This window comes from Agrobacterium sp. AGB01, from assembly GCF_014851585.1.
Classification (GTDB): domain Bacteria; phylum Pseudomonadota; class Alphaproteobacteria; order Rhizobiales; family Rhizobiaceae; genus Agrobacterium.
Map to the genome: position 1 here is coordinate 171,789 of NZ_JACVAB010000007.1, position 115,343 is coordinate 287,131.

Here is a 115,343-nt window from a genome sequence, read left to right on the forward strand (position 1 = left end):
GCCAAGAACTGATCTTTTAATCTCGGCTGGAGCAAACCCGGGACGGTGACCGTAATCAGCAAAACAAGGCGCCTGAACCCAACAACCTTTAAAACCGGTACCCGCCTGATCACATAAGTCATTTCAAGCAGACTGTAATTTCAGACGAAACTTACCAACCTTTAATCCAACGGATATCCAACGGTAATCCGCACTCGTCTAATGTCTATCCCATGGTCGCGAAACAAGGCGTCGACCATTCGAAAAGGATCAGGACCATGACGACTAGTTTACACACATTCGTCACCACCGGACTGGTCGCCTTGACGATTGCTGGTTCAGCGTTCGCCACCGCCTCCCAGGCCGAAGCACGCAATAATTTTGGCCGCGGTCTCGTTGCGGGTATCGCGGGCGCTGTGATTGGTGGGGCGTTGCTTGCCAACGGCCATCACGCGTCGGGTTATGGCCCACCAGCCTACGCAGCAGTGCCATATGGACCTCCTCCCGGCCCCTATGGTGCGCCAATATATGCCTCACATTATCCCGCCTGCCATGTTGCTTGGCGACAGGACGCCTGGGGCGACATGTACCGGGCCCGCGTTTGCGATTAGGCGCCCAAGACCTTCAGTTGAAACCGTACCGCGACACGACCCGAACCCGCCAGCGCCCGCCGCCCTGGCGACGGAATCCATTGCCTGTCCCGGTGTTAAAAGAGAGTGAGAATGATCATGTCGCATATCCTTCACAGAAATCGCGTCCTCGCCCTGCTCGGGGCCGCCATTATCGCGGTGCCATTGGCAACACCGGTCATCCTCGGCAACAATACTGCTTTCGCAGCACCGTCCTCCGCCCCGGCAGTCAGCGGTATCGTTGCACCGGCAGGCTCTTTTGCCTCCATCGTTTCTGCAGACAAGCCTGCCGTCGTTACCGTCACCACAACGATGAAGACCGAATCCGTCGCTTCGGACGAAACCTCACCTTTTGGTGAAAACTCGCCCTTCAACGATCAATTCAAGCAGTTCTTCGGGCAGCGCGGCATGCCAATGCCACAGCAGCGTCAGTCGCAGCGTTCTCAGGCTCTGGGCTCAGGCTTTGTCATCTCATCGGATGGCTACATCGTCACCAATAACCACGTGATCGACAATGCCATCGACATCAAGGTCACTCTCGATGATGGTACGGAACTGCCAGCAAAGTTGATCGGGGCTGATCCAAAGTCGGACCTTGCGGTCCTGAAGATCGAGGCTAAGACGCCACTCGCCACCGTGTCATGGGGTGATTCCGACAAATTGAAGCTTGGGGATCAGATCTTAGCGATCGGTAATCCGTTCGGCATCGGCACGACGGTCACTGCGGGTATCGTCTCGGCACGCGGTCGTGACCTGCATTCTGGCCCTTATGACGACTTCATCCAGATCGATGCACCAATCAACCACGGTAACTCTGGTGGTCCTCTTGTGAATAGCGACGGCAGTGTCGTCGGCGTCAACACGGCGATCTATTCACCGAACGGCGGTAGTGTCGGCGTCGGTTTCGCCATCCCTTCCGATCAGGCCCAGCGGGTCGTGGCAAAGCTGATGAAGGACGGCTCTATTGAGCACGGCTTTATCGGCGTACAGATCCAACCGGTCTCTGCCGATATTGCCAATGCAATTGGGCTCGAAAAGTCTGAAGGCGCGCTGGTGGCCAGCGTCAACGATGACACCCCGGCTGCGAAGGCTGGCGTCCAGGTCGGTGACGTGATCACAGCCCTTGGTGGTCAGGCCATTTCTTCCCCACGCGACCTATCGCGTATGGTTGCAGACATGACCCCAGGCTCGAAGGAAAACCTGACGGTATGGCGGCAGGGTGCCAGCAAGAACCTGCAATTGACGATCGGCCAGAACAGCCAGGACCAACAACAGGCTTCGACAGATCAGGACAAGGGTGGCCCTGCAGCACAAAAGCTTCCCACCATTGGCATTGGCCTTGCGGATGTTAATGACCAGGTCCGTCAGGCCCTTAACCTGCCGGAACATGAAACTGGTGCCGTCGTTGCAAGCGTCGCACCTGACAAGCCGGCAGCGGAAGCTGGCCTGCAGGCAGGCGACCTGATCCTCTCGGTCAACCAGCATGCGGTCAAGACAGCCCAGGAAGCCAAGATGGCCGTGGCAAATGCTGGCAGGACAGGCAGAAAGGCCGTTCTGTTGCTCATCCAGCGCGGTAGCGACCAGAGCTTTGTGACCGTTCCGTTCGCAGTCGGCTGATCATAAGCTCAATCAGACCGGCCTTGTACTCTTCGGGTGCAAGGCCGGTTTCTCCATGGCTATATTTCCGGTGAAAAATTCGAAGGATGCCTATTTGTATGAGAGTAGCGACCAGTCCATCAAGAGCCGGCAGAAGGCAAATTTGGAGACACCCGGTCTCTTGCAAATTACATCTCGCCGCCATAATTAGACAGAATACTGCCAATGTTCCTTGGCACGTAAGCGTTAACGTAACTCAACGCGCATGATCAAACGGGCTTCCCGGTTCTGATCTGCGCGGCTGTGTCCTGCAGATCGATCCGTCGGCCTCTGAAAGGGATACATTTTGACAACCGACGTATTTACTTCTTCTCCGAAAATTGAACGTATTCGTCACGAACTGAAGCGACGTGATCTCACCGTCATCGCCAAGGACAATGTCACTCCGGCGATGCTGCGCATCACGCTGAAGGGCGATGACGCTTCGGACTTCGTCAGCCTCGGAGCCGACGACCACATCAAAATCTTCATTCCGACATTAAGCGGTGACACCGAACGCCGCGACTACACGCCGAGGCGTTACGATACGTCGTCACGCACTGTCGTCATTGATTTTGCCATTCATGAAGCAGGCCCGGCGACCCAATGGGCACTGAATGCCAAGATCGGTGACGTCTTGTCCATTGGCGGCCCCAAGGGCTCTGCGGTCGTCTCGCCAGACATCATCAACTGGTTGCTGGTTGGCGACGAAACGGCGCTTCCGGCAATTGGCCGCCGCATAGAAGAAGCCCTGCCGGGCCAACGGATTTCTGCGGTCATTGCAATTACCGGACCTGACGAAAAGCAAGATTTCACCTCAAAGGCAAAGCTCGATATCCATTGGGTTTACCGGCCACTCAGCGATGCCGCCAAGGCGGCCCTGCTGCTTCAGGCGCTTGAACAGGTTGAGATCGCGCGGCAAACCTTTGTGTGGGTTGCTGCCGAAGCGTCAGTGACGCGTGACGTGCGTCGCTATCTCGTTGAACAGCGCGGACATGCCCTAACGTGGACCAAGGCCTCCGGCTACTGGGTCAAAGGCATGGCGGACGCTCATGAAAAATTCGAGTGACACCCCGTGATGCAACAGAATTTGCTGGTCACGAAAAGCCGTCAGTCACTCAGCCCGCGCTGTTGACTGACGGGTGGTTGATCGCGCTTAAGGAAAGGCGCAGGCGTGCCGTTTTCGCGGCACCCACGATCTCAAATATCTGATGTATCCCCATCTGGCAGGCCAGTCCGCACCCGGTTGACCACCGTCCAGATCAACAGCACACAGGCCATAGGCTGGAGATGCCACGTCCAGTCCGGAAGCGTATCGAACATTGCCACCAGCAGACCAATTGCCCCGAACAACAGGGCACGGTCGCTTTTTCCCATCGGCCCTTCGTAGTTTCGTCCCTTGCCATGGGCGACACCCAGCACACCGGCAAATTCCGTCAGCACCGAGAGGAAAACAATGGTCGCAATCCATGGGAGCGAGAAGGGTGCGACCAATGCAAAGGGAATGTACAGTGCTGCGTCCGACACCACATCTGTCATTTCGTTGAGGTAGCCACCGAGGGCAGACTGCTGCCCATGCTCACGCGCCAGCATGCCGTCGACGGCATTAAAAGCCATGCGCAGAAACATCCACAGTGGCACCAGTGCAAACAGTCCCGGCAGCGGCTGCACCAGCAACAATGCACCAATTGCAACGGAAACAACTGCCGCACCCACGGTCACCTGATTGGCTGTTACTCCTGATGCCGCCAGCCGCCCGACAAGCGGGCGAAGGATGGTCTGAAACGAAGATTTCAGTTTGTAGATCGACATGAAAGCCCGAATCCGATTGAGTGCATCCACACATGCAGGCGCAAGTTGATGAAATCAACTGGAAATTTCGGAAATCATCCTTATAGAGTCCAGTTCAGTCAAGTGGGAGTGACACGGCATGATCAAATCAGAGTTTGCGAGCCATGACGGCGTGGAGCTTTTCTACCGTTACTGGCCGGCACGCTCCGGCGCTGCCAAGGGCGCAATCGTGCTTCTCCATCGCGGCCACGAACATGGCGGCAGAGTAGCCCATCTTGCCGAAGAGCTTGGTCTTGATGACTTCGCCTTTTATGCCTGGGACGCGCGCGGTCACGGAAATTCTCCCGGTGAACGCGGTCACTCGCCATCCTTCGCCCATTCGGTACGCGATCTCGATTGTTTCGTCCGTCATATCTGCGAAACCGGCGGCTTTGCTATCGATCAGATTGCAGTTGTCGCGCAGAGTGTTGGTGCGGTGCTCGCAGCGACTTGGGTACATGATTACGCGCCCAATATCCGCGCACTGGTGCTGGCGTCCCCGGCATTCGACGTCAAACTCTATGTTCCCTTTGCAAAGGAAGGCATTGCACTTTGGCAAAAGCTGAAAGGCACCTTCTTCGTCAATTCCTACGTCAAGGCACGTTTCCTGACGCATGATCCTGAGCGTATTGCATCATTCGAAAGCGATCCGCAGATTACCCGCCCCATCGCTTCCAACATTCTTCTGGAGCTTTACGAAGCGGCCGACAGGGTAGTCTCTGACGCTCGCGCCATTACCGTACCGACACAGCTGCTCATTTCCGGCAATGATTTCGTCGTGCGGCATGCGCCTCAACATCGTTTTTTTGAAAATCTTGGCGGCACCATCAAGGAACGCCATGTGCTGCCAGGCTTTTATCACGACACGCTCGGCGAGTTGCACCGGGTCAAGGCATTGGAAAAGATCAATGCGTTCATCACGGCACGTTTCAATGAAGCACCTGTTGTTGCAGATCTTCGCAAAGCACATCTCTCTGGTTACAGCCGTGATGAAGCCGACCGATTGGCAACGCCGCTGGCATTGACGACACCGCGTGGCCTCTACTGGGCTTTGACACGCGCCTCGATCCGGTTTGGCAGCCTGTTTTCAAATGGCATCAAGACCGGCGTGCGCACCGGTTTCGATTCAGGCTCGACACTTGATTACATCTATGAAGACGATGCACGTGGCCTTGGCCCCGGCGGCCGGTTGATCGATCGCCAGTTTCTCGATGCCATCGGCTGGCGTGGTATCCGGCAGCGCAAGGTGCATCTGCAGGAGCTGATCGGCAAGGCATTCGCACGGCTCAAGGCAGAGGGCAAGCCTGTGCGCGTGCTCGACATCGCGGCCGGTCACGGACGTTACATTTTGGATGCGGTGGCAGCGTCAGATGTGCGACCGGACAGTATCCGCCTGCAGGACTACTCACCGATCAATGTCGAAAAGGGTGGCGCACTGATCACCGAGCGTGGTCTGAGTGATATCGCCTCGTTCCACCGCGCCGATGCCTTCGATACTGCGGGATTGGCCGCGATTGAACCGAAGCCGACACTTGCCGTAGTGTCCGGCCTCTACGAGTTGTTCCCTGACAATGATGCCATCGAAGCCTCGCTTCGCGGCCTTTCGCAGGCGCTGAAGCCGGGATCGCTGCTGCTTTATACCGGCCAGCCCTGGCACCCGCAGCTTGAGATGATTGCGCGGGCGCTGACCTCTCATCGTGGTGGCGAAGCGTGGATAATGCGTCGCCGTACGCAGCAGGAAATGGATCAGCTTGTCGCGGCCGCCGGTTTCCGCAAGATTGAGCAGCGCATCGACAAGTGGGGCATTTTCACCGTGTCGCTGGCCGAACGTATCTGAGGGCGGCATGGAGGAGGGGGTTACATCGGTTCCCGAGGGAACACGCAGCGCGGTTCTGCGACGGGCAGCCCTGTGGCTCGCTTTCCTCGCTCCGTTCTTTTATCTCACCTACGGCCTTGCGAACTGGCAGGCATCGCTGCGTGCAGACGTGCCGAACCTGGCATTTGCCTGGGAAAAACACATTCCCTTCATTGCCTGGTCAATCGTACCCTATTGGTCGATCAACGCTTTTTATGCACTTTCTCTGTTTGTCAACGACACAACGGACGAAGTCGGCCGCTTGGCGCGTCGTTATCTCACCGCACAGATCATAGCAGTTGTCTGCTTCCTGTTATTCCCGCTACAGGCAATTTTTGTCCGGCCTGAAACTAATGGCTTTCCGGGTTTCATGTTCGATGTTCTGGGTGGCTTCGACAAACCGTTCAATCAGGCACCCTCGCTACATATTGCCCTTCTGGTGATCATCTGGGATCATTGGCGTACCCGTCTGACGGGACCAGTTCTCGGCATCTGGAATGTCTGGTGCATGCTGATCGGCATATCGGTGCTGACCACTTGGCAACATCATCTTATCGACATTCCGACAGGAGCACTGCTCGGTTTGTTTGCCCTCTGGCTGTTTCCGGCGCAAAAAACGTCGCCAATCGCCGCCTTCCATTTAACCGGTGATCGAAGGGCGAGACGACTGGCATTGGCCTATACGATGGGTGCCGTATTGTTTCTCCTGATCGCAGTCCTTTCGCTGCGCAGTTCCGGCGCAGGCCTGTTGTGGTTGTGGCCGAGTGTTGCGCTGGCACTGGTGGCCATCGGTTACGCCGGTGCGGGATCACAGGTCTTTCAAAAGGATGGCAACGGAGTAACAAGCCTTGCGAGCCGTTGGCTACTCTGGCCCTACCGCATCGGAGCAAAGATGAACCGCTGGTGGTGGACACGCAAGCTACCGGCTGCGGTCGAGGTGGCGGATAGAGTGTTTCTCGGACGTGCTCCTGATCGAAAAGAGCTCGCCGCCTATTCATCTGTTGTCGATATGACCGCAGAATTTCCAGCCCGTCGTATCCCCGGCCTCAACTGGCATTCCATTCCATCACTCGACCTGCTGGCCCTGACGCCAGAAAGCATCCGTGCCGGAGCGCTGGCCGTTGATGACACTCGCCGGAACGGACCCGTGCTCGTCTGCTGCGCGCTCGGTTTTCAGCGCAGTGCTGCCGTCGTCGCGTGTTGGCTCGTACGGTCAGGCCGCGCGACAAATGCCAAAACGGCGGCAGACCACCTGATGACGCTTGGTCGGCCGGTTCATTTGAAACAGGCGACCTATGCGGCAATCGATGAGGCGGCAAGATGAGTGACTGGAAAACGGCCACGACGCGCATGGCCCGGCGGTTGCGGCGTAATGGCACCAGCAGTGGTCTGATCGCACTTTTGCTGGTCGCCGTCGCACCGGCCACGGCAGGGGCACATGGTTTTACCGCAGCCCTTGGATGGTGGCTGCTGTTGGTTTTCTGCCTTGCGTCGATCGCGCTGGCCGTCCATCTGCTGTTCGACGCTCGTCTCTTTCATCTGGCCGCATCTCATGAGAGTGAAGAGGAAGCACTCGCCGCAATTGATGACTTTTTGGCCCGTATGAGACTTCGGGCGAAACCCGCAGTTCCAGCACCGCTATTGCAACGGTTTACCGGATGCCGTCGCCTCATTCTGCTACAATGGTCGACCCTTGCCATTGCGATTTTGCTCTATGGCATTCTTCTGCTTGATGCGGTCGATGGTGTTGCGACATGAGCGGCGGTGCTTCTCTCCTTCAGATCGTCTCCGGCTCGGTGCTCGCTGTGCTTGCGCGGGCGGTAACCGGGGTGCGGCCTATCTGGGCCGGATCGGCACCGAATGGTGGTCAGCGCATCTATTTTGCCAATCACGCAAGCCATGGCGATTTCATTCTCGTCGCAACGTGCCTGACGCCATCCGAGCGTAGCCGGACAGCGGCGGTGGCCGGTGCCGATTATTGGAGCGCAGGACATGTGCGCCGTTTCATTTCCCGCCGCCTGCTGCGGACGGTGCTTGTCGAGCGCAACTGGGTAGAACGAACGGCTGACCCGATGCAGGTCATGCTGGATGCGCTCGACGCCGGTGAATCACTGATTATTTTCCCCGAGGGCACGCGCAATATGACAGAGGAACCCTTGCTGCGGTTTCGGTCCGGCCTTTACAATCTCACTGTCGCCCGCCCGGGTGTCGAACTGGTTCCCTGTTGGATTGAAAACATGTCCCGCGTTTTACCCAAGGGGGCTCTCCTTCCCGTCCCGCTGCTCTGCCGCACGGTTTTTGGTGCGCCGGTGACGCTCAAAGAGGGCGAAGACCGCAAAGAATTTATCGAGCGCGCCCGGCAGGCACTTCTATCGCTTGCCCCGCGAAAAGATGGAAATAACGGATGAGCGACGACACCACTCGCCTTTTTCTCGGTCTGATCGGGGTGCTCGTCACAGCGAGCGTCATTGCCGGTGTGTTGTCCTGGCGCAGCCCCAAACCGCTGCCATCGACACTGGACAATCTCAATGCACGTATCAAGGCGTGGTGGATCATGGTCGCCGGCATCAGCTTCGCGTTTCTGTTTGGGACACGCGGGGTGCTTTTGCTTTTTGCTTTCGTTTCTTTCGCATCGCTGCGGGAATATGTAACGCTGACCAAGACGCGCCACGCCGACCGTTGGACATTGCTTGGCATGTTCCTGATCATTGTGCCTACGCAATATTATCTGATCTGGATCGACTGGTACGGGCTCTATTCGATCTTCATTCCGGTCTACTGCTTCCTTGCCATGCCAGCGATTACGGCGATGCGCGGCGACACGTCCCGTTTTCTCGAGCGGGTCAGCGAACAGCAATGGGGTGTGATGCTGTCGGTCTATTGCCTCAGCCATGTCCCGGCGCTGGTCACGCTACCCATTCCCGGCAATGAAGGGCGTGGGCTGCTGCTCATCGCCTTTCTGATTGCCACTGTGCAAGGCAGTGATGTGTTGCAATATATCTTTGGCAAACTGTTTGGTCGTCACAAGGTGGCGCCGAGCATCTCGCCATCCAAAACCTGGGAAGGGCTGATTGGCGGCATCGCCAGCGCATCTCTAATGGGGGCAGGGCTGTTCTGGCTCACCCCGTTTTCACCACTGGAAGCCGGATTCCTCGCCGCACTTTCCTGCGTCATGGGCTTTTTCGGTGGCCTTGTTGCCTCCGCCATCAAGCGGGATCGCGGAGTCAAGGACTGGGGCCATATGATCGAAGGCCACGGCGGCATGCTGGACCGGGCAGACAGCCTGGTGTTTGCAGCGCCAGTATTCTTCCACATTGTCCGCTACGCCTGGACTTGAGTTTCAAGTCCAGCAGCCTATTTGCGCGGCAAATTGTGCAGCCTATAAAAGCTCAGCGATACATTCCGTCGCCAGCCTATGATCCTCCACATCCGGCAGGCCGCTTACCGCGACAGACCCGACGAACAGGCCGCCTTTTAGAAAAAGCGGAACCGCGCCGCCAGAAGGTGCGAAGTCCAGAACCGGCAATGCGAACCGTTCATTGAGGTTGTAGCCCTTCTCTTCAGCCAATATCCGCATGTAGAGAGAGCTTTTTTGAAACCGGTGGACAACCGCACACTTACGGCGTGCCCAATTGAAATTATCGATGGTTGCGCCCGGCAGAAGACATGCAAACACCACGTCGTTGCCATGCCGAACCTCGATTGCGATGGGCAAGCTGGCAGCGACTGCGCGCTCGCGAATTTTTGCGCCAAGTTGCCAGGCAACGTCGTAGTCAAAATGTGGAAGCTGCAGTTTTTCCTGTTCATCAAGAAGTTCTGAAAGCGTTGGCGCAAGCAAGCTCATTAAATTACCTTCAGTCAGATTTTCGGTCATGCATGGCACACGCGCGGTGGCTGCTGGCACGAATAGTGGCGCGAGTTTAAGGGCAAAGCAAGCATGCCTCGCGGCATACTTGCAGTTACCCACCTGCCGACCGCTTGCGGTGGGCAGCGCCTGTTCGTGTCAGCCCAGCAGACCCGACGTTTCCCTGAGAAATGTCGACCAAACGGCGTAACCGGCAGCATTCATGTGAACGAGATCGGGAAGGTAGTAGCGAAACATCGGCAACCTGTTTTCGCCAATTAGGCCGACGCTTGGATCTAGCCAGCTGGCATTGCCATCCGTTTCACACCAATCACGGGCCAGCTGGTTGAACAGCTCAAACTCATCGCGATAAATCCAGCGGGCCGGACTGTGTTTGATGGCAAAAACAAAAACCTTGGCCTCCGGCAAAGTCTTTAAAATAGCCTCTCGCAATGTCTTTAAATGGCCAAGAGTTGTCTGGGCTGTCAGGCCATCGCTGGCGATGTCATTTTCGCCAAAATACAGGGCGATCCGGCGTGGCTTCAGAGGCGTCAGAAGCTGGTCCATGTAATGGATGCCGGAAAGATATGTTCCACCACCGAACCCCAGATTGACGACATCCAGTGAGCCGAGGTCTTCGGTGATCGAACTCCAGATCCGAAACGAGGACGAACCGTAAAAGGCAATCGGATCATCAGGCAGGCCGACGCGTTCCAGCCGAGCCAGCGTTGTGATGATATCGTTTTCGTGACGGCCTGTGCCAATACTGGCCGGAAATTCATACATTGGGTGTCTCCCGGACTGTTGCAGGTCTACGAAAGTGAATGTTTGAGAACACTCAACGCCCCGCGAACAAGAACGTCATCTGCGCCGAGGTCAATTTCCAGATCGAATTTTCTGGCTGCGGCCAGATAGAGGTCGTTCAATCCGTCATTGCCGACAATGGTCGCCTTGTCGCCCGGCGAATACCAGCCCGCATCGCAGGCCTGCCGGAATTCCTGACCAATGACCATGCCATGAACGTAGGATCGCAACTGATCAGGTGACAGTTTGCCGGCCAATCCGCCCGTTCGCGACGAAAATAGCAGTGAGAGCATGGCGCGCGAGTTTTTCGCCTCCTCAAGGCCTTGGTCAAAAGCGGCCGGATCATCAATGGGCGGCTGGGTGGCACCTCGGGCAATGAAGGAATGGTTGATCAACAGCGCGAAGACCTCACCAGTTACAAAGGTTTGAAAACCGGCAATCTTACCTGCCTTGACGCTTGCCCATTTGCTGTGAGTGCCCGGAATGATGATGGTTGCATCAGCACCTAGCCCATGCCCAACGATTTGCGTCTCTTCCCCGCGCATCACATCGGGAAATGGACGGCGGGCCGGGTCAGTCAATCCTGGCAGGAAAACCAGGTCCGACCCATTCGGCAACTGTCGTCTTGTGCTGCCGGCGGCCAGGTCTGCAGGTCCTGCCGGGCAGGGCACGTAGGGAATTTCCACCCAGCCGTTGCGGCTGGTGACCATACCGAGCGCAGCCACCGGGATCGCACCATGGGTCGAGAACCAGGGCGCCAGAGCCCCCATCAATGCAGCTTCATGTTCACCCTTCTGAAGAGACGAGATGCCCTGTGCGGTTTCCAACTGGTCTAGTTCTGCACCATTTTCGTCCACCAGCGCAGCTCTCAGTGATGTGGTTCCCCAATCGACGATGATCGATGCGGTTTGTTCTGCCATGTCGTGAGCCTCCTCGCTCATTTTCATCTGAGGGCTTGTCATAAGAGTTTTGCGCATGTAGTGTCAATTAGTGAATTCAAAGTATCAATATGTGAGACTTCATTGGGAGGTGAAAAAATGGCGACTGGTCTGAGGGGCATACTGCCCGTTCTGCCAACACCGTTTTTGAAGAGCGGCGAGGTTGATAAGGCAGGCATGTCACGACTAGTGCAATTTGCACTCGAACAGGGTGTGGACGGCCTGGTTTTTCCCGGCTTTGCCAGCGAGGTAGAGAACCTCAGCGCTGACGAACGTGCTGAGCTTCTAGCCGTGGTTGTTAAGGAAGCCGCAGGGCGGATCCCTGTAGTGGCTGGCGCCAGCGCTGCTGATTGGCGCGAAGTGGTAGAGCACGGACGCGTGGCCGCCCGCCACGGTATCCGCCATTTGATGGTACAGCCGCCGAAATCGGTAGGCACCGATGCCCCAGCATTGATCGAATTTCTTGGCCATGTGCTGGACGCGCTGCCAGAGATCGAAATCATTCTGCAGAATGCGCCTGCACCACGCGGTTCAGACCTGTCACCCCAGGCTATTGTTGAGATTATTCGTGCGTTGCCGCGTGTCGCCTACGTCAAGGAAGAGACACTGCCTGCCGGCCCGGCAATCAGCCACATCATCGCGAATGCCCCTGCCAGCCTGAAGGGCGTGATCGGCGGCGGCGGTGCACGTTACATTTTGGATGAATATGCCCGCGGCGCAACCGCTGCCATGCCCGCTCTTGAAATTGCCGGAGAACATGTGGCGATTGATCGTGCGCTGGTTGCCGGCAAACGCGACGAAGCGCGCGCGATATATGTCCGCACCCTGCCGCTACTGGTCTTGCAGGCGGTTTATCGTATGCGATTGACCAAACATGTGCTGGCCCGTCGCGGCGTCATCGACGGCGTTGGCGTGCGTGCACCTACCCCTGATCTCGATGCGGCAGCAATTGCCGACATCGATGGCAATCTTGTTGAGCTCGGTCTTCTCTCCGCGGAGGCCGCATGAACAGCCCGGTCGCATCAGTTGAGGTTTTTACCCTCACCCAACCCCGTAAAGTGCCTTATCTCGGCGCTTTACGGGAAGGTGAGGTCGTCAATCCCAATGGTTATATCGTGCGAAAGGGAAACCGCACGGTCTACCCGACCTTCGATCGCAGCGTGCTCGTCCGCATGACGACCAAAAGCGGCATCGTTGGCTGGGGCGAAACCTATGGCATTGTTGCACCCGGCGCGGTGGCCGCACTGATCAATGATCTGCTGGCCGGTTTTGTCATCGGCCGCGACGCCTCTGATCCGTCCGCAATCTATGACGATCTTTACGACATGATGCGGGTGCGTGGTTACACGGGTGGCTTTTATGTTGATGCATTGGCGGGCCTCGATATTGCGCTATGGGATATAGCCGGTCAGGAAGCGGGTAAATCCGTGCGTGATATGCTTGGCGGTGGCGTAGACGATTTTCCGGCCTATGTTTCCGGCTTGCCGGAAAAGACGCTGCAGGCACGCGGCGAACTGGCAAAATACTGGCAAGATCGCGGTTTTGATGCCTTCAAATTTGCGACGCCGGTGGCGGATGATGGCCCGGCCGCAGAAATGGAAAACCTGCGCAAGGTTCTGGGACCGCACGCAAAAATCGCCGCCGACATGCATTGGAACCAAACGCCGGAGCGGGCGCTGGAGCTGATCGCAGACATGGCGCCGTTTGATCCATGGTTCGCCGAAGCTCCGGTCTGGACCGAAGACATTGCCGGTCTGGAAAAAGTGTCCAAAGGCACCGACATCCCGATAGCTGTCGGGGAGGAGTGGCGTACCCATTGGGACATGCGCGCCCGCATCGAGCGCTGCCGCATCGCCATCGTGCAGCCGGAAATGGGCCACAAGGGCATCACAAACTTTGTTCGTATCGGCGGCCTTGCGACCGAACACGGCATTGATGTGATCCCGCACGCGACCGTCGGCGCCGGTATCTTTCTGGCGGCAAGTCTGCAGGCGTCTTCAACATTGAAGACGCTTAAAGGCCACGAATTCCAGCATTCGATTTTCGAGCCGAACCGTCGCCTCCTTTCAGGTGACATGGATTGCCGCGAAGGTCGTTATTACCTGCCCTCCGGGCCAGGGCTCGGGGTAAAGCCGTCGGAGGCGGCGATCAGTATGCTTGAACGTATCTGAATTGGTTCTTTGGGAGGAAACCATGAACAAGACAATGAAAAGATTGGCGCTCGGCGCCGCGACCACAGCTTTGGTGACCATTGGTAGCCTTGCGCCTGCCATGGCCGACACGGTGCTCAAATTCATTTCCTGGCAAACCGATGATGCCGGCACCGGCGAGTGGTGGCACTCGGCCATTGCAGAGTTTGAAAAACAACACCCCGGCGTGAAGATCGAATTCACCAAGGCCGAGCGCAGCTCCTATGCCGATACGATGACGACGCTGTTTGCGGCCAACCAGCCACCGCAGATTGTCCATCTTGCATCCTTCGAATTCCAGATGTTTGCCGATAGCGGCTGGCTGGAACCGCTCGAACCCTGGCTTGAAAAAGACGGCATCGACATGACCGGCTGGGCCGGTCAGAAGACCTGCGAGTGGAACGGTGAAACTGTCTGCATCATGACCAACTACTTCGGTTTCGTCATGGCGTACAACAAGAAGATTCTCGATGAGGCCGGCATCGCGGTGCCAAAGACCTACGACGAGTTTTTCGCTGCTGCCAAGGCAACCACCAAGGATCTCAATGGTGACGGTATCATCGACCAGTTCGGGACGGGTCATGAAACCAAGGGTGGTCCGGGCCAATATCTCACCGAGATGCTGAACTATATCATCGATGCAGGTGCCTACTGGACCGACAAGGATGGCAATATCACGATTGATACGCCTGAGATGGTCGAGGGCCTGACACGATGGAAAACCGTGATGAAAAGCGGCATCAGCCCGGTGGATATGAGTGCCAGCGATGTGCGCAAGCTTTTTGCCGATGGCAAAATGGCCATGCGTCTGGATGGACCATGGCTTTACGGCACCACCGAAAAGGGTTCGGCCAAGAGCGACATCGTTTATGCCGCACCACCGCTGACACCACCGCTTGGCGGCTCATCCAACGTGCTGGCCATGCCGTCAGATATTCCCGATGACCAGAAACAATTGGTGTGGGATTTCATTAAGCTAACGATGACACCTGAATTCCAGCGCACCTATGCAACGTTGGGGGGCAACACGCCGCCAAGCCCTAAGGCTGATGTGTCTGGCGTTGAAAAGACCATTCCGCATTTCCCGATTCTTTTGGAAACGATGAAGGCCGCATCCGAGAAGGGTATCGACCGCGTACCGATCGGGCTTGAGCTCTATTACAACGAGTTCAGCAAGATGGTGATGGAAGAGACCCAACGGATGATCATTCAGGACCTCGACCCTGCGGAAGTAGCAAAGACCATGCAGGCCAAGGCGGAAAGCATCAAGGGCTAACCCGTTTAGGGACCATGGTCCGCCCACATCGCGGGCCATGCACATATCACACAGCATCCGGCAGGAGAAACATCCATGACCGACACCGTTCAGCCGGAGCGACGCAAGTTCTTTGACCTTGCGCGCCCCAGCCGGCAACATCTTCTCGGCTACATCTTAATCGCCCCGGCGGTTTTGATGGTCGCCGCCATCATCGTCTGGCCGCTTGTCCTGGCGATCGACCTGTCGTTCCAGCAAGTCAAGATACCAAGGTTGGGTGGCGCCAGCCGTCCATTCTCGATCAGCAACTATGTGTGGCTATTTTCCTCACCAGAATTTTGGCTGGCCTGCTGGGTTACGCTGAAACTGGTGATCGTGGTGACAGCCGGCAGTGTTGGCGTCGGTCTCAGCACAGCACTTCTCGTAAACAACCGTTTTAAAGGTCGTACCGCCGCCCGCCTCGGCATGGCACTGCCTTGGGCAGTACCGGAAATCATCGCTGTAGTGATCTTTGCCTGGATGTTTGATACCTCTTTCGGCCTGTTCGGCTGGCTGGCGATACAGCTCGGTTTCACCGACCAGATGATCCCGTGGGTCAGTAGTTCGACGGCAGCTTTCTGGGCGGTGGCCATCACCATGGTCTGGAAAGGGTTCCCTTTCGTATCGATCATGTGCCTTGCCGGCCTTCAGTCGATCCCTGCGGATTATTATGCCGCCGCAAAGGTCGATGGTGCCGGTGTCTGGCAGCGTTTCCGCTGGATCACCATGCCGCTTCTGATGCCGGTTCTCGGCGTCACGCTGGTGCTGACACTGCTGTGGGTTTTCCGTGATTTCTCGATCATCAAGGTCCTGACCGGTGGCGGGCCGCTGCGCTCCACCCAGACCCTTTCGATCATGACCTACGATCAGGCTTTCCAGTACCACAACTTCGGCCGTGCCGCCGCCGTCGGCGTACTGACACTGGTCATCTGCATTATTGCCAGCCTGCTGATGTTGGGCCGGCGTTCGAAATCCATCTACTGAGGAGGCTTTGATGAGACGTACATTCGCACAGAGTCTCGCGCTTTACGCCACGGTCGCGTTCACACTGATCATGATCCTGTTTCCGGTTTATTGGTTGCTGGTAACGGCGCTGTCGACGACCGATGAACTTTACCGCCTGCCGCCAACCTTCTGGCCTGACGATCCGCAGTGGGACATCTTTGCCCGCGTCTGGGCCGCAAAACCCATTCTAATGTGGCTCTGGAACTCGATGCTTGCCGCCGTCGGCTCGGTGGCGCTGTCGATGCTGGTTTCTGTCAGCGCCGGTTACGCATTGTCACGCTATTCCATGCGGGGTGGTGCGACCATGGGGATGTTCGTCCTCACCGCCAAAATGTTGCCAGCCACACTCTTGGTCATTCCGCTGTTTTCGATCTTCTCTAGCTTTGGCCTGATCGGCAGTCTTTGGACGCTTGTGCTGGCGCATTCGACGATGATCATTCCCTTCGCCACATGGATGCTGAAGGGGTATTTCGACACCATTCCGAAGGAGCTTGAACAGGCTGCCATGGTTGACGGATGTTCGCCCATTGGCGCCATGATCCGTGTGGTTCTGCCCATCGCAACACCGGGCCTCGCCGCAACCGCGCTTTATGCCTTCGTGCTCAGCTGGGCGGATTATGCCTATGCACGCACCTTCCTCGTCAACTCACCCGACAATTGGACGGCCAATCTCGGCATCACCACGATGCAAGGCGAATATGTCACCTACTGGAACGACATTTCCGCCGCATCGGTGTTCATCGCGCTGCCAATCATCGCAATCTACCTCTTTCTTGAACGTTATTTGGTCGGCGGTCTTACCGCTGGCGCGGAGAAATAAGCATGGCCAATATTTCCATTCGCAATGTCAGCAAGTCCTATGGTGCGCTCAACGTCTTGCGGCCCTTCTCTCTAGAGATCGAAGACGGCGAGTTCGTGGTGCTGGTCGGACCATCCGGCTGCGGCAAATCAACGATGCTGAAAATCCTGGCGGGTCTCGAGCCTGCCTCCGAAGGCGAGATTTTCATTGGTGACCGCGAGGTGACGGATCTTGCGCCCGGTGATCGCGACATCGCCATGGTGTTTCAGAATTACGCGCTTTATCCGCATCTGACCGTGCGCCAGAATATCGGTTTCGGCCTGAAGATGCGCGGCACTGATAAAACAGAAATCGATCGACGTGTTGATGATGCAGCGCGTATTCTTGAGGTAACACCCTATCTCGACCGCAAACCAAAGGAACTCTCCGGCGGCCAGCGCCAGCGCGTCGCACTTGGCCGTGCAATCGTGCGTCAACCGCAGGCCTTTCTTATGGATGAGCCTTTGTCCAATCTTGATGCCAAGCTGCGTGTCCACATGCGCGCCGAAATCGGTGCCTTGCACAAACGCATCGGCGTGACCACCGTTTACGTCACCCACGATCAGGTCGAAGCCATGACTATGGCTGATCGTGTTGTCATCATGCAAGGCGGTGTCATCCAGCAGATCGCCGCACCCGACGAGCTGTTCAATAACCCCGCCAATCTGTTTGTGGCAGGCTTCATCGGTTCGCCGGGCATGAACTTTCTCAATGCGGAATTGCGCGATGGCAAGGTAACGGTGTTTGGCCAGCAGGTGGCCTTGCCACGCGCCACCAGCCATCAGGGCGCGGTCGTGGTTGGCCTGAGACCGGAACACCTCATGCTTGGTGATGCGCCGGTGACCTTCTCTGTCCGCCCCACATTGATTGAAAGCCTTGGATCGGAAAAATATGTGTACTTCAACGTTGAAGGCGCACGCATCGCAGACGGTGAAGAAGGAAAATCGAAAGGCTTGATTGCCCGCGTTTCCCATACCGGAAATCTGCCACGTGACGAAGACATAAGGCTCGGCTTTGATCCTGCCCAGCTATATTTGTTCGATGCCAAGACCGGTGAACGGTTATGATCCTGGTGACCGGCTCCGCAGGGCGGGTTGGCCGCGCTGTCACTGCTGTATTGAGAGCAAAAGGCCGGCCAGTCCGCGGTTTTGACGTCAGGCCTTCAGGGGCGGATGGCGATGTCGTTGGTTCGCTTGAAGATGCTGCCATTCTGGCGCAGGCAGTTGAAGGCGTAACGGATATCCTGCATCTCGGAGCTTTCATGTCCTGGGCAGCCGCTGACCGCGACCGCATGTTTGCAGCCAATGTCGAGGGAACACGGCGGCTTCTGGATGCGGCTGCGGCCGCAGGTGTGCGTCGTTTTGTCTTTGCGTCCTCAGGCGAAGTCTATCCTGAAAACCGGCCAGAGTTTCTACCGGTCACCGAGGAGCATCCGCTGCGTCCGAACTCTCCTTACGGTCTGACCAAGCTGCTTGGGGAAGAACTGGTACAGTTCCACCAGCGCACTGGCACAATGGAAACTGTGATCCTGCGATTTTCGCACACGCAGGACGCCAGCGAATTGCTGGATGAAGACAGCTTCTTTTCCGGCCCGCGTTTTTTCCTGAGACCACGTATCCGCCAGCAAGAGAACTTTGGAAACCTTGCTATAGCCGATCTTCTGCGCTCCAGAGACATCGGCGAGCCCGCACATGTTCTTGCACGCAATGAAAACGGGCGTGCGTTCCGCATGCACATAACCGAAACCCGCGACATGGTGGCGGGTATTCTCCTGGCGCTCGATCATCCCGACGCGGCAGGTCAGATCTTTAATCTCGGATCAGACGAACCGGAAGATTTTGCCAAACTTATCACCGAAATGGCAACTTTAACCGGCCTTCCAATCGTACCAGTCGATTTTCCCGGCGCAGGCGTTTATTACCACACGTCAAACGCGCGTATCAGGAACAGGCTGGGGTTTAGGGCGGAATGGACGATCAAGCGAATGCTGGACGAGGCAATCGCCGCAAGGCGGCAGCGTCTCGCCGGGGAGAACGAGCCTTGGGGGAAGAGGCCATGAAGCCTGAAACGCCGGGCGGGACAGCCGCGCTCGCCAAAGGGTTGACCTTGCTCGACATGGTCGCCGATGCGCCGGAACCATTGCGTTTTGCCGAATTGCTGCGGGCCTCTGGCCTGCCAAAGCCAACCTTTGCCCGCATTCTGCGCACGCTGATTGCCTATGGGCTGGTGCGCCAAGACGAGGCGCGCAGCACGTACGTGCTGGGTCAGCGTTTTCTCGAAATGTCGCATAAAGTGTGGGAGAGTTTCGATCTCGTCTCAGCTGCAACACCCGAACTGGAGCGGCTGGCGGCAGAGCTTGGCGAAACCGTTGCACTGTGTCGTCTCGACGGTGTGATGGCGCAATATCTGGTCGAACGTTCACCCAACGGCCTCTCCGTACGGGTTGAAGTGGGCCGGCGTGTTCCGCTGCATTGCACGGCACCGGGCAAGGCGCTTCTCGCCTTTCAGGACCCTGCAGTCGGCCGGTCACTCATCGAGCGTCTGACGTTGGACGCGCAAACGCCACAAACCATTACCACACTGGACGCGCTGCAGGCCGACCTGACACTGACGCGGGCTCGCGGTTATTCTATTTCATATGAAGAGCATTTACGCAGCGTAAATTCGGTGGCTGCTCCTGTGATGGGGCGCGACAATACGCCGATCGGCGTACTGGTGGCGCTTGGCCCATCCTCACGTCTCGATGCATCCAACATCCATCCAGCTGGCCGTGAACTGATTGCAGCAGCCCGGCGCATTACCGGTGCCGCGGGTGCCGTCGCCATCAGTTCACGTCCGCGTCCTCGCACAGCTGTCGGGCGCCACATGGCGGACCTCAGTTGCGTTCTGCCTTGGGGCGCACAACTTGGTGAAAGCCCGGTCTGGCACGAAGACGAAAGGGCCCTCTACTGGGTGGATATTCTGCACCCAGCGGTCCATCGCTTTGACCCGGCAACCGGTCGCAACGACACTGCAGAGACCGGAAAGTTGGTCAGTGCTGTCATTCCAGTTTCGCAAGGCCGTCTGCTGGTTGCCTCGCAAGATGGCATTGAATGGCTGGATTTTGCCTCCGGTCGCTTGACACCTTTCGTCAGCCCGGAAGCGGGCATTGCCGATAACCGCCTGAACGATGCCAAATGTGGACCCGACGGTGCTGTCTGGGTTGGCTCAATGCGGATCGACGCCTCCAAACCAACAGGCGCGCTGTACCGCATCAATGCCTCTGGTGCCTCCGAACGCAAGGAGGGCGGTATTATCGTATCCAATGGCCTTGGCTGGAGCCCGGATGCTCGCACCTTCTATTTTGTCGATACCGTGCCGGGGCTCATCCACGCATATCATTGCGATCCAGTGACCGGCACTCTGTCGGGACGACGCGAATTTGCGCGCATTCCGGTCGCCGATGGTCGACCGGACGGGCTCGCGGTCGATGCTGAAGGCGGTGTCTGGTGCGCAATCTGGGATGGCTGGTGCGTGCATCGCTATCTACCCAATGGCAAGCTGGACCAGGTGATCGATCTGCCGGTGCCAAGGCCAACCAGTATCGCCTTTGGCGGTCCAGACTTCTCGACACTTTTCATCACCAGCGCCCGCACACGTTTGCCAGCGTCGGCACTGGCAGATGCACCACTGTCGGGTGGCCTGTTCTCCTGCCGCCCCGGCGTTGCCGGCGCGCGCATACCGCTATTCGAAGGTTCAGTGTCCGAAGGATAAATGATGCGTCTTGAAACAGTTTTTGGCCTGAAGGGCCGCACAGCACTGGTGACGGGCTCAAGTCGCGGCATCGGTGCCGCCATTGCCGAAGGTTTGGCGGGGGCTGGCGCCCACATCATTCTGCACGGCACAAAAGCTGGAGGTGCAGCAGCTGTTCAGCAACGCATTACCGATGCAGGCGGCACAGCGCAGGAACTGGCAAGCGATCTCTCAAGCCCCGATGCTGGCCGCGACCTGATTAAACGGGCTGAAGCCATCGCACCGATCGATATTCTCATCATCAACGCCAGCGCCCAGATCAACGCGACCCTGTCTGATCTGAAACCCGCTGATCTGGCGTTCCAACTGGCGGTCAATCTCGGTTCGACCGTAGATATGCTGCAGACGGCGCTCCCGCTGATGGCCGCCCGCAAATGGGGCCGGGTGGTTTCGATCGGATCGATCAACCAGCTTCGCCCGAAAGGCGTCGTTACCGCCTATGCTGCCACCAAGGCGGCACAGCATAATCTTATCCAGAGCCAGGCACGGGATTTTGCCCGAGACAATGTCCTGCTCAATACGCTGGCACCTGGCCTGATCGATACCGACCGCAACGCACATCGGAAAGATGAGGATCCCGAGGGTTGGGCTGATTATGTCCGCAACCTGAACTGGATGGGCAGAGCAGGGCAACCGGAAGAGATGGTCGGAGCGGCGATTTTCCTGTCATCTCAGGCCTGCAGCTTCATGACCGGCGAAAGCATTTTCCTGACCGGTGGTTACTGAGCCGGACCTGCTCGCCACCTGCTAGTTAACCTGCGTAACCAATCGCTATTGACTCCTTTGCTCGGCAGGCCTCCATCGAGGCGTGTTCGAGTGGACTATGCCCGTGCCAAAAGCCATCCTTTAGAAAACTGAATTTCCAGCAGCTTTCCAGACATTGCCAACCTAAAGCAAGCTTTTGTCAAACCGGAAGCGGCAGCTTACCGGGGATATTGTGCGGGGCATCATTAATTTATCCAGATTTGTTGTCGACAAAATGAATACACTAGATTATATCCAGGGTAATCGAATGTATAAAGTCCATTGATCCCGTGAGTGAAATGGCTCAACAGAAAGGAAGCCGCATGTCCGCCGCAGTATTTTCGGGCACTATGCCTGCATTGATGACCCCTTGCAAAGAAGACCGCACGCCGGACTTCGACGCATTGGTCAAGAAGGGCAAAGAGTTGATCGCGCTCGGCATGTCAGCGGTGGTTTATTGCGGTTCGATGGGTGACTGGCCACTCCTGACCGACGAACAGCGCATGGAAGGTGTCGAGCGTCTGGTCAAGGCAGGTGTGCCTGTGATCGTTGGAACTGGCGCCGTCAACACCGCTTCGGCCGTTGCCCACGCAGCCCATGCCCAGAAGGTTGGCGCGCAGGGTCTGATGGTTATTCCGCGCGTCCTGTCGCGTGGCTCGGTCGTGAGTGCCCAGAAGAGCCACTTCAAGGCCATCCTCGCTGCAGCACCTGATCTTCCGGCGGTGATCTACAACAGCCCCTACTACGGCTTTGCAACCCGTGCCGACCTGTTCTTTGATCTGCGTTCGGAGCACAATAACCTTGTCGGCTTCAAGGAATTCGGCGGCCCGGCTGACATGCGTTATGCCGCGGAGAACATCACCAGCCGCGATGATGAAGTTACGCTGATGATTGGTGTCGACACCGCCGTCGTCCACGGCTTCGTCAATTGCGGAGCAACCGGCGCAATCACCGGCATCGGCAACGTCCTGCCGAAGGAAGTCCTGCACCTGTGCAAGCTCTCCATGGCTGCGGCAACAGGTGATGCGGACGCCCGCCAGCGTGCATTGGAGCTGGAAAACGCTCTTGCCGTGCTGTCATCCTTCGATGAAGGCCCGGATCTCGTTCTCTACTTCAAGCACATGATGGTGGTGAAGGGCGACAAGGAATACACGCTGAACTTCAATGAGAGCGATTTCCTCTCTGACAGCCAACGTGGTTATGTCGAAGCACAGCTGAAGCTGTTCGACAATTGGTATGCCCAGTGGAGCAAGCTGCCAGGCGCCGTGCAGACCTACAAGGCGTAACCAGAAATAACAGCGGGGTCCGAGAACAAACTCGGACCCCGCTGTAAATTTCGTATTTTCACACTGCTCACTGGTGATTTTCACTGAGAGCCGGCTCTGGCAGCGTTAACGCCGCCGCACAGCTCCCAAAATGCATAATCAAGCGTGCCGGCGAAAAAGCGTCTCCGCGCAGATGGGGCGACCTGTCATCAAATCGATCCCCATTCACGCGCGGCAACGAGCCGTGATTTAATCAAGCAGGTACGACGTTTTCCGCTTTCGACTTGCCAGTCTTGCGGTCCTGACCGATTTCGTAGCTGACCTTCTGGCCGTCACGAAGTGGGCTCGAGCTCTGAACTGCAGAGATGTGAACGAATACGTCAACGCCGCCATTGTCTGGCGTGATAAAGCCGAAGCCTTTGTCCTGATTGAAAAACTTTACTGTCCCAGTGGCCATGTATATCCCCGTAAATAATGGCGGCCCTTATGCCGCCGACGCGGGAGATTAGGCATCTGCGCCGTCAACCGCAACCGATATTTGATAGTAAATACTGTAAATACAACGTTGCGAGGCCACTTTAATTGCATAGACAGCCATTTTTGGGCCTTCACCCGCCAAACGTGGCCAAACAAAGGCCTGACAAAACTGCCTTGTGGCCGGCAGTTTTGCATCTGGTCCTGTCGACTAGATCAATTGAGGACTGGAAGAGACAGAGGTGCGAGTTCGCCAAGCGAACGGCCGCGCGGGTCGTTCTTGGCAATACGGCTGACCGCAAACTTCGAGGCCTCCTTCATCACCTGGACCGCAGCATCATAATCGAGCCCAAGCAACTTGCCGCCACGCGCAATACATTGTCCATCGACATAGACCGCCTCTACCGCGCGCTCTGCCGCGCATTGCAGCAGGTTGCGCAGTGGATCGTAGACCGGCTGCATGGCGGGATGGTTGAGATCAACAAGCGAGAAGTCCGGCTTTGCGCCAACCGCAATGCGACCAATATCCGTGCGGCCAAGTGCCTTTGCACCACCAAGTGTTGCCATGGCGAGGATATCACCGGTCTTGATGTCGAAAACGCTCTTGCCGGCAATTCGCGCGCAGATCAGCGCGCGCCGCATCTCTTCCAGCATGTTGTAAGGGTAGCTGTCCGTGCCAATACCGACATTGATACCGGCCCGGCGATAACGCCCGATCGATTCCAGGATCATGCCGCTGCGCGAGAACGTAACCGGGCTGTGGGCAACGCTGGTACCGCGTTTAGAAAGCAGCTCCATATCGGTCTGCGTGCGTTCACGTGTCCAGGAATGGCTGTCGAGGAAAATACAGTGACCGAGGATCAGCCTTTCATCGAGAATACCGAGCCCTTCTAGATATTTGACCGCCGTCTTGCCGGTCCGGCGCAGCAATTCCTCATGTTCTGCCATGGTCTGCGCGGCATGAATTGTGATCGGCACGCCACGGCATTTGGCCGCCGCCGTCGCTTCAATCAGCAAGTCCTCAGAGCATGTCTCAACCTGCGACGGGGCGATGACGCCACCAATGCGGCTGGAAGGGTGGGCCTCGGCGGCGTCAACACAGGCAAGTGCCTGTTCGTAGGCCTCGCGACCACGTGCCTTATCCCAGCGATATTCCAGCCGGTGACTGTTTTCGACGTGCCAGCTCGCTTCACGAAATCCCGGCGCGGCATAGGTACGGGCACCGCTTTTAACCAGCGTCGGCAGCCACGCGTCATGAGGCCCGGCAATATCGAGAAGTGTGGTAACACCACTGCGAATAAGGTCGCCAAGCATGATCGTCAGTGACGCTTCACGCGCCTCCTGGCTGATTTCGATCAGGCCCGAATATTCATACATCGCCTGACCCCAGAGGGCGGCTGTGCCCATATCATCGAATATGCCCTTTGACAGCGGCTCCTCATCGGAATGACAGTGGATGTTGATGAGACCAGGCAACAGCATACGGCCCTGGCCGTGTTCTTCCACCGCAAATGGACCGGTATAGTGCCCACCAATGTGCAGGATAGACGTGTCATCGAAGGCAATATCGCCATTGTTGAGATAGGCATGGCTGCCGGTTTTTTCGTCATAGGCGACGATCGTTTCGACATTACGGATGACGGTGATCTGCTTAATCATGGCTTGTCCTGAAATAACGTTCGAGGAAACGGCTATAGGCACCCATCAGTGCACTGAAGAGGAAATAGACGGCAGCGGCGAACACGTACCCTTCCAGTACGGCAATGCCCTGCCAGACCGGATCGCGCATCGCCGAGCGCACAGTATCGAGGAAGTCGAGCAGCCCAACGATGGTCACGAGCGTCGTGTCCTGAAAGAAGCCGATGAACAGCGACACCAGGGGCGGAATGACTTTCTTCATTGCCTGCGGCAGCACGATCTTGAACATGATCGGCCAGTAGCCCATGCCAAGTGCCTTGCCAGCCTCGATCTGGCCCTTCGGCACATCCTGCAGACCGCCGCGCACGATCTCGGCAATATAGGCGGCAGCGAAAATGATGATGGCGATCTGGGCACGCAGCAGCTTGTCCACCGTCACCCCATCCGGCATGAACAAAGGCAACATCACGGTTGCCATGAACAGAATGCTGATCAGCGGCACACCACGGATGATCTCGATGAAGCTGGTTGCCAAAACACGGATGACCGGCAGGTCAGAGGCGCGCGACAGTGCCAGCAGGATGCCGAGCGGCAGGGCACAGGCGAGCCCGACAAACGACAGCATGAAGGACAGCGGCAGACCACCCCACTGCGTTGTCGGAACGGCACGCAGGCCCAACATGCCGCCCGCCATCAGAATGTAGAGGCCGGGCAGGATGAGGAAAATCCACGACAGCAGCAGCTTGCGGCTCCACATCTGTGGCACCATCGAAACCGTAATGGAGCCGAGAAAGACAATCAGAGAAACAAGCGGCCGCCACTGTTCTTCATAGGGGTAGAAGCCAAAGGCCATGTAGCGCAGCTTGGTGCTGAGAAATGGCCAACAGGCACCGCTTGCCGCCTTGCAGTCTTCCGGTGTGCCGGCAAAAGTGGCGTTGAGAAACAGCCACTGTATCGCAAACCAGCCCAGCGCAAGAGCGACCGCACTGCTCAGAATGGTGATGAGCGCATTGCCAGGCGTACCAAACCAGTCCTGCCACCAGCGTTGCGGACGCCGGGGAGGGGACTGGATGCTGGCTGTGCCAAGGGCGAGTTGAGCTTCCGTCACGATCAACGCTCCTTCAGGGCAACATGAGAGTTGTACCAGTTCATGAACAGCGAAATAATGACCGACAGGGTGAGATAAGCCCCCATGAAGATCGCAATCGTTTCCATGGCCTGCCCGGTCTGGTTCATCACTGTGTTTGAGACCATGACAAGATCGGGATAACCGATGGCAATCGCCAGTGAACTGTTTTTGAAGACGGTGAGGTATGTATTGGTCAACGGAGGGATCATCAAGCGAGATGCCTGCGGCAGAATAACAAGCCGCATGGTGCGGCGGCGCGGTAGGCCAAGCGCCATCGCCGCTTCCCACTGGCCCTTGTTCACAGCCTGAATGCCCGCGCGAACAATTTCCGCTACATTGGCCGATACGCTCAGCGACAGTCCAAACAGCAGCGCAACAAATTCAGGTTTCACCTGCATGCCGCCGGTAAGACGGAAGCGGCCTTTTTCTGGCAGGTCAAAGGTCATGTCCATGCCGTGTAGCAGCAGGACCAGCGCAACAGGCAAGAAACCGAACATCACGGCAACCAAAGCGCCGTTATTGGAAACGCCGGTTGCCAATCGCTTGCGCAGTGCAAAACGCCTGATGACCACTGCACCTATGATGCCAACAACAATGGCCGCAAAAACAACGGCAAAACCGCTTTCGAAGGTGACGGAGGGAATGACGAGGCCGCTATTGGAAAGATAGACATGGGGCGCCAGTGCCAGGGCTTCCCGCACCGGTGGCAGCACATTGATGATCACCGCGTACCAGAACAGCAAATAGAGCAGCAGCGGCACGTTTCGAAGCGCCTCGACATAGCCCAGCATGAGCCGCTGCAACATCGGATTGCGCGACATGCGACCAATCCCGACCAGAAGCCCGATGATGGTGCCGAAAATGGCGGCCAGCAGCGACACCTTGACGGTGTTGGCAAGACCAACCAGCAGCGCATGGGCCACTGTGTCGCTCGGCCCATAGGGAATTGCCGCTTCACTGATCACAAAACCAGCCTGTCGCGACAGGTAGCTGAACCCGGTCGCAATATCGTGTTTGGCAAGATTTTGGCTTGCAGTCGTAAACATCGACCAGGCAATCAATGCGATGACACCGATTGCCAGCCATTGGTAAAAAAGCGCGCGAAAGCGCACATTGCTCAGCAGAGCCATCGGAACCCTCCGTCGAGACGGCCGCAAGAGGTATTCGCGCCCGCAGGAACGGGCGCGACGATCTCGATCTAGCGGATTGGCGGAGCGTAAAGCAGGCCGCCCTGGTTCCATTGAGTGTTCGGGCCACGGGTCATGCCAAGCCGGGTCTTTTCACCAAGCGCACGGTCAAAAACTTCACCGTAATTGCCGACCGACTTGATGATGTTGTAGCCCCACTTGTTGTCGAGCTTCAGCATCTCGCCGAGATTGTCAGTGACGCCAAGCATACGCTGGATTTCCTGGTCGTCGCTTTTGACCTTTTCATCGACATTGGCCTGGGTGATGCCCTTTTCTTCTGCCGCCATCAGCATCCAGATCGACCAGGATACGATATCGCGCCAGTTGGAATCGTTCTGGCGAACGCCAACTGCCAGTGGTTCTTTGGAGATGGTTTCCGGCAGAACGACATAGTCGTCGGGATTGTTGGCAACGGCACGGATCGAGGCAAGGTCAGAACGGTCAGACGAGATTGCGTCGCAACGACCGCTGAAGAAGGCTGCACGGTTTTCGTCCGGGCTTTCAAACACAACCAGTTCAAATTTGGCGCCCAGCTTGCCGAAGAAGTCGCTGAGGTTCTGCGCCGTCGTGGTGCCGGGCAGGGTGCAGATGGCTGCATCCTTCAATTCTTCGGCGCTGGTCACGCCGAGCGACTTCTGCACCATGAGGCCCTGACCGTCATAAAACACGACAGGCCCGAAATCGATACCGAGAGAGGCGTCGCGGGTAAATGTATGGGTCGTCTGACGCGACAGAACGTCGATTTCGCCTGACTGAAGCGCTTGGAAACGGGTATTGATGTTGGTCGGGACATATTCGACCTTTTCGCCATCACCAAAAACGGCTGCGGCAATGGCTCTGCAGATATCGGCGTCAAAACCTTCCATGCGACCCTTGTCATCGGGTGCAGCAAAGCCGGGTGTAGAGAGAGAGACGCCGCAAACCAGCTTCCCGCGCTTTTTTACGGTATCGAGAGTATCGGCGCTGGCAACGCCTGCTGTAACGACTGTCAAAATTCCGAGGGCTGCACCGATGCAGCTCCCAACTGTCCATCTATTCATTTCAGTTCCCCTTTTTGATTGGCTGCACTTCCCTTGGCATTTTATTGTTTTTGGCTGAGATAATGCGTACAGTATTGTCTACAATATCTTTCCATGATTGACAACACCTGTCTCGGTCGTTGCGCTGAATTATCCGAAGTCGGCAAGCGCAACTGATCGCCACGACGAACGACAAACGCATTTTTGCGTGGCGTCGAACCAGCGGGATTTCACAACCGACACAACAGCAAATGTCAGGCGAGGGCGGCGCGCAGATCGTGGGAGAGATCGCGGATTTCGCTCAGGTCGAGCTCGGATTCGACATGCTCGAGATGATGCGCCATCAAACGAATTGCCTTTTCGGCATCGTTGGCGGCAACCGCCTCAACGATCTCGGCATGTTCATCCGGCCCACAATTGAAGCGGTTGGTATTGCGGTAGACGGCTGTTATCAGCGATGAGCGGGCAATCAGGTCCCGCATTGTCGTGAACAGGAAGTCCGAACCCAGAGTTTCCGCCAAAAGCAGGTGAAAACCACCAGAAAGCTTGATGATTTCACTCGTAATATCCTGGGCATTGGCGACACGCTCTTTGGCAACATGATCGCGCAATCGCTTTAGATCTGCTTTGGAAACTGACTTGCACAGACGTTCGATCACACAACGTTCAACCGTGCGGCGCACAAAAAAAACATCCCGCGCCTCTTCTACCGAAGGCTTGGAAACAAAGGCACCGCGGTTTGGAATGATTGTGACAAGGCCATCGCGCTCCAGTGCGGTGAGGGCCTGACGAACCTTGGCGCGACTGACATTAAAGATCGTCGCCAGTTGCTCTTCCTTGAGCTGCACACCGGGACGAAGCCGGCGCTCAGCGATGGACAACCAGACTTTTTCGACAATGTGTTGTGTGGACGGTCCGGCCTGCGCGGTCATCAAATCTGTTCCCTGTTAGGACTACACAAGCGCAATCCGACCAGAAAAGTCAATCATATTGTCAGGATTTTCATTGCAATATTGTCGACAATATGAGACATCATTGTAAATTATGAAATTGAGATCTCACCATGGAATTCGACTTCACCGAACTTGAGCCACAAAGCCGCTACCGCCTGCTGACGAATTTCATCGGCCCGCGACCGATAGCGCTGGTGACGACCCGTTCGGCAGCAGGCCATAACAACGCGGCGCCCATGAGCTTCTTCAACGTGTTCTCGCACGATCCGCCACTTGTTGTGCTTGGCATCCAGCCGCAATCGTCGGGCGAAGAAAAAGACACGATGGTCAATATTCGCCGCACTGGCGAGTTCGCCATCAACATGGTCGACATGACCTTGTCGCAGCAAATGCTGGTCTGCGGGCTAGGCTTTGATAATGAAGTCGATGAACTCTCGATGGCCGGACTGACTGCTAAATCCTGCGCCAAGATCGATGCAAGTTACGCTGCGCAATCGCCCTGCGTCTTTGAGTGCCGGGTCGAGCGTCTGATCGATTATCCCCGCCGCACCCTGGTGATTGGCGAAGTCGTCCACATGCATGTTCACCGAGAGTGCCTTGATGCTGAGGGTCGTTATGTCGATCACGAGCGATACCAGCCGATCGCGCGTTTGCATGCCGACAATTACATCACTTCGGATCGCCAGTTTGAACTGAGCGCACCACCGATCGCAGATTTTATCAAGCCACAGGACAAATAGGCCCTGAAAGGTTCGCGACGATGCATATTCGCCTGATCAACCCAAACTCCACGGCTTCGATGACCAACCAGGCGCTGGAAAGCGCGTTGCGTGTAAAACAATCGGGCACCGAGGTTTCTGCCGTTAATCCGGCAAACACCCCCGTCAGCATCGAAGGTGGCGCGGATGAGGCAATGGCTGTGCCCGGCATGCTGGAGGAAATTCGCAAGGGCGAACGTCTGGGCATCGAGGCCTATGTCATCGCCTGCTTCGACGATCCCGGCCTGCACGCGGCCAGAGAAGTTGCGCGCGGCCCCGTCATCGGCATCTGCCAGGCGGCGATACAGGTGGCGATGACCATCAGTCGCCGCTTTTCGATCATCACCACATTGCCCCGGTCCATCCCGATCATCGAAGATCTGGTGGGTGATTACGGCGCAGATCGTCACTGCCGTAAAGTCAGGGCGATCAATTTGCCGGTACTCGGGCTGGAGGACGATCCAGCCATGGCAGAGCAGTTGCTGATCCGTGAAATTGAAACGGCCAAACAGCAAGACCGCGCCGAGGCCATCATCCTCGGTTGCGCTGGCATGTCGGCGCTCTGCGACCGTCTGCGCGAGGCAACCGGTGTTCCGGTGATTGATGGCGTGACGGCAGCAATCAAGATGGCCGAAGCCCTCGTCGGCGCTGGTTACGTCACATCAAAGGTCAATGCCTACGACTATCCGCGCGTCAAGGGGTGACGGGCAGATCTGCGGCTGACACCGGGCCGTCTTACGACTGAATTCATCCGGTCAACATACTTCCCATCATTTGTTCGCGAGAGACTTGTGGCGGCGGATCATTATCTTCCAGCCGAGAAAGAGACCGCCTGTCGGGCTTGGCACCAGATCATCACAGATACAGACAATAAAAAGGCAACAAATTAGTTTGTGACTTCCCCCATGCTTTTCGAACGAACATCCGTACTCTACTCGGCATCAAGCCTGCCGTTTCAACTCGCCACGACAACCGCTAAAGTCTTGCGCGCACGTCTGATTAGGCCAAGGGATATTGAAAATTGAAGCGACTTTTCTTGGCAACAACTCTTGTTCTGCTCCCACAAGTCGCGTTCAGCCTTGAGCAAAATCAGCGTGTTAAGCCCATACCAAGTAGGGCAATTCCAGACTATCAACTGGGCGGCAGTTATGAACCTCCCCTTGGCGTTACTGTTGTGGCGCGCGACAGCACGGCGATGCCAGCCGAAGGCCTGTACAATATTTGTTACGTGAATGGTTTTCAGACCCAGCCGGACAGCCAGTGGCCAAAAGAGTTTTTGGTTATTGGCAAAAACGGCAAAGCATTTGCCGATCCCGGCTGGCCAGATGAGTATCTTCTGAACATCTCGTCTGCAGCGCTCAGAGAACAGATTGCAAAACGGCTCACCACCAGCATAGCACACTGCGCGGAGGCCGGCTTTGACGCCGTCGAATTCGATAATCTCGATTCCTTCAGCCGCTCGAAAGGGGCATTGACGCAGGAAGATGCGGTGGCATTCGCGCGCCTGCTTGTCGAGATCGCACACAGCAATGGATTGGCCGCAGGGCAGAAGAACACACCGCAGCTTTCTAAAGACGAGCGCCGCACAATCGGATTTGATTTCGCCGTTGCAGAAGAATGCCATCGTTTCGATGAGTGTTCCCAATACACACGCTTCTACGGAGATCAGGTCATCAACATTGAATATACCGACGACCTGCGCGGAAAATTCTCCGCTGTCTGCCGTGACAAGAACACGCCCAAAGCAACGATCCTGCGTGATCGTATGCTGAAAGCGCCGGGACAAAAAGGCTATCACTACGCCCATTGCCCGGCAGCATCTCGCTGATACCTCCGCTTGTCGCGGCAACTTCTGGCATCAAGCGAACCACAAAGCGTTACGCAAAAAACCGGTTGGTGGGACGTGGCAACCCGAGATGGTCTCGCAACGTTGTTCCTTCGTAATCCTGGCGGAACAAACCTCGCCGTTGCAGTTCCGGAACCAGCTGAAGTACCACATCGTCCAGCCCTTGCGGAAGATATGGTAACACGACTGTAAAGCCATCACTGGCGTCCTCGGCCAACCATTTTTCCATCTCATCAGCTATGGTTTGTGGCGTGCCCACAAAGGCGAGGCCAGCATAACCACCATATCGCTGTGCCAACTGACGCACCGTCAGCGCGTCCTCTCTTGCAAGCCTTATCGCTTGCTCGCGACCGGTCTTGCTTGCATTCGTATCGGGTATATCTGGCAGCGGGCCATCCGGATCAAAACCGGACGCATCATGGCCAAGAGCAATCGACAGTGACGCGATAGCGCTATCATAGTGCACCAGACTATCAAGCTTGGCGCGCTTGGCCTTGGCTTCTTCCACCGTGTCTGCAATCACGATGAGAGCAGCGGGCAGTATTTTCAGCTGTTCCGGACGACGGCCGAAGACTGGCATCCTGCCTTTGATATCGGCATAAAGAAGCTTTGCAGCGGCAAGATCGCGCGGCGAGCAAAACACCACCTCTGCGGTTTCAGCCGCCAGTTGACGACCGGGCTCTGATTGCCCGGCCTGCACGATGACGGGCCAGCCCTGGACAGGCCGGGCTATGTTCAAAGGCCCCTTGACCTGCAGGGCAGGGCCTTTGTGATCAAGCACGTGCATTTTATCGGGATCAAAGAAGATGCCGCTTTCCTGATCGCGAATAAATGCATCATCAGCAAAGCTGTCCCACAGGCCCGTGACGACATCGAAAAACTCACGCGCTCTCGCATATCGATCACCATGATCAACATGGGTATCCAGACCAAAGTTAAGCGCAGCGTCGGGGTTTGCCGTGGTAACAATATTCCATGCCGCGCGTCCGTCGCTGATATGATCGAGCGAGGCAAACCGGCGAGCAACGTGATACGGCTCGTCAAAAGTTGTCGACGCCGTTGCGGCAAGACCAATCTTTTCCGTCACGGCAGCCAGCGCCGAAAGCAGGGTGAACGGCTCAAAAGATGTAACAGTGTGGCTACGTCTCAGGGCCTCCACAGGCATGTTCAGAACCGCCAGATGATCCGCCATAAAAAACGCGTCAAATTTCGCAGCTTCGAGCTTTTGAATGAATGACTTCAAATGGGAAAAGTTGAAGTTCGCATCGGCATAGGAACCCGGATATCGCCATGCGCCTGTATGCAGACTGACTGGACGCATGAACGCGGTGAGATGCATCGACTTTGCCATGGCGCGGCTCTCCTTGGAGCATGTTGGGAATATATTGGCGATAAAAACAGGGTCAATCTCCCGAATATTTATTCCTTAATTCTAGCCGAGATAAGATAAATAACTCTATATCCAACCACATCATTGAAAATTTAGATTTTTCTTCCGAAAATTCGAACTTTCGACATTACATCATGATCTGAATAGTATATATATTTTATAGACAATAGACGGGTGAGGATAAATCATGGTTCACGTTTCATTTGATCGTAAATATGACGCAGCCCGCAATATTACCGACATCACGCAAAACCGTTGTTGCCGTTTTCCATCACGAATGCACGCACCTCTGAAATCGCAGAGGTGGATCAGTTCGAGGTCGAAAAACACGCTGAAAAGAGACGGATATGCAGAGACACGTTATTGAACACGCCGGACTGCCGGTCGGAATAGCAATCCCTGAAGACAACAAGTTGCGGTTCATTGCCGTGAAGTTCCATGTGATTGATCTCGACAATCGCAGATATGCGAGCTTGCACGATCTGACGGCAGACATCCGCAGCCATCTGGCAACACCCAGCACTTTTGCGGCGTGATCCTTGGCGGACCTTGATTGTTTACAGACCAGAGGATGTGCCGCAAAACTTACGGATGCGCGCAGAGAATATTTGTCCTTGCTTCGATGATATGCACAGACACATGGTTTTCCGCAGCCAGACTGCCGCGCTCCTTGAGGCCATCAAGGTTCGCCTGTTTTTCGGCGAAGTCGTCCGAGCTTCTCAGCAATAACTGCGACACCAAGTCCAGCCGTCCGCCAGCCAGCAATCTTGCGTCGTTCATCCAGATCTATATGGGAGTAGGTGCTTCTCATCGCGCGTTCCTTGCAAGGAATAACCTGTTGTTCTTTATTGCAAGTCGCACTTCATCCTTGAACCCACCCGAGCCCACACATAAATCGCATAATATTTGTTATGGAACTTTTGTATTCCATGTCCTTATCGTCTGATGGTATCAGCCGCTCGGTCGGTTCTGCTCAGAAGCGCTGCGGACAAGTGACTTAAAAACAAAATCAGCCCCGCGGAGATCCTTCAATTCCGTCATTTGTTGTTTTTGGCAATTTTTGTTGCAATGCACAGACTTTGGAAATTCGAGGGCTGAAGACAAGAATTTTGGACTTCCGTCAATTTCTGCCGTAAAAAATATATTTATTACAACACGATAGATTTTATTTTAACAAAAATTATCCTTCCCGTTGACAACTACGGACGAGAAATGTTGCCCTTAAATCAGCAGAAGTGAATAAATATCACATATGCTGATTGCCGGGAGGGCAATCGTCACGTTCACGATCATGGGAGGATCATATGAACAGTCGTCGTCATTTCATGGTTACCTTATCAGTAGCCGCTTCCACTGTCGCAATTCTCGCATTTGGTGGCCAAGCCGCCTACGCCAAAGATCTCAAAATCGGTTTTAGCCAGGTTACCCTGCAATCTCCGTTTTATGTTCAGTTGAAGAACGGTGCAGAGGCAGCAGCAGCAAAATCAGGTGACACGTTGGTGTTTCTGGATGCCAACGGCGATGTGTCGAAGCAGAACAATGATATTCAGGATCTCATTACACAGGGTGTCAACGCCATCATTATCAATCCGGTCAACCCGGATGCCGTGGCACCGTCTCTGGATGCAGCAGCAGCGGCAGGTATTCCTGTCATAACCGTCGACCGCCCTGTGCGTGGTGGCACCGTGGCGGCCCATGTCGGGCGCGACAACAAGGCTATGGGCAAACTGGTTGGAGAAGCCGTCGTTGCGAAACTGAAGGCAGATGGCATCAGCGATGCCAAAATCATCGAAATCCAGGGTGACGCAGGTGGCGCCGTGATGATGGACCGTCGAGACGGCTTCCACGATGCAATCAAGGATAGTGGCCACAAAATCGTCGAAGGGCCTTACGCTGAGTACATCCGCGCCAATGCGGTCACCGCAATGCAGGACCTTTTGCAAGCCCATCCTGATGTCAAGGTTATTTACGCTCATAATGATGACATGGCACTTGGTGCTATGCAGGTCTTGAAGGAAAACAACCGGGACGATGTTCTGGTTGCGGGTGTCGATGGGCTGTCTGAAGCGCTGCAAACCATGAGCTCAGGCGGCAAATATGTGGCGACGGCTCTCAACGATCCGCAGTATCTCGGTGACGTCACCATTCAAGTCGCACTTGAAGCCGCCGCCAAAAAAAAGGTTCCGGCCTTCGTCGATGCTGGCACGGCACTGGTAACCCCTGACAATGTCGGCAAGTTCCCGCATTCTGCACTGTTTGCGGAATACCGTCCGCAGGTTCTCAACCAATAACTCCCAAGCAGACAGGAGGGGCTTTGCCCCTCCTGATTGATCTTATCTGTCAATGAGCGTCGGCGCCCCAGCCCGACGATTGCCTCAGTGTAACTGAAGGATAGCAAAATCATGCGTGCAGCCGTACTCCACACGCCCGGAGATATCCGCCTCGAAGACGTTGCCAAACCCGTGCCGGGACAGGGAGAAGCCCTCCTACGCGTCGCGGCCGTCGGCGTTTGTGGTTCGGATTTGCCACGAATGCTCACCAAAGGTGCCCACAAGATGCCGATCATCTGTGGTCATGAATTTTCTGGCGTTATCGAAGAACTCGGCCCCGGTGTTCCCGATTTCAAGGTTGGTGAACTGGTCACCGTTCCTCCAATGCTCCCGTGCAATAGTTGTGACCAGTGCGCCACCGGCAACTTCTCTCGCTGCCGCAATTACGACTATTTCGGCTCTCGTCGCGATGGAGCCTACGCGCAATATGTTTGCGCTCCGGTCAGCAACCTTATGAAGGTTCCGGCAAACTGCGACCCCCGTGCGGCCGCAATGGTCGATCCGGCGTCGATCGCGCTACATGCCATTTGGAAGGCGGGCGGCGTGACGATGGGTGATCGCGGAGCGGTTATCGGCTGTGGTCCAATCGGGCTTTTTGCCATTCAGTGGATGTTGTTGATGGGAGCAACCGAGGTTGTTGCGATCGACATTTCCAAAGAAAAGCTTGAGTTGGCTCGTCAGGCCGGCGCGACACATACGTTGCTTTCAACTGACGATATCCCGAAAGATCTCCTGTGCAATATCATCATCGAGGCGGCCGGGCATCCAAGTTCGATCGGCACAGCAGTCCAGCTTGCGGCACCAGGCGGTCACGTCGCTTTTATCGGCATTCCGGTTGGCGAAGTGCCTCTTTCCAATGCCACCTTCCAGCACTTCCTTCGTCAGGAAGTCTCGCTGCATGGTTCGTGGAATTCGTTCGGCGCTCCCTACCCCGGCCCACAATGGACGGTTGCGCTTGACAAGCTTGCGTCCGGAGCCCTCAAATGGGAATTCATGATAACCCACGATCTTGCACTCGATGAATTACCCGCAATTTTCGAGCGGCTTCGCAACGACCGTGGCTTCTTTTTCTCGAAGATCATGTTTCGCCCGTGACGGACAAAACCCGGTTGGAGGCCGGGCCGTCATAACTGGCAGTTTGGGGAGGACAATCGAACATGGCTCATATTTTGAGCTTCGATTTTGGCACCGGTGGCGTACGAGCAGGTGTTTACGACGTCGACCGCCGTCAGATGCTCGGTCAGGCGGACGCAGCCTATGCGACACATTATCCGAGAGCCGGGTGGGCTGAACAATCTCCGACTGATTGGCGCAAAGCCCTTCGTCATGCTGGCCGTGCCGCCCTTGAAAAAGCAGGGCGAAAGACGGTTGATGCTGTCTGCTGCGCGACAACGGCTTCCACTGCCGCGGTCTGTTTGCGTGATGGTACCCCACTTTCGCCAGCAATACTGTGGATGGACTGTCGCGCCGATGCTGAGGCACGACAGACGGCTTCGCTTGACCATGAGGTCATGCGGTTTTGCGGCGGCTCGGACGCTGTCGAGTGGCTTGTACCCAAATCGATGTGGTTGAAAAGCCATATGCCGGAACTCTGGTCAAAGGCCGAAGTGATTTGCGAAGCGCTCGACTACGTAAACTTCGACCTGACGGGTGAATGGGTCGGTTCGCGCATGAATGCAGCCTGCAAGTGGAATTACGACAGCCAGAACCATCGTTTTGTTCCGGAAATTTATGAAGCCTTCGGTATTCCAGATCTTCTGGAGCGTTTGCCGCAGCGCATCGTTCCAGTCGGCGGAATTATCGGCACGATGCGCAGCGAAATGGCCACTGAACTGGGTCTTGATAACCTGCCGGTCGTAGCGCAGGGCGGCATCGACGCTCATATCGGCATTCTCGGCGCAGACACGGTCGAACCCGGCGGCATGCTGTTCATCGGTGGCACGTCTATCGTCCAGCTGGTGCAACTTGCCCAGGAGGAAGACGTTTCCGGTTTCTGGGGCCCCTACCCGAATGCACTGACCGATGGCCGCTGGCTGGTGGAATGTGGTCAGGTTGCCGCCGGGTCAATGCTCAATTGGCTGACCGATGAAATTTTCGGCCTTGACAGAAATGGACATGCGGCGATGATTGCCGATGTTGCCGCAACGCCGCACCGCTCCGAAGGCCTGCTTGCGCTGGACTATATGATGGGTAATCGTACACCCTATCGTGACGCCTCCTTGCGCGGCGTGCTGATGGGGCTGACGCTGGGCCACACTCGGGCTGACATCTATGCAGCGGCGATCGATTCAGTTGCGCTCGGGTCCGCGAATATCCTGTCGGTGCTCAAAGCACGTGGTGTGGCGGTCGAGCGGGTGATGATGGCTGGTGGCATCGTCAAGAATGCCGCTTGGCTGCAGGCCACCGTCGATGCGCTCGGACTGCCGGTCCAGGTCGCCCGTGAAGACAATCTCTCTCTCGTTGGAACAGCGGTGGCTGCCGCCTCCGCGATTGGCGTGTTTCCTGATCTGAAGACCGCTGCAAAAGCCTGTGTTGCACCTGCAAGCGAGCTACTGCCCAATCCTGATCGCGCTGAATGGTTCGAACGTACGCTTCCTCTGTATCAAGAGGCAACCGAGCAATTGCGACCGACATTGCATCAGCTTGCCCGCCGACAGATGGGAGCGTGACCATGGCAGAACGTAACCCCTACTCTGCCCGCCTACCCGTCAATGAACAGCGCGACCATCTGATGGTGCAGGTGGCCAAACTTTACTATGATTTGGATCGCACCCAGTCAGACATTGCCAATGAACTCGGCCTAACCCGCTGGCAGGTCGGCCGCCTGCTGGTTGAGGCTAAGGAAAATGGTGTCGTCCGGATCGAAATCACGCCCCGCGCCGGTCGGCGAACATCAATGGAAGTCGAATTGCAGCGCCATTTTGGCGTTAGAGAAGCAATCGTTGTCCCGACGGTCGATATCGAAGAACCAAGCCTCATAATTGACAGCGTTGCGCAAGCCGCCGCGAACCATCTTGTCAGCCTCAATCCCAGACCATCTCTCATGGGGGTCAGCTGGGGGCGCACGATGGCAGCGGTTGCCCGCGCCTTGCCAAAAGACTGGTGCCCTGGCCTCAATGTGGTTCTTGTCAACGGCTCGACCGCTCTGACGACGACCACCAGTCGAAATTCAGCAGTTGCCGAGGAGTTTGCACAGTCAGCACCTGGACGCGCCACGCTTTTGCCTGTGCCGGCGATAATGGGATCACGCTCGACGCGGGAAGCTCTTGAACATGACCCGATAATCGGGCGTGTCCTCAGACTTGCCGATGAGGCACCCGTTGTCTGTTTCGGACTTGGCGGCCTAACCCATCAGTCCGTTTTGCTTGGCTCGGGGTATCTCGATGACCACGATATTGCGCGCTTGAAAACGCTGAACTCCGTTGGCGATATCATGGGGCGTTTCGTTGACCGGAATGGCAAGATTGCAGATCGCCAGCTTGATGATCGAACTATCGGCCTAAGGTTGGAGGCACTTGCACACAAGGAAAGAGTAATCGGTGTCGCGGCCGGTGAGGACAAGCACCTGATCACCGCAGCCTGCCTTCGGGCCGGCTACGTCACAGATCTGGTGACCGATGAAGGAACAGCCCGCAAAATTCTGGAGGAAGCTGCCTGATGGAAGACGTACTCCGGATAGAACAACTCTCCAAGAAATTCCCGCCACATATAGTGGCCCTCGCCGAAGCAAATATTTCGGTCAGAAAAGGTGAAGTTCATTGTCTTTTGGGTGCGAATGGTGCCGGGAAGTCAACCTTTCTCAAATTGATCGCTGGCGCTCTTTCGCCTTCCGGCGGGGACATCTGGGTCGAAGGCAAAAAGGTCAATTTCAAGACACCGGCTGAGGCCGCAGCAGCCGGAATTTCAATGATCTATCAGGAACTTGATCTAGTTCCGCAGCTCACCGTCGCTGAAAATCTGTTTCTTGGCCATCCACCCGCCAGTTTCGGTTTTCTGAACAAACGAGAACGGCGTACCCGCGCCCTTGAAGCATTGGCCAGGATAAAGGCGACCTTTTCTCCAGAAGACCGGGTTGGAAATTTGTCAATTGCCAACCAGCAACTGACGGCAATTGCGCGCTCGCTAACGCGGGACGCCAAGGTCATCATCATGGATGAACCGTCGGCAGCATTGAACGAAACAGAATTGAAGGCGGTCTTCCGCGTCATCCGGGAACTGACGACGCGCGGCGTTGCGATTCTTTATGTCAGCCACCGCCTCGGCGAACTTCGCGAGATCGGAGACCGTGTCACGGTGCTGCGGGGTGGCCAGACGATCGAAACCTTCGATGTTGCGGGCACGCCGGACAGTGCGCTGGTCGAAGCCATCTTGGGTCGTAACCGCATGCTGATTGAACGGCAGGAGCGCGCACCCGTGGCGGGCGATGTCGTGCTGAGGGTTGACCGTCTTGTGGGAGCACACAAGCTGGAAATCCGCGATTTTGAATTGCGTCGTGGTGAAATCGCTGGATTAACCGGACTGAACGGTTCGGGTCGAACGTCGTTTCTAAAAGCACTATTTGGTGCAGACCCGGCTCAATCGCAAATGTCGCTTTATGGCAAATCGTTCAATCCCAAATCGCCACGCGACGCGATCCGGGCGGGCTTGGGCCTGGTGCCCGAAAACCGTAAGACGGAAGGGCTCATTCTCGACGCACCGATCTATCGCAATGCCACTCTCCCGGCGATGCAAGGCAAATTTCTCGCTCGCCATGGAGAGCTGAAAGCACAGACCGTTTCCGTTTTGAAACAGCTGACAACCAAATACGGCGCACCAGAACAGAAGGTTTTGCAATTGTCCGGCGGGAACCAGCAAAAGGTCGTTCTCGCCAAATGGATCATCAAGGGTGCAAAGCTGCTGCTGCTTGACGAGCCTTCGCGCGGCCTCGATATCGGTGCCAAGGCAGATCTATACAAGCTGGTTGACAAGCTTGCCTCTCAGGGCGCGGCCGTCATCGTCGCGTCCTCCGAATTGGATGAGCTTTACGCTGCCTGCGACACAATCTGGGTCTTCCATGAAGGGCGGAACATCGCACGGTTCAACCCGGCCAGCACAGATCACGATACGATCCTGCGTCACCAGATCCTGGGAGAACATCATCATGACTGATACCGTAACGGGAACAACGCCATTGCAACGCTCCTCCTCGCGCCGCCTCGTGGATCTCGCGATCGAATATAACTTCATCGTTATCTTCCTTGTCGTGGTCGCTATCGCGGCAATACTTTCGCCGAACTTCCTCACGCCGACCAATATTTCCAATCTGTTTCAGCAGGCAGCGGTCGTTGGCGTTGTCGCCATTGGCATGACATTTGTCATTCTCACTGGAAATATTGACCTTTCGGTCGGTTCGGTTACCGCGCTTTGCGGCATGCTTGTTGCCGTGCTGTTGGCAGGGGGCATGCCCATCGTCCCTGCCCTGGCAATTACCATCTTCACCGGTGCCGTTGCTGGCGCGTCGATCGGGGCGATCACCGCTTTTGCTGCCGTTCCAAGTTTTATCGTCTCGCTTGCAGGCCTCGTATCATTTCGCGGCGTGACCTATCTGCTGACCAACGGCACGCCGGTTGCCGGTCTGCCGCCAGAGTTCGCAGCCATCTCGTCAACGATGGTGCCGTTGCTACCTGGAATCCAGGTCAGCACCATGGGGATAATTTTCTTAGCACTGTGTGTTGCCGCCGGTGCTCTTTTGCGACTGACCGTTTTTGGTGAATCTGTCTATGCAACGGGCGGAAATCCGGAGGCTGCCCGTCTGTCTGGATTGCCAACGACGCGTATTCTTATCCTGGTCTTTACGGCATCAGGTGTCATGAGCGCGCTTGCCGGAATTTTGCTGACATCACGCCTGCGTATTGGTCAACCGACTGCTGCACAGGGCCTTGAGCTCGATGCAATCGCGGCTGTTGTGCTCGGCGGAACCTCACTTTTCGGTGGTCGCGGCGGCGTGCTCGGCACCTTTTTCGCCGTGATGTTGCTGCAGGTGCTGCGCAATATCTTCAACCTGCTCGGTCTCGGCTCTTTCTATCAGATGACTGTCACCGGCCTGATTATTGTTGCCGCCATTCTGCTCAACCGCTTCATCGATATCCGCCGCGGCCGTGCATGAACCGTCTTGCAAAGATACGAAGACGTCACGGCAAATCTTCTCCACCGTGACGTCCAAATGCGTCAATAAGACCGGAAAAATCTGCGCCAAGATGAGAGACCTTCTTGGCGACGGCCTCTCACACAGGGGCGTTCAAATCGCGGATCACTCCGCCGCAATCGGTCTGCTTATCGATACGACACGTTGGTCACATAGCTTGAGATGTTGTCGAACCTTGTCTGAGAGAACGCGGACATTCGGATTGAGAACCATGGAATCGTGGTCACCCGGCACCTCGATAACGTCTAGGTTTGGGGCGAGAGGTGACCAGCCATTGTCGTGTCGAACAAAACCGCGATCGGCATTGAGCTGTCTGCCACCCGTGACCAGATAGCGCGGTTCAAGTTTTGGCCTTAACAGCAAAACCTGTCCATCATAAGGTTTGACCTCATAGAGATCCAAAGCACGCAAGAAGGCTGAGTGAACGCGTTCGTTGTGCAACTCGACCGTTTTTGCCGGTGCCTGCAATGCATCTGATCGCGTTCGCTGATAATTTGCCCAATTACGCTTATGCTCTATCCAGTTGCGGATAAAAGCACCTCTTTCTCGCTTGATGTCCTGCGCCTTGATCAGAACTTTGTCTGCCATCGACAAAACGGGATAGCCGGGAAGCGGCGTATCAAGCATGATGATGATCTCGACGGTTTCTCCGGCAGCTTCCAGTTGCTGTGCCATTTCATAGGCAACAAGCCCACCACCTGAGAAACCTCCCAAAAGATAAGGGCCAGACGGCTGGACGCTGCGTATCTCGCGGAGGTAGTCGCGCGCCATCTCGGTGAATGTCTCGTGCGGCTCCTGATTTGCGTAGAGCCCGCGTGCCTGCAAGCAGTAGACCGGCCGGTCATTGCCGATCTGCAATGCAATATGGCGCAGGTTGAGCACATTGCCGAACATGCCAGCACAAAGGAACAGCGGCGTAGCCGTAGCTTTGGCAGATGTCGTGGTCATCGACACCAGATGTATCCGCTGCGTATCTGCCTCTTCAGGCGCTTCAGCCGTATCCGCACTTTCGACGGGCGCTGCATTCTTGCCTATGAGGTCTGCGCATTCGGCAATATTGGGCGCCTGGAACAAAACTGAAATGGGCAGATCGATCCCATAGGTTTTGTGGATCATCCGGAACAGGCGCACCGCGATGAGCGAATGTCCACCGACATCGAAGAAGTTGTCGCTGACACCGATCTTCTCGACCCCCAGCAACTCACTCCAATAACCGGCAAGTGTTCGCTCAACATCGTTCCGTGGCGCAATATAGTCGTTCTCAAGGTCTGGCCGCTCGAAAAGCTGGGCAGACGGACTTGCCTGCGGATCGACACGCCGAGCAGCCCTTTCGCGCAACTTGTCGAGCGGCAGACTGGAGACGATTGCCTGAGGTCGGCGTGTTGCCAGCACCCGAGACAGCAGCGTGAACCCCTCAGAAGGCATGATGCCCTGGCGAACCTGCGCAGCAAGTTCAAGTGCTGCGGCCGAAGGCGGTGCTCCGACTTCGCCATGAGTTGCAGCTCCGGCAGAAGTCACGCTCAAGCTGAGATCATTAGCCAAGCGTTTGATCGTAAAACGTTCGATCTCCAGAATGACTGAACCGTCCAGCGCCGTAATGGTCACGTCGAAAGCGGAATAATCTGGACCCGAATTCCCGCCCTTTGACAGTCTGACATGACTGAGAACCTGCTGCGGCAGATTTTCATAGATCCGAATAGAGCCGTAAGACATCGGTGCCCACAGCACTCCGGACGACGCATATCCTTCAATAAGCTCCATAGCGTAGCCGGTCGCAATATCGAGAAGTGCCGGGTGGAAACGTAATCCTGTCTCAATGTCGCCAGCATAGTCCTCGGAGAGCGACAGTTGCGCAAGCGCCTCACCTTTTCCGATCGAAAGGGCACGCAGAACTGACCAGCGTGACCCGAAGCGGATATTGTCCTCCTGTGCGGAACGCAATGCCGCGCCGTCTGCGGCGCGACGTCTGGTTGTCCAGTGACTGTCGCCCAACGAAAGCTGCACTGGCGGCAAGACCGCCGGACGGGCAAGTCGCACCGACGCTTCCGCATGGAGGCGATTGGAATTGGAACCACCATTCTGATCTGCCGCACAAATGAAGGCGCGATAGTCACTGCCCTCCTGTTCAAATCGAACCCGGATCGACTTGGTTGCCTCATCTTCAATGCTGAGTGGCGAAACGAAGATCAGATCCTCGATTTCAAAACCTCCGGCGAAGCCATACTCATTGGCGGCCTGCGCCAGCAGTTCGATATAACCGGTTCCAGGCAGAATGGCCTCACCTGAAACAAGCCGATGTTCATTCCACATCCAGTGGGTCGCGGGGCTCGCCGTAAATTCGAGCCACTGGGTTTGATCCGCATCTTCAACCCAACGTTCGAACACGGGACCTTTTGCGGCGATCAACTCTTTGGATGTCGCCGAGGCTGATCCAGGATTGAGGGACGCACGAGCCGCGATGCCGACCTCGTTCCAGACGCCCCAATGCACGGCGACTGTCTGACGTTTTTGATCGCCACTACGGCTCTCCGCATAGGCATTGAGATAGGCATTGGCTGCGACGTAGTCCACCTGACCGACGGGCGCCGTATCGGTACTGGTCGAAGAAAACAGCACCAGAAAATCAATATCTTCCTTTTCCAGGACACGGGCGAGAACGGATGTGCCATAGACTTTCGGCGACAACACATCTTCAATTTCATCGAATGATTTCAGCTGGATAAGATTGTCTCTGACAATACCGGCGGTATGCAACACACCGTTGAGACTACCAAATCGGTTCTTTGCGGCCTCAACTGCTGCGGTCATCTGCTCGACGTTGCGCACATCGGCGACGCGGTAGATGACCTCGGCTCCGAGCACTTCAAGCTCTTCTATTGCTGCAATCGCCCGGCTTACCTTGTCCGTGCCAGAATGCATACGCCGATAAGACGTCCATTGCGACCGTTCAGGCAACTCGGTTCGGCCCAGCAACACCAGACGCGCGGAAAATTGTGCTGCCAGTTCTCTCGCCACAGCAAGCGAAAGATCTCCTAAACCACCTGTCAGCAGATATGTGCCCTTATGGCGGAACTGCTGTGTCGGATCGGACGGTTTGAGCGGCAGGCGTTCATGACTTGCAACCCAGCGACGCCCTTTGCGATAGGCAACCGTCTCGGAGGCCGGAGAAACGCAGAGGTCCTCCCACAACTGGTCGAGGACATCTGCGGTCTGGCTGCTCGGAACATCGCCGACAAGTTTGAGCAGCTTTTGCAGGCCCGGTCTTTCGTTGTGTTTGGGCTTTGCGACAAGCTCGATATCGACCATCCGTACGGTTGTACGCTCAAGCTCCTTGGGTATCACCAGACCAGGGCCAAGCACGGTCGCCTTGCCGGGATAGGCAAGCGTCTCATCGCCCACGCGCTGCATGCCGTTGGTCAGCACGGTCAGGTGACTGCCCGCCACGCCAGCATCGCCCATGGCCTGTGCCAGATGCAGCAAGCTGTAGAAACCCTGCTCCTGTATTCTGTCGAAGAAGCTGGATGCGCGTCGGTGATTTTCGTCACCGGTCACCAGCCACATGTGGACGATATTGGCGGGCACCTCACCATCTTCACTGAGGCTGGTGAACAGGGCGTCATAGCCCCCACGCCCCTCTTCAGGACACAGACTATAGGACGAAGCATCAATCCGGCTGAAACCATCGCCCGCCGTCACGGTCACAACGTGGTGGCCTGAAGACCGCAAGCGGTCGACCAGTCGCTCTCCAAGCCCGGTGTCATCAAGGAAAATCAGCCATGAACGCAGCTCCATGCTCGCATCTATCGCGACATCGCAAGGTACCTGCTTCCAGACCGGTCGATAGCCCCAGTCAGACATGTCTTCCTGCCGCAAAAAGGGAGCATCATCACTGGCAATCGGGGCCGAGTTATCCACAACCCGTTCGATGAAGTAGCGCTGATGTTGAAACGCATAGGTTGGCAACTGAACGCGGCGCGGATCACGTCCCTTCCAGGACCGCGAGATGTCCACCTCAATCCCGGTCGCCCAGGCGCGACCGATTGCCGAAAGGAAGTGTAGACGATCATCCGTATCGTCATCGGCATGCGGCAAGGTGTTGATCACCTGGTTCGCGTCGATATTCGCCTGCATTTTCGCCAGCGATGACAAGGTTCGGCCAGGCCCTATTTCAATGTAGACCTGACCCGGCTGCAACGATAGCCGCGCCATACCATCGTTGAACAGGACGGTGGATCGCAGATGCCTGACCCAGTAGGTCGGGTCACAGGCATCGGCATTCGTCAGCCAATGTCCGGCAAGGTTGGACATGATCGGGATAGTAGGCGGATTGAGACGGATACTGCGCACAAACGCTTCGAACCTTGGCAATATGCCGTCCAGCATGCGCGAATGTGCCGCGATATCAATCGCAACACGGGACGCATCAATACCTTTTTCCGCCAACTCGGCTTGAAACAGGGCGAGGTCTTCATCCCGTCCGGACACGACGCAAAGTTCCGGGGCGTTGACCGACGCGATATCCAGCGACGCTGGCAGCAGGGACTTTAGTGTTTCAACCGAAACCGGTACGCTCAACATGCCACCGGGCTCGACAATATCGAACAATTCGCCGCGCAGACGCACAAGATTGACCGCGTCACGGTAGCTCATCACGCCCGAAATGCAGGCTGCGGCATATTCGCCCATCGAGTGACCGATCAGCGCCTTGGGGCTGACACCCCAATCCTTCCAAAGCCGTGCAATGGCGACCTCAACGATCAATATGGCAGGCAGTTGAAGAGACGGCCGTAGGAACGTTTTACCTTCAGCTGTTTTGTCACCGCCAGTGGCGAACCATACTGCACGGATTTCATCGGCGATCGCCGGCTCAAGATAGGAGAAACCTTCTTCTACAAAACTGCGGAAGCGCGCATCTTCCTCGAAGAGACGACGTGCCATGCCAACATGCTGGGCACCTCCACCGGGAAGCAGAAAAACAGCTCCCACGGGGTTTTCAATCGCCAAATGTGTAAACATCCGCTTCGGGTTGTCGCCAGACAGGACGGCGACAGCATCCGAGCGGTCACGAACCACCGCAACACGCCGATGCTCGAACTGCGCCCGTCCCTGATGCAAGGTGAAGGCTGCGTCTACCGTCCTCAACCCCGAATTTGTTGCAAACGCTGCACCGAGACGTTTGGTAGCCCCGTCGAGAGCCTTGCGGTGTTTTGCGCTGAAAAGCAGTATGGCCGGTTCATCATTGGTGATGTCATCAACAGGTGCGACATAGGGAGCCTGCTCCAAGACGATATGGGCGTTTGTTCCGCCAACCCCAAGCGAGTTGACCGCAGCGCGACGCGGTCCGTCTGTATCAGGCCAGTTGGTCAACTGGCTTGCGACAACAAACGGACTATTGGCGAAATCGATTGACGGATTCGGTTTCTCGAAGCCGAGAGTGGGCGGTATTTCAGCATTCTTGAGCGCAAGGGTCGTCTTGATCAGGCTGACAACACCAGCGGCAGTGTCGAGGTGACCAATATTGGATTTCACCGACCCGACGTGACAAAAACCTTTCTGGTTTGTTGTCTGACGGAACGCTTGGGTCAGAGCCTCGATCTCGATCGGATCTCCCAGTGCCGTGCCGGTGCCGTGGCATTCGACATATTGGATCGTCTCGGCACTGATGCCTGCAAGCCCCTGCGCCTCGATAATCGCCTCTGCCTGCCCGGTGACGCTTGGCGCGAGATAACCGGCCTTGCTGGCACCATCATTATTGATTGCCGAGGCTTTTATGACTGCATGAATGATGTCGCCATCTGCCAAGGCATCGGACAGCCGTCGAAGCACAACCACCCCTGCCCCGCTGCCAAACACAGTGCCAGCGGCGCGATGGTCGAACGGCCTGCAGCGGCCATCGGGAGAGAGAATTTCACCGTCGTGATAAATATAGCCGTGCCGATGCGGCAACTCAATTGTCACGCCGCCCGCAAGAGCCATGTCGCACTCGCCGCTCAAAAGGCTCTGGCAGGCATAGTGGACAGCGACAAGCGAGGTGGAACAGGCCGTCTGCACATTCACACTCGGCCCGCGCAGATCAAAGGAGAACGACGCCCGCGTAGACAGAAAGTCCTTGTCATTGCCGGTATGACGAAGCAGGAACATGCCCGTCTGCTCGAGCAACTGCCTGTTGCTGCAGACGTTGAAATAGAAATAGCTGCCCATGCCGCAGCCGGCAAATACACCGACTGGCCCAGGCATTGTGTTTGGAGTACGCCCCGCGTCCTCCATTGCTTCCCAGGTGCATTCCAGAAACTGCCTGTGCTGCGGATCCATGATCGCAGCCTCTTTCGGGCTCAGCCCGAAAAAATCAGCATCGAACATCTCCATGTCGGGCATATCAGATGTCCGCGCAACATATTTGGGATCGAGCATTCGAGCCCGGCTCTCGCCAGCGGCAATCAGCTCGTCTTCCGAAAGGTTGCGAATGGATTCAGTGCCTGATCGAAGGCTTTGCCAGAACTCATCTGTTGTTCTGGCGCCCGGCACTCTTAAAGCCATGCCGATGATTGCGATGTCGTTTGGTGAGGCGGTATCCTGATCTTGCATGCGACGCTCTTTACTCTCTCACACGCGGCCCCGATCGAAATTGCTGATAGCAAAATAGAAAACGTGCCTATATTTATTTCATAGCTGCTCTTGGTAAGTAACCGTATGAATTCTATTGAGTTTGTCTTATAAGCAATTTCTATAATTTATGAATATAAATAATATTTAACTGTTTGCAAGCACCTGAAGCCAGTGTATTCAATTTCGATTAGCCAAACAAATTGGGCACAGAGTATTGCTTATGACTCAGTCTCTTTTCTTCTGGTGTTTATCGCTTATCAATATTGCACTATTTTCTTTGGCAATTATCTATTCGGCGCAGTTATTGGCAGCACTGCCATCGCTGCGACCGAAGATACAGCCATCGACTGCATCACGACCAAAAATCGCTATTCTAGTTCCAGCGCATAATGAAGAAGCAGGACTGGGCGTGTGCCTGACCGCCATTCGCGCAGCGATGGCACTGAACGATCGCTTGCTTGTCGTTGCCGACAATTGTTCGGACAGGACGGCAATCATTGCACGAATGGCTGGTGCGGAAGTACTGGAGCGAAGCGATACGACTCGAAGGGGCAAAGGATATGCGCTGGACGCCGGCGTAAAATATCTGTCGGCTTCCCCGCCGGATATCGTCGTGTTGATAGATGCGGACTGCTTTCCCTCTCCTGACGCAATCGGCTTCCTCGCTGAAGCGACCGTACAGACAGAAAGACCCGTTCAGGCACTTTATCTGATGACGAACAAGGCAGGCGCTGGGCTCAGCCTGAAGATTGCCGAACTTGCATTCATGCTGAAAAACCGTCTTCGGCAGAGAGGGCTCAATCGCCTTGGCATTCCCTGTCATCTGACGGGAAGCGGAATGGCTTTCCGCTGGGAGGTTATCAGCGGCCTTGATCTCGCCCACGGACACCTCGTCGAAGACATGAAGATGGGTCTGGATCTCGCCATTGCCGGATCAGGACCGGTATTCTGCGAAGACGCCGTGGTGCTGAGCCCGTTTCCGGACACTGTGCAAGGATTAAGCACACAGCGGCAAAGATGGATCGGCGGTCACTTCGAATTGATAAGCACGGCGCTTGCCGGCGTTGCAAGGGCATTGCGCAGAGGCAGGATCGCTGCCGCATTGAGTGCATTGTCGACGGCCATACCGCCGCTTACGTTTCTTCTGCCGCTGCTTGCCATCACCTTGCTGATGACTGCAGGTTTTACCTGGGCGTTAAAGCTTGCCCCTCTCCCGCTCTTCATTGCAGCAGCCAATCTGGCCTTGGTCTGCGGCACGACGTTAACCGCGTGGGTAAAATATGGACGCTTGATTTTGACGCCATCGGACGCCCTTCGTGCCGTGTCGATCATTGGTCTGCAAATGATCCGATCCCCGCAGATGTTGCTCAGTGCACATCGAAATGGATGGGTGCGGACTGATCGCGGACAGCCAGGCGAATAAGTCGCTTATTTGTATTCGATCAGCCTGTGGCCACGACTGGTCAAAACGTTGCTGTAGAAAGTCGCCACGCCTCTCATTTCCGCGAACTTCCCAACCACCGACAATGCTGCCTCCACCCATCTGTTCCGATCTTTGGAGGCGGTTTTCCCTGCCAATCGCAATACCTGAAGTGGATAAAGCGCCAGAAGCGCAAGAAACGCGGGATGGACGACAGCGCCACCGATCAAGGATGCAGCAGGCAACACACCACCCCAGAAGAGGCTGCGCCTGACATTGCGAACCCAGATGCGTTTATCGGACGTTCTGTGACGGGCCGCGACCTGCGCATAGGCATGGCCGGCGCGAACCGAACGTCGCCACCACTGTGAGAAATATCTGATATTGGCATCGTGAAGCGTCATGTCCGCGTCGATACGCCAGATTGTCCAACCGATCTCACGCATTCGCAGGCACATTTCCGGCTCTTCGCCGGCAATCAGATCAGCAGAGTAACCATTGACCTCCCGAAACGCCTTAACGCGGATAAGGCAGTCTCCGCCGCAGGCTTCTGTCTCGCCAACCGGTGTATTCCACTCATCGTCACAAATGCGGTTGTAGATCGAGACGTCAGGAAAGATTTCCCTCCGACGCCCGCATACGATCGCCAGCCGGTCCTTGTAGCGGAAAAAGTCGCGCGCCTTTCTTATCCACCCATCAACGATCCGGCAGTCACCGTCCACGAACTGGACAAATTCGATATCGGAAGCAATACGCAGCAACGCGGCAAAACCTTCGTTGCGTGCCCGTGCAGCAGTAAACGGAACGTCTGGCGCCAACTCCACGACAGTAAGCCCCATGCTGCGCGCCGCCTCTATACTGCCGTCGGTTGAACCGGAATCGACATACACCGATCGGACAGCAAGGTCGCCGAGCGAAGCCATGCAATCGACGAGCCTCTGACCTTCATTACGACCGATAAGGACGACACCAACATCATGTGGCGAGGGTTGCGTGAGTGTTTCCATCTCACGCATGTCCAATTGCCATCGATACGGTGGCAAATGGAGTTCCGTAGCCGAGCTCTATGCGAATGAACAACAGAAGCGCGATCAATGCCAGGAAGATGGCGTTTATCAACAAGTCCTGGGTCAGAAACGAAATCCTCTCGCGTCGCTGACCAAAAGCGATTGGGAAATAGCGAAGCAATTCACTTGCAATGACCGCGAGGATAACGCCAGCCAGACCTAGCCATGCCTGCCCGGCATAGGACAACACCACGAGGGACAGGAGTTTAAGCAGATTGCCCGCCACCCCGTAGGCGGGCTTGCCAACTCCCAGCATGGTATATTCGTTTACGGTGCTCAGTATGCCAAACCAGGCACCAACAAGCAGCATGGACAGCATCCATCCGGCATCATGGTAACGTGCATCATAGACAATTGAGATTGCAAAATCCGCAGTCGCAATACCGATCGCAATCGAGGTTGCGGCAAGCAGCAACAGCTTGAAGCGAAGCGGGCTGACCTGCTGAATAAGTGCGGGCCGTGCTTCACTGGCACTTGCAGAAATCAGCGGAAAAACAAGCTGGAAGCTGATGCGGCCGATCAGGGTCCCCGGCAGATCGGCAATGATACGCGCAATCGAATAGACACCAACCAAAGCCAGCGGAACGGCCTGCGCCAAAAACAGCTTGTCGAAATTTCCGCACAGGAATGCCAGCAGTGACGACAGGAAAATCCATTTGCCGAAGGACAGGACCTCACGAACATAGGCCGTGTTCCACTCGAACCAGTTGATGGCGTGAGGCAGCATGTAGCTGGCAGTAGCACGGATGATTGCAGAAATCAGGTTTGCCACCATAATCGCCCACACGCTTGGGTGAATAAGCGCGAGCGTGACAGTGACGATGATAGTCGTAACGTCGAGAACAACCTCAAAAAGGTTGGCCTGCTTCAGCATCATATGCCGCTGCATGTAATAGAACGAGGTGGACGCCGCGCCCAGGATCAGGATGTTCAATGCTGTCACTTGCAGCAGGCTTGGAGAAATGTCGTACAGTGCGCTGAGCGGATATGCGGCTATGGAGAATATGCAGCAGAGAATGAAACTGCGAACAAATTGCAGTGTCCAGACCGTATTTTTGAACGATCGGTTTTCAGCATTCGGATTGCGGACGACGGACTGGCCAATACCGACATCCGTAACAAGTTCCATGCCGTTTTTCAGCGTAAAAACGATCATCAATACGCCGAAAACTTCTGGCGCCACGATACGTGACAGAATGACATTCGACACGAACCGCAAGCACACCGACAGGCCATAGGCACCGACGGTCCACATCGCTCCGGTGACAACACGCTTTTGGGAGAAATTCACAGCTTCGCTCATTTCTCAGCCTTTTGGGTGACGACGAACCCTATTGCATGTCTTTGTTTTCGGGCGAATGTCATGATTTACGCCCGAAAAGGCGGGAAAGATCTGATGCAAGCGACTTGATATCGTGCATGCGCTCAACGCGCATGCGGCCTTCCTGCCCCATTTCCGCCAGTCGCTGAGGCGAAGCGGATAAAACATCACGCAAGGCAGAGACGAGCGCGGCATGGTCACCCGGAGGAACAAGCCAGCCACATTTGTCATCCACCAATTCGGGAATGGCAGCGATGGTGGTCGTGATCACCGGCCGTTGAAGCGCCATGCCTTCCATCAACACGATCGGCAGGCCTTCATGGTAGCTTGGCAACAACAATGCGCGACTGGTCGCAATGAAGGTCCTCACTTCTTCGTTGGAAGCCCAACCTTTAAGGATCACTTGCTCGCCAACACCGTGACGGGCGATTTCCGCTTCGATCTCCGCCCGGCTCTCGCCATCGCCGATCAGGGTTATGCGAAGCGAAGGAAACTCATCGCGCAAGGCGGCGGCGGCGGCAGGAATGTGGACCTGACCCTTCTGGGGACACAGGCGGCCGACGCAGACAATGTTGAAATTGTCGGCGGTGATTGGCGCAGAAGGCTTGAAATCCTCGAGATTCAGGCCGCAACGCGCAATCTCTATCTTTTTCCGGTCCTCATCGGTCTGGCTAAGATCACGCAGGACGGATCGGCAGTAATTGGAAATGGCGACGACGAAAGATGCATGCCTGATCTTGAGTGCATAGCTGTTTGCAGACGTGTCAATGAACTCATCAGGACCATGGGCTGTGAAACTGTATTGGGGGCCGCCCATCAGCCGGGCGAGCATCACGACGGCTGCGGCGTTGGTACCATAATGGGCATGGGCGTGATCGATGCCTGCACGAGAGGCTTTTTGGCGAAAACTTGCCGCCTGCATCAGATATGCGGCGTGGCGTGCAAACCCTCCTCCGGAGTTCGCGACCAATTTCCGCCAGGTCGGCAGAGCCTTGATAATTCCAACGGGATTGAGAAGTAGTTCTCGTATCGTCGCTATCGTCAGGTCTGACAGCTTGCCTTCAAGTATATAGACCGTCTTTTCGGCTTCAGCGATGTCCTTTTGATCGACCAGCTTGTCTGAAAAACGTCGTGCCGCGAAGCGCAATACTGTTTGCCCTTGAACTTCAAGGGCTTCGATCTCGCGACGAATGAAAGTGGCGCTCGGCACCGGGTAAGTATTCAGGAAATAACCTACTTTCATTACGCCACTCCAAACACACACAAAACTCAAGTTACAAATCGCGCTGCTCAAGCACTGTAAAAGCGGGAGAGATGATTTTTTGAAAATGCACAATAAATAGATACGTAGCGCCCAAACAACGCTCACGACAACAAATATATTTCACAAAATACTGAATATCTCTATTGAATTATCAGGGAAAATAATTCAACCTGATACAAATTATGCGGGCAACAAGCTTATTTTGCAACACGATTTCGTTTTGCGAAATCTATTTTTTATAATCTGCCCAGCGAAATATTACCTATATTCAGTGGCGTTTTTTGTTTCGGAGTATACGTCTAGATGTTCAGCTGTATTTTGATTGGCAATGAAGCTTTACTTGTGCAGTGCGGCATTTTGCTCCGAGATAAAGGCTTTGCGATAACTGCAGTTGTGTCAAGCAACGATGCGGCAAAAGACTGGGCAACACAACAGTCTATTCCAGTGATCGAATGGGGTGACGACCTCGAGAAAGCCGTTGGGCACCTCGATTACGACTGGCTGTTAAGCATCGCCAACCTGCGAATGATACCGCAGCCGGTCTGGCAGAAAGCGCGACGGGGCGCCATCAATTTCCATGATGGCCCACTTCCAAGACTGGCAGGTCTAAACGCACCAACATGGGCTATTCTAGAAGGTGAGACAACATTCGGCGTTACATGGCACGAAATCACTGAAGGCGCAGATGAAGGTAAAATCTACAGCCAGACACATTTCGACATCAACCCTGACGAAATCAGTCTCACGCTGAACACCAAATGTCTGGCGGCTGGCGTTGAGACTTTTGCCAAGCTGGTCGACGACATCAACAACAATACACTGACCGGGGTAGCACAAGACTTCTCACAGCGCAGCTATTTTGCAAAATCCAAACGACCTGACGCCGCCGGCACCCTGCCGTTTGAAAAATCAGCTGAGGATCTATCTCGCCTCCATCGCGCGCTGAATTTCGGCGCAGGTTACACCAACAGGATGGTGCATCCAAAAATCCGTCATGCCGATGGCATATTCCTGCTGACGACATTCACAGTGTTGGGACTACCTGCTGACCCCAAGCCCGCGGGCTTCATTCGCTCTGTCGGCTCGGACGGCGTGGTTGTCGCGACAGCGACCGACGATGTCCTGATCAATGGTACGATGCAGAGGAATGGTCATGAAGTCCTGCTTTCCGACCACGTAAGGCAGGGTGACAGTCTCCCGCAATTTGCAACTGCCGATCTCGAGGAACTGAATACCGCAGTTGCCGATGTTGTTCGCTACGAAGATCGGGCGAAGGCCAGGTTGCTGGCCGCCGAGGACGTCAAACTTTTTGACGTGTCGGAAAGTCCGTCTCACGCGGCTGGTGTTGCCAGCATTTCCATTAACCTGCCAGACGCGTTGACGACGAATTTACGGGTTGCAGTGATTGCAGCCTTCCTTGCACGTTTTTCCGGTCAGGACAGGCTCGATATTGCCTATTGCTCGCCTAAGGCTGCAGATTATAGCAGTCGGTTCCCGGGTTACTTTGCCCCCAATGTCCCTTTGCACGTTGAACTGCCATCAGATTTTCTGGTGTCCGAGTTCGCTGAAGGCCTGGCATCACAACTGACTGTTCTGCGGCGGGAAGCCACCTATCTCAGCGATCTGCACTTCCGTGAACCGGGTCTGTCCAACAATCGTTTGACAACCTGCATTGTCGAGACAGACAACGGTTCACCATGGTCCGGCAGCATTGACCATCCGCTGACTTTTGTCCTCGACACTGCAACGACAAGCGCACGATTGGCGTATGACCAATCAAGAGTTCCGGACGCAATCGCGGCGCAATATTGTCGCCACATCGAACTGCTTGCGTCTGCTTTCCTTCAGGATGGCCGCGTCGTTGATCTGCCTTTGATGTCCGCCGACGAAATCAAGAACGTTGTCTACGGCTGGAACGATACGACCCGGGATTATGACACCACCGCATGCGTTCACACACTCATTGAACAGCAGGCGCAATCGACTCCCAACGCCATTGCAGTCGCCTGGCGCAATGAGGAACTGACATACAAGGAGCTCAATGATCGGGCGAACCTGATTGCGAATGTTCTTGTCGACCTCGGCGTAAAACCCGATTTCATGGTTGGTCTCAACCTTCCCCGCTGCAGCAATCTTGTGGTTGGTGCCTTGGCGATCCAGAAGGCTGGCGGCGCATATGTTCCGCTTGATCCTCATTTCCCGGCCGATCGGCTTGCCTATATGGTAGAAGACAGCGGCGCGGCCGTCATCTTGACAAGCCGCATGACCGAAACACCGCTCTTCGCGACCGGCGTCAAAACCGTATTCATCGAAGATATACTCGAGCGAACCGTCACGACAGACAGACCGGTTACAGAGGTATCGCCCTCCGATCTCGCCTACGTCATCTATACGTCAGGCTCGACCGGTCGCCCAAAGGGCGTGATGGTTGAACATCGCAATGTGGTCAACTTCTTTGCCGGGATGGATGAACGCATTCAGTACGACAAGTCGAGCCAGCCAGTCTGGCTTGCGGTTACCAGCCTGTCCTTCGACATTTCGGTCCTGGAGCTTTTCTGGACGCTGACGAGAGGTTTCAAGGTCGTACTCCATTCTGCCCAGACCCAAAGCCACAAAAGCGGTGATAGTGCCGTCAAATCCACCCGCGCTGGCAAAGCGCCGATAGATTTCGGTCTGTTCTATTGGGGCAATGATGATGGCGCGGGACCGGCAAAATACCAATTGTTGCTCGAAGGTGCGAAATTCGCAGATGCGAATGGCTTCCAAGCTATCTGGACGCCCGAACGGCATTTTCACGCATTCGGCGGCCCCTACCCGAACCCTGCCGTAACAGGTGCAGCCATCGCTGCCGTCACCAAAAACCTGGCAATTCGTGCCGGCAGCTGCGTCCTTCCGCTCCATCATCCTATACGCGTAGTGGAAGAATGGGCGGTTCTCGACAATCTCAGTAATGGGCGGGTGGGCCTTGCCTTTGCCTCCGGCTGGATGCCGGAAGACTTTGTTCTCAGACCCGAAAACGCACCGCCGCACAACAAGACCGCGCTGCTGCGCGATATCGAAACCGTGCGAAAGCTTTGGCGCGGCGAACGCATGGAATTCGATTATGGCGGCGGCAAAGCCAGTGTCGTCACACAGCCGCGACCAGTTCAGCCGGAAGTGCCAGTCTGGCTGACGACTGCAGGCAATCCCGAAACGTATAGAGAAGCAGCGAGAAACGGCGCACATGTGCTGACTCATCTGCTCGGCCAGTCCGTTGATGAGCTTGCTGAAAAGATCAGCATTTACCGGCAAACACTGGTCGAATGCGGTCGCGATCCCGATGCCTACAAGGTGACGCTGATGCTGCACACGTTGCTCGGTGAGGACCGGGAAGAGGTGCGTGATGCCGCCCGAGGCCCAATGAAAGCCTATCTGCAAAGTGCCACGGCGCTTATCAAACAATATGCCTGGGCATTTCCCGCTTTCAAGAAGCCACAAGGCCTCTCCAACGCTCTCGACATTGATCTGCAGTCTCTTGCGGCAGACGAGCTGGATGCCATCCTTGAATTTGCATTCCTGCGTTACTTCGAAGACAGCGGTCTGTTTGGCACCGTCGACGACGCCATGAAGCGTATTGATCAGGTTGCTGGCATCGGCGTGGACGAGATTGCCTGCCTGATAGACTTCGGCGTGCCATCTGAGCTTGTGCTGGAGAGACTGGAGCCGCTGGCCCGTGTGGTAGCACAGGCGCGTGCTGAAACGACTGTTACGGTTGAGGATGTTGCAAACGACAATAGCTTTGATCAGGACGTGCACCGGCACGGGGTAACACATCTTCAGTGCACCCCTTCAATGGCACGTATGTTCCTGATCAACGAAACAGATCGCGCTGCTTTCGCGCAAATCCGTCACCTGTTTATCGGTGGCGAGGCACTTCAAAACTCTCTGCTTGGCGACATCCAAAAACTGACCAATGCCAGTGTCGAGAACATGTACGGCCCGACAGAAACAACGATATGGTCATCCACAATGACCGCCGACATGTCGGAGATTGTTGTGCCGCTTGGGCAGCCGATCGCCAATACACAACTCTACGTGCTGGACGCGTCTGGCGGCGTGGCGGCACCGGGACAGCCCGGTGAACTTTATATTGGTGGCGACGGGGTAACGCGGGGTTATCTGAACCGCGAGGAATTAACGCGGGAACGTTTCGTTCCAAACCCCTTTGCACCAGGTCGTATATACCGAACCGGAGATCTGGTTTGCCGCAAGGCGGATGGAACCCTGAGATTTCTCGGGCGCACGGATTATCAGGTCAAGGTCCGTGGCTATCGTATTGAACTGGGCGAGATCGAGGCACGGATCGCGTCCTTCCCCGGCGTGGCCGAAGCTGTCGTTGTTGCAAGAGAAGACAGGGCTTCCGACGTTCGCATCGTCGCTTATCTGAGGCTGACCGGTCAGCCGTTGAACGAGGAGGCACTCAGACAACATCTTGGTGAAGCCCTGCCTGACTATATGATACCGGCGCACTTCGTGACGCTCAAAGCGTTTCCGCTGACGCCGAATGCGAAAGTCGACCGAAAAGCGCTGCCAAAACCGGATACGGGACCCATTATTGTCTCCGCTCAGGTCTTCGTGGCGCCGGAAAACAAACTGCAATCGGATTTGGCTGAAGCCTACAGCCGAACCCTTGGCATTGAACGCGTCGGTTTAAACGACAACTTCTTTGCTCTTGGCGGACACTCACTTCTCGCCGTGCAATTGCACCGTGACCTGAAAGTCGTCATCGCCCCCGACCTGACAATAACCGATGTTTTCCGTTTCCCGACCGTGCGAGCGCTTGCCGAGCATCTTGCCGACCGCGGAAAGGCAGAAGAACGTCTGAGCCAAGTGGCGGACAGAGCGGCCAATCGACGGGCCGCTCTTGGAGATCGGCGTGCGGCACTGACACGTTCGCGGCTCTGAATGGTGGTGGATGCGCTAAAGACCCTGTTTCCAGATGACGTGGCCATCGTGCACGACGATCCACGCGCAGATCGCAGCGGTTATCTGGACGAAGAAGAGCGGTATGTCGCGCTTGCCATTCCGCGCCGCAAACGGGAATTCCATGCCGGCCGCGCCTGCGCGGGAGCCGCAATGAATGCCTTGGGTCTGACACGCGTGCCCATACCCGCTGCAAACGATCGCTCTCCCGTTTGGCCGGACGGTGTTGTTGGAAGCATCAGCCACTGCGATACGCTGTGTGTCGCGGCCGTCGGCCTCAAGGCACATGGATACCTGTCGATGGGTCTCGACGTTGAGCCTGCTGAAGCGCTACCTGCTGACTTGTTCGATGCAATATGTACACGTCAAGAGCAAGACTGGCTCGAGGATCGCCCATTAAGCGAGCGTGCTCTTCTGGCGCGGACGATCTTCAGCGCAAAGGAAGCAACCTACAAGTGCCAGTACCCTTTAACTGGCATGATGATGGATTTTCAGGATCTGGAAATCTCGCTTGGCACCTATTCATTTGGCGCCACCTTCCGCAAGGATATCAAAGACTTCACCAAGGGAACCGTTCTTCCGGGCAGCCTTGCAGTTCAAGACGGCTACATTTTCTCCGCCATGGTGATGACCACGCAAAGCAGATGGAACTCAAGGTGACAAAATGCTCCAGAAAGCAGCGCTGACAGTCCACGCGCCAATCTCTGATCAAGCCACAGGCAGTGTGCTGTTTGTCACTGCGGTTCGTCTGCGGCGGGGACCTCGTGGTTTGCAGCTTGATGACCAGACCAGTGCCGGTCTGGTTCGCCACGCCGAAAACTTCCGGCAGGTAAAATTCGCGGGCATCGTTCTGGAAGGCGATCGCGAAGAGAACACGTCGACGACATGGATCGATGTCGTGGACCTACCTTGTTACGACCAGCTCAAGTTCATCGAACTGCCATTTGCCTACAAGGCAAAGGATTTTGCGCGGACCTATCGCAAGACCAGAGCATCACTGAAAGAAGAAATCCGTAGTGCCGATCATCTCTGCTTTACCGTCGGTTACCTCATCGGTGACTGGGGCGCCATTGCTGCACTGGAAGCCAATGCGCAGGGGCGCAAATTCGCCATCTGGTTTGACCGCGTCGAGCACGATGTCATTCTGCGCACATTATCAGCACATCGGTTGCGCAGACGCATCAAAGAACGCGCAACCCTGCCATTGATGAAATGGTACCATCGTTATCTGATCGGGCGCAGCACCCTCGGGCTTTTCCAGGGACGTGATACCTACGACACCTATTCTGGGGCGTCTTCCAATCCCCATTGCATGTACGACGTTCATACCCAGGAAACGGACCAGATCAACGAGCACACGCTGGACCAAAAAATCGAAAGAATTTTATCTCTTGCACCGATACGTGTTTCCTATGTCGGTCGCGCAGCTCCGATGAAAGGCCCGGAAGACTGGGTATCGGCACTGGCAATTGCCGCTCAGGGCAACCCGTCGATCGAAGCCTGCTGGACAGGTGACGGACCATTGCTCGATGTGATGGAAGAGATGATCCAGAAAAATCATCTGCAGGACAAGGTGAAGCTTGCCGGTTACGTCGGTGATCGGGAGGCTTTGTTGCAGGCTCTGCGCGACAGCGATATTTTTGTGTTCTGCCACAAGACCGCCGAGTCACCGCGCTGCCTTATCGAAGCACTGGTTTGCGGCAGTGCTCTTGTCGGATATCACTCCCCATATGCGGAGGATCTGGTCTCTGAACATGGCGGCGGCGCGCTTGTCCCTCGTGATGACATCGAGGCTCTGGGCCGTCAAATAACCGAGTTGAACAATGATCGCGCCAAACTCGCGCAACTCGTGAGCGCGGCTGCCATTTCCGGAAAACGCTTCGATGAAAGGTCAATCTATCAGCGTCGGGCAACCCTGCTGAAGAGCTACGCATGAGGCGGCTTGCGCTCTTGTCGACTGCCGCCGTTGTGGTGTGCGTCACAGGTCTGATGGTCATGACATCTGCAATTTCGACACCATCCAGCAGCGAGGAGCCGACGGTGTATCCATTACTGCCAGCGCCCGGCGAAATGGACGCAAAACGCCATATCTTCGTTTCCGGGCATAGTTTGACCCCTCGCCCGATGCTGGAGTTCATGAGCCAGATCTCTGCGGCAGTGGAAATGCCAGTCGTCTGGAACGGTCAAAATCTCAACGGTTCCTCCATCAAGGACAGGTCTTTCGGACGTGACGAAAATCATGCCTGGAGTGGATTTGATACAGGGACTGATGCAAATGGCGAAACGATAGACGCCCTTGCAGAGATGCAATCGCCGTCAAAGGCAGATGCCGGCAAGTACAATATTCTGCTGATCACCGAGCAACATCGGCTGCTGGATTCACTCCTCTGGCAACAGACCGGGACCTATCTGCGCGCCTATCAGGAACGGTTCATACAATCGAACCCTGAGGGAGAGGTCCTCTTCTTTACGCCCTGGATCAGCCTTTCCGACAAGAACAACGCACGCGATTGGATTGAATACGAACGCGCCGCCATGCCGGTGTGGCAGTGTGTAGTTGCTAAGGTCAACGACCAGCCATTAAATCAAGGCCCCGCCCATCCTATTCGCATCGTGCCAGCGTCGCTAGCTCTGGCAAATCTCGTCGATCATCTCATTGCAAATCCATCGACATCAGGCTTTACAAATCAGAGCCCCCGCAAGATTGTCGACACCTTTTTCGAAGACGATGTGCACCTCACTGCAGCAGGAAACTATTTCATCGCCGCGCTGACCTTTCAGGCAATCTACGGCGAATTGAAAGTCGACGACATCCCGTCTAGCCTTGCAGACGACAAGGCACGCACTCTCCGTAAACTTGCAGCAGATTTTCTGGCGCGATACCGCACTGACAACCCGACTTTCGACAGTGAGGCCTGCGGTGACGGACCCAGCCTGTCGTTTATCTTCAAATACACAGGTTACATCGAACGGACCTATGTCCGACCCGAAAAGGGATATGTAGCGGCGAACGTGCAGAGATTTCGCGACATGTTGCGCTTCATACGGCAACTCAAGACCAGATCACACTTGATAACATGTGACCTGCACCCGGCAGGCTCACATCAAAGCTGTTCTAGCGCCTCTTGGCACCAACCAGCAGAGACTGCTTGCCAAGCAAAGCTGCGAAGGGTGAAAAGACCTTCTTCATCCGCGAACGGTCGGCTCTGTTCAAGACAACGCCTGCGATCTTCTCATGAACCGTCGGATTCATAACCATTGCCGTCTGAAGCATCACACCTGTCAGTTTGCCCCAATCGACGATGAGGATAAATTTATCGACGACCTGCGCGGCATTTTGAAGATCGCCAAGTGCTACAAGTGGCGGCAGATCGAAGATCACCAGATCGTAGTCTTTGAAAACTGCCGAGAGTTTCGGCATTGTCTCAGACCAGAAAAGCTGTGTCGTCACATCCATATCACTCTGATCGCCAAGACGCAGAAATGCGAAGCCCGCCGTCTGATCTTTCTCAATGAGAGACGCAACGTCGGCGTCTGCACCGTTGGCCAGCACCGGTTTTTCCGTATTGTCTACAGAAGAAACGAGAAGATGGGAGAGCGACTTGCGGTAGGGATCAGCATCAATGAGAAGAACTTTTTTCCCGGCTCTTGCTTTCATGACAGCGAAATTACCGGCGATGGTCGTCTTGCCCTCTTCGGAAATGGTCGAGGTAAACCCGACAATATTCGGGCCTTTTGCTTCCACGCTCGTAACAACGGTGTCGAGGTGGCGTAAAGTGTGCCAAAGCCCACTCGAAGGCTGGTTGGCAACAGAGTACAACAGATCAACCTTGTTCTTGCGACGTTTTCTCGGCAGCGTCGGCACGAGACCCATGCAGGGCTTGCCCACGATTTCCATAATCTGTTCAGGGGTACGGATCCGCTTGTCGAAAAACGCCAGTAGAAGAGAAATAACCGCTCCGAGCGAAACCCCGATAATAGCAGCCAGGACGATGATGAAGATGCCACGAATGTCGCTTTTGTGGATTGGCGGCAATGCCTCGGAAACGACCTGTGCCTTTGGCCCGACTTCCTGCAAACGCTCACGCAACCAGCTACTTGCCGTTTCTGCCGCCTCAAGCCGGTCCTGCTCCAGCTTTGCCAGATAGGTTTCCGTGACGGTGTTTGCGACTGTCGCGGCACGCTCTGCTGTTTCGGCCGTATATTTGATGCTGACCAGGTTGCTCATGCCCAGCCGTTGAACGTCCAAGGCCCTTCTGAAATCGTCGAGTGCCTCCGCCTCGTGGATAAGCTTGGCAGTCCGCTCTGCCGATGGCGGATTTTCTGCGGCGGCGGGTGAGCTGTCGATGATCTGCAATTTTGAGAGAACGTTCATCAGCACGGAGTCCGACGAGATTATCCGCATCTGCGTTTCGAGGAATGTCGGATCAAACTGCAGCTCTGCAAAAAACGCGTCATCGCGGCTCATCGTCAATCGCAGATTGGTAATGTTCAGCGTCGATGATGCCGTGTAAGCCGCGGGTCGATATTGGACGAATGCGACAGCGGCTGCAGACAATAATGCGGCAATCAAGATGATAAAAAAGATACGATTGCGTATCGCTTTCACCATCCAGCGCCAGTCATATGTATTGTCCGTCGATATCGGAAGTGACGGGATGGAATGGGTCTGCATGTTACGCGATAACATCATGTTTGCACCTGTCTGAAGACATCAAGACTGCAGCTGCCATCCCCGCCACATCACCTGAACACGCACGAATTAATCGTATTATATCAGGTCTTGTCGGCGAAACCGGCGCGCTTCCCCTACATCGATTTATTACCTGAAAGCTCCACCTTGATTATGTCTCCAGGCAGGATTGGAGTAACCTCGGTCGCCGAGATTTGCTGCATCTGCGCATCCCGGCCCCTTATGATTGTGAATTGCAAGCGTGGCAGCTCTTCTCGCTGTCTTGCTGTCTTGAATTGCTCCGTCTGCAGCGCAGCACCGGTTACCAATTGGCTTAATGATGTAAGCTGTTCATCAATCTCACGCATCATCGATCTTGCCCGCTGAAGACCTTCCTGAGCCGCCGTTTTACGGGTGCTGCCCAGCGTCTCAATGCGAAGCAATGCTTCCTGCACAGCGCGCTCGGCTCTGACTTTTTCGAACTCAAGCAGGCGCTGTTCTCGTTGAATATCGAATAGATCCCGCTGCAACGGCAAGCGACGGTTGGTAGCCAGGCCGGAATTCTCCAGTCTGGTCGCTTTTTCGACTTCGACCTGATACTCGGCAAGCTTGCTCGAGACAGTTTCAAGCTGCATCGCAATCGATGCTATTTCCGTTTTATGCAACTCGACCATTGCGCCTAGGGTTTTGGCCTGGTTTTCGTAGCTGTTGTTGTTGGCTGTGAATAACTCTCGTTGTTCATCCAAGGCGCGCGCATAGGATGGCGCAGCATCAGGGGGAGTTGGAGGAAAACCACGTTCGCCGACTTCAGCTTCATATCGCACCTGTTCGGCCAGCAGCGTTGCTTTTCTCAATTCAGCAACATTCAATTCCCCAACCCCGTTGATTGACGTGCGTGCGAGATCCCACTCTGAATAACCAACGGCGCGATAAGCTCCACCGGCGATGCTCATGGCATTCAATACCAGCATTTCGGGCCTGAATGCATATTCACCGGGTGATGTGACCGATCCCAGAATATAAAATGGTCTGTAGCCGACAACATCAATGGAAACGTCAGGAAGCTGTCGCTGATTTGCTTTCAGCTTCAGTTTTTCCGCAACGGCAGCTGCTAGCTGTGATGGCTCCAACCCACGCGCCTGGACTTCGCCGATCAGTGGCAGCGCTACACTCCCGTTTGCGCCAACCGACAGTTCAACATTGAGTATAGGCCATTCCGCCACATAAACACGCAACTTGTCCTGAACATCGAGCCTGTATTCCGCTGCCAGTGACGGTGCTGACGACAGAAAATATACCAACAGCCAAGATAATATAAATTTTAATGTATTCGCGGGTGTTCGAAAAAATAAGATTGCATGTTCGAATTTTACACAACTACACATTCGAACTCCTGTTAGCACATATTTTTATGTAATCTCGTACGCGGAATTTCGGTAGAATTTTCAGACCATGAGAATTAATACATGAGGTATTATCTATCTATGTTGAGTAAATAGAAAACGAATCAGAAAATCAACGAAAGTATTGATAATTCGACGTGTCAATATTGAAATATTCGCTTTGGCGAGCGCGTTGACGTGTTGCCACACCAATCACCAAGCCAAATGTCATTGCCAGCAAATATTGGATTTCCTTTGTGAATATAATCCATTCGAATCCAGAGTGGACGTAGGCGACGAACATCGCGATCGCGCACCCCAGCAGAATTTGGCCTTCAGTTTTGTCGTGATTTCGAAAGCCGGCTACAAATGCAAGCAGCATCGGCGTGAACACCATCAGACAAAAAGCAACCATACCGAGGTAGCCGGTCTCGGCACCGGCCAACATGTAGGCGTTGTGGACGATGGCGCGCCGGTTTCCTTCAGACGGGTCCACGCCGGCCCGGTCGGAGTAGCCCATGGATTGGGCTGCATAGACATAATGATTTGCGCCAACCCCCATCGGAAAATCGTGAAGCATGAAAAGAGCCGCTTGATTAAAGGCCGCACGCTCGTCATAGGCATCTTCATGGAGCGGACTTGCTTCAAAGCGTTTTTCGAATGTCGACACAGCGACCGGCAGAAGCATGACTGCCACCAGAACCGCACCACCGACGACGGCGATCTTGCGTCTGGTCAATCCGATAAGCGCCATCAGCGCGAACGTCAGGGCAATCCCAAAACCGGCCATTCCCAACGAGGCGCGCGACGCGGTGAAGATCAAGATCATCAACATGACGAGCACCGATCCAACCAGATAGAGCAGATTTTTGCGACCCGACAACAGCATGACAAGGTGCGGGAAAAGCACGAAGTGCACGGACATGCCCAAAGTGTTCTGATGGACAAAAAGCCCGGTATTCTGTGGAAGGCCCAACCCGAAACGCTGCCAGACAACTGCGATGAACTGGCCGACAATTCCGATCATCATGCCTTTGTAAATCAGGGACGGAACTTCCTCGTAGGCGCAGGCCCTGGCAACAACAACGACGATCAGGAACATCCTGAGATATTGCCAGACGCCGAAAAATGCAGCCATTGGCTCAGGCGCCTGCGTGACCGAAAGCATCAGAACAAATATATAGATAAGCATCGGCACATAATAAGCTTTGGGCGAATGCTGCGTTGGCAAGATAAGCAAAGCTATGAGGGCCATGAAATCGAGAATGGAAACTTCCATTCCCATCACAAAACCGCTCCACTCCTCCCAGGATACTATGCCAATATCCAGAAGAGGTACCGCAGTCAGGTAAAACGGAAAACTTCCGAATGATATCCAGAATATCCTTGACACAAAAGCGTATCGTCTCACCAATAAACTTATTGGAAAAATGCTGAGCAACAGAAGAGCGGCAAATGCAAACTTCAAAACTGTATCTCTGACGATTAACAATGTTGCTACTGGTCAATACAATTAACACATAGCTTGCGACATGAAAGGTCTTTGGTGCCGTGAGATTATTTTATTTGATAATTTTCTTAACGTTCATTTTAACAGCACCTTTTTCTGCTTCATCTAAAGCATTGGCGAGCGCTGGAATTCGTATTCACGAAATTACCATGGCTGCCCCGGATATCATCGCAGTCGAAATTCGCGACATGGATTTTCGTGTTGGACGTATCGTCGAGCTTGACGCGCCTGCATCTGCATCTGTCGGCTCCTGGATTTCTCACAAAGACGAATGGGGCATGGTTATCGGGTCAGATCGTCGACATCTGCGCATCTCCGATATCCCGCCAGATCAGTTTCTTGTTCGGGCAAAGTTTCTGAAGCAAAACAATTATCAGCTGGACGGCGCAGCACGCGTTGTGGCCGTCTACCGAAAATCCGTGCCGTACAGCTCTGGTTTTTATCGCGGCGACAGCGGCGCAACCGAAACAGGCGCCTCGTTCAAACACACATTTTATCTCAAACTGAATCAGCCGCTTAGCGAAGGAAAACATAAAATAACATGGCCTGAGGGTGTATTTCCACCAACGGATTTTGTCTTCGACACGCACCAGACACGTGCAATAGCTTTGCGTTCCACCTTTGTGGGACACAGGCCGGAAGACCCTTCCAAAATTGCCTATCTGGCATTGTGGCTGCCGGGAGGACCAGAGCGCGGCGCGGTCGACTTCCGCAAATACGGCATCGATACTTTCTCGCTCATTGACGAGACCGGCCTAGAGGTTTTCACAGCCCCGGTGCGTCTTCGCAGCCAGCCCGACGATCCCGAGCCGTCAAGCGGCCTTCCTCAGCCACTCGTCGATTACGCAGAAGGAACACCCTTTCCGGTTACAGCCATTCGTCCGGGAGCTGAACCCTACATCATGGCAACGGGCCACAAGCTGCTGGCCGGGCAACGTGTCGCGCTTCAGCGACTTCGTGGTGAACAGGATGCGAAAGCCGTGTTTGCAACAATTACAAGCACTGACGCCGACGGCTTCACTTTAAGGGATGTCAGCGAACCGCTGCCTGATGAACTCGAACCCGGAGCAAATGTCTCACTGACATATAAATCGAACCGCGCCGGAACGTTCGTGTTTGAGCTGGATTATTCCGCATGGAAAAATCCGGGCAAATACCGCCTGCGCCTGCCTGGCATTGGTGTGAGTGACACATTCGAGATTGCTGACGATCGCTGGTTGGCCTTGGCCCGCAATGGCATCGGCGGGCTTTACAATCATCGCAGCGGCATCCCGCTCGATAACCGTTTTGGGTTTGAACGTCCGGAGGCTTTCCGCCCCGGCCCAAACCTGCAGATACTCGAAAGTAACCTGCCACTTGTCTGGACGCCAAACTGGTACAACGGTTTTGTGCCGTTTGAGGAAGGTTCAAATGCCTCCTGGGTTACAACCAATGTTGCGCCCGATGACTATTGGGGCGGTTACATGGATGCAGGAGACTGGGACAGGCGTATTCAGCATCTGTCGGTTTCAGATGCATTCCTTGAACTTGACGAGTTTCTTCCCGCTAACAAACGCGCAAAACCGCTCGGGATTCCAAAATCAAGTGAACTTTTGCCGGGTTATGAGAGCCTCGACGGCGCACCAGACCTTATACACGAAGCGGTTTGGAACATTGATTTTTACCGACGCCTTCAACTGCCGGACGGAAGTGTGCGCGGCGGCATTGAAAGTACCGGGCATCCATTACCCGGTTCGACGAGCTTTCTGGAGCACCTGAAGATATTCACCTATGCGCCGGACCATGTCTCCACTTACAGATATGCGGCATCTGCTGCGCGACTTGCCCGCTTGCTGCGAGAAGCCGGTCAGCAAGACCTGTCGGAAACCTATCGCCAGAGCGCGCTGAAAGCCTGGGATGCGGCAGAACGAGGCTTCGAGAACCCGGACGAATTTTACGCAAAATCGATCGAGGCAGGAACCAAGGCCGGCGCGTTTTCTGCCGTATCATGGGAAGAACGCAAGGCCGCGTTGCAGAAAGATGCAGAAGGACCGCGCATTGCGGCAGCGGCTTCGCTGTTCAGGCTCGACAACAATCCATCCTTCGCCACCTTGGTCGAAACCGCGTGGAAAAAAGAGGGAGACGTTTATTTTCAGAAAGGCGATGGCGCCTGGGACTATCACCAAAGCGGTCATGCCGACCCAATATTGCGTGACCAGATTGAAAAAGCCTTTGTCCGCGAGGCCGGCACGCTTCTTTCTGTGCAATCGTCACTGGCCTATCCAAGCATGAAACATCCTTATGCGCCAGCAGGCTGGGGACAAGGCGGCCCGCCCGATTTCGGTCAAACCCTGCTCCTGTTCCGCGCCTATCAGATCAGCGGTGATGTCCAGATCATCCGCCTGTTGCAGCAAACCATGCATGGCCTGCACGGCGCAAACCAGCTTGGGATCAGCTTTACGACCGGGATCGGCCCCAGACAGATCGAGCATCCTTTGCACGAAGATCATCGCGCCATGGGCGTAGCGCCGCCACCTGGGATAACCATCTATGGCTGGGCGCCACAAAACGCCTCTGCATATGGCTGGGTTTTCGGGCCCTCATGGTCACCTCTGGCAGAAGTGGGACGCCCCGACGTGGTCGCGCAGCGCAAGGTGGAGCCAGATCGCTTTGCCCTGCCCTTCTTCGAATACCTGATCGAACATCCGGCAATCGTTATTCAGCAGGAATACACTGTCGATCAGACCATCGGTCCGGTGACGTTCATAGCGCTGTTTCTGGATGCAATTTAGTTCGGTCACCCACTGGAACTCAACAGAGCTTGGGATTGTAGAATAAACGGATGACACACTGCGTAAAAACCAAGCTTCAAGATTCCGCCGCCTCCATGAAGTTAAAGGCGCTAATAAAGACAGCGATCCTTGAAGCGTCCTCGTTATGGACAGCCAGTGGCCTGTACAAAAATTCGGCTATGCACGGGGTTATCTTTACCCTTCATCATGTCCGCCCAAGCCAGCCCGGCAGTAACCCACAGCAGAAAAATCTCGAAATCACGCCTGATTTTCTTGACTTGGCAATCAGCACTCTACGCGATTTGGGATATCGATTTATACGGCTTGAGGAGCTTGAAGCCGAAGCGAAGGATCACTCTGTACAACCATTCGCCGTGTTCACATTGGACGATGGATATCGCGACAACGTGACATACGCGCTTCCAGTGTTCGCCCGACATCAGGTTCCATTTACAATATTTGTATGCTCAGGCTTCATTCGACGGACCCACAGCATGTGGTGGGAAACGGCCTTCGAACTCGTGCAGCAACGACAGTCTCTGCATTTCGATTTCGGCGAAGGTCGCGAACATGTGGCTTTGGCATCGCCAGACGCCAGAGACGCTGCATATCAACGCCTGTCGCGCTTTATTATGAACTCTGATGAAGCGAAAGCCATCGACAAGCTCAATCAGACGGCATCAGATTGCGGTATTGATCCTATGAAGCCCGTTGACGAGACGATCCTCGATGAGACCGAACTCATAGCACTTTCTCGCCACCCACTGGCCACGATCGGCGCGCACTCCGTCAGTCACCGGGCAATGGCCAGGTTGACCCAAGATGAACTGACAGAGGAACTAACATCATCGCGCCATTACCTGGAAACTTTATTGTCTCAGGAAATCTGTACTTTCGCATTTCCCTACGGTCATCGTGCTGAAGCGGGACCAAGAGAGTTTGCGGCTGCAGGTGCGTCAGGCTTTAAACTGGCGGTTACCACAGTGCAGGCGCCAGTTTGCAATGAGGACGTGACGTCGGCATTGCAACTTCCGAGAGTCAACATCGATGGCCGCTGGCAACGCCGCAGATATGTGGCTGCACTCGCATCCGGATTGCCGTTCCGGGTATTGGGAACCTTCGCCAACAGTCGATGACTGGATCCTGTTGGCAACAGTATGTGTAATTATGAACACCTTAAATATTTCAGCGAGATAATACTGCTTGCGGCTCGGAATTATTTTACATACTGAATAACATATCACCATTAGGCGCTTGGGTTGAGGCCGAAGTTTATGAGCATGATTTCACCGGTGCTTTGGCTTTTCTCTATATGTACTGCAATACCCACGGCTCTATATGGAATGGAAGTTTCCATGTCGTTCCTGAGACGGCAAGTTGCACCATCTCCTGCCGAACGCCTCCCAGCTGCCATCATTATTCCCGCCCACAATGAAGAAGACGGAATTGCGAGAACGGTGCTCAGCGTAGCTTCGCAAATGCGCCCATTCGACCGGCTTTTGGTTGTGGCCGACAATTGCACAGATGCCACGGCTGAAATAGCAAGAACCGCTGGCGCCGAGGTGCTGGAGCGAACTGATCTTAAGCTCCGCGGCAAGGGTTATGCACTGGATGCGGGATTGCAGGCCATTGCGCAAGATCCACTGCCCTTCGTGGTTTTTATTGATGCAGACTGCATAATCGAGGCAGGTGGGCTCGACGCGCTAGTCAGAGCATCAAATGCCCAGAGTGGAGCAGTCCAGGCCGTCAATCTTATGCTTGCGCCGACTGGTGCAAGCATCGGGACCAAAGTTGCCGAGTTTGCTTTTCTGATCAAAAACAAAGTTCGGCCAAAGGGGCTGGCGCGCATGGGCGTCGGATGCCAACTCACCGGAACCGCCATGGCGTTCCCGTGGGCCCTTATTCGGGACGTGAACATCGCGAGCGGAAACCTCGTTGAAGATATGAAGCTGGGACTTGATCTCACGCTGGTCGGAAAGCCGCCGACACTCTGCGAGACATCATATATCTATAGCTTTTTTCCGCAATCCAAGACTGGAGCGGCAACCCAACGGCAACGTTGGGAAAGTGGGCATATTGCGACAATCTCAGAAGCGTTCCGCGCTCTGCCCAAGGCTCAAATCCTCAAAGAGCCAAAACTGGCGCTTTTGATGCTGGATCTGCTTATCCCACCTTTGAGCCTGCTTCTTTTGAGCTTGGTTATTGTCGGCATGACTGAAATCGGCCTGATCATTTCATTTGATATGCCCGCTGGCCCGTTCACAGTGACAATGCTTGCACTTATGTGGCTGCTCGGAACAACAAGTTTGGCGTGGCTAAAGTACGGAATGACAGCTTTACCGCCAAAAGACCTTATCCAGGTCCTGCCCTACGTCGTCAGTAAAATACCTCTCTATCTTACCATAATTGCTGGTCGGCAGAACAAAAGCTGGATCAGAACAGACCGCTCCAACGGCAGTGAACCTTTTTAATATAGTCGCACGTACTAACTACATGCGCGGTTCGACGACAAATGTAATTATTATTAGTAATACTAAGTACATCAAAAGACGACGATAAATTGATTATTTTGCAGCCTACTATCTCTCCGAGTAGCGATGAGGTAGCACCATGCATCTCAAATAAGAAATTCCAGACGACAAACAATTTCTTTCACGAGGAAATTGTATTGACTCGCTTCACAACAATACTGCATTATTAATAACTGCTTAACTAAATATAAAATTACAAAACGCATAGTTTTTTTTCGGGGGGAACGACGATGGAAAATGTGTCGATCAATGCCGACGCGTGGGAAGTCAAACAACGGTTTTTGGATGTTCCGTACAACACTTTACGGTTTCATGAGGTTATTGCCGCAATTGAGGGCGTCAAACACACCGATGGTTTTTTTTACATCGTTACTCCGAACGTCGATCATGCCGTTAGATTACGCGGCGATAACATCCTGAAGAATATTTACGAGCAGTCCTGGCTTTCTCTATGTGACAGCAAGCCTATTTCGTGGATGGCGAAATCGCTGTCTTTTCCGTTGCCGCTGGTGACCGGATCAGACCTGACGGCATGTCTTTTTCACGAAGTAATTCAGCCAGGGGACCGCGTTACCTTGATAGCTCCTTACGAGGAGGTCGCACAGCGCATGATGGAACGGTTCCCGGACGTCCACATTACCTACCACGTGCCGCCACGTAATGTGATCACCAATGAAGAGGCGATGCGCGCCTGTGCAGAATTTGCCGCCCGGGACAAGCCAAACTTCATATTCATAGCTGTTGGGTCACCACAGTCTGAACTGATCGCTTACGAAATATCACACACAGCAGGTTCAACCGGCGTTTGCATCTGTTGTGGGGCATCTTTGGAATTCATCACAAACCTTCAGACAAGGGCGCCATTCGTCATGCAGAAATTCGGCTTTGAGTGGCTCTATCGACTGATGTCCGATCCCCGCAGGCTTTGGCGCCGCTATGTCTATGCGGTCCCGCCGCTTGTTCGGATGTTTGCCGCTGAAGCGATGATGCGCTCAAAATCCAGGCAACGGGCAAGGTCGGAAAAGAATATCGTCGAAAAGCAGCTTGAAAAGCCCAAGACCGCTTGAAAGCGATCATTTCCTGAACGCGAAGGCCGAGATACCTCAGCGCTGCAATTATGGCTGCCGTTTTATCATCGAGAAAAGCCGCTGGTCCTCGAAGCGTCGCACGCTTGCGCGATGGATCAACTGAACGGCGACAACAACAAACGGAACTGGCCAAACAAGGCACAGAAGCAGCCCCACAACGTACCTGCTCCAGGGCAGTTTTCGTCGCGCAGATTCAACTGAGTTTGCGATGGCAAAAATAGATGCGATCATCAAATACAGGATCCCAGCTATCGTCATACCAATACCTTCCCGTCACAGCCAGAATGACGACGCCCCGCGTCAAGTACTCACCTAGCCAAAGTAGCTAAAGCACGATTCGGCTTCAGTTAGAAATACCAGCCGTGCCTTTCGCGAAGCTTGGTAAATACTCACTGTGGCTTTTTCATTGCGAAATTTTTGCTTTTTGAATGGAGTTCCTCCCCTTTTTTAGGGGGCTGGGCTGGGATAAGCAAAAGTATTCTCCAGAGGTGTCCGGCAAGCATCCAGATGCCACCAACGTCTGACGATCGCCAGTGAATTGGCGATGCGGCGCGGACCTTACTGACGTTACTCGATCTGGCTGAAGATATTGTGCGCTCGACGCACACAGTAGAAACCCGATCTGACCAGTTGATATCAGTTAAACAATCAGATCGGGATGAGTGATAAACGGCGCCGCCTGGTTAGACGACGCTACTGGAAACATCCGCTCATCAGGCGGCAACGCTCACGTCATCAAGCAGAAAATGCACGATGACATACTTGGATTGGCGCACATTTCCACTTTCTGATTTTTCTTCAACGGTGCCACCATCGGCTGGATGCCAACGCTGATAATGCGGGTTGTTCGCGATGAGCGTAATTGCCTTTCCTGCCGACTTGCCTTCGAGACGATAACGCGCCTCCGCAAGAGGCCAGATGCGCTCATAATCCTGCTGCAGCATTCGAACTTTTAAAGCCTTACGAAGAGCTTCCGGGTGAGAGGTCGGGTCATCTGAGGCATTACCTGTGACATCAAGTGTCACCTCCTCAGCACCCTGTAACAAGGAATTGTATTCTTCCGGCCACGTTCGTTTCATGAAACTGCTCCTCCAAGCTTACTCCACACCATGAATGTAGCGCGTTTAGAGCGGTAAGCAACGGCGATTTATCGTTGTTTTGTGGACGAAAAGTCGCGGTCTGTCTCAGGTGGAAATAACCGTTCTGGACGATGATCACATGGGTTACGCGGCGACTTCTCACGCGGTTCTACCAACGCATGCCCCTTGAAAGTGCCGTAAGTCAGCCGCCACTGCGGTGGCGATGATGTCACGCAACCAGCGATGTGCGGGCTGAGTATCCGGCCTTTTATGCTAGCGCAGGCCCGGACAACGGCAGCACTGCGCGAAGCATCGATGCAGGTTCTGAAGAGCCGATTTGACCGCGCAGTCCGCGAAGGTGAACTACCTGAGGGAACGGATACGGACACACTGGCCCGTTTCTACGGCGCTGTCATTCAAGGCATGTCCGCTCAGGCCTGCGACGGCGCATGTACGACAAGATTAAAAGCACTGGTCGATATCGCCCTGAATGCGTGGCCCGGCAAGCGCTGACATTCGCCAAAGCCACCCTTTGCGCGAAGAGCGCGTTGTCATTCGAGTGTTTCGCCCAGAGTATCGGCAACAAAGGCACCGCGCTGGCCCATGGGTTTGGGCGAGCCGGTGGTGGTGTCGCGCGCCGTCTGGTGTTCCAACTCTGCGTTTATCTGGGCACCGACGATCAGGATGATGACTGAAATCCACACCCACACCATCAGACCTATCAAGGCCCCAAGCGTGCCATATGTGGCATTAAAGTTCGCGAAATTTTCAAGATAGTACGAAAACAGCAGCGAGGCGACGAACCATAGAGATGTGCTGAACAAGACACCCCAGTTGATCCACCGTAGCTTGGCTTGCTCGCGGCTGGGGCCGAAGCGGTAAACTACGGTAATTCCGAAGCCGACGAACAGAATGAGGAATGGCCAGCGAGCGAACCGGGCCAGTAACTCCTGCCACCGGTCAAGCCACAGATAGGCCAGAGCTGCCGGCAGGACACCAATCGCTGCAATGATGACAATGACGACGATCAGAGCCCCGAATGTAAACGCCAATGAGAGGAGGTTGAGGCGGAAGAAATTGCGTTTTTCGCTTTCCTTGTACGCAACATTCATCGCTTCGAACAGCGCTTTCATGCCACTATTGGCACTCCACAGGGCAATGATGAGACCGCTGACGAAAGCGATGCTCAGTGTTGAACTCTTTTGCTGGGCAAGCGCATGCAACTGGCCAAGCACGATGTCAAAGGACCCGGGCGGCAGGATCCGCGCCAAAAAGCTGATATGATCGATGATCGTCACCGGATCAGCGATAAAGCCGTAAAGCGCCACCAGTGCACCCAGGGCAGGAAACAGCGATAGAAGCAGGAAATAGGTAACGCCAGCAGCGATCAACGTGACCCGATCAACCATAAGCGCTTTGACAATACGCCAGAACACATCGCGCATGCCCTTTGCAGGGATTTCGTTGGGCGCATCTGCATCCCGTCCTATGGACTTGTCGAGATCACGTTTCAAATATCTGCCTATCCATCATTCACATGTTTCGCATCCACACCAAGTGCCTGCGATGCGCTCCACATCAGCACCGCCACCGCCCTTGTTGGCGCACGTTCCTGTATTAATCCGGGCTGGAAATCGACGGTGGGCGAATTTCCACCGCAGATTTTTTGCCGCTGTTGTCCTTGGCAAATTCCTCATCGGCGTGTTGATTGGCTTTGGTCGCCTCTTCGGCCTGCTGGTCGGTCATTTGGTGCTCTTTTTCAGCACGCAGCCAATGATCGTTGTGAAAACCGCTTTCGCGGCCCTCCTCCTCCCAGATTTTATAGGCCAGTTGGCGGATTTTTTCTTCCCTGTCGGTCATGACACTTCCTCCCTTATTATTACCTCCAACCCCGTCGAAACCGAGTTGTTCCGTATTCCAGAAGAGAAAAATGCAAGACGCTTAATATCCTGTCATTTCAAGATATCCGCGACCCGACGCACTGCCTTCAAACGTGATCGGACCCTCCCAATAAGGCGTTGATGTCGCCATCCATGCCTGATCGTTGAGCGCCTTGGTAGTGATGTCTAGACCACGACTTGGTATTCGCATCCGCCACTCCACGGGGATCGACTTGCCGTTGACATCCGCAGATCTCAGCGGTTCGAAAGACACATCGCCGGACGCGAGCGGCGACGGTGTGCCGTCAGCGCTGATCCAGTTTGCGGATGTGTAACCTTCACCGCTGTCGCGCAGCCTGAAGGCCATGACTTTTTCCCCGCTATCCAGATGCAGGGAAAACCAGTCCCATCCGGTCTGGTCGGCAGCAAGCGGCTGCGATGACCATTCACGGTCAAGCCAGGCCTTTCCCTTCACTTCGACAGATTGCCCGTCAAGCTCCACCCGACCGGTGACGGCGTAGAACGGCTGCGAATAATAATAGCTTGCCTGCCCAGCCAGTGATTTTACCGAATACCCGTGGTCACCTTGAAGTATCAGCGGCCCTTGCGCTTTCAGTGTCAGATCATAGGAAAAATCCTTCCCACTGGCCTTGAGCGATACGCCATCCAGACCGTCCTGCCCGGCAGTCAGGATACTCTTCATCTGCCAATCATCAATCCACGCTGCAAATGGCTCAGCCGCTACTCCCGCCTGCCCTACACCACCTCGGCCAAATTTTTCGGTGACATGATGGCTGGTTGCGGTCGTAATGGCCGCGTGACCTATCCATATTTGGGGATCAGACCAGCCTGCCCGCTCTTGCGGGGCAAGTGCCGAACGGAACAATGTCCATTGAGCACCGAGCGGACGACCATCGACCGTCTCCAGATTGGCCGTGACATACCACCATTCGATCCTGAAATCGGGATGCGCAGCGTGGTCATGTGGAAACTGCAACGCCACGCCTTTTTGCGGCACGGTAAACCCCTCGGCATTTGAACCGAGCCCGGCGAAACCTTGCGCAACAGCGGCGACCGGTGCAGCCGTGATCAATGCGAAGACGATAAAAAAACCCGCTTTAACGTTCATTGGCAAACACCCTCAGTAGATCGGCAGGATCGGTTGTGGCCAGTCGTCGCACCGGGATCAGAACCGAAATCAAAGCCGCCAGCAGCGCAACAACGCCGAGCTTCAGCCAGTCGAATGGAAACAGGATCAGGGGCAACCTCCAGCCAAAAGCCTCGACATTGACGATTGCAAGCAAAACCCACGCAAGCGCAACTCCGACGGGAACCGCCGCGACAAAGGTCGCCAGCCACAAGGCGATCGTTCGGACGATTTCGAGTAGCGCGAGATCACGGCGGCGAAGCCCCATCGCCCATACGGGAGCAAGCTGCGGCAGTCGAAGTGCTGACAATGTCAGCAGGCTGGAAAACATTGCAAAGCCGGCGACCGCGAGCGTGAGAATGTTAAGCGCGCCGGTTACCGCAAATGTCTGCTCAAAGATCTCCGTCGACTGCCGTTTCAGGGCGGCCTGATCGATGACGTTGCTCTCTGGCAGGCCAAACTCTTCTGACAGCTTTTTTCTGAATTCCGGCACCTGTTGCGGGTCCATACGCAAACCATACCGAAGTTTCGCCACATCAGGATAATGCCGGACAAGTGCGTCGAGCCCGATCATGACCTGGCCACTTGGATTGCCGTAGTCAGAGAACACGCCAACAATCTCTGCGGACCAGCCACCGGGCAGGTTAATCCGTTCACCAAGGTTTGCCTTGCCGGTTCGCCAAAGCTGCTCATTGACAAGCGCGCCTTGTCCACTGGCAATCTCGTCCCAGGTCGAGGTGGAGCGAGCAATCAAGGGCCAGTGGTCGCGGTAGGTGGCATCATCTGCAACGCCTGAAATCTGTATGTGCCTGCCAAGCACCTCACCTTCCGTGCTCCAGATCGGCAGAATGGCCGTGACATGTCCGGGCAGCCAGCCACGTAGCCTCTCGGCTTCCGCCTCATTGCGCGCTGTAACATACACCTCTGCGGCAAGACGCTGATCCAGCCAGCCCAAGAAGGTCTGCCGAAAACTGGACACCATTGTGCCGACACCGACATTGGCCGAAAGTGCCAGAAGCAGCGCCATCAGTGCCAGGGAAAGACCTGGCAATTGCTGGCGCGTGTCAGCCCAGAACCATTGCATGAGAACCTGTCGGGACATGTATTGTCCAGCAGCCATCACCAGTGACAACAGGGCTGGCAAAATAAGGGCTGCACCAAGCAGCAGCGCCCCGAGCACGGCAAAACCGGAGTAAAGCCCCTCGCCAGCGACCGCGATAATGGCAGAGACAAACAGCAAGGCAACGCCAACACCTGACTGAACCATCAGCATTTTGGTTGACACGCGCGCCCAGGCTCTTTGTTGGGCAGCCGCTAGTATCGGCATTTTCCAGACATGCAGCAGATGTTGCACCGACGACAAGGCCGTGCCAGCCAACGCCATGGCCAGCCCTGCCAACCACCATTGCGGTCTGATCGAAAGTCCGCCTGCGACACTTGCCCCGTAGAGACCGCGCAATGTCGCCGCGACACCAGGCAGGAGAGCAGACGCTACGAGGTAACCCAGCACGACGCCCAGCACACCTGCGAGAAGGGCAAAGGCAATGGTTTCGATGGCAAGCATTGTCGTGAGCGAGCGCAGCGATACTCCAAGCGACCGCAATGTTCTGAAGGTCGCGCGGCGTTGCTCAAAAGACAGGCCTGTCGCTGAGTAGACAATGAAAAGGCCGACTACGAATGCCAGAAAACCGAATGCTGTCAGATTAAGATGAAAACTGTCGGTCAGCTGGGCAACGTCAGGTCGCCCGCCGGCATCGCGCACCATCAGGTCCGGTGCTATCATTGTGATGGCTTCAAGCCCTGCTTTCTGGTCAGGCGAGATCACGATCCTGCTCAATTCGCCATTGCGGTTCAGCAGCCGGTCGGCAACACTAATGTCAACAAAAGCTGCGCCATCGGGAAGATCCGCCTCTATTTTGACCGATAGACCGGCGGTATCGGTCAGGCGTGCGGCAGTCGCAGCCGACACGATCAACTGACCGGGCGAACGGACAAATTCGGTAAGACCCGCGGCGCTTGAAACTGGGGTAATCTGTGCTTGCAAGGGCATGCTCAGTGGATCGATGCCAATCAGCCGGATGCGCGTCTGACCAAACCTGTAGTCACCCTCGATAACCGGTGAAGCAGACCAGCCCAAGCGGCGCAATTTTGCATATGTCTCGGTGGCGATAGTGCTTCCGTTTCGCGGCACCAATTGATCGAGAGCATTCTGGTCGAAGACGGCAGCAGCACGTCCGTAACTTGCCCTCGCCTCCGCATTGATTGCCTGCACGCCAGACCACAGCGCGGTTGCAAGCGCCACCCCCAGAATGAGTGTTGTCAACTGCAGTGGTCTGTAACGCCAATGGGACAGCAGCGCCCAGAAGGCAATCATCCTCATGTGACAACCCTTCCGCCACTCAGAGTAATCCGCCGGTCCAGCTTGTCGGCCAGTCTGTTGGAATGCGTGACCAGAAGAAGGGCAATATCCGCCGATTTGGTCAGTCGCAACATGATATCGAGCACGATATCAGCCGTGGCTTCGTCCAGATTGCCGGTCGGTTCATCTGCAAAAATAAGCGACGGTCTGGCCGCCAGCGTCCGCCCGATCGCCACCCTTTGCTGTTGGCCACCAGAAAGCTGTTCGGGGTAGCGATGAAGAAGCTGACCAATGCCAAGTTCTTCAACGAGTTGCGTTTCCCACACCGGATCAAAACGATCCGCGAGCTTGGCGTGAAACGAGATATTGGCTTTCACATCCAGACTTGGAATGAGATTGAACTGCTGGAAGATGACCCCGACATCGCGCCTGCGAAAGTCTGCACGACCGGCATCATCGAGATTGGTGATGTCGCGCCCGTTGACAGTGATAGTGCCGCTATCTGGCTTGTCCAACCCGCCTGCCAGGTGCAGAAGCGTGCTTTTGCCGCTACCGGATTCACCCGTCAGCGCAAGGCTCTCGCCTTTTGCCAGATCAAGCGTCACACCTTTCAAGACCGGGATTTGCCCTTCGGCCGACGGGTATGATTTGGTGATATCAGAAAGCGAAAGGATCATGGCAGTCTCACTAAGGAATATCAGGTGGAGCCACCCGCGCGTCGCTGCCGACGTCGCCAGTTTGCGACGCGGCGTGCGTCATCTATAATTCCACAGGCCAAACGATACCACCCATTGATCACCCCATGGGAGGGAAATGGCGTTGATTTGGTGGGGAATGACGAATAAAGGACCGTCTGCTAGGCGACGCGACAATCCTGAACTGCCTTCAAAAAGGCATCCGGCAAGCATGGTTTGTTGATCCAGAAACGGCTCGCCCACGTAATTTCCGCAGCGGTATCAACCTGCGCATCATCAGCAGAATGCACAATGATGGGGACATTGCGGGATGAGAGGATTCCAGCGACCTCGTCCGAGGCACCGTCACGCAGACGTGTCTCTATAACCGCCAGCTGTGGTGTGTTGGTGTTCAGCCAATCTTGCGCTTCGGCACATGAGGTAAAGGTGACAACGTTTGAAAAACCGGCGCTCGTGAGCAAATCTTCGACCTCAAGGGCGATGAGCGGCTGGTCGTCCAGCACCAGAACGGTGTCATATATACGCGTTACCAGTGTAACTTCTCCTTGCAAGAAACCGCAGCTTAGCAGTTTCTGACGCGCATAGGTGGAAGGTATGCCAGCGTACATAAAATCCGTGGAATTTCCGGAATGCTATAGAATCACCAACCGTTTGAAATAGCTCAGGGCTTAACGGCTGTGGGTTCGGACTCACGCCCGTCAACGAGTGCCATGAACGTTTCGGACCACCCCGCCTCTCGCAGTCGACTCCTAGCTCTTTTGCCTCCCCATGAATTCGCAAGTGTGACCGATGCGTTGACGCCGGTTGACCTCCCGAAGGGCGAAGTCATCGCGAGTGCCAATGGCACCATCGAGTATGTCTATTTTCTTTGCAGTGGCATCGGGTCGGTGGTCACCGCATCCAAGGATGGTCAAAGGTCCGAAGCCGGCATGGTCGGGCGCGAGGGGTTTTGCCCGACTTCGGCAGGCGTGGGCGGAACCATCAGTGTTCACGAGGTGCTAATGCAGGTGTCGGGCGAAGCCTACCGCATGCCGATCGACGCGGTGAATGACAAGCTGTCGGCCAATCCGATCTTTGCAAACCTGCTAGCAAGATTCATCCAGACATTTGCCGCACAAATATCATACACGGCCCTCTGCAACGCCAATTATCAGGTCGACCAACGCCTGGCCCGATGGTTACTGATGTGCCACGATCGGCTGGACGACGATGAAATAAGCCTCACCCACGACTTCGTTTCCCTGATGCTGGCGGTTAGACGACCCAGTATCACCAACGCGTTCCATGTTCTGGAAGGCATGAAGCTTGTTGTGGCAGAGCGCGGCAGGGTGACGATCCGTGATCGCAAGGGACTTGAGGAATTTGCCGGGGGTGCCTATGGCGAACCAGAAGCGGAGTATCGTCGACTGATCGGTCCGTTTTGATCAGTTATTTTTTCAAATGATTTTGCACAACGTCGTGGAAGGATACGCTGAACAGAAGTTTGCCAGCGTCATCCGATACATCCACATATTCATCAGCCACCACGCGCCCGCTCTTGATGAGTGCAGCAACCATTTCTCGGACCGCACCAATGGCACTCACGCGAGCAGCATCATCATTCGAAAAGTCATCGCCCTCGACATCGGAAACGATTTCTCCGTCACGGCGTAAGTGAAAGAAATATCGGCTCATATCGACAACATCAGTCTGAGGGCGTTGTCATGTTTGGCTTCGTTTGCAACGTTCATGGGAAAAGGTCCTTCATAAGACGCCGGTACTCTGCCTCCGGCTTTCCGTAAGCGTCATGTGCAAACTCTTCAAGCGCAGCCCTGTTCCTTATTGTAATCATGCCACGTTGTGATTTGAGAAAACCGTTACCTTCCAACACGTGAAGTGAGGTGGTGACGCTTGGTCTACGTACAGCCAGCATTCGGGCAATAAACTCATGGGTCAGTGCGATCTCGTTTCCCGTCACACGGTCGTGGCACATCAAAAGCCAGCGTGCGAGCCGCTCATTGACCTCGTGGACAGCGTTGGAAACTGCTGTCTGAGCAAGTTGGACTGAAAAAGCCTCGATTGACCGAATAACAATCTTTGAAAAGCTAGTATTTTCCATAGCAGCGCGGAAGTTTTTGTAGTCAACGCGATATGCATCGCCGGAAAGCTGCATCGTTACATCGTGCGAACTGGTTTCCACTTCGGCAATGGCAGTTGTTGGCACATACCCTTCAAAGCCGAAAATTCCTGCCTCTGCACTGTTTCCATCAGGCGTCGTAGTCACGAGCGAGCCTATGCCCGACGCCAGAAAGTATACATGGTCGATCGGTTCACCCACCCGGGCGAGAACTGTGCCACGAGGCAAGTCGACATATTCCAGGTGCTTTGCAATCAACGAAAAATCGTCGGGCGGAAGAATGGATAGTAGTTTGTTCCGAATGGAATCCTGATTGGCTGACACCATGACGTTCGCTTCCGTCTTGAGGCAAGAGTTGGCACCCCTCATCGTCTGCGCCTTCGAACACCCTGCAAACGACTACGGAAAGCTTATACGCAGGTAATCTGTTCAGCAACCCGACTTGCCGTCTTGCTTACCAACCAAATTTATTGGCTCGCACGGAACATCTGAGCCCTCTTGATGATTTAAAAGAACTAGCTCAGGAGAAAAATCATGAAAAATCCAGTATCGCCTGCCGTTCAGTCGCTCCGCAAGGAGCAGGCTGCCGTCAAAGACAAGAGCGCAAATGACGACCTGCAGAACGCGATTGAAGATACGTTTCCCGCATCCGATCCTTTGTCGATAACGCAAACCTCCGTGCCTTCGGGACGGACCGATGTTGACGCCGCAGAGAAGCTTGAAAACAGCGCTGCCCTCATAACATCCGGAACCGCCGCCCGTGACGACGACGCTACACGTCAGGAACTGCGAGAGCTCAGCAGCGAGATTACGAAACTTTCCGACGCCATTCGTTCTGTCGGCACATCATCTGCCAGATTGGCGAAAGCGGAAGTTCGCGACCAGGTGGAAACGATTGAGGAGAAGGTGCGCGCTCAACCCTTATTGTGGGTATCAATGGCGGCAGCGGCCGGGTTTCTGTGGGGATCTGTCAGAGGCCGTTAACGCCCTACCTGAAATGGCTGGCAGTCACCTCTCGCGGCGATAAATTTTTGTTGAACTGGTGTGTTGCAACAAATTTAGCCCGCATGTGTTCCTGAAACGAAGCGTGGCATCAATCTGCCCCGCCAGCACTCAAGGGAGCCAACTGTCGATGTTCAGTAAAAACTACATTCTCGCCACCACGATGCTTGCATGCAGCCTCATTGCGGTTCCCGTTTCGGCCCAAGACAGCAACACCGCAGAAACAGGAAAAGCAAATGCGCCGCAGCAGGCGCCGGCGTTTGAAAACCAGACGCGGGCACCGTTGCCTGAAAACCAGCCACGTGTCGAAATGAAGGTTATTGCCAAGGACTTGCCACACCTGTGGGCAATGGAGTTCCTGCCGGATGGCCGCATGCTGGTCACCGCAAAGGAAGGTGCCATGCACATTGTCTCGCAAGATGGCAGTGCCGTCAGCGAGCCTATTGAAGGCGTTCCGGAAGTAGCCTCTGCTGGTCAGGGCGGCCTGCTGGACGTTGCGCTCGCACCGGACTTTGAGACATCCGGCATGATCTATTTCTCGTTTTCAGAACCCCGCCAAGATGGCAACGGCACTTCCGTGGCCACAGCAAAATTGGTCGAGGTCGATGGTGGTGCAAAACTCGAAGGTGTAACGACCATATTCCAGCAGACACCGAGTTACGACGGTGACAAGCATTTCGGTTCACGCCTGGTATTTGGACCGCAGGGTGAGTTGTATGTGACGGTCGGAGAGCGTTCAGACGCGGAAGTGCGCACTGGTGCGCAGGATCTGGCAAGCGGTTTTGGCAAGGTTTTCCGCATCGACACATCAGGCAAGGCAATTGAAGGCAATCCATTCATCGCCACGGATGGCGCGCTAGATGAGATCTGGAGCTTGGGACACCGCAATGTTCAGGCAGCAGCCCTCGATGGGCAGGGACGTCTGTGGCTGGTCGAACACGGTCCCAAGGGCGGCGATGAACTCAATCGACCGGAAGCCGGGAAAAATTACGGTTGGCCAGAGGTAACCTACGGCATTGAATACAGCGGTCGCGCAGTGGGAGATGGTATTACCTCACAGCAAGGTACCGAGCAGCCGGTCTATTACTGGGACCCCGTTATCGCGCCCTCCGGCATGGCCTATTATGATCATGACCTGATCCCGGAATGGAAAGGCGCGTTTCTGATTGGCGGACTTGTCAGCCAGGGCATCGTCGCGGTCCATATGGATGGTGATCGTGTATCACATGAAGGACGGCTCGATCTCGAAGCACGTATCCGTGATGTGAAAGTTGCACCTGACGGTTCCGTTTTTGCAGTGACCGAAGAACGCGGTGGTGGAAACTCGACAATCATCAAAATCACCAATGCAACCTGAATAAAACTGCGGGCTGTTTAACCGCCGCCCGCCATATCAAAGCACTGCGCGCAACTGCTACGCGGCTCGCGCGGTGCATAATACATCCACCGGCATTGTACGCCAGCATGTTCCTTTTTTGTTCCTTTTGTGTTATGCAGACGCCAACATTTACGGGCGTTCGGAATCGTCCGGGCCTGAACGCCATCACAGCAATGGCGTGACGGACTATGTAGCAGCGCGAAATGAGAGCATTTACAGGCAACAAATGACGGCGACCTATCTGGAAAAACTCAATGACCAGCAACGAAGTGCTGTCGTGCATGGCGTCGGCGCAGTGGATGGGCAAGTCGGCGGACCACTGCTGATTATTGCCGGTGCTGGTTCTGGCAAGACCAATACGCTTGCGCATCGCGTCACACATCTCATCGTCAATGGCGCCGATCCCCGCCGAATTTTGCTGATGACGTTCTCCAGACGGGCAGCTTCAGAAATGACCCGGCGCGTCCAGCGCATTTGTCGGCAGGTTCTGGGCGAAAATTCCGCCGTCATGACCGATGCACTTGCGTGGGCGGGCACATTCCACGGCATCGGCGCACGGCTTTTGCGGATCTATGCCGAACAGATCGGACTGAACGTCGATTTCACCATTCATGATCGCGAAGATAGCGCCGATCTGATGAATATCGTCCGGCATGATCTCGGTTTTTCCAAAACCCGGGACCGGTTTCCGACCAAGGGAACGTGCCTTGCCATCTATTCCCGCGTGGTGAATTCGGAATGTTCGATTGCCGAAGCGCTGAAAACCTCATGGCCGTGGGTCACGGAATGGGAAAATGAACTGAAGGAATTGTTCGGCGCCTATGTCGAGGCCAAACAGGCGCAGAATGTTCTCGACTACGACGACCTGCTTCTCTACTGGGCCCAGATGGTGTCCGATACAGAGCTGGCAGCAGATATCGGCAATCGTTTCGACCATATTCTGGTCGACGAATATCAGGACACCAACCGTCTGCAGGCATCCATTCTCAGGTCGCTCAAACCAAATGGTCAGGGCCTGACGGTGGTTGGCGATGACGCACAGTCGATCTATTCCTTTCGCGCCGCTACCATTCGCAACATTCTCGATTTTCCGAAGGAATTTTCGCCGCAGCCAGCTGACGTGATTACTCTCGACAGGAATTACCGCTCGACGCAGCCGATCCTCGCCGCCGCCAATGGTGTGATTGATCTTGCCCGTGAGCGCTTTACCAAGAACCTGTGGACCGACCGTGTGTCCGAACAGCGGCCAATGCTGGTCACCGTAAAAGATGAAACGGACCAGGCCGCCTATATTGTCGAACAGGTCCTTGCCAATCGCGAGATCGGTATATCGCTCAAACAGCAAGCCGTGCTTTTCCGTTCATCCAACCACAGTGGTGCTTTGGAAGTTGAGTTGACCAGGCGCAATATTCCCTTCGTAAAATTTGGCGGGTTGAAGTTTCTCGACAGTGCTCATGTCAAGGACCTGCTGGCCGTACTGCGTTTTGCCCAGAACCCGCGTGACCGCGTGGCCGGTTTCAGACTGCTTCAGATGTTACCGGGTATTGGCCCACAAACGGCAGGTAAAATCCTCGACACTATAACGGCAGAACCGGAGCCGCTGATCTCGCTCGCGGAGATTCCGCCTCCACCCAAGAGTGGTGAAGACTGGGCAAAGTTTATCACTCTTATGGTAGGCCTGAGGAAGATGGGGGCGAGCTGGCCTGCCGAGATTGGCCTGGCTCGCCTGTGGTACGAGCCCTATCTTGATCGCATTCACGAGGATGCTGACACGCGCAAGGCCGATCTCATCCAGCTTGAGCAGATCGCAGCAGGTTATGCCAACCGGGAAAGATTTCTGACTGAACTGACCCTTGACCCTCCTGACGCGACCAGTGATCAGGCTGGGGTTCCGTTGCTTGATGAGGATTACCTGATCCTGTCGACCATCCATTCTTCCAAGGGTCAGGAATGGCGCTCTGTTTTTATGCTCAATGTGGTTGATGGCTGCATTCCTTCTGACCTCGGGGTTGGCACGACGGCCGAGATCGAAGAAGAGCGACGTTTGCTCTACGTTGGAATGACCCGGGCGCGTGACAGCCTTTCGCTCATTACCCCGCAACGCTTTTTTACCCATGGACAAAACACGCAAGGTGACCGTCACGTCTACGCCTCGCGCACCCGCTTCATTCCCGCGACATTGCTGCAATTCTTCGAGTCAACAAGCTGGCCGAAGATAAGCCCTAACGCCAGCGAGCGTAGTGCCACCCAGATACGCATGGATGTCGGTGCGCGGATGCGCTCCATGTGGAAGTGACGGTGACCAGCCATGCCTGACGAGAGCCCCCGTCCGATCCGCAAGATCATTCACGTGGACATGGATGCGTTCTATGCCTCGGTGGAACAGCGCGACAATCCCGAGCTAAGGGGCAAACCCGTTGCCGTTGGTGGAGCCGCAGCACGTGGGGTGGTGGCTGCGGCAAGTTACGAGGCAAGAGAATTTGGCGTTCGCTCGGCCATGCCTTCAGTTACCGCAGCGCGCAAATGCCCCCAACTGATATTTGTGAAACCACGGTTTGAGATTTACCGCGCGGTGTCCCGGCAAATTCGCGAGATTTTTGCCGAATATACACCGGTCATCGAGCCTTTGTCGCTGGATGAAGCCTATCTTGACGTGACCGAAAACCTGAGAGATATGCCGGTTGCGACTGAGATTGCCCTGGAAATCAGGGGAAAAATCAAGGCTGTGACCGGGCTTAACGCCTCTGCCGGCATTTCCTACAACAAGTTTCTCGCCAAGATGGCCTCTGATCTCAACAAGCCGAACGGACAAGCAGTCATTACGCCGAAAAACGGTGCGGCTTTTGTCGAGGGATTGGCCGTCAAGAAGTTTCACGGCGTCGGCCCTGCAACCGCAGAAAAGATGCACCGGCTTGGCATTGAAACGGGGGCCGATCTCAAAGCGAAATCGCTGGAGTTTCTGGCCCAGCATTTCGGTAAGTCAGGCCCGTATTTCTATGGCATTTCGCGCGGTATCGATAACCGTCAGGTACAGCCGGATCGAGAACGGAAATCGGTCGGCGCCGAAGATACCTTCATTGAAGATATCGTAGAGCTTGATCTGGCAAAGTCCGAACTGGTGCCGCTTGTCGCGAAAATCTGGCGCCATTGCGAGGCAAATGGATATTCCGGAAAAACGGTGACGGTTAAGGTCAAATATTCTGATTTTCAGCAGATCACCCGCAGCCGGACAGTTTCGCATTTTTTCGATCGTGAAGCCGAACTGGTCGAAAACGCCGCTCAATTGCTGGCCAGCGCATTTCCCTTTCGCAAACCTGTAAGGTTACTTGGTGTCACACTCTCCAATCTCGGAGAAACATCTGCGGCCCACGAACATCAACTGGATCTGGCGATCTGATACGTCGACAATAAAAATCTCTCAAGTATTCAGGCATACCAATGCGCACAAGTCTCAGAACAAAAGCCATTGCCATTTGTGACGACAAGATCGCAAAGAAAGGCGATGCCGTCGGCATTTCTTTCTATGCCTTTTTTGCCAACCAAAACGATGACCCCGACCTACTGATGGAAGCCGCCGAGTGGTGGATCAAGACCCATAGGCTCAATCATTTTGAAAAGGCGCTGAAGGTTCGCGAGATGATAAAATCCGGCCAGTAAAACCGCGTAATTTACATTCCGCAGGGTGAGGAGTTCGAACGACAGATCGCCCTGACTACCGGGTGGTCGTCCGCGTTACATCAAAGCATACAACATCGATTAGGGACGAATGTTGTCCTTGTTCGCAATGACCGAAGCGGGATCGCACTGCAGCCGTAGCTGTTCGTTGTTTTTTGTATCGTTGCTAAATGCGTCTATCGACTTGTAAACGCGGATTTCGGCATCACGGACAGGTCCGTCATCGTCCTTATCTTCAGTGACAAAAAACGAGTAGACGTAGTTCTTGTTGGCGAGACCGACCCCCATGGTCAGGTCGCTAGGATGACCAGCGATCGTATCTTTGGTGGAGAAATAATAACCGTCCGCTTCAAAATAAAGCTCTGCCGGCTTCGTTCCCACAACATAGGTGTAGTAGTGGCTTTTGAGGCTCTTGTGGCTTTCCTGATCTGCAATTTCGCAAAACTCTGCCCTGGCCTCTGAACCTTTGATGTTACAGGCAAACAGCGTCTGCCAAGGAGGCATACAGTTGGCGCTGGCGGTCAAGGGAAAGAGGGCAACAAAAATCGTCAGCAAACTGCGTTTCATATGCGGTCCTGTAAACTCGGCCCGGAACGCAGGCCTACTGAAATGCCATCACGCCCGGAGATGGAATCACGATAGCTCACCATAGGGGAACTCTATTCTAAGAAGTATCAAAACTTGAGTTCCACCAGAATACCGGGCGCGAGGTACAATGCGCGGTGACAATTTCGGTCCGCCTGCGCCGCTGTAACAACGTCCAAATGCCACGTACACACGGCAGACGTTTATCCCGACTTGGTCGTGATGTCGCTGTTTTGTCGTTGTAACAAACGGTAACGGGCCTGACTTCCATTCAGGTGCGCACGCATTGCTTCACGCGCTGCATGTTCATCGCCCGCCGAAATGGCATCGACAATCCGGCCATGTTCCTCGTGCAATTGCGCTAGATATTCAGTTTCGCCGGCCTCGCTTCTTTTGTTCAAGATAATTCTCGGCACCAGGGCTTCGCCGATCAGTGTCATGAAGGCCACAAATTTGGGAGAATTGGCAGCCTTTGCCACAGCAAGATGCAGCGCATATTCCGCCTCAGCGGTTGGTAGACCGGCCTGTATCTGCCTCATGTGGGCGTGATGACATTCGATAATATGTTCTTCCTGTTGCGGCGAACGTCTCAAGGCAGCAAGGGCAGCCGCTTCGGATTCAACCGCAACACGGATTTCAAGCATCTCCAGTACGGAGGAAATCCGGTTGTGGTCCATGTCCTGAAGGCGGGGCGTTGCCGGATCAATCGGGCTGGATGTCAGGATAAACACCCCTGCCCCCTGCCTGGCCTCAACAAGCCCGTCGGCACGAAGAGAGGCGATCGCTTCGCGCACGACTGTGCGACTAACCCCATGGGCCTCCGTCAGTTGGGTTTCACTCGGCAACTTGTCCCCGGCGCGAAACATACCATCACGGATTTGCTGACGCAGTTCACCGCTTAAATGGAAAGCAAGTGTCCCACCTTTTTTCCGACCGTGTGTCTGGCGCTCAAGCCCCAAAGAATGTCCTCTCCGTTAGGAACCGTGTTGAACAACCTTTGCCAACATTCACTTGTATGTCAAGTGTTCGAAAATTTTATCCAGGATACAATAACCAATCTCACAAATCGCGAAATACACGCAAACCTCGGGCAACATATTGATAACTTGTATGACGTTTAAGTTCGATATTTCTGAACCTATTTTAATTTACCTCGCACAAAAACGACCATAATCCACTGATGTAAATAGTTTAAATTCAAAATTTACATCTCGCATCTATAGAAAAGCATATCCAACGTAATGCCTGCGGTTGAAAAACAGACAAATTTATAAAACACGTACTTTTTTGCGATAAGTCATCACACAACTATTGACGCCCATTCTCTTTTTCGAATAAAAACATCCCGTCATCTGACTGACGCGCTCTGGAGGAAGAGAACGCATGAGGCGATGACTGAGGAGGCATTTCATGAAGATCACCGACGTCATTGTGACGAAGTTTGTGCACAAGACCCGCAAGCATCAGGACAGCCACGGGCATTCCCATCCCGGGCCAGAAAAGGATGCCACGCAAGCAATGCTTACCGTCCGGGCAGACGACGGGTCCGAAGGTTACGCGTTTCAAAGCCCGGACGCCCTACGTCCCGGTATCGTCGATAAATATTTCCGCCCCATGCTTATCGGCGAAGACCCGATGGCACGCGAACGTCTCTGGCAGCGGATCGAACATCAGCAACGGGGGTCGGGTGGGCATCTGGCCGACCGGTCCATCGGCGCCGTCGATCAGGCTCTGTGGGATCTGGCCGGACGTGCCTTGGGCCTGCCAATGCACCGGTTGATTGGAACCTATCGCAACAAGATCCTGGCCTATGGCTCAATCATGTGTGGAGATGAGCTGGAAGGCGGCCTGTCGACGCCGGAGGACTATGGCCGTTTCGCCAAAACTCTGGTCGCGCGCGGTTACAAAGCCATCAAGCTTCATACTTGGATGCCGCCGGCAAAGGGTGCGCCTAACGTGAAGCTCGATATCGCAGCCTGTGCTGCCGTGCGCGATGCCGTTGGCCCCGATATCGCTTTGATGCTGGATGGATATCACTGGTACAGCCGTAGCAACGCTTTGAAAATTGGCAAAGCATTGGAAGAATTGGACTTCCTTTGGTTTGAGGAACCCATGGATGAAACCAGCATGTCATCCTATCGCTGGCTGTCACAAAACCTGTCTATACCGGTTATCGGACCGGAATCCGCGCCGGGGAAACATCACACCAGAGCAGAATGGATCCGCAATGATGCAAGCGACATCATGCGGTGTGGCGTGCTGAATGCGGGTGGCATCACCCCAATGATCAAGGTTGCGCACCTTGCGGAATCCCACGGGCTGGATTGCGAGCTTCACGGAAACGGCGCTGCCAATCTGTCGCTCTGCATGACCGTGCCGAACTGCACATATTACGAACGTGGACTGCTGCACCCGTTCCTCGATTATGAGGTTCCTGCCCTTTATCTCAACACCATCTGCGACCCGATGGATGAAGAGGGCTATGTGCATGCCCCTGATATCCCGGGGATCGGTGACGATATCAACTTCGACTACATCCGGGACCATCAGATTCCCTGAAATACATAATCCATCTGCAACTATGCCTTTGAGGAGGAAGGTATTCGATGCGTATAGGAACATTTCTCAAATCCGCCAGCCTTGTAGCGTTACTCGCATGCGCAGGCACGCCCGCTCTGGCAGAAACGCCACCGGACCAGCTGATCGTTGGCGTTAGTCTGGTCAACATGTTGTCGCTCGACCCCTCTGCAATGAGCGGCCGGGAATCGACAGAGGTCAACAGCAACATCTATGACAGTCTCCTCGAGACAGATCCGGTCGAAAAAGGTGTGTTTCACCCACGCCTTGCGTCCAGCTGGGAGGTAAACGACGCCCGCGACACGATCACTTTCAAATTGCGTGACGACGTTAAATTCCACTCCGGAAATCCTTTGAGTGCCAAAGACTTCGTGTGGTCGGTGACCCGTGCATTTGCTCTTGGCATCGGTGGCTCCAACATTCGTGTCTTCGGCTACAACGAGAAGAACATTGCGGAAATGATCACCGCGCCTGACGACCATACGGTCGTTGTCCGATTGCCTAAAGCAAGCGATCCGGACCTGATCCTTGGCGTCATCGCCGGTTCCGGCATAGGCATGGTCATCGACAGTAAACTTGCCATGGAGCACGAGAAAAATGGTGACTTCGGTCAAGCCTGGCTGACGACCAACAGTGCAGGCTCGGGGCCATTTAAACTGGTGCGCTGGCAGGCCAATGACACCGTCGTGCTGCAGCGGGTCGACGACCATTGGTCCGGGCCCGCGAAGATGCGCCGCATCATCTACCGCCATATGCCAGAAAGCCAGTCACAGCGTCTGGCGCTGCAGCGCGATGATATCGACATTGCGATGGGCATGTCTGTCGCCGACGTCAAAGCATTGCAGACCGATGAAAAGCTGGCCACCGCCGAAGTACCAAGTGGTAACGTCTATTATCTCGCCGTCAGCATGAAGGACGAGAAATTTAAGGATCAGCGGGTTCGCCTGGCATTACGCCATCTGATCGATTACGAGGGCATCAACGAAACAATCCTGCCCTTCTACGGCAAATTGCATCAGCGTCCGCTATCTCCCGGCCTGCCCGGTAGTTTGCCTGATCCCGGCTACAAGCTCGACGCGGCATTCGCCAAGGAGCAGCTTGCCGCCGCAGGTTATCCAAACGGCTTCAAGACAACGATCCGGGTTTTGGCAGACTCGCCTTTTGTAAATGTGGCAACTGCCATTCAGGCGTCACTCGCACAAGGCGGCATCACAGCCGAGATCATCACTGGCAATGGCGACCAGACATACGGGGCCATGCGTGATCGCAAGTTTGAAATGGTTGTTGGCCGCGGCGGTGATCGCAACGGCTCGCATCCATACACCAGCCTGCTGTCGCTTGTTTACAACCCAAACAACACCGACGAAGCCAAGCTCTATACGCTCCAGGCATGGCGAACCTCTTTCCAATCCAAGGAGATCAACGAGTTGCTGGACGCAGCGCTGATCGAACCGGACGCGGAAAAACAGCGCGCTAGCTATGAAAAGATCCAGACGCTCTATGAGGAGCTGGTGCCATCCATCCAGGTCATCTCCCAGAGCTACGACACGGTTGTTTATCAGGCAGACCTGAAGAATTACATCGCCCATCCCTACCAGACGACGCGATACCGCAACCTCGAAAAGGACCGCTAGGTATTTCTTGGGGGCATCTGCTCGCAACCACCCAGAAGACCGGCGGAACAAGGACGTTCCGCCGGACAAACTCGGGAAATTTCCATGTTTCGTAAATTGCTGCCAAGGCGTGCGGACGGTATCGTCCAGCTGCTTTCCTCGGTCATCGTCACTCTTTTTCTGCTGGTGACACTGACCTTCGTTCTCGGCCAGGTCATGCCGGTCGATATCGTGTCACGACTGGTTGGTCCGGATGCGGATTCCCAGACCTATGAGGCGATGACCAGACGTCTGGGACTGGACCAACCCATCTGGGAACAGTTCCGCCTTTATATCGGCCGTATTATCACCGGGGACTTTGGTACCGCCCTACTGACCGGGAACCAAGTCCGCGACGACATCCTCAGGGTGTTCCCTGCGACGATTGAACTTGGCAGCCTGGCGCTGCTGATCGGAGCAGGTATCGGCATTCCCCTTGGCGTTCTTGCCGCCGTCAAGCGCAATACACTGGTTGATCACTTCATTCGTGTCATCACGCTCCTCGGCCATTCGGTGCCGATTTTCTGGTTGGGCATGGTCGGGTTGTTGATCTTTTATGCCTGGCTTGGCGTGGTCGGCGGATCGGGTCGTGTCGCCAGCTACTATGATGATCTTGTTCAACCGGTCACCGGCATTATCCTGATTGATTCTGCCGTTGCTGGTGAATGGGACGTGTTCTGGAGCGCAATAAGGCACATTATCCTTCCCGCATCGATCCTTGGTTATGCCTCCATGGCATCCTTATGCCGGCTCACCCGCAGCTTCATGCTCGATCAGTTGGGGCAGGAATACATTATCACCGCGCAGGTAAAAGGCCTTTCGCCTTCAAGGGTTGTCTGGGGCCATGCCTTCCGCAACATCCGAGTGCAGCTTCTGACTGTGGTGGCACTGGCCTATGGATCGATGCTCGAAGGTGCATTGCTGATCGAAACGATCTTTGCATGGCCAGGCTTTGGCCAGTACCTGACCAACAACCTGTTACTGGGTGATATGAACGCCATTATGGTCTGTGTTTTGCTGGTCGGTGTGATCTTTATCACCCTGAATATGTTCACCGATTTTCTCTACAAGATATTTGATCCGAGGACGACGCGATGAGCGACATCATCCCTCTCAAAGGCACCACGTCGCCGGAACGGCCGTTTCTTATACGTGACGCAAAGTCCCCCCGCGAAGCGCTGATGCAGCGTTTGGCCTTGGGCTGTCTGGAATTGCTTGGAAACCGGCTTGCGCTCATCGGTCTCGCCATCATCACGCTGCTGGTCTTTATGGCAATATTTGCGCCGCTGATTGCCACCCATGATCCAACCATACAAAATCTTCGCACCGCTCTGCAGCCACCATCCCTGGCAAACTGGTTCGGGACGGATGAATACGGTCGCGATATCTGGAGCCGCATCGTCTATGGTTCGCGCGTCACCCTCTACATTGTGGCGCTGGTGACCATCACGGTTGCCCCGATCGGCCTGATCGTTGGCGCTGTCTCCGGTTACTTCGGTGGCATCGTTGATCTGGTTGTGATGCGTATTACGGACCTGTTTCTCGCATTTCCCAGCTTGATCCTGACACTGGCCTTCGTAGCTGTGCTCGGACCGGGTCTGGAACAGGCCGTGTTGGCTATTGCCCTTACAGGCTGGCCCAGCATCGCTCGCCTCGCACGCGCCGAAACCATGACTGTGCGGGATGCCGACTACATTGCGGCCATGAGGCTTCAAGGCGCGAGTGACCTGCGCATCATATTCGGCTCTATTCTGCCGATGTGCCTGCCATCTGTCATCGTGCGCCAGACACTTGCGATGGCGTCCGTAATCCTGACTGCAGCCGGCCTCGGTTTTCTCGGCCTCGGTGCCCAACCTCCGGCCCCTGAGTGGGGTGCCATGACCTCAACCGGTCGGCAATATATGCTCGACAGCTGGTGGGTCATCACCTTCCCCGGACTTGCGATCATGATCGTCAGTCTCGCTTTCAACCTTTTTGGAGATGGCCTGCGTGATGTCCTCGATCCCAAACGTAAATGAAGATGCCGCACCCCTGATAGAAGTTGAAGATCTTTGGGTGAAGTTCCGGCTACGGGCTGGTGACATGACCGCCGTGCGCGGCCTGTCCTTCACACTTGGACGCGAAAAACTTGCGATTGTCGGTGAGAGCGGTTCGGGAAAATCAACAGTTGGGCGCGCCCTGCTGGGATTGTTGTCACCAAACGCAGTTGTCGAGGCCAAGGCACTGCGTTTCCGTGGCACAGATATTCTCAGCGCAAGCCCGCGCGAAATGCGCCAAATCCGCGGCGCACGCATCTCAATGATCCTGCAAGATCCGAAGTTCTCGCTCAACCCGGTCATCACCGTCGGTGAGCAGATTGCAGAGGCCTATCGTGCGCATCACAAGGTCGGCCGCCATGAGGCCAAAAAAAATGCCCTTGAGATGCTCGAAGCGGTACAAATTCGTTCACCCGAACGGGTCTATGGCCTCTACCCGCATCAGGTGTCCGGGGGCATGGGTCAACGCATCATGATTGCCATGATGTTGATTTCGGATCCTGACGTGATTATCGCCGATGAACCGACGTCGGCGCTCGATGTGACTGTCAGACTACAAATTCTGGCCATTCTTGATGATCTCGTGCGCAAGCGCGGCATGGGCCTGATTTTCATCAGCCATGACCTCAACCTCGTGCGATCGTTCTGCGACCGGGTTGTCATCATGTATGGCGGCCAGGTCATGGAAACCATTGCCGCCAAGGACCTCGACAAAGTCCAACATCCCTACAGCCGTGGCCTGCTGGATTCCCTGCCGTCACTGGAAACACGTCGACCGGCATTGCCTGTCTTGCGACGTGATCCGGCATGGCTTGCACAAAAGGAGCAACATCCATGATCAGGGTTGAAGAACTGAACCTTTCCTTCGGCGCGGGGCATGACGACCATCAGGTACTGTTCGACGTGAATTTTGATGTGCCGAAGGGTGAGATATTCGGACTGGTGGGTGAAAGCGGTTCGGGAAAATCGACTGTGCTGCGCTGCATTGCAGGTCTTTACACACACTGGACCGGCAAGATCGATGTGAACGGCCATCCGATTGGCGGAAAAATCCAAAAGAGCCATTATCGGCAAATTCAGATGGTGTTTCAGGATCCCTATGGCTCCCTGCACCCGCGGCACACGATTGATAGCACTCTTTCTTCTCCACTGAAGATACACGGCATTGGTGATATCAACCGGCGTGTGAACACAATCCTTGAGCAAGTCGGTTTACCGCTTGCGGCACGGTATCGCTATCCACACCAGTTGTCTGGCGGCCAAAGGCAACGCGTTGCCATCGCCCGTGCGCTAATCCTTGAACCATCGGTGCTTCTTCTTGACGAACCGACTTCCGCCCTTGACGTATCAGTGCAGGCAGAAATCCTCAACCTGCTGTCGGATGTCCGCAAGGAACGTGGTCTGACCTACATCATGGTTAGCCATGATCTGTCGGTCATCGCCCATCTCTGCGACCGGCTTGCGGTTATGCAGGGCGGCCGGATCGAGGAAATTTTGCCGGTCAGCCAACTGATGTCGGGTGATGCGCAACAGGATTATACCCGCACCCTTTATGAGGCCAGCCGCAGTTACGACCGTGCTATGGCCGATGATCTGACCCACGGGCGTGTGAGGGTAGAGGCGACATGATGGAGAAAACCAGTCTTCATGACGCCGCTGGTTTGCGCGATTTTGCCACATCCGCATTGTGTGCTGCGGGCCTTGCCTCCAGCATGGCGCCAACGGTTGCAGAAGTGCTCGTTGAGGGTGACTTGATGGGGCACGACACGCACGGCTTGGCCCTACTGCCTGCCTATCTTTCAGCCTTGGAAAACGGCGGCATGGCCCGTTCGGGACAGCCCGAAGTCCTCAGGGATTGTCCTGCCGCCATGTTGTGGGACGGATGTTTTCTGCCCGGCCCATGGTTGCTGACGGAAGGTTTCAGGCAGGGCGTTAAGCGCGCTCATGAAAACGGCACGTTCACGCTTGCCATTGCAAGAAGCCATCACACGGCAAGTCTTGTTGCCTATTTGCGACCAGTCGTTGAACAGGGCATGGTTGCGATGATCACCGTTTCGGACCCAACGGAGGCCTGTGTGTTGCCATTCGGCGGTACGGCCCCGCTGCTGTCGACCAATCCACTCGCTTGGGGTTTCCCAGGCACCGAAGGTGCAATCCTGGTTGACGTCAGCACCTCAACGACCACCAATGGCATGGTCCGGCGTCTGTCGGAGGAAAACCGGCTTTTCGGCGAAGAATGGCTGGCTGACAATGCTGGTCACGCCAGTCGCGACCCCGCTGTGCGCTTTACCGATCCGCCGGGCTCAATCCTGCCGCTGGGCGGTATGGCCTCTGGTCACAAAGGCACAGGGCTTGGCATAGTGGTCGAGGCGTTAACCCACGGTCTTTCTGGCAACGGTCGTCACACCGGTCCGCAAGGCTGGCAGGCCAATGTGTTTCTGCAGGTTTTTGATCCAGAGATTTTTGGCGGGCGCTCGGCGCTAGAAACGGAACTTGGCCATCTCGCGCGCAATATCAGGGCCAACAAACCGGCTGATCCTGGCAGGGCCGTAAGATTGCCCGGGGACAGGGCACTGAACAACCGCGCCAGACGCCTGTCGCAGGGGGTGCCGTTGATTGCGCCGATCTACCAGAAACTGGAAGAGTGGGCGGTGAAGTTGAAAATAGACATGCCCGTGTTGGTCTCATGACGACCTAGCGCAAACATCCCGGACGGATATGACAATATGCGGAAAATTCTACTGACCGGTGCTGCCGGCGTCATCGGAACTGACGTTGCACGTCTTTTGCCACATCATGGAGAGTTCTGGCGGTTGACCGACATCCGCCCGGCTACTTCATCGGCAACATCCTGGTCTGGCAACGTTGAGTGGGTTCAGGCCGATTTGACCGACCCCGAACAGGCAAATCGGCTCTGTAACGGTGTCGACTCAGTCATACATCTGGCTGGTCAACCGCGCGAACGCGAATGGTCCGAGCTGTTCGGCCCAAACATTGTCGCCTGCACAAATCTGTGGGAGGCAATGCGGCAACAGGGCGTCAAACGTGTCGTCTTTGGCAGCTCAAATCATGCCAGTGGCATGTATCCTGCGACACAGACACTAAGCGGGACGGAAGCTGCACGACCGGACTCGCGTTACGGCATCACAAAGGTCTTCGGTGAGGCATTGGGCAGCTGCTACGCCGACAAATTTAACATCAAGTGTTTTTCCATTCGTATCGGCACCTACCGCGAAACACCGTCCATTGAACGGGAACTGGCGACCTGGGTTTCGCCACGTGATCTCGCCTCACTGATCCGGGTCGGATTGCAGGCTGAATATCACAATGAAATTGTCTATGGTGTTTCCAACAATAGTCGAAGCTGGTGGCGTAACGACCGTGCCTATCAACTTGGCTATGCACCGCAAGACAATGCGGAGACATATGCACCAGACATTGCCATGACCACGCCTGATAAGAACGATGTCGCCACTGTGTTGCAGGGTGCCAATCATGCCGGCCGGGATTTTACCGGCAATCTGGAGTGGTTAACAAACCGACGGGTTGGTGAATGAGCCGACATCTGATTGCCATCTGCAATTCCCAATCTGCCAATATTCAGTTTCATGTACTGGATACAACTGACTGGTCGTTGATTGATCTGGGGGCCGTCGGTGTGCGCGGAGCAATCGGACCGGGAGACGCAGCCCCGATGGCTGTTTCTCGTTCCGGCGATCGGTTCTGGCTGGCATGGCGGGGTGACAGTCGTGCCATTCACAGTTTTGCAATTGACCGGAGCCGACACTGTGCAGTGTTACTGGGCAGCTTCCCAATCGAACAGAATATTTGCCATTTGTCCCTTACCGATGATGAAAAACATCTTCTCGCCGCCGGAGGAGAGGATGGCGCGGTGTTTTCACTCGATGATGACGGGCGGGTCATGCGGTCAACAGATCGGGTTACGGCAGGCCCGATGGCACACTGCATCATGGTTTCAGGCCATCTCGCATTAGCAACGTCCTGTCGAGGCGATCTGGTCAGGCGCTTTGACTTCGATCCCGAAAACGGCACGCTGACGTTCCACGACCAGATATCCATGGCGAACAACTCCGGTCCACGCCATCTGGCCATCAGCGCGGATCGCTGTTTTGCCTATGTACTGCTGCAAGAGGGCGGCAAGGTTGTCACAATCTCGCTCGGAGCTAAGATGGAGATTGTTCATACGCTTGCCATCATCGACGACAATATCCCCGCCATGTCCGGCGAAATAGCGATTTTTGATAAAGGCAGAAGCCTTTTGGTGACCGAGCGCAACACCAATCGGCTCATATGTCTGGATATTGACCCCGACACTAGACACCCTGCCATTCGAACTGAAGTGACCACCCCCGATTATCCTCGCGCTTTTTTTATCGACCCGGAGGGCCAGTTTGTCACCACCCTTGGTTTTCGCGGCAATCGTGCTGCAATCCACAGCCTGACGTCTGACGGCGGCATAGTTAGCCGACTGGACTTTGCAACCGGAGAGCGTCCCAGCTGGGTCATTTCCGTGGCGTTGGATTGAAGCCAGTCAAACAATGACGGACGAGCGGCCTCTTACCGAGACGGGGGCGCCAGGGGTTTCTATGAGCGTAACCTCAATCCGGCTCGGCTGCCCCATATCCTCGCCTTGATGAATGACAAAGGTGCCATCGCTGAGTATTTGCAGGTCACGCAGCATTCCTGCAAAAGCGGCCGCTGCTGCACCTGTTGCAGGGTCTTCCAGCACCCCGCCAATTGCAAAGGCGTTTCGCGCCTGGAAACGTCTTTCTTCTTCACGGAAGATAAAGGCGACTGTTCCGATCCCATGCTTTTCCATAAAACGACGACCTTCGTCGAGGTCGTAGTCCATACGCTTCAATGCGTCGCGAGTGTTGAGAGGCAGGACAAGGTGTTCGGTGCCCGCATTGGCGCGACGCGGCGGCAAAAGAGGATCAAGCTCATCTACTGTATAGCCAAACAACGACAAAGCCTCATCAACCAGTTCAGGATCGGCCGGGCTGCTGCGGGTTGGCGGCGATAGAAGAGTGCTTACCCACGTCCCGCCGATCTCTTCGGCAGACACTTCGATCTCTGCCTTTGAGAGACTGAGGGCGTAGCGGCCCGGTCCTTGTGTATCACCGAGAACCGCTCCCAGCGCGATTGTTGCGTGACCACAAAAAGGCACTTCTGTTTCAGGCGCGAAATAACGAACCCGCCAGGACCCGTCCGGGTTTGGACTTGCAAATACCGTCTCGGAATAACCGACCTCAGCGGCGATGGCCTGCATCTGCTCGGCTGAAATGGGCTTTTGCGTCAACAGAACACCGGCTGGATTTCCTCCCAAACCGTTATTGGTGAACGCCGAAATTCGTTTAACTTGCACAGCACTACTCCTCATATTTTGCGCCAACAAATTAGCAGCAGCTTCGTCTCAAGTACTTTGTTTTTCAAAAACGAAGGAGAAGATCGCTTTCTATTTGATAAAGAAATCAGCTAATGTACCAAGATGAAGAAAATCAGCCTCGACTCGAAAGATCGCCGTATCATTGACGAACTTCTGGCGGATAGCCGCAAGAGTTCACAGACGATCGGCTCAACTGTCGGCCTGTCATCGCCGACCGTGCGGGAGCGCGTCAGACGTCTTGAAGATGAAGGGGTAATCGAGTGCTTCACGATCGAGGTCCCCTCGAAAATGCTGGGATACAGCCTTGAAGCCATCGTGCGCGTCGAGCCGCTTCCGGGGAAACTGCACATCGTCGAGAAAATTCTTCAAGACACCCCTGAAATCACCCAATGTGACACAGTCACAGGCGACGATTGCTTCATCGCACGTATGGTATTGAGAGATATTCAGGACCTCAATCGGCTACTCGACCCGCTTCATGACAAGGCGCGCACCAATACCAGCATCATCAAAGGCACGCCGGTACAAAGACGACGCGCGCCTTTTGCGGACAATGAATAGTCTGTTGCCATCAGGTTTCTGCGGATCGCAGGAAAACCGACTAGGCTTCCAATCTAGCCAATCCTCGCTTTTACTGCAGTTCAATTATGCTTTAAAATCAACTTCGTCCGAGGCGAGATTCCCATCCTGCACGCGACTGAAACACAAACCGGAAGTAGCTCGCGATGCAGGTTCCTATACGCGCCATTACCGTGTTTCACGCCGTCGCAAGAGCGGGCAGTATTTCGCGCGCCGCCGACGAACTGGGTGTGACACCCTCTGCCGTGACACAGCAGATACAGGTACTGGAGGTTCAGCTTGGCATATCGCTGCTGAGCAAGGTCGGCCGTCGCATTACGCTGACAGAGGCAGGCGAACGTTACTTTGCCAGTGTAACGGATGAAATTGACCGTATTGTCGAGGCGACCAACACCATACGTGGCTATCGTTCGGTCACCACACTGACGATCCGTGCCACGCCGACCGTTTCCAACAAATGGCTATTGCCGCGCCTTGGCGCATTTCTCGACAATCACCCCGAACTGGAGGTGCGGCTGGACGGCACCAATGAGCCGACCGATTTCAACCGCGAAATGGTCGACGTGGAAATTCGCCACGGCGATGGTCGCTGGCCGGGCCTTTTCGTGGAAGGGTTGACGGAAGAATACTTTTTTCCTGTTTGCGCACCCGGCTACGCCCCTCAAGACGGATTGCACCCGTCGGAAGTTCTCAATTACCGTCTCATCCATTCGGTAAAATCGCAGGCGCAATGGCCGCGCTGGTTCACTCTTGCCAACATCGAAGCGCCGGACCGCTGGAAACGCGTGTTCTTTGACCGGAGCCACATGGCAATCGATGCTGCCTGCGACGGTTTCGGCATTGCACTTGAAAGCAATCTGATGATGTGGCGCGAATTGCGTGATGGACGCCTGATCTGCCCCATAAAAGCACCGCCACAGATCAGGCTAACCACCCAGTGGATCGTTTGCCCGAGAGATCATCTTAGGCAAAAGAAAGTACGTGTGTTCCTTGAATGGTTGCGCACGGAAAGCGCTCTATGGCGGGAGAAAGAGGCGATCTCCGTCTGGCCGGCCGACATCTGACTATGTTTTTATTGCCCGCAACTGCGTCAGGCTTTTAACCGCGGCGCGGATGATATCCGCAGGCATCAACCCTATCGATAAATGAAGTGCCTGCTCGTCCGGTTCAGGTGGTTCCAGCGCCTCAAGTTGGCTGTCCAGCAAAGATACACCAGCGTAGTGCCCCTTGCGGTTAGCAAGCCGTGCCGCGATGATTTCAGCGGCTCCATCGAGAAAGATGAAGTGCACCTGCCCCAGTCTTTCTCTAATAAAATCGCGGTAACGCCGTTTCAGCGCCGAACAGGCAATGACCGCTGGACGCTGCGACAGGGCAACTGCCTCATCGCAAACGCTGGCAAGCCATGGCCAGCGTGCTTCGTCGGAGAGCCCGTGCCCGGATCGCATCCGGGCAATATTTTCAGGGCTGTGCAGTTCATCTGCTTCCAGCCAAGGACAATCCAGTTCCCGGGCAAGGCCGCTGGCAATTTCTGTCTTGCCAGCGCCCGAGACGCCCATCACCACAATGAACGTATCGCCTGCCATCAATACAATCCAAGCAGCCGGATCGGGCCAAGCGTCAGGACCGGAAACAGCACCAGCGCCAGAATTGCCGCCATCATGATGCTGATCGGCAGGATCGATCCCTTTATGACATCCTCGATCGACATTTTGGCCACCTGCGCCACCGCGAACAGGCACACACCGACAGGCGGCGTAATCAGGCCAAGCGTCAAGGTAATGACCGTCACGATCAGGAAGTGCATGGGATCGATACCAAGCTGGATGGCTGGTGGCATCAGAACCGGGATCAGAATGAACATGGCAGCGATCGCGTCCATGAACATGCCGATGAGGACGAGGAACAGGAAGATCAGGAACAGTGCCATGGTCGGGCCGGTGCTGATGCTGCCGAGGAATTCGGCAACCTGCTGTGGCAGGCCATCATAGGTAAAGACCCATGCCGCCAGTTTGGCTGTCGCGGCAATAAAAAGAATGGTGCCTGTTGTGCGTGCCGTTTCAATAAAGATCGATGGCAATTCCCTCAGACGGATGGTGCGATAAAGAACAATCGACAGGAACATGGTGTAGAGCACGGCAATGGCGGCAGCTTCCGTTGGTGTAAAATAACCATCAACGATACCAACAAGCAGAATAACCGGCGTCAGCATCGGCAGTATCGCGGCAATGCCTGTTGTGACCACAAGCCGGACATTAAAAGGCTTGGGCGGGTTATAGCCGTGATAAACCGAATAGAAGTGGTTGAAAACCATGAACATGAAGGCCAGGAACAGGCCGGGTACCAGACCCGCAACCAGCAACGTGCCGATGGACACATTGGCGATGGAACCGGCGATCACGATGAGGATCGACGGTGGAATGATCGATGACAAGGTCGATGTCACCAGTGTCATGCCGACAGCATAGCCCTTGGGGAAACCGTGGCGCTGCATGGCGTTGATCTCGATTGCGCCGATCGAGGCGATATCGGCAACGGACGAGCCCGAAACACCACCGAAGATCACCGACGATGCCACGTTGACGTGTCCCAACCCACCGGGAAGCCAGCCGACCAATGCCTCGGCAAAGTCAAACAGCCTTTCAGCAACGCGGCCACGCTCCATGAGCACACCGACGAGAATGAACAGCGGCACAGCCACCAGTAGGAAGGAATTCATGGCCGAGAACATGCTCTGTGACAGCAAATCAAGCGGCGTCGATGTATAGATGAGGATTGCAGCGATGCTGGAAAGGCCAAGCGAGACCGCGAGCGGTACGCCAAGTGCGCTGAGCACCAGAAACAGAACCAGAAGAAAAATGCTCATAGCGCCTTCTCCGTATTGGATGCGGATATGTCGGTTTCGGTTTGGGCAATGCCGATCTCCGGCAGCGCAATCTGGTTGCGGCGGTTGCGCAGGGAATCGACGATGCCAAGAATGGCAAGAAGAGCCGAAAGCGGCATGATGATGCCAATTGCCCACATGGGAACGGCAAGGGTTGCGGCGGTTTCATTCATCATGAACTGCTGGCGCACCAGACTTGCGCCCGTCCAGAACATCAGTCCAAAAAACAGCACGGAAAAACCGACATAGATTGGCACGGCCAGATATTTGAAAACGGACCGCAGCGAGGCGATAAACACCACAACACGGGCTGCCTCCACGGTGCGAAAGCCTGCGGCAACTCCCAAGAACACCATCCAGACGAACAGAAACCGTGTGGCTTCCTCGGTCCAGGAAACCGGTATATTTGAAAGGCGGCTGCCCACCTGAAGAAGCACGACAAGAAAGATTCCCATAGCAGCGAGGCCTGCCGAAACATCGGCGAAGATCCTGATCATGCGGCTGGGAAGAGAGGTATTGCTAGACATTAAAGCGATCCTTCAGAACGGGTCGGGACAGGCCAGGCTGTCAGTCATTCATGCGGATGAAGGCGTGACGGGACAGGCCTGATGCGCTGTACCCAGAGGGTCATGCGCCCGAAACAAAGTCCGGGCGACAGTGACACAGGGCGTCAGTTTTTGCCGACGGAAGCCACGCTGCGATCGAAGAACGACTGGTCCTTCACGAGACCGGCAAAGACCGGAAACAGGCTTTTCGACACTTCCACGAAGGCCTGTTTCTGGTCAGGCGTCAAAGTGTTGACTTCCATGCCGCTTTTTTTGAGCTCGGCCAGCGCCTTGTCAGCTTCTGCCGCGTCGTTTTCAGCCTTCCAGTTCTCGGTTTCTGCCGAGGCCTCGGTGATGATCTTCTTTTCCTCATCGGTGAGAGCGGCGAACTTGGCAGGATTGATGGCCATGACCCAGCCGTCGCCCATGTGGTCGGTCATGGAAATGTATTTCTGGACTTCATAGAGCTTGGCGCTGAGCGGTACGTTGATCGGGTTTTCCTGCCCGTCAACCACCTTCAGCTGCAGCGCATTATAAACCTCTGCAAAGGCCATGGGGGTCGGAACAGCGCCGAGTTTCTTAAAGAACTCGACGTAAAGCGGGTTGTTCGGTACGCGAAGCTTCAGGCCGGCAAGATCGGCCGGAGAAGTGATCGGCAAACGCGAATTGGTGATCTGGCGGAACGGACGTGTCCACATGCCCAGTCCCTTGATGCCGATCTTGTCGAGATCAACAATCAGTTCCTGGCCAAGCTCACCACTCAGATAACTGCGAAGCTGCGCCATGTCGTTGTAAAGGTAAGGAATGGAAATCGCCGTGAACTTAGGATTGAAGTTCGAATAAAGCGATGTGGACAGCAACAGCATGTCCAGCGAACCACCAGCCAGCTGCTTGACGGCCGCCGATGGATCAGCGCCATAAAGCGTACCGTTCGGAAACACTTTGACAATCATGTCACCGTTGCTTTTCGCAGTGACAATTTCAGCGAATTTCTTGGCGGCGATGGTGATTTCCGACGTGTCTGTATCGGGTGTCGACAGCGTTAGCGTCGTTGCAGCTTGCGCTGCAGTTGTCGCCAGCATGGACGCGGCAACCAGAAGTCCGCGCATAAAAGTCATGTTCATGTGTTCTCCTCCACACAATGTTTTTAATCACGATACTTCCCTCCCTGGAAGCATCAGGCATTCATGCGCCGCAACTCTTCTATGACGGCGCTATGATCAAGATCGCCATCGCCATTTTCGACCATGGCGGCAAAAAGCCGGTCGGCCCCGGTGGCGACGGGAAGGTGCAGTCCAAGCCCTGCCGCAAGTGACAGAGCGGTGTTGGTATCTTTGAGCTGGTACCGGGCTGGGCCACCGGGAACGAAATCATTCGTCACCATGCGTAAGCCGTGCTGGCGCAGGATCGTCGAGTCGGCAAAGCCGCCAAGCAGTGCTTCGCGCACGCGGGCTGGATCTGCCCCGCCACGTTCGGCCAAAAGCAATGCCTCGGCCACCGTGCAGATGGAACTGGCAACGATCATCTGGTTGGCAAGTTTGGCAAGTTGGCCACTGCCAACCGGTCCCACAGGCGTCAGTCTGCCCATGGCGGCAAAAACCCGCTGCATGGCAGCCACGTCATCGGCCTCGCCGCCAGCCATGATGGCAAGTGTGCCTTCACGGGCACCTTTTTCACCACCCGACACCGGAGCATCAATATAATATATGCCCTTCTGCCCGCAGATTTCTGCCTGCTTCCTCGCGGTTTCAACTGGGATGGAACTCATGACGATGAGCGTGGAACCGGACCGCATGGCATCGATGACGCCGGCTTCCCCAAGCAAAACCTCATCGCAAACCGGACCTGAGCTCAACATGCAGATGACGAAATCCGTGGCAGTTGCGGCGGCGACAGCGTTGCCTGCCACCTCGATACCCAGCTCCTTCAGAGGTAGAGTTTTTTCAGGCGAACGGTTCCACGCCGCCATATCAAAACCTGCCTCGGAAAGCCTGCGAACCATGTGGCCGCCCATGATGCCCGTGCCAATAAATCCACCTCTCATCGTCAGTCCCATCCCCTTCAGAAAAGCTTGCCGAAGCGCACGGGGTGCTCAGCAACGATCAGTGACGGAAAGGCTTCACGAAACCGCGCCAGATGCGGTGTTTCGAGATGCGCATCAAAGGCCGCACGACTGTCGTAAACCTCGTAGAAGACAACCGTGTCTTCCTCATCATCGATCTTGACGACATCGAACTGCCTACAGCCCGGTTCATCGGCAACGGAATGTTTGGCATCGTCATGCGCAGCGGCTAGAAAGGCTTCCATGCAGCCGGGCTTCACATGAAACCCGGCAAACACGACGAATGGCTTGTTGTTATCAGGCATGTCGCCCTCCTTACGCCTGGCTGCCCGGACGGAAACGGTTTTCCATGTCACGGCGCAGGTTGACGACATCGAGATCGTTGACCAGTTCGACGTCGTCAACGCTGACAATCGTATCCTTGGCAATCGGGCGGATGACCTTGACATTATGGGCAAGACCGATTGGCAGGGCTTTCAGTGACAGGCTGCGCTCGGCCGGAATGGCATTGGCCCAGACCGCGAAACCGCCTTCACCATCCAGCATTTCGCCAGGCTTCAGGTCTTTTTTGGCAACCGCTACGGCATCGCCGCGGAACTCCTTCGAGCAACCGGTCGCTTCGCCGCGCAACACCGCCGACAGCACGCTGATGGAGGTTTCAAGACCGATGATGTGGAACGGACGCCACATGGAGGCATACCAGCCCGACGGATCGGTCAGCAGGCCATATTGCTTGAAGCAAGCCTTGGCATATTCGTTGTGCGCCTTGAAGGTGACGAAGACGCCGTAGCGGATGTTGTTGAACACTTCACGGCCATCTGGTTCCTGGCTGGCGGCAATATCGACGAGACCCGAACGTGCCATGCGACCACCATCGGCAGCGGGACGGAAGACCCGCGCCAGATCGTGCAATCCAGCTGGCGGGAACGCAAGGCCATCATCCGGGCAATCCAGACCGGTGCCATTGGCAACCGCAGCCATTTCGATGGCCGCCTTGGTGCCATCGGTGAAGGAGTTATACATTTTTGGGTTAAAATCACCCTTGGCCACTTCCTCATCGGTCCAGCCAAAGAAGCCCCAGACGGTTTCAGGCGTCGAGTAGCGGTAGCGCGGCTCGAAATTCATGCCCTTGCCAGCAGCAGTGACTTCAAAACCGGTGGCGCGCGCCCAGTCAACCAGTTCGCAGATCAGCGCAGGTTGATCGCCGTACGCCATGGAGTAGATCACACCCTTCTGGCGGGCTTTTTCAGCCAGGATTGGTCCGACCATAACGTCGGCCTCAACATTGACCATCACCACATGTTTGCCGGCTTCAATGGCCTTGAGTGCATGGCGTGTGCCGAAAATCGGATGCCCGGTCGCTTCGATGATGCAATCGATCTCTTCGCATGCCAGCATAGCGTCGACATCATCAAGCACGCAGGTCGTGCCTGAAAGCATGGCTTCGCCCACTGTTTTGGCGCCGTAGCGGTTGTCGGACCAACCAACGCGATTGAGCGATACCCGTGCCTTGGAAACATTGAGGTCAACAACCGCGACCATGTGTAAGCCGTCAATTCGTTGCGCCTGGGCGAGAACCATGGAGCCGAATTTTCCCGCACCAATCAGGCCGACACGAACGGGGCGACCCTTGGCGGCACTGGCGGACAGAAGACTGTAGAGATTCATGAAATGATCCTTGGATGATGTTGAGCATCATCGATGGGCGTGTTGCAGCGTTTTTGCCTTCCGGGAAGAGGGCAAATACCGGAAACCGTTCCAACGATGAGATTGCAGGTAGTGCGACAGACAATGCGAACGGTTGCGCCGCTGCATCACCTTGGTGTCAAATAGTGCGCATCAGGCGAACGGTAACGCCCACCGCTTTCGGGTGCTGAATGACATGTATTGATCTCCTCCCTCGGCTCGCAGAACTCCTCCCCGCGAGCAATGCAGCCATTTCCCTTGGCTGTTAATGGGAGATTAAACGCGCAGCGACGTTAGCTCAATTTAGAACAAAAGAAATTTTGTTTAGTTTTTCTAACAGATTGAAACACCGAGATTAGGGAGAAGTTTGCATCTTCCCGCCACAGCCGCACCGCAATTTTCCGCTCAACTACTGCGCCTTATAGACTTGGGAATTATGATTGTTTCGAAAGGGAAACCCTGGGCATCGGAAAACAACAGAAGAATAAAGCTCAAGAAACCTGCAGTTAGTGGAACCATACAGAAGCAATAACAATTGGTTGTATGATATTTTGGAAGGAGACAGAAATATGAAAATTCTTGCTTTAACGGCTATATTGACTGGCGCCACGATCACGGCTGCTTTTGCACAGCAACCGACGCCTGAACAGGTGGAAATGGCATATACTGCTGCGAGAAACCAGCTCGGCGTACTGACCTATTGCCAGGGAAAAGGTCATATTGACGGTACCGCAGCCGAAGTTCAGACCAAGCTTCTTGCCCTAGTGCCCGCCCCTGCCGATGTTTCCAAGGGCGATGCTGCCGAAGACGTTGGCAAGCAAGGAAAGGTCTCCGTCATGGGTATGGAACAAGACTTGGCAACCGCCGCAAAAGCGCAGGGCGTTGATGAAGCCAAGCTTTGCGAGACCATGTCAAATGCCTTGAAACAGGCTGCCGCAAACCTGCCCCAGTAACCATTCTGGCCGAATGGCCTTATCGGCAATAAAATGCCGCTTCAAACACCTTGCCTGTTCAGTCCACCAACTGGACGGGCAATTATTGAGCGGGATGCCCGCCTCGCCTTTTTCAAAACAGCCACTCACCGAATACCGGGATGCCGACCCTAAGATCGACGCGCGATGTCACATCGAGTTTTTGATAAGTTGGTGGTCTGGAACTGACAGGCAAAAACGGACCGTGCAAGGCTTATCCTAAGCTTTATCATGCATGGAGCAGGTTGATACTCCCAAATATATGTGAAATTCAGGAACGATGATTGATACTGTTGTCGAAGCGCGGCCCGCTGTCCGGGCATTGTCCAATTCGCTTATCCGTGAGGTCGCAAATGCGGCGATGGGCAAGTCGAATGTTCTTCCCTTCTGGTTCGGTGAGGCCGATACGGCCACTCCCGATTTCGTTCGGAAAGCGGCGGCAGAATCCCTTCTTTCGGGTGAAACATTTTATTCCCAGAATCTCGGGCGTCCCTATCTGAGAGAAACCATCGCGGCCTATCAGAGCGAACTGCTCGGCCGCGCCATTCCGGCCGAACAAGTACTGGCTGTCGGCTCCGGCATGAGTGGTTTGCAGATAACAATGCAGCTCGTACTATCGCCCGGTGATCGGGTTGTGGCGGTAACCCCGCTGTGGCCAAATATCAGCGAAGCACCACTTATTCTCGGCGCGAATGTTGAGCGTGTTCCTTTGTCCATCAATGATGGTCGCTGGTCCCTTGATCTCGACAATCTTATTGATGCGCTGACGCCCGACGTTCGCATGGTTATCATCAATTCGCCAAACAATCCGACTGGCTGGACAATCGATGACGAAAGCGTTCAGGCCATTCTGAAGCATTGCCGAAAGCACGGTATCTGGATTCTGGCCGACGAGGTTTATCAGCGGTTGGTATATGACCCTGCCGTCCGTTACGCCCCTTCCTTCCTGCGCCACTATCAAACCGGCGATCGCGTCATTTCAGTCAACAGCTTCTCCAAGGCCTGGTCGATGACCGGCTGGCGTATTGGCTGGATGGTCATTCCGGAAACGCTGTCACAGGATGCCACCAAGCTAGTGGAGTATAATTTCTCCTGTGTCTTTGAACCGACCCAACGCGCCGCGGCTGTGGCGATCAAGGAAGGGGAAAGTGAAGTGCAGCGTCTGCGCGCCAATCTCACCAAGACCCGTGCATTGCTGGTTGACGGCCTGCGCGGCATGGGCGGCGTCAGTGTGCCGGAGGCTGGCGGAGCCATGTATGCGTTTCTACGCATTGACGGCTACGGCAAATCTCTCGAGTTGGCGCAGCGTCTCGTCCGCGAAGTCGGTCTTGGTCTCGCGCCGGGAGCCGCTTTCGGTCCCGAGGGTGAAGGTTGGCTGCGATGGTGCCACGCCGTTTCCGAAGACAAGATTTCCGAAGGCCTGAACAGGCTGTCAGATTTCCTTCGCCGATGAGGTCTGCAATCGTTCTTTCGATACCGACATCCTCCCCTAAGGATGGCCCCGTCCCGACACACAACAGGATCAGCCAAATTGTTCAACCACTTTACTGCAAACAGCAACCCGCAGGTGCGCAACCGGCATCTGCGGAAATGCTGGAGCAGGCACTGCATGAACAGAAGCTCCCCCATCATTAAACGTCTGCGGGCACGCAGCCGCAAGATGGCCGCCGTCTTCTTTCCGCAAAGCAATTTTGCCTTCCGCCTGCGCAATTTCATCATGCGGAACATGCCAAAACGTCTGCTTGGATGGAATTTTAGCGGTGCAATCAAAGCGGAAATGAAGCTCCTGGAGAAATAGGCTCAAGTGTCTATGTCGATTAAGAAAATTGGCGTTGGCGTCGACACTTCCGCCTGTGCATATATGGGCTTCCAACCCACCTCATAACGTCGTTGTGATGAATTGCGGGTGGCAACTGTCTCATCGTAAATCACCCGTTAACACCTTGTTGACCATAATTGCCCGCAGTTGTTCGAGGGCATGGGTGTACTGACTGCCGCCTGCCCTTTGTGGAGTTTGTCAGCCAAGCGGGTGTTCAAGTTGTCGATTATTATGTCTCCCGACATGACGTCGGTTGGCCTTTCCGGCCTTCTCAACCGTTTCGCCAAGGCGATCCGCGTCGTGACAATCGCTGCGGTCGCGCTGCTTGGAGTGGTGTCATTCGCCCAGGCACAAGACCGCTCACTCAAGCTGTATTTTGTACATACTGGAGAAAAGGCCACCATTACCTACAAGCGGAACGGTCGTTTCGATCCGGCAGGTCTGCAGAAGGTCAATCGTTTCCTTCGTGACTGGCGACGTAATGAAAGCGGGCGTATGGACCCAAGACTGCTCGACATTGTCTGGGAAATCTACCAACGCGCCAACACTTCGAACTACATCCATGTGGTTTCCGGCTACCGGTCTCCCACCACCAACGCCATGTTGCGTGGCCGATCGAGAAACACAGGTGTTGGAGAAAAAAGCCTGCACATGCAGGGCAAGGCTATGGATTTTTATATTCCAGGTGTGAAGCTGTCGACACTGCGCGCACTCGCCATGCAGATGCAGGCAGGAGGCGTTGGCTATTACCCGACGTCTGGTTCGCCGTTCTTGCATGTTGACGTCGGTGGTGTACGTGCCTGGCCGCGTATGTCGCGGCAGGAACTGGTCAGACTTTTCCCGGATGGCAAAACATTACATCTGCCCCCAGATGGCAGACGCTTTGCCGGCTATAACATGGCGCTTGCCGACTACAGACGTCGTGTCAACGGTCAGTCAATTCAGGTTGCGTCGGTTGCCAGATCAACCAGCGCTGCTTCGCAGGCAAAAGCAGCCGCCGCCCCATCCCGTGTTGCACCGGTCGCGGATAGCCAGAGCACACTGGTGACTGCAATGCTGCCGGTGCCCACAAGCCGGCCGACCACAGCCTTCGACATCGCCGACAGAACCGATGACGGACGCGTTGATGTCGCGAAGTTCGCGATACCAATGCCCACTATGAGACCCGAGGCAGAGATTGGCGAAGTTGCTGCAGCGACCGATCCAATCGTGACCGCTTCGCTGGGGGCCATCCCCTCTGTTCGTCCCTCGCCCACGCCTGGCGACCCGACAACCGCGGCCACAGCCCTGATACCGTCGTTCACCACGGGTTTCAGTGCAGTCACACCGGATTTCGATACAGCCTTCAAGGAGCCGAAATCGTCTATCGCGTCCTTGCGTTTCGAACCCGTCGACATTGACGGTGAAGAAGAGCTTGATAGCCAGGACATCTTGATTGGCTGGGCGATCTCTCCGCGCGACAGTCAGGTCGCGATGTTCGCTCCTGAGCTGACAAGACGTGTCCTGATGGATCATACGACCGATGCCGGCACGAGCAGGGATCTGTCTGACATATAAAAGCGGGAAGCATTTAAGGTGTTCCGCTTTCGTCGCCTTGCCGACTGTTGAAACGATAAAGGCTCCGGTCTCTCGAAACCGGAGCCTTATTGTGGGCGACTGTTACATCTTGAAAAGCGACTTCAATGTGGAGGGTTGGCTGCGATGATATTGCGGTGCAGCCGACACCTCTCCACCAAGTGCGGCAGCCGCGTGCCAGGGCCAACGCGGATCGTAGAGGATCGTACGGGCAAGTCCGACAAGATCGGCATCGCCAGTCGCAATAATTGCCTCGGCCTGTGCAGGCTCGGTAATCAATCCAACAGCAACAACCGGCATCTTCACCGCAGCCTTGACGGCACGAGCAAATGGCACCTGATAGCTCGGGGACAGCGGAATCGCTTGATCGACATGCAGACCGCCCGTCGATACGTTAATGGCATCGCAGCCACGAAGCTCCAGAGCCTTCGCAAACTCTATGGTCTGTTCAATGTCCCAGCCATTGTCGTGCCAGTCGGTTGCCGAAACACGAACCGTCACCACCTTGTCCGCAGGGAACGCAGCTCTGACGGCATCAAAAACCTCAAGCGGAAAACGCATCCGGTTCTCCAGATTGCCGCCATATTCATCAGTTCGCTGATTGGAAAGCGGCGACAGAAATGAATGCAGGAGATAACCGTGCGCCGCATGGATTTGCACCGCATCAATCCCGATACGGGCAGCGCGTTTGGCAGCCTCTGCAAAGGCATCGCGGATAGCATTCATGCGCTCACGGGTCAGCGCGGTCGGTACCGTATCCGTGGATTTGAACGGCACAGCAGAAGGAGCTTCGGTTTGCCAGCCATTCTTCTGGTCTGCCGCAATCTGTGCGCCACCCAGCCAAGGCAAATCCGAAGACGCCTTCCGGCCGGCATGGGCTAGCTGTATCGCGATCGGCATGTTTGACCACTTGCGGATGCCATCCAGCGTGCGTTGCATGGCCTGCTCCGTTGCGTCGTCATAGAGGCCAACATCCGCGTAGCTGATGCGTCCCTCAGGAACGACTGCGGTTGCTTCGATGGTCAACAGACCGGCGCCAGACAGCGCGAGTTGCCCGAGATGGATCAGGTGCCAGTCCGTCATACAACCATCGATGGCTGAATAGGTGCACATCGGGGCGATGGTGATACGGTTCTCTAGTTCGAGATTGCGGATCTTGAACGGCGTGAATAACTGCGGCTGAGGCATTGGGCATACTCTTAACGTGACGGGTTTGTCACCATACCGATGACCTGATGAGGTTCCGAGAATGATGCGCGATCTTGGCCAGCCAATCAATCTGACAAAGATCAATTGGTATGGACAATACCATACCTAATCCTGCCAAAGGTATACGTCAAGACGTACCTTGCGCTTGCGCATCATCGTGCGACCCGGTAAAATGTCGCCATGCCAGATTTGCTTCCCCAACCCGCACGTGACGAGATCGACCTCGGTGTCGTCCTATCCACATTGTCTGATCCGTTGCGTCGCACCACTGTTGCCATTCTCGCAACATTGCCTGAGTGCACGGAGCGCAACTGTGTGTCCTTCGGATTTCCGGTCGCAAAGGCTTCCCTCACCCATCACTTCAAGGTTCTGCGTGAGGCCGGCCTGATCAGTCAGATCGATTACGGAAATCGACGTTCGTCGTCGCTGCGGAAGCAAGACATCGAGGTCCGTTTTCCCGGTCTTCTGGCACTTTTGGTGGCCGAGTTGGAGCGGGATGGCGGTGCTGAAAAGGCGGCTGCGTTGGCAGGCCAACGCTAAGACCAACGCCCCCAAGACGATATTGATAGATTATCAGATGTCCAGGTGCAGATCGCTGCCAGTTGCCGGAACGGAGCAGCAGATTAACGCATGGCCCACACCAGGGTCATAGGCTGGCTGCGAGAAATAGCTGACCTGCCCTTTGATGACAGCGGCCTTGCAATCCCCGCAGTGCCCCGCCCGACAACCGAAGGCTGGTGACAGGCCACGCTGTTCCGCAAGTTCCAGCAGAGACCCGTCACCGAGTTTCCACCGCGCCTCCTTTGTCGACCCTGCAAAAATAACCCTGACAGGCTCGGACGCAGGCTGTGCAGAGTTGACCGTAATAGAACCGTGTTTGACATCGCGTTTCAGCCCCGACGGTCCAAAAGCCTCGGCATGTATGCGTTCATCTGCAACATTGAGCTTGAGCAAGCCATCATAAACCGACTGCATAAAGGATGGCGGCCCACAGAGATAAAAATCATAATCGTCAAAGGGCAGATGCCCCTTCAACAGATCCAAGTTGATGCGGCCTGAAGTCTCGCGACTTTCCAACCCGTCCTCCTCCGGCTGCCCAACGACTCTGATATCCCGGATGCTGCCGTTGCCGCGCGCGACCAGTTCATCAATCTCTTGGTCGAACGCCCGCTCCTGACGTGTATGGGATGATCTGAAAAACCAGACGGGGCGGCGATGTCGTGTCCTGTCGCCCTCATGAACGAGATGACGCAGCATTGACAATAAGGGTGTGACACCAATACCGGTGGCAATAAACACCGCAGGCCTGCTCCGCTCCATCGCATTGATGGTGAAGGCACCGGTTGGCGCTAGCGCTGAAATTTCGCCCCCGACCTGCATGTCATGTAGCAGGGTTGATGCCTTCCCCTCGCGTTTGACGCTTATGCGGTAATGGCCGTCCGACGGTGCGCTTGAGATCGTATAGCTGCGTCGTATGAACGCCTCACCATCGGCAATTCTGACCGGCAGATGCTGACCTGACAGATGCGGGATCAAAGCTTCACCGTCAGTCGGCTCAAGGTGGAGTGAGCGGATCGTCGTGCTTTCATCGACGATCCGTTCAATGCGAAAACTGCGCCAGGTCTTAGCTTTTGCTGCGGCCTGCAGCCGGGCCTCGGCGTCTTTCCAGCTACCGGTCATCAGACTGCTGGGCGACATTCCATCGTCGGCAAACGTCCACCGCAAGGGCAGTGCATCCCGACGCCGGACGACCTTTGTCGGCATGACCCGCCAAAGCCGCTCTGCACCTTCGAAAGCCGCAATTTCGGGTGACTCAAGAATTAGCTCAACAGTCCCTGCGATCTGTAAGACATCGCCGGTGACCTCATCAAAGAACATCAATCCTGCGAGCGGATTGAGGAGAAAATTTCCGAGTGTGTTGAAGAACAGATTGCCGTTAAAATCGGGGACAGTCAGACCGCCATCATCGTCGATGCGCACGAAACCGGCCTGGCCGCCACGGTGCGAGACATCAACCTGCCGCTGTTGACCGGGTCGATCGACGTAGGATCCGACAAAAAATGTATCTGCTGCGGATATGATCCGTCTTGCATCGTCGTCCAGTTCGTCGCTGACATCAACCGCAGAACTCGTCTGTTGCAACGGGTCCCGCACGAACGCGAAATGCCGGTTCTGGATGTAACGCGGACAGTTTCCAAAACTATCCTCCACCGAAACCGAAAAGCCTTCGTTTGACTGACGGGTGATCAAGCCGTTCATACGATTGCGCCTGCGGGTTATAAGAT

Annotated in this window: 98 protein-coding genes and 2 pseudogenes (2 of these 100 cut by a window edge); 59 read left to right on the forward strand and 41 right to left on the reverse strand. The window is 55.2% G+C overall.

Going from position 1 to position 115,343, the window contains the following annotated elements; all coding sequences use genetic code 11:
* The 4 genes from IB237_RS21660 to IB237_RS21675 form a co-directional block, all read left to right on the forward strand.
* A protein-coding gene (locus IB237_RS21660) for an aldo/keto reductase (RefSeq protein WP_192490803.1) crosses the window boundary here: on the forward strand, positions 1-12 show its 3' portion. Its footprint begins 942 nt before the window's first position; only the last 12 of its 954 coding nucleotides appear in the window; its start codon lies off the left edge, out of view; its stop codon occupies positions 10-12.
* A gap of 245 nt (positions 13-257) precedes the next feature.
* Complete coding sequence (locus IB237_RS21665) at positions 258-590, forward strand: hypothetical protein (protein ID WP_192490804.1); 333 nt, start codon at positions 258-260, stop codon at positions 588-590.
* A 117-nt stretch (positions 591-707) separates the two neighbouring features.
* Positions 708-2,225, forward strand: a complete 1,518-nt coding sequence (locus tag IB237_RS21670; RefSeq protein ID WP_192490928.1) for a DegQ family serine endoprotease — start codon at positions 708-710, stop codon at positions 2,223-2,225.
* Between the two features lie 325 nt (positions 2,226-2,550).
* On the forward strand, positions 2,551-3,312 hold the full coding sequence (locus tag IB237_RS21675) for a siderophore-interacting protein (protein WP_210324055.1): 762 nt from the start codon (positions 2,551-2,553) through the stop codon (positions 3,310-3,312).
* Between the two features lie 131 nt (positions 3,313-3,443).
* Here the strand turns inward: IB237_RS21675 and IB237_RS21680 are convergent, their stop codons facing one another.
* Positions 3,444-4,055, reverse strand: coding sequence for a CDP-alcohol phosphatidyltransferase family protein (locus tag IB237_RS21680; RefSeq protein WP_192490805.1), 612 nt, complete (start codon positions 4,053-4,055; stop codon positions 3,444-3,446).
* Positions 4,056-4,173: 118 nt separating this feature from the next.
* Between IB237_RS21680 and IB237_RS21685 the strand changes: the two genes are divergently transcribed.
* From IB237_RS21685 to IB237_RS21705, 5 genes are read left to right on the forward strand one after another with little or no spacing between them, the layout of a single operon-like run.
* Positions 4,174-5,910: a bifunctional alpha/beta hydrolase/class I SAM-dependent methyltransferase gene (locus tag IB237_RS21685; RefSeq protein WP_192490806.1), complete on the forward strand. Its 1,737-nt coding sequence runs from the start codon at positions 4,174-4,176 to the stop codon at positions 5,908-5,910.
* A 7-nt stretch (positions 5,911-5,917) separates the two neighbouring features.
* A complete protein-coding gene (locus tag IB237_RS21690) occupies positions 5,918-7,252 on the forward strand; it encodes a phosphatase PAP2/dual specificity phosphatase family protein (protein ID WP_192490807.1) in 1,335 nt (444 codons plus the stop codon).
* Positions 7,249-7,686 carry a hypothetical protein gene (locus IB237_RS21695; RefSeq protein ID WP_192490808.1) on the forward strand — a complete coding sequence of 146 codons (438 nt, stop codon included), beginning with the start codon at positions 7,249-7,251 and terminating at the stop codon, positions 7,684-7,686. The genes IB237_RS21690 and IB237_RS21695 overlap by 4 nt, the downstream gene beginning before the upstream one ends.
* The gene (locus IB237_RS21700; protein ID WP_192490809.1) at positions 7,683-8,336 is read left to right on the forward strand and encodes a lysophospholipid acyltransferase family protein; all 654 of its coding nucleotides are present in this window, start codon (positions 7,683-7,685) and stop codon (positions 8,334-8,336) included. The genes IB237_RS21695 and IB237_RS21700 overlap by 4 nt, the downstream gene beginning before the upstream one ends.
* The gene (locus IB237_RS21705) at positions 8,333-9,265 is read left to right on the forward strand and encodes a phosphatidate cytidylyltransferase (RefSeq protein ID WP_192490810.1); all 933 of its coding nucleotides are present in this window, start codon (positions 8,333-8,335) and stop codon (positions 9,263-9,265) included. The genes IB237_RS21700 and IB237_RS21705 overlap by 4 nt, the downstream gene beginning before the upstream one ends.
* A 42-nt stretch (positions 9,266-9,307) precedes the next feature.
* Here the strand turns inward: IB237_RS21705 and IB237_RS21710 are convergent, their stop codons facing one another.
* From IB237_RS21710 to IB237_RS21720, 3 genes are all read right to left on the reverse strand, one after another.
* Positions 9,308-9,772 (reverse strand): heme-degrading domain-containing protein, encoded by a 465-nt coding sequence (locus IB237_RS21710; RefSeq protein ID WP_192490811.1) that lies wholly within the window; start codon positions 9,770-9,772, stop codon positions 9,308-9,310.
* 159 nt (positions 9,773-9,931) lie between these two features.
* Entirely contained in the window at positions 9,932-10,558 is a 627-nt protein-coding gene (locus IB237_RS21715) for a GDSL-type esterase/lipase family protein (protein ID WP_192490812.1), read from the reverse strand.
* 26 nt (positions 10,559-10,584) lie between these two features.
* Positions 10,585-11,496: a 2-dehydro-3-deoxygalactonokinase gene (locus IB237_RS21720; RefSeq protein ID WP_246788176.1), complete on the reverse strand. Its 912-nt coding sequence runs from the start codon at positions 11,494-11,496 to the stop codon at positions 10,585-10,587.
* A gap of 117 nt (positions 11,497-11,613) precedes the next feature.
* Between IB237_RS21720 and IB237_RS21725 the strand changes: the two genes are divergently transcribed.
* From IB237_RS21725 to IB237_RS21770, 10 genes are all read left to right on the forward strand, one after another.
* Positions 11,614-12,522 carry a dihydrodipicolinate synthase family protein gene (locus IB237_RS21725; protein WP_192490813.1) on the forward strand — a complete coding sequence of 303 codons (909 nt, stop codon included), beginning with the start codon at positions 11,614-11,616 and terminating at the stop codon, positions 12,520-12,522.
* Complete coding sequence (locus IB237_RS21730) at positions 12,519-13,685, forward strand: mandelate racemase/muconate lactonizing enzyme family protein (protein WP_192490814.1); 1,167 nt, start codon at positions 12,519-12,521, stop codon at positions 13,683-13,685. The genes IB237_RS21725 and IB237_RS21730 overlap by 4 nt, the downstream gene beginning before the upstream one ends.
* A gap of 22 nt (positions 13,686-13,707) precedes the next feature.
* The gene (locus IB237_RS21735; RefSeq protein ID WP_192490815.1) at positions 13,708-14,979 is read left to right on the forward strand and encodes a sugar ABC transporter substrate-binding protein; all 1,272 of its coding nucleotides are present in this window, start codon (positions 13,708-13,710) and stop codon (positions 14,977-14,979) included.
* Positions 14,980-15,054: 75 nt separating this feature from the next.
* A complete protein-coding gene (locus IB237_RS21740) occupies positions 15,055-15,981 on the forward strand; it encodes a carbohydrate ABC transporter permease (RefSeq protein WP_192490816.1) in 927 nt (308 codons plus the stop codon).
* A gap of 10 nt (positions 15,982-15,991) precedes the next feature.
* On the forward strand, positions 15,992-16,822 hold the full coding sequence (locus IB237_RS21745; protein ID WP_192490817.1) for a carbohydrate ABC transporter permease: 831 nt from the start codon (positions 15,992-15,994) through the stop codon (positions 16,820-16,822).
* A gap of 2 nt (positions 16,823-16,824) precedes the next feature.
* A complete protein-coding gene (locus IB237_RS21750) occupies positions 16,825-17,907 on the forward strand; it encodes an ABC transporter ATP-binding protein (RefSeq protein WP_192490818.1) in 1,083 nt (360 codons plus the stop codon).
* Entirely contained in the window at positions 17,904-18,899 is a 996-nt protein-coding gene (locus IB237_RS21755; RefSeq protein WP_192490819.1) for an NAD(P)-dependent oxidoreductase, read from the forward strand. The genes IB237_RS21750 and IB237_RS21755 overlap by 4 nt, the downstream gene beginning before the upstream one ends.
* On the forward strand, positions 18,896-20,593 hold the full coding sequence (locus tag IB237_RS21760; protein ID WP_192490820.1) for an SMP-30/gluconolactonase/LRE family protein: 1,698 nt from the start codon (positions 18,896-18,898) through the stop codon (positions 20,591-20,593). Before IB237_RS21755 ends, IB237_RS21760 begins: the two co-directional genes overlap by 4 nt.
* Positions 20,594-20,596: 3 nt before the next feature.
* Positions 20,597-21,358, forward strand: coding sequence for an SDR family NAD(P)-dependent oxidoreductase (locus IB237_RS21765; RefSeq protein ID WP_192490931.1), 762 nt, complete (start codon positions 20,597-20,599; stop codon positions 21,356-21,358).
* 341 nt (positions 21,359-21,699) lie between these two features.
* Entirely contained in the window at positions 21,700-22,662 is a 963-nt protein-coding gene (locus IB237_RS21770) for a dihydrodipicolinate synthase family protein (protein WP_192490821.1), read from the forward strand.
* A gap of 232 nt (positions 22,663-22,894) precedes the next feature.
* Here the strand turns inward: IB237_RS21770 and IB237_RS21775 are convergent, their stop codons facing one another.
* The 6 genes from IB237_RS21775 to IB237_RS21800 form a co-directional block, all read right to left on the reverse strand.
* Complete coding sequence (locus tag IB237_RS21775) at positions 22,895-23,098, reverse strand: cold-shock protein (RefSeq protein WP_192490822.1); 204 nt, start codon at positions 23,096-23,098, stop codon at positions 22,895-22,897.
* 233 nt (positions 23,099-23,331) lie between these two features.
* Entirely contained in the window at positions 23,332-24,774 is a 1,443-nt protein-coding gene (locus tag IB237_RS21780; RefSeq protein ID WP_192490823.1) for an amidohydrolase family protein, read from the reverse strand.
* A complete protein-coding gene (locus tag IB237_RS26595) occupies positions 24,767-25,861 on the reverse strand; it encodes an amino acid ABC transporter permease (protein WP_192490824.1) in 1,095 nt (364 codons plus the stop codon). Before IB237_RS26595 ends, IB237_RS21780 begins: the two co-directional genes overlap by 8 nt.
* A 2-nt stretch (positions 25,862-25,863) precedes the next feature.
* Positions 25,864-27,012, reverse strand: a complete 1,149-nt coding sequence (locus IB237_RS21790; RefSeq protein WP_192490825.1) for an amino acid ABC transporter permease — start codon at positions 27,010-27,012, stop codon at positions 25,864-25,866.
* A gap of 68 nt (positions 27,013-27,080) precedes the next feature.
* A complete protein-coding gene (locus IB237_RS21795; protein WP_192490826.1) occupies positions 27,081-28,109 on the reverse strand; it encodes an amino acid ABC transporter substrate-binding protein in 1,029 nt (342 codons plus the stop codon).
* Positions 28,110-28,342: 233 nt separating this feature from the next.
* Positions 28,343-29,020 (reverse strand): GntR family transcriptional regulator, encoded by a 678-nt coding sequence (locus IB237_RS21800; protein ID WP_192490827.1) that lies wholly within the window; start codon positions 29,018-29,020, stop codon positions 28,343-28,345.
* 131 nt (positions 29,021-29,151) lie between these two features.
* Between IB237_RS21800 and IB237_RS21805 the strand changes: the two genes are divergently transcribed.
* From IB237_RS21805 to IB237_RS21815, 3 genes are all read left to right on the forward strand, one after another.
* Positions 29,152-29,781 (forward strand): flavin reductase family protein, encoded by a 630-nt coding sequence (locus tag IB237_RS21805; RefSeq protein ID WP_192490828.1) that lies wholly within the window; start codon positions 29,152-29,154, stop codon positions 29,779-29,781.
* A gap of 20 nt (positions 29,782-29,801) precedes the next feature.
* Positions 29,802-30,503 carry an aspartate/glutamate racemase family protein gene (locus IB237_RS21810; RefSeq protein ID WP_192490829.1) on the forward strand — a complete coding sequence of 234 codons (702 nt, stop codon included), beginning with the start codon at positions 29,802-29,804 and terminating at the stop codon, positions 30,501-30,503.
* Positions 30,504-30,820: 317 nt separating this feature from the next.
* Positions 30,821-31,627: an endo alpha-1,4 polygalactosaminidase gene (locus IB237_RS21815; RefSeq protein WP_192490830.1), complete on the forward strand. Its 807-nt coding sequence runs from the start codon at positions 30,821-30,823 to the stop codon at positions 31,625-31,627.
* A 49-nt stretch (positions 31,628-31,676) separates the two neighbouring features.
* Here IB237_RS21815 and IB237_RS21820 read toward each other — a convergent pair whose 3' ends face one another.
* A complete protein-coding gene (locus tag IB237_RS21820) occupies positions 31,677-32,996 on the reverse strand; it encodes an LLM class flavin-dependent oxidoreductase (protein WP_192490831.1) in 1,320 nt (439 codons plus the stop codon).
* A 386-nt stretch (positions 32,997-33,382) separates the two neighbouring features.
* On the opposite strand from IB237_RS21820, the gene IB237_RS21825 reads away from it, so the two are divergent.
* The gene (locus tag IB237_RS21825) at positions 33,383-33,571 is read left to right on the forward strand and encodes a hypothetical protein (protein ID WP_192490832.1); all 189 of its coding nucleotides are present in this window, start codon (positions 33,383-33,385) and stop codon (positions 33,569-33,571) included.
* 164 nt (positions 33,572-33,735) lie between these two features.
* Here IB237_RS21825 and IB237_RS21830 read toward each other — a convergent pair.
* Positions 33,736-33,846, reverse strand: a pseudogene (locus tag IB237_RS21830) (helix-turn-helix domain-containing protein); the annotation flags it as partial.
* Between the two features lie 493 nt (positions 33,847-34,339).
* Here IB237_RS21830 and IB237_RS21835 point away from each other — a divergent pair.
* The 6 genes from IB237_RS21835 (at position 34,340) to IB237_RS21860 (ending at position 41,510) form a co-directional block, all read left to right on the forward strand.
* Entirely contained in the window at positions 34,340-35,326 is a 987-nt protein-coding gene (locus IB237_RS21835) for a substrate-binding domain-containing protein (protein WP_210324057.1), read from the forward strand.
* 111 nt (positions 35,327-35,437) lie between these two features.
* A complete protein-coding gene (locus tag IB237_RS21840; protein WP_192490833.1) occupies positions 35,438-36,460 on the forward strand; it encodes a galactitol-1-phosphate 5-dehydrogenase in 1,023 nt (340 codons plus the stop codon).
* 62 nt (positions 36,461-36,522) lie between these two features.
* On the forward strand, positions 36,523-38,034 hold the full coding sequence (locus IB237_RS21845; protein ID WP_192490834.1) for a ribulokinase: 1,512 nt from the start codon (positions 36,523-36,525) through the stop codon (positions 38,032-38,034).
* A gap of 2 nt (positions 38,035-38,036) precedes the next feature.
* Complete coding sequence (locus tag IB237_RS21850) at positions 38,037-39,023, forward strand: sugar-binding transcriptional regulator (RefSeq protein WP_192490835.1); 987 nt, start codon at positions 38,037-38,039, stop codon at positions 39,021-39,023.
* Positions 39,023-40,513, forward strand: coding sequence for a sugar ABC transporter ATP-binding protein (locus tag IB237_RS21855; protein ID WP_192490836.1), 1,491 nt, complete (start codon positions 39,023-39,025; stop codon positions 40,511-40,513). The genes IB237_RS21850 and IB237_RS21855 overlap by 1 nt, the downstream gene beginning before the upstream one ends.
* Complete coding sequence (locus tag IB237_RS21860; protein ID WP_192490837.1) at positions 40,506-41,510, forward strand: ABC transporter permease; 1,005 nt, start codon at positions 40,506-40,508, stop codon at positions 41,508-41,510. Before IB237_RS21855 ends, IB237_RS21860 begins: the two co-directional genes overlap by 8 nt.
* Positions 41,511-41,654: 144 nt before the next feature.
* Here IB237_RS21860 and IB237_RS21865 read toward each other — a convergent pair whose 3' ends face one another.
* On the reverse strand, positions 41,655-48,134 hold the full coding sequence (locus IB237_RS21865; RefSeq protein ID WP_192490838.1) for a type I polyketide synthase: 6,480 nt from the start codon (positions 48,132-48,134) through the stop codon (positions 41,655-41,657).
* 241 nt (positions 48,135-48,375) lie between these two features.
* On the opposite strand from IB237_RS21865, the gene IB237_RS21870 reads away from it, so the two are divergent.
* On the forward strand, positions 48,376-49,578 hold the full coding sequence (locus tag IB237_RS21870; RefSeq protein ID WP_192490839.1) for a glycosyltransferase family 2 protein: 1,203 nt from the start codon (positions 48,376-48,378) through the stop codon (positions 49,576-49,578).
* Positions 49,579-49,583: 5 nt separating this feature from the next.
* On the opposite strand, the gene IB237_RS21875 is transcribed toward IB237_RS21870, so the two are convergent.
* From IB237_RS21875 to IB237_RS21885, 3 genes are read right to left on the reverse strand one after another with little or no spacing between them, the layout of a single operon-like run.
* The gene (locus IB237_RS21875) at positions 49,584-50,591 is read right to left on the reverse strand and encodes a glycosyltransferase family 2 protein (protein ID WP_246788178.1); all 1,008 of its coding nucleotides are present in this window, start codon (positions 50,589-50,591) and stop codon (positions 49,584-49,586) included.
* Positions 50,584-51,945: an oligosaccharide flippase family protein gene (locus tag IB237_RS21880; protein ID WP_192490840.1), complete on the reverse strand. Its 1,362-nt coding sequence runs from the start codon at positions 51,943-51,945 to the stop codon at positions 50,584-50,586. Before IB237_RS21880 ends, IB237_RS21875 begins: the two co-directional genes overlap by 8 nt.
* A gap of 58 nt (positions 51,946-52,003) precedes the next feature.
* Complete coding sequence (locus tag IB237_RS21885; RefSeq protein WP_192490841.1) at positions 52,004-53,206, reverse strand: glycosyltransferase family 4 protein; 1,203 nt, start codon at positions 53,204-53,206, stop codon at positions 52,004-52,006.
* Positions 53,207-53,620: 414 nt separating this feature from the next.
* Here IB237_RS21885 and IB237_RS21890 point away from each other — a divergent pair, with 414 nt between their 5' ends.
* From IB237_RS21890 to IB237_RS21900, 3 genes are read left to right on the forward strand one after another with little or no spacing between them, the layout of a single operon-like run.
* Positions 53,621-58,171, forward strand: a complete 4,551-nt coding sequence (locus tag IB237_RS21890; protein ID WP_371815378.1) for a MupA/Atu3671 family FMN-dependent luciferase-like monooxygenase — start codon at positions 53,621-53,623, stop codon at positions 58,169-58,171.
* A gap of 6 nt (positions 58,172-58,177) precedes the next feature.
* The gene (locus tag IB237_RS21895) at positions 58,178-58,849 is read left to right on the forward strand and encodes a 4'-phosphopantetheinyl transferase superfamily protein (protein WP_192490843.1); all 672 of its coding nucleotides are present in this window, start codon (positions 58,178-58,180) and stop codon (positions 58,847-58,849) included.
* A 4-nt stretch (positions 58,850-58,853) separates the two neighbouring features.
* Positions 58,854-60,125: a glycosyltransferase gene (locus IB237_RS21900; protein ID WP_192490844.1), complete on the forward strand. Its 1,272-nt coding sequence runs from the start codon at positions 58,854-58,856 to the stop codon at positions 60,123-60,125.
* 1,179 nt (positions 60,126-61,304) lie between these two features.
* Here the strand turns inward: IB237_RS21900 and IB237_RS21905 are convergent.
* The 3 genes from IB237_RS21905 to IB237_RS21915 form a co-directional block, all read right to left on the reverse strand.
* Complete coding sequence (locus tag IB237_RS21905) at positions 61,305-62,882, reverse strand: AAA family ATPase (protein WP_192490845.1); 1,578 nt, start codon at positions 62,880-62,882, stop codon at positions 61,305-61,307.
* A 116-nt stretch (positions 62,883-62,998) separates the two neighbouring features.
* On the reverse strand, positions 62,999-64,246 hold the full coding sequence (locus IB237_RS21910) for a polysaccharide biosynthesis/export family protein (protein WP_192490846.1): 1,248 nt from the start codon (positions 64,244-64,246) through the stop codon (positions 62,999-63,001).
* A 130-nt stretch (positions 64,247-64,376) separates the two neighbouring features.
* Positions 64,377-65,528 carry an O-antigen ligase gene (locus IB237_RS21915; RefSeq protein WP_192490847.1) on the reverse strand — a complete coding sequence of 384 codons (1,152 nt, stop codon included), beginning with the start codon at positions 65,526-65,528 and terminating at the stop codon, positions 64,377-64,379.
* 374 nt (positions 65,529-65,902) lie between these two features.
* On the opposite strand from IB237_RS21915, the gene IB237_RS21920 reads away from it, so the two are divergent.
* The 4 genes from IB237_RS21920 (at position 65,903) to IB237_RS21935 (ending at position 72,122) form a co-directional block, all read left to right on the forward strand.
* Complete coding sequence (locus IB237_RS21920) at positions 65,903-68,524, forward strand: glycoside hydrolase family 9 protein (protein WP_192490848.1); 2,622 nt, start codon at positions 65,903-65,905, stop codon at positions 68,522-68,524.
* Positions 68,525-68,574: 50 nt separating this feature from the next.
* On the forward strand, positions 68,575-69,660 hold the full coding sequence (locus IB237_RS21925) for a polysaccharide deacetylase family protein (protein ID WP_192490849.1): 1,086 nt from the start codon (positions 68,575-68,577) through the stop codon (positions 69,658-69,660).
* Between the two features lie 138 nt (positions 69,661-69,798).
* Positions 69,799-70,995 carry a glycosyltransferase family 2 protein gene (locus IB237_RS21930; RefSeq protein WP_192490850.1) on the forward strand — a complete coding sequence of 399 codons (1,197 nt, stop codon included), beginning with the start codon at positions 69,799-69,801 and terminating at the stop codon, positions 70,993-70,995.
* Between the two features lie 299 nt (positions 70,996-71,294).
* Entirely contained in the window at positions 71,295-72,122 is an 828-nt protein-coding gene (locus IB237_RS21935) for a WecB/TagA/CpsF family glycosyltransferase (RefSeq protein WP_192490851.1), read from the forward strand.
* A 734-nt stretch (positions 72,123-72,856) separates the two neighbouring features.
* Here the strand turns inward: IB237_RS21935 and IB237_RS21940 are convergent.
* Complete coding sequence (locus tag IB237_RS21940; protein ID WP_192490852.1) at positions 72,857-73,222, reverse strand: hypothetical protein; 366 nt, start codon at positions 73,220-73,222, stop codon at positions 72,857-72,859.
* A 282-nt stretch (positions 73,223-73,504) separates the two neighbouring features.
* Here IB237_RS21940 and IB237_RS21945 point away from each other — a divergent pair.
* A pseudogene (locus IB237_RS21945) lies at positions 73,505-73,735 on the forward strand (TetR/AcrR family transcriptional regulator); the annotation flags it as partial.
* 38 nt (positions 73,736-73,773) lie between these two features.
* Here the strand turns inward: IB237_RS21945 and IB237_RS21950 are convergent.
* The 6 genes from IB237_RS21950 to IB237_RS21975 form a co-directional block, all read right to left on the reverse strand.
* Positions 73,774-74,736 (reverse strand): YihY/virulence factor BrkB family protein, encoded by a 963-nt coding sequence (locus tag IB237_RS21950; RefSeq protein WP_246788181.1) that lies wholly within the window; start codon positions 74,734-74,736, stop codon positions 73,774-73,776.
* 103 nt (positions 74,737-74,839) lie between these two features.
* On the reverse strand, positions 74,840-75,082 hold the full coding sequence (locus IB237_RS21955; RefSeq protein ID WP_192490853.1) for a DUF2934 domain-containing protein: 243 nt from the start codon (positions 75,080-75,082) through the stop codon (positions 74,840-74,842).
* Between the two features lie 81 nt (positions 75,083-75,163).
* The gene (locus IB237_RS21960) at positions 75,164-76,231 is read right to left on the reverse strand and encodes a lipocalin-like domain-containing protein (RefSeq protein WP_192490854.1); all 1,068 of its coding nucleotides are present in this window, start codon (positions 76,229-76,231) and stop codon (positions 75,164-75,166) included.
* Positions 76,221-78,629 carry an ABC transporter permease gene (locus tag IB237_RS21965; RefSeq protein ID WP_192490855.1) on the reverse strand — a complete coding sequence of 803 codons (2,409 nt, stop codon included), beginning with the start codon at positions 78,627-78,629 and terminating at the stop codon, positions 76,221-76,223. Before IB237_RS21965 ends, IB237_RS21960 begins: the two co-directional genes overlap by 11 nt.
* Positions 78,626-79,285, reverse strand: coding sequence for an ABC transporter ATP-binding protein (locus tag IB237_RS21970; RefSeq protein WP_192490856.1), 660 nt, complete (start codon positions 79,283-79,285; stop codon positions 78,626-78,628). Before IB237_RS21970 ends, IB237_RS21965 begins: the two co-directional genes overlap by 4 nt.
* 179 nt (positions 79,286-79,464) lie before the next feature.
* Positions 79,465-79,911: a response regulator gene (locus IB237_RS21975; protein ID WP_192490857.1), complete on the reverse strand. Its 447-nt coding sequence runs from the start codon at positions 79,909-79,911 to the stop codon at positions 79,465-79,467.
* A gap of 174 nt (positions 79,912-80,085) precedes the next feature.
* Here IB237_RS21975 and IB237_RS21980 point away from each other — a divergent pair, with 174 nt between their 5' ends.
* A complete protein-coding gene (locus tag IB237_RS21980) occupies positions 80,086-80,727 on the forward strand; it encodes a Crp/Fnr family transcriptional regulator (protein WP_371815379.1) in 642 nt (213 codons plus the stop codon).
* Positions 80,728-80,731: 4 nt separating this feature from the next.
* On the opposite strand, the gene IB237_RS21985 is transcribed toward IB237_RS21980, so the two are convergent.
* A complete protein-coding gene (locus tag IB237_RS21985; protein WP_192490859.1) occupies positions 80,732-80,977 on the reverse strand; it encodes a hypothetical protein in 246 nt (81 codons plus the stop codon).
* Positions 80,978-81,029: 52 nt separating this feature from the next.
* A complete protein-coding gene (locus IB237_RS21990) occupies positions 81,030-81,746 on the reverse strand; it encodes a Crp/Fnr family transcriptional regulator (protein WP_192490860.1) in 717 nt (238 codons plus the stop codon).
* 207 nt (positions 81,747-81,953) lie between these two features.
* On the opposite strand from IB237_RS21990, the gene IB237_RS21995 reads away from it, so the two are divergent.
* From IB237_RS21995 to IB237_RS22015, 5 genes are all read left to right on the forward strand, one after another.
* On the forward strand, positions 81,954-82,403 hold the full coding sequence (locus IB237_RS21995; RefSeq protein ID WP_192490861.1) for a hypothetical protein: 450 nt from the start codon (positions 81,954-81,956) through the stop codon (positions 82,401-82,403).
* 148 nt (positions 82,404-82,551) lie between these two features.
* The gene (locus tag IB237_RS22000) at positions 82,552-83,778 is read left to right on the forward strand and encodes a PQQ-dependent sugar dehydrogenase (RefSeq protein ID WP_192490862.1); all 1,227 of its coding nucleotides are present in this window, start codon (positions 82,552-82,554) and stop codon (positions 83,776-83,778) included.
* 247 nt (positions 83,779-84,025) lie between these two features.
* A complete protein-coding gene (locus IB237_RS22005) occupies positions 84,026-86,095 on the forward strand; it encodes an ATP-dependent helicase (protein ID WP_192490863.1) in 2,070 nt (689 codons plus the stop codon).
* Between the two features lie 12 nt (positions 86,096-86,107).
* Entirely contained in the window at positions 86,108-87,196 is a 1,089-nt protein-coding gene (dinB, locus tag IB237_RS22010) for a DNA polymerase IV (RefSeq protein WP_192490864.1), read from the forward strand.
* A gap of 41 nt (positions 87,197-87,237) precedes the next feature.
* A complete protein-coding gene (locus tag IB237_RS22015) occupies positions 87,238-87,456 on the forward strand; it encodes a DUF6500 family protein (protein WP_192490865.1) in 219 nt (72 codons plus the stop codon).
* Between the two features lie 99 nt (positions 87,457-87,555).
* On the opposite strand, the gene IB237_RS22020 is transcribed toward IB237_RS22015, so the two are convergent.
* Together IB237_RS22020 and IB237_RS22025 are read right to left on the reverse strand one after the other, a co-directional pair.
* Complete coding sequence (locus IB237_RS22020) at positions 87,556-88,041, reverse strand: hypothetical protein (protein WP_192490866.1); 486 nt, start codon at positions 88,039-88,041, stop codon at positions 87,556-87,558.
* 221 nt (positions 88,042-88,262) lie between these two features.
* Complete coding sequence (locus IB237_RS22025) at positions 88,263-89,018, reverse strand: FadR/GntR family transcriptional regulator (RefSeq protein ID WP_192490867.1); 756 nt, start codon at positions 89,016-89,018, stop codon at positions 88,263-88,265.
* Positions 89,019-89,469: 451 nt separating this feature from the next.
* On the opposite strand from IB237_RS22025, the gene IB237_RS22030 reads away from it, so the two are divergent.
* The 9 genes from IB237_RS22030 to IB237_RS22070 all read left to right on the forward strand — a co-directional run bounded on the left by IB237_RS22030 (position 89,470) and on the right by IB237_RS22070 (position 98,870).
* On the forward strand, positions 89,470-90,618 hold the full coding sequence (locus IB237_RS22030; RefSeq protein ID WP_192490868.1) for a mandelate racemase family protein: 1,149 nt from the start codon (positions 89,470-89,472) through the stop codon (positions 90,616-90,618).
* A 47-nt stretch (positions 90,619-90,665) separates the two neighbouring features.
* On the forward strand, positions 90,666-92,270 hold the full coding sequence (locus IB237_RS22035; protein WP_192490869.1) for an ABC transporter substrate-binding protein: 1,605 nt from the start codon (positions 90,666-90,668) through the stop codon (positions 92,268-92,270).
* Positions 92,271-92,354: 84 nt separating this feature from the next.
* The gene (locus IB237_RS22040; protein ID WP_192490870.1) at positions 92,355-93,386 is read left to right on the forward strand and encodes an ABC transporter permease; all 1,032 of its coding nucleotides are present in this window, start codon (positions 92,355-92,357) and stop codon (positions 93,384-93,386) included.
* A gap of 83 nt (positions 93,387-93,469) precedes the next feature.
* Positions 93,470-94,306, forward strand: coding sequence for an ABC transporter permease (locus IB237_RS22045; protein ID WP_246788200.1), 837 nt, complete (start codon positions 93,470-93,472; stop codon positions 94,304-94,306).
* Complete coding sequence (locus IB237_RS22050) at positions 94,281-95,162, forward strand: ABC transporter ATP-binding protein (RefSeq protein WP_210324068.1); 882 nt, start codon at positions 94,281-94,283, stop codon at positions 95,160-95,162. Before IB237_RS22045 ends, IB237_RS22050 begins: the two co-directional genes overlap by 26 nt.
* Positions 95,159-95,953 (forward strand): ABC transporter ATP-binding protein, encoded by a 795-nt coding sequence (locus IB237_RS22055; protein ID WP_192490873.1) that lies wholly within the window; start codon positions 95,159-95,161, stop codon positions 95,951-95,953. Before IB237_RS22050 ends, IB237_RS22055 begins: the two co-directional genes overlap by 4 nt.
* The gene (locus IB237_RS22060; protein ID WP_192490874.1) at positions 95,950-97,014 is read left to right on the forward strand and encodes an Ldh family oxidoreductase; all 1,065 of its coding nucleotides are present in this window, start codon (positions 95,950-95,952) and stop codon (positions 97,012-97,014) included. The genes IB237_RS22055 and IB237_RS22060 overlap by 4 nt, the downstream gene beginning before the upstream one ends.
* Positions 97,015-97,050: 36 nt before the next feature.
* Positions 97,051-97,881, forward strand: coding sequence for an NAD(P)-dependent oxidoreductase (locus IB237_RS22065; protein WP_192490875.1), 831 nt, complete (start codon positions 97,051-97,053; stop codon positions 97,879-97,881).
* On the forward strand, positions 97,878-98,870 hold the full coding sequence (locus IB237_RS22070) for a beta-propeller fold lactonase family protein (protein WP_192490876.1): 993 nt from the start codon (positions 97,878-97,880) through the stop codon (positions 98,868-98,870). The genes IB237_RS22065 and IB237_RS22070 overlap by 4 nt, the downstream gene beginning before the upstream one ends.
* 6 nt (positions 98,871-98,876) lie before the next feature.
* Here the strand turns inward: IB237_RS22070 and IB237_RS22075 are convergent, their stop codons facing one another.
* Positions 98,877-99,710: a PhzF family phenazine biosynthesis protein gene (locus IB237_RS22075; protein WP_371815380.1), complete on the reverse strand. Its 834-nt coding sequence runs from the start codon at positions 99,708-99,710 to the stop codon at positions 98,877-98,879.
* Positions 99,711-99,833: 123 nt separating this feature from the next.
* Between IB237_RS22075 and IB237_RS22080 the strand changes: the two genes are divergently transcribed.
* Together IB237_RS22080 and IB237_RS22085 are read left to right on the forward strand one after the other, a co-directional pair.
* A complete protein-coding gene (locus IB237_RS22080; protein WP_192490878.1) occupies positions 99,834-100,292 on the forward strand; it encodes an Lrp/AsnC family transcriptional regulator in 459 nt (152 codons plus the stop codon).
* Positions 100,293-100,456: 164 nt separating this feature from the next.
* Entirely contained in the window at positions 100,457-101,374 is a 918-nt protein-coding gene (locus IB237_RS22085) for a LysR substrate-binding domain-containing protein (protein ID WP_192490879.1), read from the forward strand.
* Here the strand turns inward: IB237_RS22085 and IB237_RS22090 are convergent, their stop codons facing one another.
* The 7 genes from IB237_RS22090 to IB237_RS22120 form a co-directional block, all read right to left on the reverse strand.
* On the reverse strand, positions 101,375-101,893 hold the full coding sequence (locus tag IB237_RS22090; RefSeq protein WP_192490880.1) for a gluconokinase: 519 nt from the start codon (positions 101,891-101,893) through the stop codon (positions 101,375-101,377). It lies immediately after the preceding gene.
* Positions 101,893-103,173 (reverse strand): TRAP transporter large permease, encoded by a 1,281-nt coding sequence (locus tag IB237_RS22095; RefSeq protein WP_192490881.1) that lies wholly within the window; start codon positions 103,171-103,173, stop codon positions 101,893-101,895. Before IB237_RS22095 ends, IB237_RS22090 begins: the two co-directional genes overlap by 1 nt.
* Entirely contained in the window at positions 103,170-103,718 is a 549-nt protein-coding gene (locus IB237_RS22100; protein ID WP_192490882.1) for a TRAP transporter small permease, read from the reverse strand. The genes IB237_RS22095 and IB237_RS22100 overlap by 4 nt, the downstream gene beginning before the upstream one ends.
* 143 nt (positions 103,719-103,861) lie before the next feature.
* On the reverse strand, positions 103,862-104,860 hold the full coding sequence (locus IB237_RS22105) for a DctP family TRAP transporter solute-binding subunit (protein WP_192490883.1): 999 nt from the start codon (positions 104,858-104,860) through the stop codon (positions 103,862-103,864).
* A 53-nt stretch (positions 104,861-104,913) separates the two neighbouring features.
* A complete protein-coding gene (locus IB237_RS22110) occupies positions 104,914-105,780 on the reverse strand; it encodes an NAD(P)-dependent oxidoreductase (RefSeq protein ID WP_246788185.1) in 867 nt (288 codons plus the stop codon).
* A gap of 17 nt (positions 105,781-105,797) precedes the next feature.
* Positions 105,798-106,103: a putative quinol monooxygenase gene (locus tag IB237_RS22115; RefSeq protein WP_192490885.1), complete on the reverse strand. Its 306-nt coding sequence runs from the start codon at positions 106,101-106,103 to the stop codon at positions 105,798-105,800.
* 10 nt (positions 106,104-106,113) lie between these two features.
* Entirely contained in the window at positions 106,114-107,466 is a 1,353-nt protein-coding gene (locus tag IB237_RS22120; protein ID WP_192490886.1) for an NAD(P)H-dependent oxidoreductase, read from the reverse strand.
* Between the two features lie 587 nt (positions 107,467-108,053).
* On the opposite strand from IB237_RS22120, the gene IB237_RS22125 reads away from it, so the two are divergent.
* A complete protein-coding gene (locus IB237_RS22125; RefSeq protein WP_192490887.1) occupies positions 108,054-108,437 on the forward strand; it encodes a pore-forming ESAT-6 family protein in 384 nt (127 codons plus the stop codon).
* Between the two features lie 298 nt (positions 108,438-108,735).
* Positions 108,736-109,908 (forward strand): pyridoxal phosphate-dependent aminotransferase, encoded by a 1,173-nt coding sequence (locus IB237_RS22130; protein WP_192490888.1) that lies wholly within the window; start codon positions 108,736-108,738, stop codon positions 109,906-109,908.
* 69 nt (positions 109,909-109,977) lie between these two features.
* On the opposite strand, the gene IB237_RS22135 is transcribed toward IB237_RS22130, so the two are convergent.
* Positions 109,978-110,259, reverse strand: coding sequence for a hypothetical protein (locus tag IB237_RS22135; RefSeq protein WP_192490889.1), 282 nt, complete (start codon positions 110,257-110,259; stop codon positions 109,978-109,980).
* A 234-nt stretch (positions 110,260-110,493) separates the two neighbouring features.
* Here IB237_RS22135 and IB237_RS22140 point away from each other — a divergent pair, with 234 nt between their 5' ends.
* On the forward strand, positions 110,494-111,831 hold the full coding sequence (locus IB237_RS22140) for a DUF882 domain-containing protein (RefSeq protein WP_246788186.1): 1,338 nt from the start codon (positions 110,494-110,496) through the stop codon (positions 111,829-111,831).
* 102 nt (positions 111,832-111,933) lie between these two features.
* On the opposite strand, the gene IB237_RS22145 is transcribed toward IB237_RS22140, so the two are convergent.
* Entirely contained in the window at positions 111,934-113,037 is a 1,104-nt protein-coding gene (locus tag IB237_RS22145; RefSeq protein ID WP_192490890.1) for an NADH:flavin oxidoreductase/NADH oxidase, read from the reverse strand.
* 201 nt (positions 113,038-113,238) lie between these two features.
* Between IB237_RS22145 and IB237_RS22150 the strand changes: the two genes are divergently transcribed.
* Positions 113,239-113,598 (forward strand): helix-turn-helix transcriptional regulator, encoded by a 360-nt coding sequence (locus IB237_RS22150; protein ID WP_192490891.1) that lies wholly within the window; start codon positions 113,239-113,241, stop codon positions 113,596-113,598.
* A gap of 33 nt (positions 113,599-113,631) precedes the next feature.
* Here the strand turns inward: IB237_RS22150 and IB237_RS22155 are convergent, their stop codons facing one another.
* Positions 113,632-115,343, reverse strand: partial view of a pyridoxamine 5'-phosphate oxidase family protein gene (locus tag IB237_RS22155; protein ID WP_192490892.1) — the 3' portion only. It continues 358 nt past the right edge of the window; 1,712 of the gene's 2,070 nt are visible here — the last part of the coding sequence; its start codon lies off the right edge, out of view; the stop codon is at positions 113,632-113,634.

Excerpts from the sequence above, each read along its gene's own strand:
- IB237_RS21665 (WP_192490804.1), top strand. The coding sequence starts at position 258 with ATGACGACTAGTTTACACACATTCGTCACCACCGGACTGGTCGCCTTG.
- IB237_RS21670 (WP_192490928.1), top strand. The coding sequence starts at position 708 with ATGTCGCATATCCTTCACAGAAATCGCGTCCTCGCCCTGCTCGGGGCC.
- IB237_RS21680 (WP_192490805.1), bottom strand. The coding sequence starts at position 4,055 with ATGTCGATCTACAAACTGAAATCTTCGTTTCAGACCATCCTTCGCCCG.
- IB237_RS21685 (WP_192490806.1), top strand. The coding sequence starts at position 4,174 with ATGATCAAATCAGAGTTTGCGAGCCATGACGGCGTGGAGCTTTTCTAC.
- IB237_RS21690 (WP_192490807.1), top strand. The coding sequence starts at position 5,918 with ATGGAGGAGGGGGTTACATCGGTTCCCGAGGGAACACGCAGCGCGGTT.
- IB237_RS21695 (WP_192490808.1), top strand. The coding sequence starts at position 7,249 with ATGAGTGACTGGAAAACGGCCACGACGCGCATGGCCCGGCGGTTGCGG.
- IB237_RS21700 (WP_192490809.1), top strand. The coding sequence starts at position 7,683 with ATGAGCGGCGGTGCTTCTCTCCTTCAGATCGTCTCCGGCTCGGTGCTC.
- IB237_RS21705 (WP_192490810.1), top strand. The coding sequence starts at position 8,333 with ATGAGCGACGACACCACTCGCCTTTTTCTCGGTCTGATCGGGGTGCTC.
- IB237_RS21710 (WP_192490811.1), bottom strand. The coding sequence starts at position 9,772 with ATGAGCTTGCTTGCGCCAACGCTTTCAGAACTTCTTGATGAACAGGAA.
- IB237_RS21715 (WP_192490812.1), bottom strand. The coding sequence starts at position 10,558 with ATGTATGAATTTCCGGCCAGTATTGGCACAGGCCGTCACGAAAACGAT.
- IB237_RS21720 (WP_246788176.1), bottom strand. The coding sequence starts at position 11,496 with ATGGCAGAACAAACCGCATCGATCATCGTCGATTGGGGAACCACATCA.
- IB237_RS21725 (WP_192490813.1), top strand. The coding sequence starts at position 11,614 with ATGGCGACTGGTCTGAGGGGCATACTGCCCGTTCTGCCAACACCGTTT.
- IB237_RS21730 (WP_192490814.1), top strand. The coding sequence starts at position 12,519 with ATGAACAGCCCGGTCGCATCAGTTGAGGTTTTTACCCTCACCCAACCC.
- IB237_RS21735 (WP_192490815.1), top strand. The coding sequence starts at position 13,708 with ATGAACAAGACAATGAAAAGATTGGCGCTCGGCGCCGCGACCACAGCT.
- IB237_RS21740 (WP_192490816.1), top strand. The coding sequence starts at position 15,055 with ATGACCGACACCGTTCAGCCGGAGCGACGCAAGTTCTTTGACCTTGCG.
- IB237_RS21745 (WP_192490817.1), top strand. The coding sequence starts at position 15,992 with ATGAGACGTACATTCGCACAGAGTCTCGCGCTTTACGCCACGGTCGCG.
- IB237_RS21750 (WP_192490818.1), top strand. The coding sequence starts at position 16,825 with ATGGCCAATATTTCCATTCGCAATGTCAGCAAGTCCTATGGTGCGCTC.
- IB237_RS21755 (WP_192490819.1), top strand. The coding sequence starts at position 17,904 with ATGATCCTGGTGACCGGCTCCGCAGGGCGGGTTGGCCGCGCTGTCACT.
- IB237_RS21760 (WP_192490820.1), top strand. The coding sequence starts at position 18,896 with ATGAAGCCTGAAACGCCGGGCGGGACAGCCGCGCTCGCCAAAGGGTTG.
- IB237_RS21765 (WP_192490931.1), top strand. The coding sequence starts at position 20,597 with ATGCGTCTTGAAACAGTTTTTGGCCTGAAGGGCCGCACAGCACTGGTG.
- IB237_RS21770 (WP_192490821.1), top strand. The coding sequence starts at position 21,700 with ATGTCCGCCGCAGTATTTTCGGGCACTATGCCTGCATTGATGACCCCT.
- IB237_RS21775 (WP_192490822.1), bottom strand. The coding sequence starts at position 23,098 with ATGGCCACTGGGACAGTAAAGTTTTTCAATCAGGACAAAGGCTTCGGC.
- IB237_RS21780 (WP_192490823.1), bottom strand. The coding sequence starts at position 24,774 with ATGATTAAGCAGATCACCGTCATCCGTAATGTCGAAACGATCGTCGCC.
- IB237_RS21790 (WP_192490825.1), bottom strand. The coding sequence starts at position 27,012 with ATGGCTCTGCTGAGCAATGTGCGCTTTCGCGCGCTTTTTTACCAATGG.
- IB237_RS21795 (WP_192490826.1), bottom strand. The coding sequence starts at position 28,109 with ATGAATAGATGGACAGTTGGGAGCTGCATCGGTGCAGCCCTCGGAATT.
- IB237_RS21800 (WP_192490827.1), bottom strand. The coding sequence starts at position 29,020 with ATGACCGCGCAGGCCGGACCGTCCACACAACACATTGTCGAAAAAGTC.
- IB237_RS21805 (WP_192490828.1), top strand. The coding sequence starts at position 29,152 with ATGGAATTCGACTTCACCGAACTTGAGCCACAAAGCCGCTACCGCCTG.
- IB237_RS21810 (WP_192490829.1), top strand. The coding sequence starts at position 29,802 with ATGCATATTCGCCTGATCAACCCAAACTCCACGGCTTCGATGACCAAC.
- IB237_RS21820 (WP_192490831.1), bottom strand. The coding sequence starts at position 32,996 with ATGGCAAAGTCGATGCATCTCACCGCGTTCATGCGTCCAGTCAGTCTG.
- IB237_RS21825 (WP_192490832.1), top strand. The coding sequence starts at position 33,383 with ATGCAGAGACACGTTATTGAACACGCCGGACTGCCGGTCGGAATAGCA.
- IB237_RS21835 (WP_210324057.1), top strand. The coding sequence starts at position 34,340 with ATGAACAGTCGTCGTCATTTCATGGTTACCTTATCAGTAGCCGCTTCC.
- IB237_RS21840 (WP_192490833.1), top strand. The coding sequence starts at position 35,438 with ATGCGTGCAGCCGTACTCCACACGCCCGGAGATATCCGCCTCGAAGAC.
- IB237_RS21845 (WP_192490834.1), top strand. The coding sequence starts at position 36,523 with ATGGCTCATATTTTGAGCTTCGATTTTGGCACCGGTGGCGTACGAGCA.
- IB237_RS21850 (WP_192490835.1), top strand. The coding sequence starts at position 38,037 with ATGGCAGAACGTAACCCCTACTCTGCCCGCCTACCCGTCAATGAACAG.
- IB237_RS21855 (WP_192490836.1), top strand. The coding sequence starts at position 39,023 with ATGGAAGACGTACTCCGGATAGAACAACTCTCCAAGAAATTCCCGCCA.
- IB237_RS21860 (WP_192490837.1), top strand. The coding sequence starts at position 40,506 with ATGACTGATACCGTAACGGGAACAACGCCATTGCAACGCTCCTCCTCG.
- IB237_RS21865 (WP_192490838.1), bottom strand. The coding sequence starts at position 48,134 with ATGCAAGATCAGGATACCGCCTCACCAAACGACATCGCAATCATCGGC.
- IB237_RS21870 (WP_192490839.1), top strand. The coding sequence starts at position 48,376 with ATGACTCAGTCTCTTTTCTTCTGGTGTTTATCGCTTATCAATATTGCA.
- IB237_RS21875 (WP_246788178.1), bottom strand. The coding sequence starts at position 50,591 with ATGCGTGAGATGGAAACACTCACGCAACCCTCGCCACATGATGTTGGT.
- IB237_RS21880 (WP_192490840.1), bottom strand. The coding sequence starts at position 51,945 with ATGAGCGAAGCTGTGAATTTCTCCCAAAAGCGTGTTGTCACCGGAGCG.
- IB237_RS21885 (WP_192490841.1), bottom strand. The coding sequence starts at position 53,206 with ATGAAAGTAGGTTATTTCCTGAATACTTACCCGGTGCCGAGCGCCACT.
- IB237_RS21900 (WP_192490844.1), top strand. The coding sequence starts at position 58,854 with ATGCTCCAGAAAGCAGCGCTGACAGTCCACGCGCCAATCTCTGATCAA.
- IB237_RS21905 (WP_192490845.1), bottom strand. The coding sequence starts at position 62,882 with ATGATGTTATCGCGTAACATGCAGACCCATTCCATCCCGTCACTTCCG.
- IB237_RS21910 (WP_192490846.1), bottom strand. The coding sequence starts at position 64,246 with ATGTGTAGTTGTGTAAAATTCGAACATGCAATCTTATTTTTTCGAACA.
- IB237_RS21915 (WP_192490847.1), bottom strand. The coding sequence starts at position 65,528 with ATGGGAATGGAAGTTTCCATTCTCGATTTCATGGCCCTCATAGCTTTG.
- IB237_RS21920 (WP_192490848.1), top strand. The coding sequence starts at position 65,903 with ATGGCTGCCCCGGATATCATCGCAGTCGAAATTCGCGACATGGATTTT.
- IB237_RS21925 (WP_192490849.1), top strand. The coding sequence starts at position 68,575 with ATGACACACTGCGTAAAAACCAAGCTTCAAGATTCCGCCGCCTCCATG.
- IB237_RS21930 (WP_192490850.1), top strand. The coding sequence starts at position 69,799 with ATGAGCATGATTTCACCGGTGCTTTGGCTTTTCTCTATATGTACTGCA.
- IB237_RS21940 (WP_192490852.1), bottom strand. The coding sequence starts at position 73,222 with ATGAAACGAACGTGGCCGGAAGAATACAATTCCTTGTTACAGGGTGCT.
- IB237_RS21955 (WP_192490853.1), bottom strand. The coding sequence starts at position 75,082 with ATGACCGACAGGGAAGAAAAAATCCGCCAACTGGCCTATAAAATCTGG.
- IB237_RS21960 (WP_192490854.1), bottom strand. The coding sequence starts at position 76,231 with ATGAACGTTAAAGCGGGTTTTTTTATCGTCTTCGCATTGATCACGGCT.
- IB237_RS21965 (WP_192490855.1), bottom strand. The coding sequence starts at position 78,629 with ATGAGGATGATTGCCTTCTGGGCGCTGCTGTCCCATTGGCGTTACAGA.
- IB237_RS21970 (WP_192490856.1), bottom strand. The coding sequence starts at position 79,285 with ATGATCCTTTCGCTTTCTGATATCACCAAATCATACCCGTCGGCCGAA.
- IB237_RS21975 (WP_192490857.1), bottom strand. The coding sequence starts at position 79,911 with ATGTACGCTGGCATACCTTCCACCTATGCGCGTCAGAAACTGCTAAGC.
- IB237_RS21985 (WP_192490859.1), bottom strand. The coding sequence starts at position 80,977 with ATGAGCCGATATTTCTTTCACTTACGCCGTGACGGAGAAATCGTTTCC.
- IB237_RS21990 (WP_192490860.1), bottom strand. The coding sequence starts at position 81,746 with ATGGTGTCAGCCAATCAGGATTCCATTCGGAACAAACTACTATCCATT.
- IB237_RS21995 (WP_192490861.1), top strand. The coding sequence starts at position 81,954 with ATGAAAAATCCAGTATCGCCTGCCGTTCAGTCGCTCCGCAAGGAGCAG.
- IB237_RS22000 (WP_192490862.1), top strand. The coding sequence starts at position 82,552 with ATGTTCAGTAAAAACTACATTCTCGCCACCACGATGCTTGCATGCAGC.
- IB237_RS22005 (WP_192490863.1), top strand. The coding sequence starts at position 84,026 with ATGACGGCGACCTATCTGGAAAAACTCAATGACCAGCAACGAAGTGCT.
- dinB (WP_192490864.1), top strand. The coding sequence starts at position 86,108 with ATGCCTGACGAGAGCCCCCGTCCGATCCGCAAGATCATTCACGTGGAC.
- IB237_RS22015 (WP_192490865.1), top strand. The coding sequence starts at position 87,238 with ATGCGCACAAGTCTCAGAACAAAAGCCATTGCCATTTGTGACGACAAG.
- IB237_RS22020 (WP_192490866.1), bottom strand. The coding sequence starts at position 88,041 with ATGAAACGCAGTTTGCTGACGATTTTTGTTGCCCTCTTTCCCTTGACC.
- IB237_RS22030 (WP_192490868.1), top strand. The coding sequence starts at position 89,470 with ATGAAGATCACCGACGTCATTGTGACGAAGTTTGTGCACAAGACCCGC.
- IB237_RS22035 (WP_192490869.1), top strand. The coding sequence starts at position 90,666 with ATGCGTATAGGAACATTTCTCAAATCCGCCAGCCTTGTAGCGTTACTC.
- IB237_RS22040 (WP_192490870.1), top strand. The coding sequence starts at position 92,355 with ATGTTTCGTAAATTGCTGCCAAGGCGTGCGGACGGTATCGTCCAGCTG.
- IB237_RS22045 (WP_246788200.1), top strand. The coding sequence starts at position 93,470 with ATGCAGCGTTTGGCCTTGGGCTGTCTGGAATTGCTTGGAAACCGGCTT.
- IB237_RS22050 (WP_210324068.1), top strand. The coding sequence starts at position 94,281 with ATGTCCTCGATCCCAAACGTAAATGAAGATGCCGCACCCCTGATAGAA.
- IB237_RS22055 (WP_192490873.1), top strand. The coding sequence starts at position 95,159 with ATGATCAGGGTTGAAGAACTGAACCTTTCCTTCGGCGCGGGGCATGAC.
- IB237_RS22060 (WP_192490874.1), top strand. The coding sequence starts at position 95,950 with ATGATGGAGAAAACCAGTCTTCATGACGCCGCTGGTTTGCGCGATTTT.
- IB237_RS22065 (WP_192490875.1), top strand. The coding sequence starts at position 97,051 with ATGCGGAAAATTCTACTGACCGGTGCTGCCGGCGTCATCGGAACTGAC.
- IB237_RS22070 (WP_192490876.1), top strand. The coding sequence starts at position 97,878 with ATGAGCCGACATCTGATTGCCATCTGCAATTCCCAATCTGCCAATATT.
- IB237_RS22080 (WP_192490878.1), top strand. The coding sequence starts at position 99,834 with ATGAAGAAAATCAGCCTCGACTCGAAAGATCGCCGTATCATTGACGAA.
- IB237_RS22085 (WP_192490879.1), top strand. The coding sequence starts at position 100,457 with ATGCAGGTTCCTATACGCGCCATTACCGTGTTTCACGCCGTCGCAAGA.
- IB237_RS22090 (WP_192490880.1), bottom strand. The coding sequence starts at position 101,893 with ATGGCAGGCGATACGTTCATTGTGGTGATGGGCGTCTCGGGCGCTGGC.
- IB237_RS22095 (WP_192490881.1), bottom strand. The coding sequence starts at position 103,173 with ATGAGCATTTTTCTTCTGGTTCTGTTTCTGGTGCTCAGCGCACTTGGC.
- IB237_RS22100 (WP_192490882.1), bottom strand. The coding sequence starts at position 103,718 with ATGTCTAGCAATACCTCTCTTCCCAGCCGCATGATCAGGATCTTCGCC.
- IB237_RS22105 (WP_192490883.1), bottom strand. The coding sequence starts at position 104,860 with ATGAACATGACTTTTATGCGCGGACTTCTGGTTGCCGCGTCCATGCTG.
- IB237_RS22110 (WP_246788185.1), bottom strand. The coding sequence starts at position 105,780 with ATGAGAGGTGGATTTATTGGCACGGGCATCATGGGCGGCCACATGGTT.
- IB237_RS22115 (WP_192490885.1), bottom strand. The coding sequence starts at position 106,103 with ATGCCTGATAACAACAAGCCATTCGTCGTGTTTGCCGGGTTTCATGTG.
- IB237_RS22120 (WP_192490886.1), bottom strand. The coding sequence starts at position 107,466 with ATGAATCTCTACAGTCTTCTGTCCGCCAGTGCCGCCAAGGGTCGCCCC.
- IB237_RS22125 (WP_192490887.1), top strand. The coding sequence starts at position 108,054 with ATGAAAATTCTTGCTTTAACGGCTATATTGACTGGCGCCACGATCACG.
- IB237_RS22130 (WP_192490888.1), top strand. The coding sequence starts at position 108,736 with ATGATTGATACTGTTGTCGAAGCGCGGCCCGCTGTCCGGGCATTGTCC.
- IB237_RS22145 (WP_192490890.1), bottom strand. The coding sequence starts at position 113,037 with ATGCCTCAGCCGCAGTTATTCACGCCGTTCAAGATCCGCAATCTCGAA.
- IB237_RS22150 (WP_192490891.1), top strand. The coding sequence starts at position 113,239 with ATGCCAGATTTGCTTCCCCAACCCGCACGTGACGAGATCGACCTCGGT.